This is a genomic window from Rhizobium sp. Root1212 (assembly GCF_001424985.1).
In the GTDB taxonomy this organism is placed as follows: domain Bacteria; phylum Pseudomonadota; class Alphaproteobacteria; order Rhizobiales; family Rhizobiaceae; genus Pararhizobium.
This window is the reverse complement of sequence record NZ_LMDA01000001.1, coordinates 1,240,073-1,353,432: the sequence shown is the minus strand read 5'-3', so window position 1 is coordinate 1,353,432 and position 113,360 is coordinate 1,240,073. Positions and strand designations below refer to the sequence as shown.

The following is a 113,360-nucleotide window of genomic DNA, read 5'->3' as shown; positions in this document are numbered from 1 at the left end:
TGATGCAGATGAGCCAGCCTTCCGTTCACGTTCTCTATGCAGACGAGGCCGAAGCGGCCCTGCCTGCGCTGTGCGACATTCTTTCCGACTGTGTTGAAGGCGGCGCATCGGTGGGCTTCCTGACACCCTACGCACCAGCGGATGCGTTGCCTTTCTGGCGCGGCGTCATCTCCGCCGTTGCAAGGGACGATACCGTGCTGATCGTTGCGCGGCTGGGCAACGACATCCTCGGCACCGTGCAGCTCGGCATCGGCATGATGCCGAACCAGCCGCATCGCGCTGACCTGAAGAAGCTGCTCGTGCATCGCCGGGCGCGCGGCCTCGGTCTCGGACGACTGCTGATGGAGCGGGCGGAAGCGGAGGCACTGTCCCGCCGTCGCCATGTGCTGGTGCTCGACACGGCAACGGGAAGCCCGGCGGAGGCGATCTATGAGAAGCTCGGCTGGCAGCGGGTTGGTGTCATCCCGCAATATGCGCTGCTACCGGACGGCGACTATTGCGGCTCGACCTTCTTCTACAAATTGCTTGCGACGAACTGAGACCGTTTCGGCACCAAAAATGGCCTCGGTAGAGGGCGTGGCGTCCTTTCCCATCGGCCATTTTGCATGCTAGCGATGGCGTCATGCCGGCAGGGTTGCCGGCATGAAAAGGGGAAATATTTCATGTCCATCATCCGCCGCGCGCAGCTCGCCGCGCTTTCCGTTGCAATCCTTGCCGGCACGTTCTCGGCCGCCTTTGCGGCCGACGTCACCTTCCAGATGCGCAACAGCCATCCGAATGCCGTCGAACTCGAGCTTTACAGCCAGGACCGCGACCATGTCTGGCCGGGCAACAATCAGGTCTACTATCTCGACGACGGCGAGACGAAGCAGATTCCGCTCTCCTGCGACGAGGGCGAGAAGATCTGCTACGGCGCCTGGGTCTCCGGCGACAAGGCCACCTATTGGGGCACGGGTCCTGAGAACGCCGAAACCTGCGACGACTGCTGCTACACCTGCGAAGGCGGCAAGACCGAGGAAATCGACCTGACCGAATAAGTTTAGAGGCTGCGCCGGCGCTCCGGTGCAGCCTTTGCCTCGAAATCGGCTTTTTCTCGGGGTTTTCCACCGCACCAGCCGCTGCTTCGCCTGCCTCTTCATCTTCCCGCCGCAATCGCTAGTATGAAGCAGGACAAGCTGATTTGAGGGACCTCTGATTCATGATGAAGAAAATCGCCATCGCGGCCGTCGCGGCCATCTATCTTTCCGGTTGCACGACCACCGATCCCTATACGGGCGAGCAGAAGATGTCGAACACCGCAGGCGGTGCGCTGATCGGCGCGGGTCTTGGTGCGGCGACCGGCCTGCTCGTCGGCGGCAGCGCCCGCGGCCGGCGTGATGCGGCCCTCGTCGGCGCCGGCATCGGCGCGCTCGGCGGTGGCCTGATCGGCAATTACATGGATAGTCAGGAATCGGAACTGCGCGCCCAGCTGCAGGGCACAGGCGTTTCGGTCACCCGCGCCGGCGACCGTATCATCCTCAACATGCCTTCCAACATCACCTTCGCGACCGATCAGGATCAGGTGATGCCGGGCTTCTACTCGACGCTGAATTCGGTGGCCATCGTACTGCGCAAGTTCAACAAGACCCTCGTCGATGTCGATGGCCACACCGATTCCACCGGCAACCCCGGCTACAACCAGGGCCTTTCGGAACGCCGCGCCGCTTCGGTCGCCAACTATCTGGCAACCCAGGGCGTCGACCAGCGCCGCATGTCGGCGATCGGCTACGGCCAGGATCGCCCGGTCGCGTCGAATGCCTCGGAAGCCGGCCGTGCCCAGAACCGCCGCGTCGAAATCTCGATCGCCCCGATCCGCGAAGGCTGAGCGCGCAAGCGGCATTTATAAAAATTCCAAGCCGGCCCGTCAGGGTCGGCTTTTTTAATAGTCCGTGATATACAAGCAAAGATAGTACGGGGATTGGTGGGGGCCGATCCGCGCGATCACGGATGGGGCATGCGCGTCAGGACGGACAGCCTTTACAAGGCACTCGATACATTTCAGGAGGCCGCCCTCGATCCGGCCCGGTGGCGCTCGACCATCACCGCGGTCAGCGAAGCCTGCGGCGCCTTTGGCGCCAATATCATGGAGCCGAGGAGCGGCGGCGCGTTCGGCGGCGTGCTCTATAGTGAAAGCCTCGACCGGGGGATGGAGGATTACGTCGGTGAGGAATGGCACCGGCGCGACGGCCGCGCGCGTCTCATTGTGCCGTCAAAACAACGTGGGGTCGTCCTTGAGCAGGACTTCATGGCCCCCGACGAAGAAAACAGCGTCGATTTCTACCGTTTCCTCGCCAAACACCGCCTGCGCGACGCGGTGATGATGGATGTTTCCGCCGAGGGCGACGACCTCTATTTCGTGCTGCAAGGCCGAATCGAAGTGGGTGGCTTTTCGCACGAGGACATGTCCCATTTCCATGCCATTCGAACACGGTTCATGTCCGCGGCCCAGTTGATGCGCCATTTCTCCACCTCTCGCAACGGCGGCATGGCGGCGGCCTTCGAGACCGCCCGCATCGGCTGCCTGTTCTTCGACCGCAACGGTCGGGTGGTGCTGGCGAACCCCAAGGCGGAAAGCCTGCTGCAAGGTGGGCCTGTGCTTGCAAACGGCCAGATCAAGGCGATCCGACCCGCCGAAGGTGCCGCCTTCAACAAGGCCCTGCAGGCCGTGACGGACCAGGCCCCGGCGCAGCCGGGGGCACCCGAGGTCGTGACCCTTTCACGCCTTCTCGGCCGGCCGCTGATGGTGCGCTTCCAGCGGCTTGGCGAACAGTTTAGCGATATCTTCAACCCCGCCGCCGCCATGGCGCTGATCGAGGATCCGGACGCGGCGGGCGGCCTCGCGCCGGAAACGCTTTCCACCCTCTTCGGCCTCACGCCGGCGGAAGCCCGTATCGCACTTATCCTCTCGAACGGCACGAGCGCCGTCGATATCGCCGGTCAGACCGGGCTCGCCTATGAGACCGTGCGCAGCCATATCCGCGCCATCTTCCGCAAGACCGAAACCGGCCGTCAATCGGAACTGAGCGCCCTCTTCAGCCGCATCCGTCTTTGAAGCGCCCGGCCGCTGTTAAGGTTGCACGTGGCGAAAATTGTCTTCTCAAAGTCGTGCTTCCATGATTAGTCTACGAAAATGAGGGCATGAAAGAGAAGACGGACTAAGGCCTTAATCATTCCGGGGGATGCCGATGCCGAGAAGCCTGCTTTCCACCTTCGCTGCCGGCGCCGTTGTCGCGCTGATGCTGTCGGCGTCCACAGGCCTTGCCCAGCAGGCGCCCGCTCCGGCCGTGGTGGTCGCCCCGGCCACGATCATGGACCTGCGCGAGAGCGTCGATTTCACCGGCCGCATCGTCGCGGTGCAGAAGGTCGATATGCGTGCCCGCGTCTCCGGTTTCCTGCAGAAGATCAATTTCACCGAGGGCCAGAAGGTTGCGGCCGGCACGGTGCTCTATGAGGTGGAGGACGGCTCCTACGCCGCGGCCGTGCAGCAGGCCGATGGTGCGCTGGCTGCCGCGCAGGCGCAATACGATCTGGCCGTTATCGAGCGAGACCGGCAAAAACAGCTCTTCCAGAGCAACACCACGCCGCAGTCCAAGGTCGATATCGCCGAAGCCCAGCTGAAAAGGGCCGCGGCCGACCTGACGAGCCTCGAAGGCGCCAAGGCCAAGGCCGATCTCGATCTCTCCTATACGAAGATAACCGCCCCCTTCGACGGTGTCGTCGGCCTGACCTCCGTCGATGTCGGCGCGCTTGTCGGCCCCGACAGCGGCCCCTTGGCGACGCTGACGAAGCTCGATCCGATCTATGTCGAATTCCCGGTGGCGATCGCGCTGTTGCTCGAATATCGCGAGGGCGTGAAGGCCGGGCGCTACAGCGGTGCCGCCAATGTCAACATCACCCTGCCGAACGGCCGCGAATATCCGTTGAAGGGCACGATCGATTTCATCGCCAGCAACGTCTCGCAGGGCACCGACACCGCGATCGTGCGCGCCAAGTTCGATAACCCGGAAGCGACGCTGCTCGACGGCACGCTGGTTCGGGTCAATCTCGAACAGGCCGACAAGCAGGATGTGCTGGCGGTTCCCGAACAGGCGATCCAGCGCGACCAGCAGGGCGCGTTCGTCATGGTCGTCGGCGCAGACAACAAGGTCGAGCTTCGCCGCGTCGATGTCTCGCGCTCGGCGCGCGGGCAGGCCGTCATCGACAAGGGCCTGAAGGAAGGGGAGAATGTGATCACCGATGGGGTCGGCAAGGTCCGGCCCGGTATCACCGTCGATGCCACGCCTGCCGCGGGTGGTTGAGCCATGATCTCAGAGATCTTCATCGATCGCCCGCGCTTTGCCGCCGTCATCTCCATCGTTCTGACGCTGGCCGGCCTGATCGCGCTCACCCGCCTGCCGGTGGCGCAGTTTCCCGATATCGTGCCGCCGCAGATCAGCGTCACCGCCAGTTATCCGGGCGCTGGCGCCGATGTGGTCGAAGCGACCGTCGCCCAGCCGATCGAAAGCCAGGTCGTCGGCGTCGACGACATGCTCTACATGAAATCGACCAGTGGCGCGGACGGTTCCTATACGCTGACCGTGACCTTCGCCGTCGGCACCGACCCGGACATCGCCACCGTCAACGTGCAGAACCGCGTGTCGCTGGCCGAAGCCCGGCTACCGTCGGAAGTAAAACAGACCGGCGTCAGCGTGCGGAAAAAATCCTCCGCGCTGATGCAGGTCATCGCCATCTATGGCGAGGATGAGAGCTTCGACAATCTCTTCCTGTCGAACTACGCGACCATCAACCTGATGGACACGATCAAGCGCATTCCGGGCGTCGGCGATGCCTCGATGTTCGGCGCCGAAGACTATTCGATGCGCATCGTGCTCGATATCGACCGGCTGACCAATCTCGGCATGACCCCTTCAGATGTCATTGCGGCGCTGAAGACCCAAAACGTGCAGGCCGCCATCGGCCGCATCGGCGCCCAGCCGATGACCAACGATCCGCTGTTCCAGCTGAACCTGCAGACGCAAGGACGCCTGACCGATCCGAAGCAGTTCGAGGATGTGGTGCTGCGCGCGCAGCCGGATGGTTCCTACATCCGCATCCGCGATGTCGCCAGGGTGGTGCTCGGTTCCGCCAGTTCCGATACCAGCGCCCGTTTCAACGGCAAGCCGGTGGCCATGATCGGCACCTACCAGGCCCCCGGCGCCAATGCGCTGGCTGCCGCCAGAGGCGTGCGCGACACGATGGAGCGGCTGTCCAAAAGCTTTCCGCCCGGCCTGAAATATCAGGTGACCTACGATACCTCGACCTTCGTCGAGGCCAGCGTCGACAATGTCGAGCATACGCTGCTCGAAGCCTTCGTGCTGGTCATCATCGTCGTGTTCCTCTTCCTCGGAAACTGGCGGGCGACGCTCATTCCGCTGGTTGCGGTGCCGGTGGCGCTGATCGGCACCTTCGCCGTCATTCTGGCGCTTGGCTTCTCGCTCAACACGATTTCGCTGCTGGCGCTAGTGCTGGCGATCGGCATCGTCGTCGATGACGCCATCGTCGTGGTCGAAAACATCGAGCGGGTGATGGAGGAAAATCCAGGCATGGAAGCGCCGGAAGCGGCGCGGCTTGCCATGGGCGAGATCACCGGCGCCATCGTCGCGATCACGCTGGTCCTGCTTTCCGTCTTCGTGCCCGTCGCTTTCATTCCGGGCCTCAGCGGGCAATTGTTCCAGCAATTCGCCGTCGCCGTTTCGGTCTCCATGGTGCTGTCGGCGATCAACGCGCTGACGCTCAGCCCGGCGCTCTGCTCGATCCTGCTCAAGCCGCATCACGGCGAAAAGCGTGGCATTCTCGGCTGGCTCTCGCGGCGCATCGACAATGGCCGCGACGGTTACGTTTATGTCGCCGGCCATATCGCCCGGCGCGCGATCATCGGCGTGCTGCTTCTGGCGGTCGCGATCGGCGCCAGCGGCTGGCTGTTCCGCATCGTGCCGACCGGCTTCCTGCCGGCCGAGGACCAGGGCGCCTTCTTCGTCGAAATCCGCCTGCCGGAAGGAGCATCCTTCAACCGCACGCAGAATATCGTCAGCGGTGTCGAGACGATGTTGAAGGGCATCGACGGGGTCGCCGATGTCTTCAGCGTCAGCGGCTACAGCTTCCTCGACGGCCTCTCGAAATCGAACAGCGGTTTTGCGCTGGTGACGATGAAGGGTTTCGACGAGCGGCTGACGCCGGAGCTTTCCGTCAATGCCGCGATCCGTACCGCGATGATGAAGGGTACGGCTGTGCGCGGCGCGCAGGTCTTCGCCTTCAACCTGCCGCCGATCATGGGTCTCGGCACCGGCTCGGGCTTCGAATACCAGCTGCTCGACCTGCAGGGCCGTCCGCCCGCAGACCTCGCGGCAACCGCCGGCGGCCTCGTGATCGCCGCCAACCAGAACCCCAAGCTCGGGCCGACCTTCACCACCTATTCGGCAAGCGCGCCGCAGCTCTATCTCGATCTCGACCGCGACCGGCTGCAGGCTCTCGGCGTCTCCGTCAGCGATCTCTTTACGACGCTGCAGGGCACGCTCGGCTCCTATTACATCAACGACTTCAACCTCTTCGGCCGCAGCTGGAAGGTGACGATGCAGGCGGCCGAGGCCGACCGCAACTCCGTCGAGGATATCTCGCGGCTGCATGTGCGCAATTCCTCCGGCGAGATGGTGCCCGTCGCCTCCGTGGCGCGGGTGCGATATATCGTCGGGCCGCAATCGATCGTGCGCTACAACAACTATCGCTCGATCACGCTGAACGGCCAGCCGGCGCCCGGCGTCTCCTCCGGCGAGGCGCTGGCGGCGATGGAACAGCTTTCGGCAACGACGCTGCCCTCCGGCTATAGCTACGAGTGGACGGGCACGGCCTTGCAGGAACTGGAAGCGGCGGGCCAGACGACGGTGATCCTGGCGCTCGCCGTGCTGTTTGCCTATCTCTTCCTCGTCGCGCTCTACGAGAGCTGGACGATCCCCATTCCGGTTCTGCTGTCCGTGGCCGTCGGTGTCGCGGGTGCACTGATTGCGGTGCTGGTGGCTGGGCTGTCCTTCGATATCTACGCGCAGATCGGTCTTGTCGTTCTGATCGCGCTCGCCTCGAAGAACGCGATCCTGATCGTCGAATTCGCCAAGGACCGGCGCGAAAAGGGGGCGAGCATCGTCGATGCCGCCATCGAGGGCGCGCGCACCCGGTTCCGCGCCGTGATGATGACGAGCTTTGCCTTCATCATCGGCCTTGTGCCGCTGATCATTGCCGAGGGCGCGGGTATGCTGAGCCGCCGTGCTGTCGGCACCGGCGTTGCCGGCGGCATGCTCGCGGCGGCGATGGTCGGTATCTTCCTGATCCCGGCGCTTTACGTCGCCTTCCAGTGGCTGCGCGAACGCGGCCATGCGCTTACAGGCATCGGCCGTGCGGCGGCAGCGAAAGAAACGCCGCCGCATGAGCCGGGCTGAAAAGCCTAGTCTGCCCGCGGCGGATAGCTGTGGGCGTTGCCGCGGAAATCGGTGACGGTGTAGCAACCGCCGCCTTCGCTGGCGATCGTGCTCGCCGAAATCACCGCCTTGCCGTGTCCGCCGGGGATATCGAGGATATAGGCCGGCTGGCAGAGGCCGGAAATGCGGCCGCGCAGGCCCGCCACCAGCGCCTGTCCCTCTTCGATCGTCAGGCGGAAATGGCTGGTGCCCGGCGCAAGATCGGGGTGGTGGAGATAATAGGGCTTGATGCGGTTTTCGACGAAAGACCGCATCAGCGCCGCCAGCGTCTCGACATCGTCGTTGACGCCCCTCAACAGCACCGACTGGCTGACCATGACGATGCCGGCATCGACGAGCCGGGCGCAGGCCTGTTTTGCCTCTGCGGTGAATTCGCGCGAATGATTGGCGTGAAGCGCCAGATAGACGGCCTTGCCGCTCGCCTTCAGTGCCTCGACCAGCGCTGCATCGACCCGCCCCGGCTCGACGACGGGGACGCGGGTATGGAACCGCACCACCTTCACATGGTCGATTGCCGCCAGCCGTTCGGTGATCGCGCGCAGCCGGCGCGGCGACAGCACCAGCGGATCGCCGCCGGTGAGGATCACCTCCCAGATCTCCGGGTGGCCGGCGATATAGGCGAAAGCCGCGTCCATCTCCGGCGGCGTCAGCGTGCCGAGACCCTGCGGCCCGACCATTTCGCGGCGGAAGCAGAAACGGCAATAGACCGGGCAGACATGCACGGCCTTCAAGAGCACACGGTCCGGGTAGCGATGCACGATGCCGGGCACAGGGCTGTGCGCAGCGTCACCGATAGGGTCGTCACGCTCTTCCGGCAGGCGCACGAGTTCGGCCGCATCGGGAATGAACTGGCGGGCGATCGGGTCGTTTTTATCCGCAGGATCGATCAGCGCGGCCATGACCGGCGTGACCGCGACGGCATAATGCTCGCCGATACCGGCAAGCGACGGCACGTCCTGCGGCGCGATCAGGCCGGCGGCTTGCAGTTCTTCGAGGCTTTTCAACGCACGGGCGACAGGTGGGGAAAGGAGTGCGTTCACCGGGCCGTCTCCGCCACCGGGGCCCAGATCACCTGATCGATGCGCGGCGCGCCGGTTGCCAGCATCACCAGCCGGTCGAAGCCGAGGGCTGCACCGCTCGCCTCGGGCATGACGTTGAGAGCGGCCAGGAAATCCTCGTCCAGCGGATAGGTTTCGCCATAGACGCGCTGCTTTTCCGCCATCTCCAGCCCGAAGCGGCGCCGCTGCTCGCCGGCATCGGTGAGTTCGCCGAAGGCATTGGCAAGCTCGACGCCGCAGGCATAAAGCTCGAAACGTTCGGCCACGCGCGGATCGTGCGGCGTCGGCCGGGCAAGGGCGGCTTCCGCGACCGGGTATTCGTAAAGGATGGTCGCGCGGCCAAGGCCGAGATTGGGCTCGACTTTCTCGACGATCACCCGGCTGAAGAGATCGGCCCAGGTATCGTCTTCCGCGACACGGATGCCGGCTTGCCGCAGGCTTGCCGCCAGCTTTTCACGGTCGGTTTCGCCGTCTTGCCCGATGGACGCCAGAAGATCGACGCCGGCATGGCGCGAAAAGGCTTGCGCCACGGTGATGCGCTCCGGCGTGGCGAAAGGATCGGTGATCCGGTCGCGATAGCTCAGCACCTCGCGGCCGGCCGCCCGTGCCGCCAGCGCCAGCATATCGGCGCAATCGTCCATCAGCGCCTGATAGGTTTCGCCGGCGCGGTACCATTCGAGCATGGTGAATTCGGGATGATGCAGCGGCCCGCGCTCGCGGTTACGATAGACATGGGCGAAGCAGGAAAGGCGCTGTTCGCCGGCCGCCAGCAGCTTCTTGCAGGCGAATTCCGGCGAGGTATGGAGATAGAGCGGCGCTTCGCTGCCATCGGGATTGATAGCCGCGGTCGCAAAGGCATGCAGATGCGCCTCGTTTCCGGGCGAGACCTGCAGCGTCGCGGTATCGACCTCGATGAAATCGCGTTCGATGAAGAAACCGCGCAAGGCGGCCTGTATCCGGTTGCGGCCGAGAAGGAAGCCGCGGCGGTCGGCATGGACGTCGGGCGTCCACCAGGGAGAAGCGGCAGAGGTCGTGATGGCCATGGTCTCGGTTCCGGTCTGGCGAATGGAAGCGGATCGCAGCCCCGGACGCCTTTCTTCAGCCTTGCGTGCGCGTGCCGCTGGCAATTTGCATGAATATAGGATAGGTGCGGCCCGAAAACTCTGAAATCAGCGTCTTTGACGGGCAGGCTTCGTGCGCTCCTCTACGACGCGACAGCCTCTTTTGCAAGGAAGACTTATGGTCAAGGTAATCGCCTCTTCGGTCCGCAAGGGCAATGTTCTCGATGTCGACGGCAAGCTCTATGTGGTTCTGACGGCCCAGAACTTCCATCCCGGCAAGGGCACGCCGGTCACCCAGGTCGACATGCGCCGCATCTCCGACGGCGTGAAGGTCTCCGAACGCTACCGCACGACCGAGCAGGTCGAGCGCGCCTTCGTCGAAGACACCGAGCACACCTTCCTCTACGAAGACGGCGAAGGCTTCCACTTCATGAACCCGCAGTCCTACGACCAGCTGGTCATGTCCACCGACGATATCGGCGACCTGAAGGCCTACCTGCAGGAAGGCATGACCTGCATTCTCTCGGTTCACGAAGGCCTTGCCATCGCCATCGAACTGCCGCGCCACGTCACGCTCGAAATCGTCGAGACCGAACCGGTCGTGAAGGGCCAGACGGCATCGTCGTCCTACAAGCCGGCTGTTCTGTCGAACGGCGTTCGCACGCTCGTTCCGCCGCATATCTCGGCCGGCGTCCGCGTCGTCATCGCGACCGAAGACGGTTCCTACGTCGAGCGCGCCAAGGACTGAGCGCGATCCAGGATCAAGGTATCGGAAAGGGCGCGGCTTTGGACCGCGCCCTTTTTCATTTTCTGCTGTTTCCGGGACCATCCTCCCCTCGACGGCGATTTATCGCGTGAGTTCGGGATAGGCCTCCGACAGATCCGCCGCACCGACATGGCTATCGTCGTAGCCCTCCAGCGTGACGGAAATAGCGTCTTCGACGGCAACGCCGCCTTCGCGCCGCACGGCGATGCGGGCGCCATTGTTGCGAACCAGCACGGCATCGCCCTGAAAACCCTGTTTCAGGAGCCAGTCGCGTGGGGCATTGAGACGAATGCGGACCTGACGCGTATTGTCTTCTTCCTGGGCGACGATCAGCTCATAGGCGACGGGCTCGTGATAGCCGTTGATTTCGAGCGTGCCTTGCCCGCTTCCTTCAGCTGAAAACGTCAGCATATCCAATCTCCTATCGCCTGACCGCGCGACCGACCGCGATCAGCAGACAGGCGCCGATGAAGCCGATGACCAGATAGGCGAGCCATCCCGTGAACCCCATGCCGGCAAAGGCCAGGATCGCATTCAAAACGACAGCACCGATAATACCGAGAATGATATTCATGAAGACGCCCATATTCGACTTCATGAACTGCTCCGCGAGCCAACCTGCCAGCCCGCCGATCAGAATTGCTGCAATCCACCCGACACCGTTCACGTCCATGTTGTTACTCCTTGGTTCAACTTCAGTGAAAACGAGTAAAACCGGCGATTTGTTCCGCCGCTTGAAAATCGGCTCTGGCCAGCCGGTTGCAAGCCTTCATCAATTTTCCTCATCCTTCGGCCGACAAATATGAATTTGCCGAACAGCAGCCTGTTGCTTACAGGCTAGGGCAGTGATGTCAGGGAGAAACGGCGTGGATCAGCGCGTGGCAAATGCAGATGAAATCGGCGGCAGCGGTGTCGCGGCAGGTCCGGGCGCCTCGGCGCTTCTGGGCGGGCTGATGTGCCTCCTGTCGATGGCGAGCGTGCAGTTCGGCTCGGCGCTGTCGGCGCCTGCGATCTCCGCCTATGGACCGGCCGGCACCACCTGGCTGCGGCTCATCTGGGCGGCGCTCATGCTCCTCGTCATCGTGCGCCCGCCGGTCTTCAGATACAGCCTTCAGCAATGGAAAACGGCCGCCATCCTCGGCGCCTGCATGGCCGGCATGACGCTCTGCTTCTTCGCGGCGATCGAGCGCATTCCGCTCGGGCTTGCGGTGGCCATCGATTTTCTCGGTCCGCTGCTGGTTGCGACTTTCGCCTTCGGCATCGGCTGGCGGCTTGTCTGGCCGCTGGTGGCAGGCCTCGGCGTTCTCCTGCTTGCCCATGACGGCGAGGGCTGGGTGGGCGAACCCACCGGTATCCTCTTCGCTTTCGGTGCCGCCACCGGCTGGGGCCTCTACATCATCCTGATGAAGAAGGCGAGCAAGGTTTTCGAGGGGCTGCAGGGGCTTTCCATGTCGCTTCTGATTGCCGCCATCGTCGCCACGCCCTTCGGGCTGATGGACCTGCCGCGGCTGACGGGCGAGGGCGTGATCGCCATTGCCGGTCTTGCGATCCTCGTGCCGCTCCTGCCCTATGCGCTGGAGATGATTGCGCTCCGGCGCATGAGCACCGGCTCCTTCGGCATCCTGATGAGCCTGGAGCCGGCGCTCGGCGCCATTGCCGGCTTTGTCGTGCTGTCACAGCCGATGACGGCGCTGCAGATCGGCGGCACGCTGCTCGTGGTTGCGGCGAGCGCCGGAGCGACCGTCAGCGCCGGATAACCGGTTTTCGGGCTGCCCCAAACCGGCACGCGCTCCCGTTGCGAAATCCCCAATTATTTCCGCGCTTTTTCAAAAGCCGATGATAGGATGCCCGCATAGGACGCCGACTATTGCCAAGGGGAATGCATGTTTCCACTCTCGCATATGATGAAGGCCTTCATTCGCAAGGGGCAGCTCACCGTCATCGACGCCGCCGGAAAGCGGCATGTGTTTTCCGGAACGCCCGGTCCCGAAGTGACCATGCGGCTCACCGACCCGAAACTCTATCGTTCGCTTGTCTTCAATTCCGAGCTTGCCGCCGGCGAGGCCTATATGGACGGCACGCTGCGCTTCGAGGAAGGCTCGACACTTAGAGACTTCCTGCAACTCTTCTCCCTGAACCGGCTCTCGCTCGGTGCCTATCCGGTGCAGAAGGCGATCCGCGCCATCAAGATGCGTTTCCGCAGGCGCCAGCAGTCCAACATCAAGGGCGAGGCGCAGCGCAACGTCGCCCATCACTACGATGTCGGCAACGAATTCTACAAACTCTTCCTCGACGACAACATGCTCTATTCCTGCGCCTATTTCCGCGCGCCGGATGAGACGCTGGAGCAGGCGCAACGCAACAAGCTGAGGCTGCTCGCCTCGAAACTCTGTCTGAAGCCGGGCATGAAGGTGCTCGATATTGGCTGCGGTTGGGGCGATCTGGCGCTCTACCTCGCCAAGCTCGAAGATGTGGAAGTGCTCGGCGTGACGCTCTCCAAGGAGCAGCAGGCGCTGGCAACGGAGCGCGCCAAGGCGGCGGGCCTCGAAAACCGGGTGCGCTTCGAGCTGCGCGATTATCGCGATGTCGATGAGACCTTCGACCGCATCGTCTCCGTCGGCATGTTCGAGCATGTCGGCGTGCAGCATTACGACGAGTTCTTCAAGAAGCTCAATGCGCTGATGCCGGATGACGGCATCGCCGTGCTGCATTCGATCGGCCACATGAGCCCGCCCGGCATGGCGAGCGCCTGGCTGCGCAAATACATCTTTCCGGGCGCCTACTCGCCGGCGCTGTCGGAGGTATTCGAGGTGGTGGAACAGAACAGCCTCTGGGTGACCGATCTCGAATTCCTGCGCGTGCATTATGCGACGACGCTCAAGCACTGGTGCGACCGCTTCGAGAAGAACCGAGACAAGGTCGTTGCGCTCTATGACGAGCGCTTCGCCCGCATGTGGGAATTCTATCTCATTAGTTGCGAGATGATGTTCCGCACCGGCAGCCAGCTGGTGTTCCACATGCAGCTTTCCCGCACGCGCGACGCCGCTCCTATCGTGCGCGACTACATCACCGATCGGCAGAAGGCCTATATCGTCCGCGAGCAGACGCTGAACCTGACGCTGTAACCAAGGGTGCCTGCGACCTTGACGCCGGCCAATCTCGGTCCTAGTTTTAGAATGATTCTAAAATAGGTTTCGTCATGTTCCTTTCGGATTTCTTCTCCCGTCGCCCGCTTTCGGCCCTCACCGAGCAGGAGGTTCTCGCCCTTGCCATTTCGTCCGAGGAAGATGATGGCCGCATCTATCTTGCCTATGCCGATGCCATTCGGGCGAATTATCCGCATTCCGCCACCGTCTTCGAGGAGATGGCCGAAGAAGAGAATGGTCACCGGCAGATGCTGATCGACCTGCATCTGCGCCGTTTCGGCAAGCGCATCCCGCTGGTTCGCCGCGAGCATGTCCGTGGCTTTCCCGACCGCAAGCCGGATTGGCTGGTGGCCTCCATGCCGATCGAGCAGGCCCGGCTTCAGGCCGAAGCCATGGAAGAATCGGCGCAGCGTTTCTACGAACAGGCCGCCGCATCCGCCACCGATGCCGAAACCCGCAAGCTGCTCGGCGATCTCGCCATGGCGGAACGCTCGCATCATTCGCTTGCCCAGCGGCTGGTCGAGGAACATACGGCCGGAGAGGCCGGAGACGAGGAAAAGCGGACGGAAAAACGCCAGTTCCTGCTGACCTATGTGCAGCCCGGCCTTGCCGGCCTGATGGATGGTTCGGTCTCGACGCTGGCGCCGATCTTCGCCGCCGCCTTTGCGACGCAGGATACCTGGCAGACTTTCCTCGTCGGCCTTTCCGCTTCGGTCGGCGCGGGCATTTCCATGGGCTTTACGGAAGCCGCCCATGACGACGGCAAGCTTTCCGGCCGTGGCTCGCCGGTCAAGCGTGGACTTGCCTCCGGCATCATGACGGCGCTCGGCGGCCTCGGTCATGCGCTGCCCTACCTGATCCCGAGCTTCTGGACTGCGACGGGGATTGCGGCGGCGGTCGTGTTCTTCGAACTCTGGGCGATCGCCTTCATCCAGAACCGCTATATGGAAACGCCGTTCTTCCGCGCCGTATTCCAGGTGGTGCTCGGGGGCGGGCTGGTTTTGGCGGCGGGCATCCTGATCGGCAATGCCTGACCCAACCAAAAAAGGCGCCTCGATGGGCGCCTTTTTAGAAACATTCAGTGGGATCAGTTGCCGACCGAACCGACCAGAACTTCGGCGCCGTTTTCGATGGTGACCCAGCGGCCGGTGTTGAACGAGGCCTGACGCTTCAGGAAGCGATAGGGCGTCTTGGTCCAGAGTTTGGCTTCGTTGTCGAGATTGTCGAGGATGAAATCGCCCTGCGCGGTGCGGACGGTGAGAACCGCATGGCCTTCGCCATCCGGCTTGCGAACGACGGTCATCAGCAGGTCGGAGGCGGAAAAGCCCTTTTCCATCAGCCGCTTGCGCTTCAGCAGCGCGATATCCTCGCAGTCGCCGGCGGTTTCGGGATAGGTCCAGAGTTCTTCCTGGCCGTAAAGTTCCTCGTCGGTGACCGGGGTGATCTCGCGGTTGACCGACTGGTTGACCTCGTTGATGACCTGCCAGCCGAATTCGGTGACCCGCGGCGCCGGGGCAGAAACGGACTTGATGTCGCATTCGGACTTGTACTTGCGGCAGAATTCGTAGTGGCCGATCGGCTGCGAGGTGACGGCGCCGGTCTGCATGAACAGCGACGTGGCGTTCGGCGCCGGAATGGCCGCTTCCGCCGATGCAACGATGGCGGCAAACGCCACGATCATTGCCTTAACCCCAGTCAACTGCGCCATGCGTATCCCCTGTGGCGCGGTAATCCGGAGTCATTCCGGACGCCCCGCAAAATCTGGAACTCTCGGCTGCGTCGCGAACTGTTCCCTTCGCGCGCCGCTCTAATCGTTAAGAAAGAGTTAACAGCGCGCGTCGAGTTTCGTCAATCTTCAGAATTAGGGATCGGTCTCTATGGTTAACGGCCGAAAGCCCGCATTTGCAGGGCGGGGAGGGGAGGAGGGGTATCGGGCCGCGAATCGAAGTGGTCCGAAACGGCACAGAGACGCCCCCGTCGTCCCAAGCGGGAAGACAGAGGGCAGGGCCCGAATATTAACGAAGGGCGGTGTCAGCCGGCCAGCATGTCGTCGATCGCGGCCAGCATGCGGGTGATATCCTCCGGCCGCGAAAGCCGGTGATCGCCATCGCGTATCAGCGTCAGCACCACATCGTCGGACGGCAGGTGCTCGACCAGCTTCAGCGCATGGGCATAGGGCACGTCCGGGTCCTGCATGCCCTGCAGGATATGCACCTGGCAGCCGGTTTCGATGATGCCGTCCAGAACGCGGTTCTTGCGGCCGTCGTCGATCAGTAGGGCGGTGTAGATATAGGGCTCCGGCCCGTAGGCCGTCGGCTCCTCGAAATAGCCGCGTTCGGCCAGAGAGGTCCGCTCGACATCCGTCAGGTTGGGCTCGATCAGTTCGGAGGTGAAATCCGGGGCCGGCGCGATCAGCACCAGACCGGCGACGCGCTCGCCTTCGCCGCGCTTGCGCAGCTCCTCGATCAGCCTGAGCGCGATCCAGCCCCCCATCGAGGAGCCGACAAGGATCATCGGCCCCTTTGCGGCATGATCGACGACACCGAGGCTTTCTTCCAGCCAGCGGGAAATGCTGCCGTCGCGAAAGGCGCCGCCGGAGATGCCGTGGCCGGAATAGTCGAAGCGCAGGCAGGCGGCGCCGATGGCCGCCGCATGTTTCTCAAGCTCCACCGCCTTGGTTCCGCTCATGTCCGAACGATAGCCGCCGAGCCAGACCAGTGTCGGCAGGCCGGGCTTTGCCGCCGGCAAAAGCTTCATGGCGATCCGGCGCGATTCGGCGCCAAGCCCGATATCGAGGTGGGTCGGCTCGGTGTTTTCCGGCGGGTTGGTCATGGATTTTTCCTCGAAGGCGGCGCGGGCTGCTGTTTTTCTTTCTAAAACAGATTCTTCAATCGTGTGACAGATGGTGATTTTCGCGAAAAGCTATGTTAAAGAGACCGCCTCAGCATTCCATGCCGGCATTTTGCAGCAGTTGAGCGGCCCTTGGCCGGGATTGCGCGATGCCCCATATAAGACACATCGTAACAACTCGAGGAGAGTACGACCATTCGCAGACCTTTCAAAACGGATGCCCCAGTCAAGGACGGCCCCCGCTCCAATAAGGAAATTCGGGTTCCCCGAGTTCAGCTGATCGATGCCGAAGGCGGCAACCAGGGCATCGTGCCCACGGATCAGGCGCTCCGCATGGCGGAAGAGGCCGGTCTCGATCTGGTAGAGATCTCGCCAAACGCCGAGCCGCCGGTGTGCAAGATTCTCGATCTCGGCAAGCTGAAATATGCGACGCAGAAGAAAGCCGCCGAAGCCCGCAAGAAGCAGAAGGTCATCGAGATCAAGGAGATCAAGATGCGCCCCAACATCGACACGCACGACTATGACGTGAAGATGAAGGCGATGAGCCGCTTCTTCGAAGACGGCGACAAGGTCAAGGTGACCCTCAAGTTCCGCGGCCGCGAAATGGCCCACCAGGAACTGGGCATGAAGCTGCTGCTTCAGGTCAAGGAAGACACCACCGCCATCGCCAAGGTGGAAGCCGAGCCGAAGCTCGAAGGCCGCCAGATGATGATGGTACTGGCGCCGCGGTAATCAAGCGACGGCTTGTATAGGTGAAAAAGCCGCCTTTCGGGGCGGCTTTTCCGATGAAAGGGTTTGATTTCCCGAAATTGCAGGGCTTGCGGCGAATCCCGTTGCACTTTCTCAGGACTTCGGTTACAAGCCCCCGTCCGAACGGTCCGGCAGGGCATGCCGTGGCCGTTCTTTACGCTGGAGACGACCTCGTCAGTCGATCTCATATCAAGAACATGGAGTAGCAAAATGCCCAAGATGAAGACGAAGTCCTCTGCCAAGAAGCGGTTCAAGATCACCGCCACCGGCAAGGTCGTAGCGGCTGCCGCCGGCAAGCGCCACGGCATGATCAAGCGGTCCAACAAGTTCATTCGCGACGCCCGTGGCACCATGGTGCTGGCCGAGCCCGATGGCAAGAAGGTCATCAAGAACTACCTGCCGAACGGTCTCTGAGACGTCTGGTACTTTTGGATTTTAAGGAGATCATGACATGGCACGTGTAAAACGCGGCGTAACCTCTCACGCCAAGCACAAGAAGACACTCAAGGCAGCCAAGGGTTTCTACGGCCGCCGCAAGAACACCATCCGCGCTGCAAAGGCTGCGGTTGATCGTTCCAAGCAGTTTGCCTACCGCGACCGCAAGGTCAACAAGCGCAACTTCCGCGCTCTGTGGATTCAGCGCATCAACGCAGCCGTCCGCGAATTCGGCCTGACCTACGGCCGCTTCATCGACGGTCTGAACAAGGCTGGCATCGAAATCGACCGCAAGGTTCTGTCCGACATGGCTATCCATGAGCCGGCAGCCTTCGGCAGCCTCGTCGAAGCTTCCAAGAAGGCGCTCGCCTATCTCAAGGAAGCCGGCACGGCAAACGAGTTTGAAAGCGCGGTCAAGTAAACCAGCGCTTCCCAGACTTCATTTCTAGTATTGGGGAACCCGCGCTGGCAGGGCTGGCGCGGGTTTTCTTATGGGCCGGCAGGTCCACCACAGCGTCTTGAACAGGAAAGCGAAGGGCGGCAGATGCTCCCCGAACTGAAGGACGAGGATATCGCGGTGATGCTGGCAGCGCTTGCCGGCGGGACCCGCCGTGTCCAGCGCGTCTCGCTTTCCGATCGCGATGTCTGGATCAAGCGCTACAATCGCCTCGGCCCCCGGCTCGGGCCGCGTTTTCAGTGGCTGTTCTCCCGCCTCGTCCGCCAGCCCGTCCTGCGGCCAGCGCCGCTGCTCGATGCCCAGGGCATGCTGGAGCGGGAGGTGCGGCAGATTTCCCGTCTTTCCGAGGCCGGTTTCCTGACGCCGACTGTTCTCTACAGGGGCCAATCGGCCATCGTGCTCTCCAATCTCGGCCAGTCCGTCGAGCGGCAGATGAAGTCGGTCAAAACCGATCCTGCCGTCCATGACGCCTTTCTGGTGCGTTGCGGGCTGGAGCTTGGCCGGCTGCATGCCGCTGGCCTCTGCCACGGGCGCCCGCACCCGCGCGATTTCGTCATCGAAGACGGCCGGTTCGGCTTTCTCGATTTCGAGGAAGAGCCGGCCGCCGTGATGCCGCTGGCGACTGCGCAGGCACGAGATATCTGGCTGTTGTTCCTGCAGGTCGCAAGCCGCTGCCTGAAGCCGGAAACCCCGGCCGCAACGCTTGCCGCCTGGCGCAGCAACCGCCCGGCCGAGGCCGAGACGGCGCTCGCCGACATCGTCCCTTTCTTCGCGCGGCTTCTTCCCGTTGCCCGGCTTCTCACCCGTCTGCGGGCCGGCAAGGATGTCATGCGATTTATTTCCGCCACCGATTTTCTGCAGTCGGCCACCCGCGCCCGACACTGACAAAAACCCTTACCCGATTACTCCCGCACGTGAAGGCAGGACAGAATGAGCGAACTCGACACACTGCAACACACCCTTCTCTCCGATATCGTCGCTGCCGCCGATGAGGCGGCGATCGAAGCCGTGCGCGTTTCGGCGCTGGGCAAGAAGGGCTCGATCTCCGAGCTTCTGAAGACGCTCGGCACCATGACGCCGGAAGAGCGCCAGACCCGCGGCGCCGCCATCAACGCGCTGAAGACCGTGGTCGGCGATGCGATCGCCGCCCGCAAGAGCGAACTCAAGGATCAGGCGATCAACGCCCGTCTCGCTCGCGAGACCGTCGATATCTCGCTTCCGGTCCGCTCTTCGCCGGCCGAGCGCGGCCGCATCCATCCGATCAGCCAGATCATCGACGAGATCACTGCGATCTTCGCCGATATGGGCTTCTCCATCGCCGAAGGCCCGGATATCGAGACCGACTATTATAACTTCACGGCGCTGAACTTCCCCGAGGGGCACCCGGCCCGCGAGATGCACGACACCTTCTTCTTCAGTCCCGATGAGAAGGGCGAGCGCAAGGTGCTGCGCACCCATACCTCGCCGGTGCAGATCCGCACCATGGAGGCCCAGAAGCCGCCGATCCGCATCATCATCCCCGGCAAGACCTACCGGCAGGATTCGGACGCCACCCATTCGCCGATGTTCCATCAGGTGGAAGGCCTCGTCGTCGATACCAAGTCCAACGTCGCCAACATGCGCTGGATTCTGGAGGAGTTCTGCAAGGCCTTCTTCGAGGTGGACAATGTGACGATGCGCTTCCGCCCGTCCTTCTTCCCCTTCACCGAGCCGTCCTTCGAAGTCGATATCCAGTGCGACCGCTCCTCCGGCCCGATCGTCAAGTTCGGCGAGGGCACCGACTGGATGGAAATCCTCGGCTGCGGCATGGTGCACCCGAACGTTCTGCGCGCCGGCGGTCTCGATCCCGACGTCTATCAGGGCTTCGCCTGGGGCATGGGCCTCGACCGCATCGCCATGCTGAAATACGGCATGCCGGACCTGCGCAACTTCTTCGACGCCGACGTGCGCTGGATGAGCCACTACGGCTTCCGCCCGCTCGACATGCCGACACTGTTCGGCGGCCTGAGCGCCTGATCGCCCGGCCCGCAAAAAATATTAGGAAACGAGCAAGACAATGAAGTTCACTCTCTCCTGGCTGAAAGACCATCTGGAAACGGATGCCACCCTCGAACAGATCTGCGAGCGCCTGACGGCGATCGGGCTCGAAGTCGAGGACGTCGATGACAAGGCCGCCTTCAAGCCCTTCGTTATCGCCAAGATCGTCTCGGCGGAAAAGCATCCGCAGGCCGACAAGCTCAAGGTGCTGATGGTCGATACCGGCGCAGGCGCGCCGGTGCAGGTCGTCTGCGGCGCGCCGAATGCGCGCGCCGGCCTCGTCGGTGCCTTTGCCGCTCCAGGCTCCTATGTTCCCGGCATCGACGTGACGCTCTCGGTCGGCACCATCCGCGGCGTCGAAAGCCGCGGCATGATGTGCTCCGAGCGCGAGCTGCAGATGTCCGACAATCATGACGGCATCATCGATCTGCCGGAAGATGCACCGGTCGGCCAGAGCTTTGCGGCTTACGTCGGCCTCGACGATCCGCTGATCGAAATCAACCTGACGCCGAACCGTCCGGACTGCACATCCATCCGCGGCATCGCCCGCGATCTCGCCGCTTCCGGCCTCGGCACGCTGAAGGCCGCGCCGGCAAACACGTTTGCCGTCGAAGGCGAGACGCCGGTCAAGGTGAAGCTCGATCTCGGCGCCGACACCTATCTCTGCCCCGGCTTCGCCCTGCGTCTCGTGCGCGGCGTCAAGAACGGCCCGAGCCCGAAGTGGATGCAGCAGCGCCTGCTCGCCATCGGTCTTCGCCCGATCAACGCGCTGGTCGATGTCACCAACTACATGACCTTCGATCAGGGCCGTCCGCTGCACGTCTTCGACGCGGCCAAGGTCAAGGGCAACCTCACCGTCCGCCGCGCCGCCGAAGGCGAGAAGGTGCTGGCGCTCGATACCCGCGAATACACTCTTTCGCCGGCTAACGTCGTCATCGCCGACGAGAAGGGCGTCGAGTCGATCGGCGGCATCATGGGCGGCGAGCATTCCGGCTGCGACGAGAACACGACCGACGTTCTGATCGAATCGGCGCTCTGGGACCCGATGAACATCGCAAAGAGCGGCCGCGGTCTCGGCATCATCACCGATGCCCGCTATCGCTTCGAGCGCGGCGTCGATCCGGAATACATGGTTCCGGGCCTCGATGCGGCGACCCAGCTGATCGTCGACATCTGCGGCGGCACGGCCGCCAAGGCAGATGTCGTCGGTTATGCCGGCTACACGCCGAAGATCGTCGATTTCCCGGTCTCCGAGGTCAAGCGCCTGACGGGTCTGGACGTGAGTTCCGAGGAAAGCATCTCGATCCTCTCCAAGCTCGGCTTCGGCGTTCAGGGCTCCGGCGAGCGCGTCTCGGTGTCGGTTCCGTCCTGGCGGCCTGATGTCGACGGCAAGGCCGATCTGGTCGAGGAAGTCATGCGCATCCACGGCGTCGACTTCATCAAGCCGCAGCCGATCGAAAGCCATACCTCTGTCAACGGCCGCATCCTGACGACGCTGCAGATCCGCACCCGTCTTGCCAAGCGCGCGCTCGCCGCCCGCGGCATGCTCGAAGCCGTCACCTGGTCGTTCATCTCCAAGGCCCAGGCCGAGCTTTTCGGCGGCGGCGCCCCGGCGCTTTCGCTGGCAAACCCGATTGCCGCCGATATGTCGGACATGCGCCCCTCGCTGCTGCCAGGCCTGCTGACCGCCGCTCAGCGCAATGCCGACAAGGGCTTTGGCGACGTGGCGATCTTCGAGGTGTCCGGCACCTATGAGAACGATACGCCAACCGGCCAGCGCCGTGTTGCCGGCGGCATCCGCCGCGGCACGGCCTCGCTTGCCGGTGCCGGCCGCCTCTGGTCGAATGCGGCCAAGGGCGGCGGCAAGCCGGTCGATGTCTTCGACGCCAAGGCCGATGCGATCGCGGTTCTGGAAGCCTGCGGCGTGCCGATGGGCAATGTCCAGTTCGAGGCCGGCGGCCCTGCCTGGTATCACCCCGGCCGCTCCGGCACGATCAAGCTCGGCCCGAAGATCGTTCTCGGCACTTTCGGCGAATTCCACCCGAAGACGCTGGAAGCGCTCGATGTCTCCGGCGCCTTGGCGGGTTTCGAAATCTATGTCGACGCCATGCCCGAACCGAAGAAGAAGGCGACCCGCACCAAGCCGGCGCTGGAGCTTTCGCCTTTCCAGGCCGTCAAGCGCGACTTCGCCTTCGTCGTCGACCGCACGGTGGAAGCCGGCGCGATCCTGAAGGCAGCTTCCAGCGCCGACCGTAAGCTGGTGACCGGCGTCACCGTCTTCGACATCTTCGAAGGCGCCTCGCTCGGCGAAGGCAAGAAGTCGGTCGCCATCGAAGTGGTCATCCAGCCGGCCGAGCGCACGCTGACGGACGAGGATTTCGAAGCGCTCACCGCCAAGATCGTCGCCAATGTGACGAAATCGACCGGCGGCACCCTGCGCGCCTGAGAAAGCATGAAAAGTCCCCGGCGCGAAACCGGGGACTATTGCCTATGAAAGTGGGTGTTTTCCCTTCTCCCCCCGCGGGGAGAAGGTGGCCCGAAGGGCCGGATGAGGGGGACCTCGCCGTCCGCTTGGAAGCCAGCTAAATTCCTATTCTTCCGGCAGATAAACGGCGCCCACCACCCTGATCTTCTTCGGCAGGTCGAGCGTGAGGCTGCGCGTGCCGCGCAGCGGCGTATCGTTCCAGAGTGCCAGTTCCGTAGCGGCGGTCGTCTCGATAGACGTTTCCATCGCTACACTCTCGGGGTCATCCTCGGCCTTGAGCCGAGGGCTCATTTCCACCGACACGTCCTGTTTCCCCGCCAATGCCGCCTTGTAGAAGCGGCTCATGTCGCAGGCTTTCGATGCAGCGGCCGCGCGATAGGCGCCGGCATTGGGCAAGTCGGCATAGGCAGCGCCCGTCGTCAGTGAAATCATCGTATCTGCATCGCGATCCGCGCCGATCCGGTAGACGTCCATGGCCGGATCGTCGCAGATGAAACGGCATTGCGCGGCAAGCGACGTTACATCGCCGGCCGTGCTGAAGCCGGAATTCGGTGTCGGGAAATAATAACCGTCGGAGAGCCGCACACAGCGGGTTTCCATGCGCGCCGGGAGCTTCGTATGCTGGGCGGCAAGACGAATGTTTCCGCGTGCGGGCTTGGTGGTCGCGGCGACCTTGCCCGGCGCTGCACACATCGGCGCGGCGCCCTGAAGGCTCGCCAGCTTGACGCTGGCAGCCGAGATGCGGCCGGCGATTTCCCGGCAGGCAAAACCGCCGCCGGCAGCGCAATCGTGTTTTTCCTCGAAGCTGCGGTTGGCGGCGATCTGCCGCTTCAGCCGGGCGATCTCGCCGGCATGGGGGCCGGCTGAATCGCAGGGAGCGGCATGAGCCGAGGCAACCGGTAGCACCATGAGCAGCAGAAACAGAAGGGCGGCTGCGACAGCGCATCGATCGACGGACAGGCGGATCATCAAGACTGCTCCCGGCGGCCGCGCCGCCCCTTTGCCAGATTGCCGCCCTTCCTACTGCGAGACCGCGGCTTGCCCAAGCGAAAGCTTAACTATTGGTTAAGTCGTGTGGTTAAGACGCTCAGCCGGTCAGCATCGCCCGGAGCTTCTGGTTGATCGGCGCCGCCAGATAGCGGTCGCGATCGGCATCGGAAAGGTTCCGGCCAAAGCTTTTCAGCAGCTCCGGCATGGTCACCGGCGCGCCGTCAAAGGCGTGGTAGGTGATCGCATCGCCCACCTGCAGGGCGCCCTCGCGCAGCACCCGGCAATAGAAACCCGGCCGTCCGGCCTTGAGGAACAGCTGCGGAAAAGCGCGATCGCCCATGCGTGCGGCAAGTGTTGCGCAGGGAATGCGGGCGGAGCTGACTTCCAGGGTTACGCTCTCCGTCTCGAAACGGTCGCCGACGGCGATCCTGCGGCTGTCTACGGCTTCGATAACGAGGTTTTCGCCGAAGATGCCCGGTTCGATCCTGCGCCCCAATTCCTGCGACCACCAATCGAGATCGGCGGACCCCATGCAATAAACCGCCTGGTCCGGCCCGCCATGATGCTTGCGATTGCAGATGGCGTCGCCGATCAGCCCTTCGCGGTCGACCATCACGGCGGCATCGACAGGGTGCTTGAAAATCCCGGTCTTGTAGCTTTTCTCCGGCAGGCGTTCGGCGCGGCCGGTGCAGACGGCGAGAATTTTCATGGGCGAGGCAGCCTCCGTGGTGTTTCCGTTTCCAGGGGATATGGAGTAGAACCCGCCCATGGCAAAGCGAGTCACCGGTCCCGAAATCGAAAAACTGATCCAGCTCCTGGCGAAGGTGCCGGGGCTTGGACCCCGCTCCGCCCGGCGGGCGGCGCTGCACCTCGTCAAGAAGAAGGAGCAGCTGCTCGGTCCGCTCGCCGATGCAATGGCCGAGGCGCATCGCAAGGTTTGCACCTGCTCGACCTGCGGCAATGTCGATACCAGCGATCCCTGTAGCGTTTGCACCGATATCCGCCGCGACAATTCGGTGATCATCGTCGTCGAGGATGTTTCCGATCTCTGGGCGCTGGAGCGGGCAGGGGCGATGAACACCGCCTATCATGTGCTTGGCGGCACGCTGTCGCCGCTCGATGGCGTCGGGCCGGAAGACCTGAATATCCGCGGCCTTGTCGAGCGCATCGCCAAGGGCGGCGTGCGTGAGCTGATCATCGCCGTCAACGCCACGGTCGAGGGCACGACGACCGCCCATTACATCACCGACCAGCTCGAAGGCTTCGACATCAAGATCAGCCGGCTGGCCCATGGCGTTCCCGTCGGCGGTGAACTTGATTATCTGGACGAGGGCACGCTGACGGCGGCGCTGAGGGCAAGGACAAGCCTATGAAATTCATCGCTTCCTGGGTGATCGCCGCGATCCTCGCGCTTACGCCACTTCCGGCCCTTGCCGCCTCGAAGGCCGAAACAGAAGCCCAATTCCGGCAATGGCTGCAGCAGAGCCTTTGGCCGGAAGCTCAGAAGGCCGGCATTTCCGCCGCCGCCTTCAAGGCTGCTTTTGCCGATGTGAAGCTCAACTGGGACTTGCCCGATCTCGTGCCGCCCGGCACGAAGCCGCCGGGCGAGCAGAAGCAGAGCCAGGCCGAGTTCTCCTCGCCCGGCGCCTATTTCTCGGAAAAGCGGCTGCAGGACCTGGCGGCGACCGGCCGCAGCCTTGCGAAAACCCATGCCGCCACGCTGCGCCGTATCGAGAAGGCCTATGGCGTTCCGGGCTCCGTCGTTCTGGCCATCTGGGGCCGCGAATCCGGCTTCGGACGCGCCAAGATCCCGCATCCGGTGATGGACGTGCTCGCCACCAAGGCCTTCATGTCGACGCGGCCGGAGCTTTTCCGCAAGGAACTGATCGCCGCCCTGCATATTCTCGAAAGCGGCGACGTGCGCGAGGCGGATATGCGCGGCTCCTGGGCCGGCGCCATGGGCCAGCCGCAGTTCCTGCCGTCGAGCTTCCTGCAATTTGCCGTCGATTTTGATGGCGACGGCCGGCGCGATATCTGGTCGTCAGTGCCGGATGTGCTCGGCTCGATCGCCCATTATCTTTCAAAAAAGGGCTGGCAGCGCGGCCGCGACTGGGGCTTTGAAGTCTCGATACCGGAAAACGTCTCCTGCGCGCAGGAAGGCCCCGATCTCGCCAAGCCGATTTCCGCGTGGGCCAAGACCGGTATCACCCGAATTTCCGGCAAGGCCTTTCCGTCGTCGGAAGCGTCCGCCAGCGGCATGATGCTGGTTCCCGCCGGCCGCCACGGCCCGGAATTCATCGTCACGCCGAACTTCTACGTGATCAAGGAATACAACAATTCCGATCTCTACGCGCTGTTCATCGGCAATCTCTCTGATCGCATCTCCTCCGGCGGTGGAGCGTTCCGCGGCAGCTGGGGCGATGTCGGCAAGATGCTGCGTTCGGATGTGCTGAAGATGCAGAAGAGCCTGCAGGCCAAGGGTTACGATGTCGGCAAGGCCGATGGCCTCGCCGGCTACAAGACCCGCCGCTCGCTCGGCGACTGGCAGGCGAAGAGCGGGCTGGCCGCAACGTGTTTTCCCGATGCGTCGCTGAAGGCGAAACTGTAAGCGCTCTCAGCTTTTGCTCAGCCTGACGATGGTCGAGCTGTCTCCATCCTCCGTCACGGCATAGACGGCGCCATCCGGCCCGACCTTGACGTCGCGAACGCGGGCATTGAGCGGCACGTGCTCCTCGAATTTCACCCGGTCGTCCTCCATGTGCAGCACGACGACGCCCTGCGCCACCAGCCCGCCGATCAGAATGGCATCCTTCCATTCCGGAATGGCATCGCCGTTATAGAACGCCATGCCCGAAGGCCCGATCACGGGGTCCCAATAATAAACCGGCTGCTCCATGCCTTCGGCGGCGGTGACGCCGTCGCCGATCGGCCTGCCGCTGTAATCGATGCCGTAGGTGATCACCGGCCAGCCGTAATTCTTGCCGGCTTCAGGCCGGTTCAGCTCGTCACCGCCTTTCGGCCCATGCTCCACCGTCCAGAGCCGCCCTTTTCCGTCGATGGCGGCTGCCTGCATGTTGCGATGGCCGTAGCTCCAGATTTCCGGCTGGGCGTCCTTTTTGCCGACAAAGGGATTGTCGGCCGGTGCCTTGCCATTGGCATCGATGCGGAAAACCTTGCCGAAGCCGCTCGACAAATCCTGCGCATGGACGCGGGTCTTGCGGTCGGAACGTTCGCCGACAGTCACATAGAGCATGTTGTCCGGTCCGAAGGCGAGGCGGGAGCCAAAATGCTTGGAGTTGGAATAGCTCGGCATCTGCCGGAAGATCACCTTGGTCTCTCCGAGCGAAGCCCCGTCCTCGTCTTCCACCAATCTGGCTGAGGCGACCGACGTGCCGTTGCCATCTTGGCGCGGCTCCGAGAAGGAGAAATAGATCAGGCGGGATTGCTCGAAATCCGGGGCCAGCGCCACATCCAGCAACCCACCCTGACCAGCTGAAACCACCTCGGGAATGCCCTCCACCTCCTTCATCCCGCCGCGTTTTGCCGCGACGATATGGATCGCGCCGTCCTTGGCCGTCACCAGCATGCGCCCGTCGGGCAGGAACTCCATCGCCCAGAGATGCGGCAGGCCCGTGGCGATAACGTCCGCTTTGATCGCAACGGCCTTGACCGGCTGCGGTGCGCGGGTCTGGCCTTCGAAGGCGGGCGTCTGTCCCTTGCCGTTCGGCGCCCGCGTTTCGACGGGTTCGCCAGCCGATTGTGAAAAGGCAGGACCGGCGAGCGCCAGCGAAAGAGCGGTCAACAAAAGAGGGGATGCGCGCATGGGAAGGCTCCTGTCTACGAAGGGGCGTTGGCCGTCAACGCAACCGACCACCTTTCGTTGCAGGTAGGCCGATCAACATCGAATCAACAAGAGTTTATTGCCGCATTGGTGGCCGAGGACCGATCGCCCTTCAGCTCCGGCCGTCCTGAGTTGAAGGGCGGTTGGTCCTAGTGGTGCAGGTCCACCTGCTGCTTATAGCGTTCGTAGTCGTAGGGAACGATGGTCTGGCGCTCGATCATCCGGTGGACGCGCGGTGCGGCGCTACCCCGGTGCAGCGCAGCAATCTCGTCGCCGATGGCGGCATCCGCCTGCGTTCGGCGCTGGTTGTGGCGCACATATTCCACCCAGGTCGGCACGTGATAGGTCTCGGTCCAGACGGTCGGGTTTTCAAGGTCGCGCATCAGGCCCCATTGCCCGGCCCCGTCGCGGATGCGGATGCGCCGGCGTTCGGCCATGGCGGTCAGGAATTTCGGCACGTCCTCGTCGGCGATCTCGTAGTCGATCATGATGACGATCGGCCCGCTGCGCGGCTTGAGGTCGAGTTGCAGCAGCGGCTCGGAAAAGCGGTTGAGCGGATCGAGGTTCAGCGCCTTGAATTCCGGCAGGATCAGGTAGAAGCCGATGGCCGCGCCGACGACCATCAGCGAGGCGGAACAGAGCAGCGCGAATTCCGCCCCGTAGGATTCCGCCGTCACGCCCCACAGCCAGCTGCCCGCCGCCATGCCGCCGAAAGTGGTCGTCTGATAGAGCGACAGCGCCCGTCCCACCACCCAGCGCGGCGTGGAAAGCTGCACCGTCGTATTGAACAGCGACAGCGCCAGCACCCAGCCGGCGCCGGCGCCGAGCAGCGCGATGCTGGTGATCAGGCTGCTGGTGCTGACCGCCGTGACGATGCTGGAAACGGCAAAGGCGGCAAAGGCGAGCCGCACGATCATTTCGCTCGACATGCGCTCGCGCAGCCGCGCGCTCAGCAGCGCCCCGCCGATTGCGCCAAACCCGAAGGCGCCGAGCAGGATGCCGTAGGTCAGCGGGCCGCCGGCGACGAGATCGCGGGCCACCAGCGGCAAAAGCGCCAGGATGGCGCTGGCCGAGAGACCGAAGACGAAGCTCCTGAGCATCACCTTCAGGATGTTCGGCGACATCGCGACATAGCGCAGGCCGGCGGAGATCGCCCGTCCCAGCGATTCCCGCGGCAATGTCGGCAGCGCCTCGTCGCGCCGCCAGCGGACCAGCGCGAAGATCAGCGCCAGATAACTGAAGGCATTGACCGCGAAGGCGGCGGCGGCACCGGCGGCTGCGACGATCGCACCGCCGATCGCCGGACCCACGCTGCGGGTCATGTTGAAGCCCATGCTGTTCAGCGCCACCGCACTCGGCAGGTCGTCGCGCGGCACCATGTCGCCGACGGAGGCCTGCCAGGAGGGGTTGTTGAGCGCCGTGCCGCAGCCGATCAGGAAGGTGAAAAGCAGCAGTGTCCACGGCGTCAAAAGCTCGAACCAGGCAACCACCGTCAGGCCGATCGAGACGACGAGCATGAAGCTCTGCGCCGTCAGCATGATGCGGCGTCGGTCGAAATTATCGGCGAGCGCGCCCGAGACCAGCGAAAACAGCATGATCGGCAGCGTGGTGGAGGCCTGCACCAGCGCCACCATGTCGGCGGAGGAGGAGAGCGAGGTCATCAGCCACGCCGCACCGACGGCCTGTACCAGTCCGCCGAAATTCGAGGCAAGGCTGGCGATCCAGATCGTGCGGAATGTTTCGTGCCGGAACGGCGCGAGCGGCGATGGCGACACGGCGAGGCCCCTTTCTCATGTCTTTGCGCGAACATAGAACAGGCACCATCCGAGGCAACCATGTTTTGCGTTTTGGCGTGAGGTCATTTCTCGCCATCCGGCGGCTCTCGTGCCTGTCTTTGACGCATACCTTGCAATTGCGGACAATGAAGCGTATATGACGCTCAAATTCTTGATCGGTTGATGAAGAGTGGGCCCGTCAGGACCCGCTCTTTTTTATTACCGATGACACGGGAGAGCATCGTTTGTCCGACACCACGCCGGCCGCATTTGAACAGGAGCCGCGTCTCGTCACCGAGACCGGCATCGACCAGCGCGTCGCCGAAATCATCGAACCCGTCCTCGTGCCCATGGGCTACCAGCTGGTGCGCGTGCGCCTGTCGTCGCAGAACGGCGCGACGCTGCAGATCATGGCCGAGCGCACCGACGGCACCATGACGGTCGAGGATTGCGAAGCCATTTCGACGGCGATCTCGCCGGTCCTCGACGTGGAAGACCCGATCGACAAGCAGTATCATTTGGAAGTGTCGTCGCCGGGCATCGACCGGCCGATGGTGCGCAAGTCCGATTTCAGCCGCTGGGCCGGCCATCTGGTCAAGGTGGAAACTTCGGTTATCGTCGAGAACCGCAAGCGGTTCCGCGGCAAGATCACCGGCACCGACGACGAAGGCTTCACCATCGAGCGCGACCAGCCGGCCTATGGCGAAGAGCCCACCGTCAAGATCCCGTTCACGGCCCTTGCCGAAGCACGGCTGATCCTGACGGACGACCTCATCCGCGACGCATTGACGGCCGACAAGAAGGCCAAGGCTGCCCAGGCCGCAGAAGGCGTGGCAGCCAACGAAAACTTCGAAGACGAAGATTCGCCGATCAACTGAGCTTAAGAGCGCGGACGCCTTCAGAACGAGGCCCGCCTATCAGACGGAGATTTTAAAATGGCAGTGAGTGCTAACCGGCTCGAACTTCTGCAGATCGCGGATGCCGTCGCGCGCGAAAAGGTCATCGACCGCGAAATCGTTCTGGCCGCCATGGCCGACGCGATCCAGAAGGCCGCCCGCTCGCGCTACGGTTCGGAAAGCAACATCCGCGCCGACATCAATTCCAAGACCGGCGAAATCCGCCTGCAGCGCCTTCTCGAAGTGGTCGAGCACGCCGAGGACTACTCGACGCAGATCCCGCTCGAACTGGCCCGCGACCGCAACCCGGATGCCAAGCTTGGCGATTTCATCGCCGATCCGCTGCCGCCGATGGATTTCGGCCGCATCGCCGCCCAGTCGGCCAAGCAGGTCATCGTCCAGAAGGTTCGCGAAGCCGAACGTGACCGCCAGTTCGACGAGTTCAAGGATCGCATCGGCGAAATCGTCAACGGCACGGTCAAGCGCGTCGAATACGGCAACGTCATCGTCGATCTCGGCCGTGGCGAAGGCATCATCCGCCGCGACGAAATGATCCCGCGCGAAAACATGCGCTATGGCGATCGCGTCCGCGCCTACGTCTACGATGTCCGTCGCGAACAGCGCGGCCCGCAGATTTTCTTGTCGCGTACCCATCCGCAGTTCATGGTGAAGCTGTTCACCATGGAAGTGCCGGAAATCTACGACGGCATCATCCAGATCCGCTCGGTTGCCCGCGATCCGGGTTCGCGCGCCAAGATCGCCGTCATCTCGAACGACAGCTCGATCGATCCGGTCGGCGCCTGCGTCGGTATGCGCGGTTCGCGCGTTCAGGCCGTTGTCGGCGAGCTGCAGGGCGAAAAGATCGACATCATTCCGTGGTCCCAGGACCCGGCGTCGTTCATCGTCAACGCGCTGCAGCCGGCTGAAGTCGCCAAGGTCGTTCTCGACGAGGATGCGGAACGCATCGAAGTGGTCGTTCCGGACGAGCAGCTGTCGCTCGCCATCGGTCGCCGCGGCCAGAACGTTCGCCTGGCCTCGCAGCTCACCGGCTGGGATATCGACATCATGACGGAAGCCGAGGAATCGGAACGCCGTCAGAAGGAATTCAACGAACGCACCGCTCTCTTCATGGAAGCGCTCGACGTCGACGAGATGGTCGGCCAGGTTCTGGCTTCGGAAGGCTTCGCGGCCGTCGAAGAGCTTGCCTATGTCGATCTCGACGAAATCGCTTCGATCGACGGCTTCGACGAGGAAACGGCAAACGAACTCCAGACCCGCGCCCGCGAATATCTGGAGAAGATCGAGGCCGAGATGGACGTCAAGCGCAAGGAACTCGGCGTTGCCGACGAACTGCGCTCGATCGACGGCATGACCGGCCAGATGCTGGTTGCGCTCGGCGAAGACGGCATCAAGACCATGGAAGACTTTGCAGGCTGCGCTGCCGACGATCTGGTCGGCTGGTCGGAACGCAAGAACGGCGAGACCAAGCGTTTCGAAGGCCTGTTCTCCAAGTTCGAGGTTTCGCGTACCGAAGCCGAGCGCATGGTTCTGCAGGCGCGTCTCGCTGCCGGCTGGATCACCGAAGAGGATCTCGCCCGCGAAGAGGCTGCTCTTGAAGAAGTTGTCGAAGGCGCCGAGGAAGACGCCTGAGCGGCGTCTTTCTGATCGGTGATGCAGGCAGAGAATAACACCCCCGAGGGGGATGATGACGACGCTCCGGTCAATGGCCGCATGTGCATCGTCACCCGCGAGACAGGCGACCCGGATAATCTTATCCGGTTCGTTGCAGCCCCCGACGGCCGCGTGGTTCCGGATTTGAAGCGAAAGCTTCCCGGCCGCGGCTGCTGGGTGAAGGCCGAGCGTCCGGTTCTGGAAAAGGCGATCGCGCGCAAGCTTTTTGCGCGGGCCTTGAAAGCGGACGTAGTGGCAGGCCCGGAGCTTGCCGACGAGGTGGACCAGCTTTTGTCGGCCCAGCTCTTCGGCATGATGAACATGGCGCGCAAGGCGGCCCAGTTCGTCACCGGGGCTGCGAAAGTGGAGCAGGCCGTGCGCGGTCTGGCTGCAATCGCAACCTTCCATGCGGTGGATGCCGCAGCGGACGGGGTGCGAAAAATAGACCAGGCGCGCAAGGCGATGAGCTTTGTCGCCGAAGACGGACAGGAAATACCCTCGTTCCGCTTCCATACGGAGGCGGAAATGGAGGGGCTTTTGGCAAGTAATGCTTTTATCCATGCCTGCGCGCTTGCAGGGCAGGCGGGTGAAGGTGTAGTGAAGCGCGCAAACATGCTCGAACGATACCGGGGAACCGTCCCTGCCCGAGCCGCTGGCGACGCGCGCCAGACGAGATCATGACGCGGGTCACCGGCCGAGACCGGAGCCATCGCGAACGCAAGTCAATCGAACGACGGGGTCTGGTGATACGCATCCGGCCCTGATCTTAGGAACGGAACGGAATGACCGACAACAACGACGACAAGACATTCGGCAAGAAGACGCTGACCCTGCGCCCCTCGGGCGTCAACCAGGGAACGGTCCGCCAGGACATGGGGCGCGGCCGGACCAAGGCTGTCGTCGTGGAAACCCGCAAACGCCGCCCGCATCGCCCGGAAGATGAAAAGCCGGTGACGCCGATCACCCCGGTCGCGCGTGCGCCCGAGCCGCGTCCGGCTCCCGTCCAGCAGCCGCAGCGCCCGGCCCCGAGCCAGCAGCAGCGGCCCGACAACAATCGTCCGCGCACAGGCGTCGTGCTCAACCAGCTTTCCGCCGGTGAGATCGATGCTCGCCGTCGCGCGCTGGCCGAAGCCCAGATCCGCGACGCCGAGGAAGCCAAGGCTCGTGCCGCTGAAGAAGCGCGCCGCGCCGCCGAGGAAGCCGCTCGCCTGAAGGCCGAGCAGGAAGAGGCCGCTCGCCTCGCCGCCATCGAGGCCGCACGCCCTGCCGCCGAGCGCGAAGCCGAAAAGGCTGCCGCCGAAGCCAAGGCTGCTGCGGAAGCGAAAGCCGCCGAAGACGCAAAGGCCGCTGCCGAGCAGGCCGCTGCCGCACCTGCGGTCGTTGCTCGCCGTAGCGACGCCCCGGCGTCGCGTCCGCAGACAGCCCGTCCCGGCACCGCTGCCCCCGCGCCAGGCCCTGCCGGTCGTGGTCGCGGCGAAGACGACGATGCCCGCCCGAACCGTGGCGGCGCTGCAGCACCGGCGCGTGGCAAGGTCACCCGTCCCGAGCCTGCCAAGGTTCCGGCTCGTCCGAAGGCCGACGACGCCCGTCGCCAGGGCAAGCTGACGCTGACCGCCGCTCTCGACGACGAGGGCAGCTCGCGCGGCCGCTCCATGGCTGCGATGCGTCGCCGCCAGGAGAAGTTCCGCCGCAGCCAGATGCAGGAAACCCGCGAAAAGGTTATGCGCGAAGTGATCCTTCCGGAAACCATTACCATCCAGGAACTGTCGCAGCGCATGTCCGAACGCGCCGTCGATGTCATCAAGTTCCTGATGAAGGAAGGCCAGATGATGAAGCCGGGCGACGTCATCGACGCCGATCTGGCTGAACTGATCGCCGTCGAATTCGGCCACACGGTCAAGCGCGTCTCCGAGTCCGACGTTGAAGAAGGCATCTTCGACGTGAAGGATGACGAAGGCGAAATGCAGCCGCGTCCGCCGATCGTCACGATCATGGGTCACGTCGACCACGGCAAGACCTCGCTTCTGGATGCGATCCGCAAGACCAACGTCGTCTCGGGCGAAGCCGGTGGCATCACCCAGCATATCGGCGCCTATCAGGTCGAGCACAACGGCCACAAGATCACCTTCATCGACACCCCCGGCCACGCCGCCTTCACGGCGATGCGTGCCCGTGGTGCCCAGGCGACAGATATCGCGATCCTCGTGGTTGCCGCTGACGACAGCGTCATGCCGCAGACGATCGAATCCATCAATCACGCCAAGGCTGCCGGCGTTCCGATCATCGTGGCGATCAACAAGATCGACAAGCACGAGGCCGATCCGCAGAAGGTCCGCAACCAGCTGCTCCAGCACGACGTCTTCGTCGAAACCATGGGCGGTGAAGTGCTCGACGTCGAAGTTTCGGCCAAGAACCGCGTCAACCTCGACAAGCTGCTCGAAGCCGTGCTGCTGCAGGCCGAAATCCTCGACCTCAAGGCCGATGCGAGCCGCACCGCCGAAGGTACGGTCATCGAGGCCCAGCTCGATCGCGGCCGCGGTGCCGTCGCAACCGTGCTGATCCAGAAGGGCACGCTGAAGCCCGGCCAGATCATCGTTGCCGGCGATCAGTGGGGCCGCGTTCGCGCCCTCGTCAACGACCGTGGCGAACACGTCAAGGAAGCCGGTCCGTCCATGCCGGTCGAGGTTCTCGGCCTGTCGGGCACGCCTGCTGCCGGTGACCGCTTCGCCGTCGTCGAAAACGAAAGCCGCGCCCGCGAAGTCTCCGAATATCGCCAGCGTCTGGCCCGCGATAAGGCCGTAGCCCGTGCAACGGGCCAGCGCGGCTCGCTCGAGCAGATGATGAGCCAGCTGCAGAACACCGGTCTCAAGGAGTTCCCGCTGGTCATCAAGGGCGACGTGCAGGGCTCGATCGAAGCCATTGCCGGCGCGCTCGAAAAGCTTGGCAACGACGAGGTGCGTGCCCGCATCGTTCATTCGGGCGCCGGTGCGATCACCGAGTCGGATATCTCGCTTGCCGAGGCATCCGATGCCGCGATCATCGGCTTCAACGTCCGCGCCAACGCCCAGGCCCGCACGGCCGCCGAGCGTGGTGGTATCGAGATCCGCTACTACAACATCATCTACGATCTGGTGGATGACGTGAAGTCGGCGATGTCGGGCCTGCTTTCGCCGGAACGTCGCGAAACCTTCCTCGGCAATGCCGAAATCCTGGAGGTGTTCAACATCACCAAGGTCGGCAAGGTTGCAGGTTGCCGCGTGGTCGAGGGCAAGGTCGAACGCGGTGCCGGCGTGCGCCTCATCCGCGACAACGTCGTCATCCACGAAGGCAAGCTCAAGACCCTCAAGCGCTTCAAGGACGAAGTCTCGGAAGTACCGGTCGGCCAGGAATGCGGCATGGCCTTCGAAAACTACGAAGACATCCGCGCCGGAGACACCATCGAGTGCTTCCGCGTCGAGCACATCACCCGCACGCTGTAATCCGGCACGGGTTCAAGGATACGAAAATGGCGGCTTTCGGGCCGCCATTTTTTTGTGTCCAGCTTCCCCGCTGGGGTCGCGTCGACGCATCTTCCATTTGATCCGGATCAAGGCGAGCCATCACCGCCGATGCGATGGTGAGCGAAACCGGGGAGGTGGAACGGCACGATCGCGCCGCCTCTCCGAAGACGCCGTCTGGAGAATGCGGATGCTCGACGAGAGAGAAGCCACGCCGAAGGTGGAAACGCTGGATGCGGTTGCCGTCAATTCGGCCAAGACCCGCCAGCCGCTTTATGCTGCGCGCAAGAAGGTGTTTCCCAAGCGTGCCTCCGGCAATTTCCGCCGCTTCAAATGGATCGTCATGGGGATCACGCTGGCGATCTACTATCTGACGCCTTGGCTGCGCTTCGATCGCGGACCCTATGCGCCGGATCAGGCCGTGCTGGTCGATCTTGCCAATCGCCGCTTCTATTTCTTCTTCATCGAGATATGGCCGCAGGAATTCATCTTCGTCGCCGGCCTGCTGGTCATGGCCGGCATCGGCCTGTTTCTCGTCACCTCGGTCGTCGGCCGCGCCTGGTGCGGCTACACCTGTCCGCAGACGGTGTGGGTCGATCTCTTCCTCGTTGTCGAGCGCTGGGTGGAGGGCGACCGCAACGCCCGCATGAAGCTCGATGCCGCCCCGATGAGCGTGCGCAAGTTCTGGCTCAGAAGCGTCAAGCATTCGATCTGGCTGGTGATCGCGGTTGCGACCGGCGGCGCCTGGATTTTCTATTTCGCAGATGCGCCGACGCTTTTGCGCGAGGTCGTGACCGGCGAGGCCGCCCCCGTCGCCTATATCACCATCGCCGTGCTGACGGCCACGACCTATACCTTCGGCGGGCTGATGCGCGAGCAGGTCTGCACCTATATGTGCCCTTGGCCGCGCATCCAGGCCGTGATGCTGGACGAGACCTCGCTTACCGTCACCTATAACGACTGGCGCGGCGAACCCCGCAGCCGGCACCAGAAGAAGGCGGCCGCCGCCGGAACGCCGGCGGGCGATTGCGTCGATTGCAACGCCTGCGTCGCCGTCTGCCCCATGGGCATCGATATCCGCGACGGCCAGCAGTTGGAATGCATCACCTGCGCGCTGTGCATCGATGCCTGCGACGGCGTGATGGACAAGCTCGGCCGGGAGCGCGGCCTGATCTCCTATGCCACCCTCAACGATTACAACGCCAATATGGCCATCGCGACCGCCGGCGGCACCCGGCCGATCACGCCGTCGCTGGTGCGGACATCGAGCGGCGGGCTTTCCCCGGCGCTCTCCCACGTGAAGCTGAAGACGGTCTTCAAGCCGCGCACCCTGCTTTATGCCGGCCTCTGGGCGTTGATGGGCGTCGGCCTTCTCGTCGGGCTGGCAACGCGCGACCGCATGGAAATCAACGTGCTGAGGGATCGCAATCCGCAATATGTGCTGCTGTCGGATGGTTCGATCCGCAACGGCTATACGGTCAAGCTGCTCAACATGCGGCCGGAGCCGCGGGCGTTCACACTGCGCATGGAAGGCCTGCCCAATGCCACGATGACGGCGACAGGGCTCGAAACCGCTGATGATGGCACCCTCGTCGTGCCGGTCGAGCCCGACCGGCTGCGCACCATCAAACTCTTCGTGCGCCAGCCGTCGGCAGATGCGGCGCCCGGCGCCGTCAGCTTCGATTTCATCGCCGAAGACCGCGGCAGCGCTGAGCGAAGCACCTACCGCGCCAGCTTTGAAACGCCGGAGACAAAGAAATGAAAACCGCAGCCTCCCGTCCCCGCGAATTCACCGGCCGGCATATGCTTGCCATCCTCGTCGCCTTCTTCGGCACGGTCATCGCCGTCAACATGGTGATGTTCAGCTTCGCCAAATCCAGCTGGACCGGCCTTGTCGTCGAAAACTCCTATGTGGCGAGCCAGCATTTCAACGAAGGGCTGGCCGCCGCGCGCAAACAGGAGGCCTTGGGCTGGAGCATGGATTTCGCCATCGCCGACGGTCGTTTCCGCTACCGGCTGACGGATAAGACGGGCAAGCCGGTGGCCGTGCGCTCGGCATCCGCCATCTTCCGCCACCCCGCCTATCAGGGGGCCGACTGGACGACGACGCTGACGCCCGCTGCAGATGGTCTGCTCACCTCCGCGGATACCCCGCGTGACGGTATCTGGTCGGTCGAGATCAACGCGGATGCCGGTCTCGACACGCCCTATCGCAGCACCATGCGCATCACCATTCACGATGGAGTCTTCAAATGAGCTGCTGCGCTCCCGGAACCGAAGGCGGGCTCGATGCCACCCGGCTGCCGGGCATCGACGAACTGAGGCTCGAAAGCCGCGCCCTCGGCAACGGCCTGATGCAGACGGAGCTTTCCGTGCCCGCCATCCATTGCGGCGCCTGCATCACCCTGATCGAAAGGGAGCTTGGCAGCCTGGACAATGTCGAGAGCGCCCGCGTCAATCTCTCGAGCCGCCGCGTCACCGTCTGCTGGAAGGACGACGGTGCCCCGCAATTCGTCGAGAAACTGTCCGGGCTCGGCTATCCCGCCCATCTCTTCGACACCGAGGCGGCCGAAAGCGACAAGACCCGCAGCGAGCTGATGCGCGCCATCGCCGTCTCCGGCTTTGCTGCCGGCAATATCATGCTGCTGTCGGTCTCCGTCTGGTCGGGAGCCGATGGCGCGACGCGCGATCTCTTCCATTGGCTTTCGGCGCTCATCGCCCTGCCGGCCCTGCTGTTTGCCGGCCGCATCTATTTCCGTTCCGCCTGGAATGCGCTGAAGCACGGCCGCATGAACATGGATGTGCCGATTGCGCTCGGCGTCTCGCTCGCCTTCGGCATGAGCCTCTACGAAACCCTGCATCATGGCGAGCATGCCTATTTCGATGCGTCCGTCTCGCTGCTGTTCTTCCTGCTGATCGGCCGCACGCTGGATCACGTCATGCGCGACCGCGCCCGTGCCGCCGTGAAAGGGCTCGTCCGGCTGTCACCGAAAGGCGCCGTCGTGCTGCGCGAGGACGGCAGCCGCAACTATCTGCCGCTTGGCGAAATCACGGTCGGCATGCAGCTTCTCGTCGCCGCCGGCGAGCGCGTTCCGGTCGATGGCATCGTGGTCGATGGCCTGTCGGACATGGATTGCTCCCTCGTCAACGGCGAATCCGCACCGCAGCCGACAAACAAGGGCGACGCCGTCCGCGCCGGTACGCTGAACCTCACGGGACCGCTCACCATCCGCGTTACGGCGGTCGCCCGTGAATCCTTTCTCGCCGAAATCGTCCGCTTGATGGAAGCCGCCGAGAGCGGCCGTGGCACCTATCGCCGCATCGCAGACCGCGCCTCCGCGCTCTATTCGCCGGTCGTGCACCTGACTGCGCTTCTCACCTGCATCGGCTGGCTCTTCGTCTCCGGCGACTGGCATAGGGCGATCACCATCGCCATCGCCGTGCTGATCATCACCTGCCCCTGCGCGCTCGGCCTTGCCGTGCCGATCGTCCAGGTCGTCGCCGCCCGCCGCCTGTTCGAAAACGGCATCATGGTCAAGGACGGCTCGGCGATGGAGCGGCTGGCCGAGATCGACACCGCCGTCTTCGACAAGACCGGCACGCTCACCGCCGGTCACCCCGTCGCCACATCGATCTTCAGTGAAAGCCCCCGCGCGCTCGAGATCGCCTCCGCGCTCGCCGCCCTGTCGCGCCACCCGAGCGCGCGGGCGATCGTCGATGCCTATCCGGCATCCACACTGCCGTTCGAAGAGGTGAGGGAACATCCCGGCCTCGGTATTTCGGCACAGCTCGGCGGCAAGCGCTACCGCCTCGGCCGCGCCTGCTGGGCGCTGCGCGACCCGGAAACGGCCGCTGGTGCCGCCACCGTGCTCGGCGTCGAGGGAGCTTGCGGCGCCGGCTTCTCCTTCACCGACCGGCTGCGTGCCGACGCACCGCAGGTCATCGCCACCCTGCGTTCAGCCGGCATTGCCATCGAAATGCTCTCGGGCGACCGCACCGCCGCCGTAACCGAAACCGCAAAAGCCCTCGGCATCGATCATTGGCAGGCAGAAGTGCTGCCCGGCGACAAGGTCGGCCGGCTGAACGAACTGGCACTGGAGGGGCATTCCGTCCTGATGGTGGGCGACGGCCTCAACGATGCGCCTGCCCTTGCCGCCGCCCATGTCTCGATGGCGCCGGCCAGCGCCGCCGATATCGGCCGCAATGCCGCCGATTTCGTCTTCCTGCGCGAAAGCCTGTCGGCCGTACCGCTGGCGCTGTCGGTCTCGCGCGAGGCCGGCAAGCTGATCCGGCAGAATTTCGCACTGGCGATCGGCTACAATGCGCTGGCCGTCCCGGTCGCGATCCTCGGCTATGTCACGCCGCTGGTCGCCGCCATCGCCATGTCGGTGTCCTCGATCCTCGTCATCGCCAATGCCCTTCGGCTGCGAGCACCCACGCTGCAGCCGGAAAAAGGCGAGGGCAGGGCTCCCGCGCTGGAGGTCGCCGCGCCATGACCATGCTGCTGTTTCTTATTCCCGTTGCGCTTTTCCTCGGCGGCCTCGGCCTCGTCGCCTTCCTCTGGGCGCTGAAAAGCGGCCAGTACGAAGACCTCGACGGCGCCGCCGAGCGAATCTTCATCGAAAACGACGAAAACCCGGAGACGGCCCATGCACGCCCGCGCCGCTGAAACACAATCCTTCGCGCCCCTGTCGGAGATCTGGGGCGAACAACTGGCGCTCTGCGACGCGCTGGAGCATATGGCGGATGCGCTGCCGGCCGGCCTCGACAAACTCCATTGCCTGCGTCTTGCCCGCACGATCCCGGCGGTCGTCGATCGCGCCCACAAGCTGGAAGAACTGTTGCTGTTTCCTCTGCTGCAGGACCGCGCCGCCGCGTCCCCGGCGCTGGCAGCCGTCATCGACCGCCTGCGCTACGAGCATCTGGAAGACGACGCCTATGCCGAAGAACTTTACGATGCGCTGAGCGCCCGCGGCTGGGGCCACCCGAAACCGTCGGCGGAAACGCTCGGCTACATGCTGCGCACTTTCTTTGCCGCCATGCGCCGGCATATCTGGTTCGACAGGGATGTGCTGATGCCACTGCTGCTCGCAGGCTCGGGCGAGGAGGCCTTTGTAGACCTCAGCCGCAGCGCGCCTTGAGCCGGGCAAGGTCCGGCACGACGATGTGCCGGTTGGCGACGATGGTGATCACGCCGGCCGTCCTGAGCTTGGTCATCTGCCGCGATACGGTCTCGATCGTCAGCCCGAGGAAATCGGCGATATCGGCGCGCGACAGCGGCAGGTCGAATTCTACCGCCGCCTCGTCTACGGTTTCGCCAAGAGGGTCGATATGGGTGGCGATGAGGTGGAGGAAGCTTGCCACCTTCTCCGCCGCGGTCTTGCGGCCGAGCGTCACCATCCAGCCGCGGGCTTCGTCGAGTTCGCGCAGCGTCTGTTCCATCAGCCGGCGCTCAAGCTTGGGGTTGTCGGCAACCATCTGCTCCAGCGCGGCGCGCGGAACCCGGCAAAGCTCGACATCCGAGGCCGCCTCGACGGAGACATCGTTAGTCTGTCCATAAATGCGGCCAACGAAATCCGGCGCGAATTGCAGGCCGACGACCTGCTGGCGACCGTCTTCCAGCACCTTGGTCAGCTTCAACACGCCGCGCATCACGTTGGCATAGGAGGTGATCGGCGTGTCTTCGCTGGAAAGCTGCGCGCCGGCATCGTGGCGCACCTGCCGCGTGTGGCGGGCAAGCGTCACCAGCTCTTCGGTGCTCAAGGCGCCGCACATACCCTTGTGACGGATTTCGCAGCTTTGACAGAGATTGGGGGTCTTCGAATTGTGGATGTCCAAGCGTGTCGTCATCGGCTGCCGGCCCCCATGCCGCTTCGGTCTGCGCTGCGCCCCGCAACGCCAGCTTCCAGAGCATTTCCCTGCAGGTTCGAACGCAAGACAGCCTCGCACCTCCGCTGGACATGCTTCTAAATAGACTTTTCCATGATGTCGGGGAATATCGCAAGTTGCGACAAAACCACCCACCGCGCGTCCTTGCCGCGGCTGCGCGTCAATGGGTCAGCACTTCCAGCCGGTTTTCGATCAGATGCACGCCGATCACGGACGCTGCCGCATCCTCCACGCAGCCGATCTCCGCCTCGCAGGACACGGTGCCGCTCAGCACCACCATCCGCCCGAGGGCCATAACCGAGAGGCCGGACGTGTCGATCAGCGTCGAATAGCGGATATAGCGCAGCACCTTGCCGGCCAGCGCCTCGCCCTCCAGATCGGACCTGTCGTCGCTATGGGCGTAAAAGGGCGGTCGTTCCGTGGTCATGTGCGTTTCCTTCTGAAAAGGGAACGCCATCTCCTCTCGAATGTTCCGCTTTTAAACCGTCAAAAGCGCGGTTGATCGACGTGGATGAAAGCCTCGACCGCTGCGGCGATGAAATCCTGCCGCGCATAGTCCACCGGCTGCTCGCCGCAAAGCACGTGGCGGCACATGCGGATGGCCGCCTTGTAGGCGGTGCCGTCATGAACCGGCCATTGGTCGAGCAGGCATTCTGCCGCCTCGCGCGTGTTTCGAACGACCCGGTATTTTCCAATCCCGCCCAGTTCCAGGACGACGGGTTCCTGCCACCATTTCTCGTTCACGGGCTTGCCTTTCGAAGAGGCTGGTTTTCGCATGCTAAATCTTACATGCGAGGCTTGCGCCGGCATGACTTTCAAAGGGCTCTCTAATGTGCGCGGCAAAATCGGCGTGGCTGCGATTTGCCGTTGCCTGAGGGCTTTAGGGGGCCATAAAAGTGAAAACCGCTTCCCTCCCAGGGCCATCCTCCCATGTCCGAAATCTTCTTGAATGTCGTCCCGATCTTCCTCCTGATCCTGATCGGCTGGCTGGTCGTGCGGCTCGGCTATCTCAAGGCGACGGTGGGCGATGGCCTCAGCGATTTCGTCTTCCGCGTCGCCGTTCCCGTGCTTCTCTTTCGCACGATCGCCGAGGCCGAATTCAGCGGCAGCTCGCCCTGGCTGCTCTGGGTCGCCTATTTCTCCGGCGTCGCCGTCACCTGGACGCTCGGCCATCTCGCCGCGACGGTGATTTTCGGACGCGACCCGCGCATCGGCGTATTGTCGGGCGTCTCCTCCGCTTTCGCCAACAATGTTTTCATCGGCCTGCCGCTGGTCTCGCGCAATGTCGGCGAAAGCGGCCTCGTGGCGCTGTCCATCCTGCTTTCGGTGCACCTTCCGGTGATGATGATCGCCGGCACGGTGCTGATGGAGCGCGCCGAGCGCCAGACCAGCGGCAAGCCCGCCCAGAGCCCGGCGCGGCTTCTGCGCGGCATCCTGCGCAATCTGGTGCGCAATCCGCTGGTGATCGGCCTTGCGTGCGGCGCGCTGTTTCATCTCATCGGCACGCCGCTCGGTGGCCCGGTGAAGATCGTCGTCGATCAGGTCGCCGCTGTTGCCGCGCCCGCAGCCCTGATTTCGATCGGTATGGCGCTCGATAAATACGGCCTCTCCGGCAATCTCGGGCTTGCCTCGGTCACGACGGGCCTGAAGCTCATCGTGCTGCCGGCCAGCGTCTTCACCGCTTGCCACCTGCTGGGCCTCGATCGGGATTGGACGGCGGCGCTCGTGCTCACCTCATCGGTGCCGACCGGCGTCAATGCCTGGCTGATCGCCAATCACTTCAATGTCGGCCATGGCCTTGCCTCTTCCACCATCACGCTGACGACGGCGCTCGGCGTCGTCTCGGTTTCGGCCTGGACGCTGCTTCTGGTGTAAGCGGAAAAGAAAAAGCCCGGCGCAGCGGCCGGGCTTTGTTTGTGCAGAACGCTGTTTGGTTCAGTTGGCCGGAGCGGGCTTGGCCTCGCCTTCGGTCGCTGCCGGCTGTGCCTCGCCTGCGGCCGGAGCGGCTGCTGCCGATGCGTCCGGAAGCGGCGACGGGCTGTCGGACTGCTGGCGCAGCCATGCGATCAGGTTGGCGCGCTCGTCCGGCTTCTTGACGCCGGCAAAGCCCATGGCGGTACCGGGAACGTGCTTCTTCGGCGCCTCGACGAAGAAGCTCAGGTGATCGTAGGTCCAGGTCTTGTTGGCTTCGGCGAAGGTCTTCATGCCGGCCGAGTAGCTGAAACCTTCATGCGATGCGATCGGCCGGTCGACGACGCCCCAAAGGTTCGGACCGACCTTGTTCGGTCCGCCCTTTTCGGCGGTGTGACAGCTTGCGCATTTCTTGAAGACGGTTTCGCCCGCACTTGCATCGGCGCTCGCCAGCAGCGGCTTGATATCGACTTCGGCTTCCGCCTGGGCGCCCCCGCCCGCCTCCGACGTACCTTCTTCGGCGACGATCGTAAAACCTTCCTTCTCGGGTTTCTCCGAGTGGAAAATGCCCTCCGACGCGATCGAGACGGACATCAGAACAAAGACGGTGCCCAGCAAGGCACCTACGCCCATGTTCACATATGAGTTCATCTGTAAACGCTCCCCTTACAGCCGGCACAAACAAAAAACCGGCCCATCTTGAAATCGCGCGGAACCTATGTCTTTTGGCTCTGTGTTGCAACAGAGATTATCCGCGCAGGTCCGTGACGTTTTGACACTTTTCCTGTGTACTTTGAAGGCCAAAGCATGACCAGCGACAATTTGCATGAAACTCTTGTTCTTATTCCCGCGCGCATGGCCTCGACCCGCCTGCCGGGCAAGCCGCTGGCCGATATTTGCGGCCTGCCGATGATCGTCCAGGTGGCATTGCGCGCGAAGGATGCCGATGTCGGCCGAATCGTTGTCGCCGTCGATCATCAGGAGACGTTCGATGCCGTAACGGCAGCCGGTTTCGAAGCGGTCATGACTCGCGTCGACCATCAGTCCGGCTCCGACCGCATCTATGAAGCCCTTCTGAAGTGCGACCCGGAAGGCCGTGCCAAGATCGTCATCAATGTCCAGGGCGACCTGCCGACCATCGAGCCGGAAACCATCCGCGCTGCCCTGAGGCCGCTCGAAGACGAAGCCGTCGATATCGCCACCCTGACGGTCGAAATCGAGGACGAGGAAGAAAAGACCAATCCCAACGTGGTGAAGGTCGTCGGTTCGCCGATCGCGGAGGATCGCCTGCGGGCGCTTTACTTCACCCGCGCCACCGCACCTCACGGCAAGGGTCCGCTCTACCATCATATCGGGCTTTATGCCTATCGCCGCGCCGCGCTTGAAAAATTCGTGGGCCTGTCGCCCTCGACGCTCGAAAAGCGCGAATCGCTGGAGCAGTTGCGGGCGCTTGAGGCCGGCATGCGCATCGATGTCGAGGTCGTTCGTTCCGTGCCGCTCGGCGTCGATACCCCGGCCGATCTCGAAAAGGCCCGGCGCCTGCTTGCCGCGAAAGGCTGACCCCATGATCACCAAGACCAACAGGATCTCCTTCCAGGGCGATTTCGGCGCCAATTCCGACATGGCCTGCCGGGATATGTTCCCGGATATGGAGCCCTTGCCCTGCCAGACCTTCGAGGATGCCTTCCTCGCGGTCGAAAACGGCGAGGCCGATCTGGCGATGATCCCGATCGAAAATACCATCGCCGGCCGTGTCGCCGACATCCATCACCTGCTGCCGGAATCGCGCCTGCACATCGTCGGCGAATATTTCATGCCGATCCGCTTCCAGCTGATGGTGCTGCCGGGCGTCGAGCGCAGTGAGATCCGTACCGTGCACAGCCACATCCATGCGCTCGGCCAGTGCCGCAAGATCGTCCGCGCCAATGGCTGGAAGCCGGTGGTCGCCGGTGATACCGCCGGTGCTGCCAAGCTCGTCTCCGAGATGGGCGACCGCACCATGGCGGCGCTCGCGCCGCGCCTGGCCGCCGATCTCTACGGCCTTGAAATCATTGCAGAGAATGTCGAGGACACCGAGAACAACGTCACGCGCTTCGTCGTGCTCTCGCGCGATCCGCAGGATGTGCGCCGCGGTGCGGAAAAGGACGTGATCGTCACCACTTTCGTCTTCAACGTCCGCAACATCCCGGCCGCCCTCTACAAGGCCCTCGGCGGTTTTGCCACCAACGGCATCAACATGACGAAGCTCGAAAGCTACCAGCTCGGCGGCAAGTTCATCGCCACGCAGTTCTATGCCGATATCGAAGGCCACCCGGAGGACGTCCATGTCCGCCAGGCGCTCGACGAGCTGCGCTATTTCTCCGAAAAGGTAAGGATTCTCGGAACTTACCGGGCGCATCCAATGCGCCTGACGCTTTAGGGCGAGGGGTTGGGCGTGGCGTTTTCGTCACGCTCGGCCACAGTTTGCGCCCTTACCGATCATCGGCAACTTTTCGGGATAGCGCGTTTGCGCCCTGCATGATCTCCTCCCCCCGACGACGCGACTCGGATTCGCCTGGTTCGAATACCCTCCCGAACCGACACGCCGCCGCGGCTTGAATGCTGGTTCCCAGCATGTGACACGGAGATTCCTTATGAATATCAAAGCCCTTCTTGCTGGCTCGGTCGCTGCCTTTGCCACCGCCTCGGCCTCCCATGCTGCCGACGCGGTCGTTGCCGCAGAGCCGGAGCCGATGGAATATGTCCGTGTCTGCGATGCTTTCGGCGCAGGCTTCTTCTATATTCCCGGCAGCGAGACCTGCCTGAAGATCGGCGGCTATGTCCGTTTCGAGATCGGCGCCGGCGATGATCCCTATACCGGCGAAGATATCGGCTGGTCGACCTTCGCCCGCGGCAGCCTGATGTTCGACGCCAAGAACGATACCGAAATCGGCACCGTACGCTCGCTGATCGACCTTCGTTTCGAGTCGGATGGCGATGCCTATATCAACGGCGCCTATATCGAGGCCGCCGGTTTCCGCGCCGGCCATGCCGATTCGCGCTTCGATACCTGGCTGAATTCGGCCGGCAATATCATCAACGACGACGTCATCGACTATACCGGCGACCGCACCGATCAGTTGAGCTACGTCTATGACGCCGGCAACGGCTTCAGCGCCCTGATCGGCCTCGAACGGGGCGCCGGTAGCTATACGGTCGATACCGTGCCGACGGAAACCACCGTCTACTACAATGAGGGCGACTGGCCGATGCCCATCGCTGGCGCGAAATACGAGCAGGATTGGGGTGGCATCGCCGCAGTCGGTGGCTACGACACATTCGCCGACAGTTTTGCCGGCAAGGTTCGCCTCGATGTCGTCTTCAACGATGTCTTTTCCGCCTGGGTCATGGGCGGTTATCAGTCGGATTGGGATAACCACAAAGGCCCGCAGGACACACGTCGCCGCAACTATTTCGGCGCCTGGAACGGCGATTGGGCCGCATGGGGCGGCTTTGCCGCCAAGGTCACCGAGAAGGCCACGATCAACGCCCAGGCCGCTTATGAAGAGGACGGCACCTTCGCCAGTGCGCTCAATGTCGTCTACATGGTCACCGACGGCCTGATGCTGATGCCGGAACTGGATTACACCGATTTCGGCGGCGAGCGCGGCGATGGCGATGCCTTCGGCGCCACCATCCGTCTCCAGCGCAGCTTCTGATCTGCATCCAATAAGAAAAACCGGCGCCCTTGGGCGCCGGTTTTTCTTTGTCTGCTCAGCGCGGCCAGTCGAGCCAGTCGCGCATCAACTGGTGGGCGATCGCGCCCTTCGGCGGCGGGCCGCGCTCGCCGCTCTGGATACCGGTGTTGCGTTCCAGCATGGCTGCGGTCTCCTCGCGGGTAAACCAGCGGCAATCCTCCAGCTCCTGTTCGTCGCGGTGGATGTCACGGCTTTTCGCCTCGGCAAAGCAGCCGATCATCAGCGTGTGCGGCAGCGGCCAGGGCTGCGAGGCATGATAGCGCACGCGACCGACGCGGATGCCCGATTCCTCATGTGTTTCCCGGCGCACCGCATTTTCGAGTGTTTCGCCCGGCTCGAGGAAGCCGGCAAGGCACGAATACATGCCTTCGGGAAAATGCGGGCTGCGGCCGAGCAGGCAGAGATCACGCTCGATATCGATCGTCAGCATGATCACCACCGGGTCGGTGCGCGGAAAGAACAAATGGCCGCAGGCGGTGCAGACGCGCTTGTAGCCGCCGGCCTGCATTTCGGTAGGGCTGCCGCATTTGCCGCAGAAGCGGTTATTGGCATTCCATGTCAGCAGGCTGGAGGCCTGGGCGAACTGGCCAAGCAACTCGTCAGTCAGCATCTGCTGGCGGTAGAGCGTGCGCCCGTCGGCAAGCTTGAAGGGTTCCGGCAGGGTTTCTTCGGTCAACCCGATCGGCACGGCAAGCCTTGGTTCGCCGTTCGGCAGGAAGCCGAGCAGGATGGTGTCATCCAGTTCCGGCTGCAGGCCGGAGAGCTCGTAAGGCGCAAACAGGGGATCGATGATCTTCTCGTCGTGTTTCACCACCAGCCGGTTGCCGGAAAAGGCAAAGACATGGGCGCCCTCGGCCTTGAAGGCCTTTTCGACGCAGTCGTCGGTGCGGTGCTCCGACTGGCGGTCGAGATGGTTTTCGGCAAAGGCGTTGAGCGTGCTGGGTTCGGGATGCGGGCTGTGCAGGTCGAAGATGGATGTGGTCATCAGAGATTTTCCAGAATGCGGGCTGCGAATGCCTTGCGCTCGTCGTCGCTCCAGGGCTCGGCCGTGCCGAAGCCCCAGACGGGACCCGGCCAGTTGGCGTCGCCTTCGCTGCGGGCGATAATGTGGACATGAAGCTGGCGCACGATATTGCCGAGTGCGCCGATATTGATCTTGGTCGCGCCCGTCACTTTTTTCAATGCTTCAGCCACGGTATTGGTCTCGAAGGTCAGCATCGCCTGATCGAGCGGCGTCAGCTCGAAGACTTCGGAGATGCCGTCGCGCTGCGGTATCAGCACCAGCCACGGCCAGCGGCGGTCGTTCATGACGCGTAGCTGGCAAAGGCCGAGCGTGGCGACGAGCAGGCCGTCGCGGTTCAGGCGTTCATCGATATCAAAGGCAGGCAAGGGCGTCTCCGGGCATCAGCGATTTATCGTTGTTTTGCACATCGATAGCAGTTTTTTGAAGGCTTGGCTTGCTTTTGCTGACGATATTGCCGATATGAAAGCCGGGAGGTTGGTGGTGGACGAGCCACTCGCCAACCGGGTCAGGTCCGGAAGGAAGCAGCCCTAACGAGCCCCGGCACGGGTCATCGTGCCAGCCTCCCACCTTTCCGCAGCCTTCTCTCCTTGGGGAGAAGGCCGCCGACCGGCCCTATATCGGGGAAATATAAAGGGCGATGAGCGAAGACACTTCCCCCTCTCAGCAGGAAAAGCCGGCCGCCTACCGCGTGCTGGCGCGAAAATACCGCCCGAAGGATTTCTCCGACCTGATGGTCGGCCAGGAGCCGATGGTGCGCACGCTCACCAACGCCTTCGAGACCGGCCGCATTGCGCAAGCCTATATGCTGACCGGCGTGCGCGGGGTCGGCAAGACGACCACCGCCCGCATCCTCGCCCGCGCGCTGAACTACAAGACGGCTGAGATCGACAAGCCGACCATCGACCTGCGTATCCCCGGCGAGCATTGCCAGGCGATCATGGAAGGCCGCCATGTCGACGTGATCGAGATGGACGCCGCCTCCCATACCGGCATCGACGATATCCGGGAGATCATCGAGCAGGTGCGCTACCGCCCCGTCTCGGCGCGCTACAAGGTCTATATCATCGACGAAGTGCACATGCTCTCGACCCAGGCCTTCAACGGCCTGTTGAAGACGCTCGAAGAGCCGCCGGAGCATGTGAAGTTCATCTTCGCCACCACCGAAATCCGCAAGGTTCCGATCACGGTGCTGTCGCGCTGCCAGCGCTTCGACCTGCGCCGCATCGCCGCCACCGATCTCGTCGGCCTGTTCACCACCATTCTCGGCAAGGAAGGCGTCGAGGGCGAGCCGGATGCGCTCGCCATGATCGCCCGCGCCGCCGAAGGCTCCGCCCGTGACGGCCTGTCATTGCTCGATCAGGCAATCGCCCATGGCGCCGGCCGGGTCGAGGTCGAGGCCGTGCGCTCCATGCTCGGCCTTGCCGACCGCGCCCGCATCGTCGATCTCTTCCATCATATCGTGAAGGGCGATGTCGCAGCGACCCTGGATGAATTCGCCCGCCAGTACGAAGCCGGCGCCAGCCCCTCCGTGGTGCTGACCGACCTTGCCGATTTCACCCATCTCGTCACCAAGCTCAAATATGTGCCGGATGCTGCCAACGACCAGTCGCTGAGCGAGATCGAGCGCACCCGCGGCGTCGAGTTCGCCTCCGGCATCGCCGTGACCACGCTGTCGCGCATCTGGCAGATGCTGCTGAAGGGCATTCCGGAAACGGAAAGCTCCTCGCGCCCTGCCGGTGCCGCCGAAATGGTGCTGATCCGTCTCGCCCACGCCGCCCATCTGCCGGCTCCGGAAGATGCCGCCCGTCGTTTGCTCGAATTGTCGGGTAGTGACGTCGGTCGCACGCCAGCAGTCAATGGCGGCGGTGGTGGCAATGCGCCCCAGTCCTTTCAGGGGTCGAGCACTCAGGCGCGCGGCATCGACGCGCCGCCCGCACAGCGCGCCACCGGAAATGGCGCAACCATGCTGCGCGCGGTGCCCGACACACCGGCGCCTGCCGCGCAACCCGTCGGCCGCATCGAGGAAAAGCCCGTCGTCGCGCCTGTCGCGAGCGTAGCCGCAAAGGCCCAGCCGAAGGTGCCGGTCAATTCCGTCGCCGATATCGCCGAGCTTTGCGCGAAAAATCGCGATATTCGCCTGAAGACGCTGGTGCGCGGCTTCGTCCGCCTCGTCAATCTCGAACCGGGACGGCTGGAAATCAACCTTCCCGATGACGCGCCGAAGACGTTGGTCGCCGACCTGCAGAAACGGCTGGAGGAATGGACCGACATCCGCTGGATGGTCATCCTCAGCCGTGAGCCCGGCCAGCAGACGCTGCTCGAAGCCGAGCAGCAGGCGCAGGAAAAGCGCCTGAGCGACGCCCGCCAGGACCCCGATGTCGCTGCGATCCTCGCCCGTTTTCCCGGCGCCAAGATCGCCGACGTGCGCATCAAGGGGCCGGACCCGGAAACCGAGGAGCCGCAGGTCGTCGCCGCGGCCGAATCCGAGGAAGGCGACATCCTTCCCGGCGACGATATCGAGCACTAGATAGACGTATTGCACTTTGAAGAGGAAAAACCGATGCGCGACCTCATGGGAATGATGGGCAAGGTCAAGGAAATGCAGGCCAAGATGGAGAAGATGCAGGAGGAAATCTCCGCTCTCGAAGTCGACGGCACCTCCGGCGGCGGTCTCGTGTCCGTCCGCATGGATGGCAAGGGCAACCTCAAGGGCCTGAAGATCGATCCGTCGCTCTTCAAGGAAGACGACGTCGAAATCCTCGAGGACCTGATCGTCGCGGCCCACAAGGACGCCAAGGAAAAGGCCGAAGCCGTCACCGCCGAAAAGACCCGCGCGCTGACCGCCGGCCTGCCGATCCCGCCCGGCATGAAGCTGCCGTTTTAAGCGAAATCATTCGAATGGCGCGTAAACACGCGCCATTCGCATACGAAAGCCGCTCAGACCTGCTTGCCGATCTTCGCATCGACCGACTGCGAATTCGAACCGCGCACGGCAAAAAACAGGAAGATCGCGGCCCAGAGAATGGATTTTTCCGCGCCGCCAAGGCCTTCGCCCTGCACGATGCCGTGGAAATAGACGGTAACGAGCAGCATGATCATCGCCGCGAAAGCCGCCGGCCGTGTGAAGAGCCCGATGGCGACCAGAATGCCGCCGAAAAATTCGGTCGCGGACAAAAGCGGCGACCAGAACACACCCGGATAGAACCCAAGCCCCTCGACCATGCCGACAGCCCCGAAGGGGTTGATGATCTTGCCGTAGCCATGCGTGACCAAAAGCAGGCCGGCCACCACGCGCAGCACGGTTTCCGCCGTCGTATCGAACGGTAGATAAAGCCGGGCGAGGCCGGGCAGGATGGGTTGAGGGCGGCTGGAAGAGATGTCGCTCATTGGTTTCCCCGAGGTTGTTGCGATGCAGCATGATGTCACCGCGAATGCGGGCGAGGGCAACCGTCCGGGGTCTAAAACTTGATAAATTAAGTTGACATTATCGTGAGGCCCGTCCGCAGTTGTCGTGAAGGGCAGGGCGGGCTATTGCGAAACACCCTGCAGGAAAGGAACTCCGGGCGATGACCGAAAAGCCCCGCATCAGCATTCTCTATTGCACCCAGTGCAGCTGGCTCCTGCGCGCCGCCTGGATGGCGCAGGAACTGCTTTCGACCTTTTCCGACAGCCTCGGCGAGGTGGCGCTTATTCCGGGTACGGGCGGCAATTTCGAAATCCGCGTCAATGACGAGTTGATCTGGGAGCGCAAGCGCGACGGCGGCTTTCCCGGTCCGAAGGAATTGAAGCAGCGGGTCCGCGACATCATCGAGCCCGAGCGCGATCTCGGCCACACTGACCGGCCCTGATTTGCTGTGATCGTTACCCTTTCCGGCGTCTTCTTCGCCGCCTTCATCTCGGCAACGCTGCTGTTCGGTCTTTCGGAGGCCGCAGTCGTCGCTGCCGCTCTTGCCGGCGAAGTCCCACCCGTTGCCCTGTTCCTTGCGGCGACGCTGGGCAACGTTCTCGGCGCCGTCGTCAATTTCGCGCTCGGCCGTTTCCTGGTCCGCTTCGAGGATCGCCGCTGGTTCCCGGTCGGGCCGAAAAATCGCGCCCGCGCCGAAGCGCTTTTCGGCCGTTACGGCCGCCCGGTGCTGCTGTTTTCGTTCCTGCCGGTCATCGGCGATCCGCTGACGCTGGTCGCGGGCTTGCTGCGCACGCCCTTTGCCGTCTTTCTCGCCTATGTGACGATCGGCAAGGCCGCGCGTTATGCGCTTCTGCTCTGGGGTTCCAGCCTCGTCACGTGACCGTCAGCGATAGGGCGATTGGCAGTATTTATAGATGCCGCCATAGGTCAGGAACTGGTTGGTGCGCGGATTGTAGGAGCGGTAGCGCGCCAGGCACCATTCCACATGTAGGTTTCCCGTCTGCCGGTAGTAGGGCTGCGGCGTCACATAGACGCTGACGCCCGGCCGATAATAGGGCCGGTAGTAGGGTCGATAAGAATAGTACGGCGTCGAATAGGGCCGGTATGGCCGATAGGGGCGATATTCGTAAGGGCGATACGGCCGATAGCCCGTGCCGTTCCAGCCGCGGTAATCGATGGTCTGCACCGGGCTTGCCACCGTCAGGCCCGATGTGGCGAGCGGCATGGCCCCGGCTGACGGCGTGGCAATGGAAAGCGCGCCGAGCGCCAATCCGAAAACGAGAGTGCGAAGTCCCGACATGGTTTCCTCCTGTCGAAAGCGCAACGTCGGCATTTACGATAAACCTTCCCGCAGCCCATGGCTACCGACGCCGGCGAAGGCTGCTTGTGAGACGCGCGAGACCCCGGCTTTATTCCGGCAGTGGGCGGCTTGCATTCGCCGCCCTTGTCCGCCCATAGTCCGGCTCGATTATATTGTGTGTCATTTTTTGTCGTTTCTTCAAGAGGACTACATTCTTGAGCCTGAAATTCGGAACCAGCGGCCTGCGCGGTCTTTCGGTCGATCTCGACGGTCCGACCGCCGCCATCTACGCCACCGCCTTTGCCCGTTACCTCATGGCTTCCGGCCTGGCGAAGACCGGCGACAGCATCATGATCGGCCGCGATTTTCGCGCCTCGAGCCCGTCGATTTCGGCGATCTGTGCGGGCGCGCTCAGCCGCGCCGGCTTTTCCGTCGTCGATTGCGGCACGGTGCCGACCCCCGCCCTTGCCCTCTACGCAGGCCGGAACAAGGCCGCTGCCCTGATGGTCACCGGTTCCCATATCCCGGCTGACCGCAACGGCATCAAGTTCTACCGCCCCGACGGCGAGATCGCCAAGGCGGATGAAGAGGCGATCGGGGCAGAAGCTGCCCGCCTGATGGCGGACGCCGCCTCCATCGACGCCACACCCGGCACCGCGGAAGATGGCAGGGCGGCCGCCGAGGCGGAATTTCTCGCCCGCAACACGGCGCTGCTTCCTCCCGGCGCCCTGAAGGGCCTGCGCGTCGGCGTTTATCAGCATAGCACGGTGGCGCGCGATCTCTTCGTCGATGTTCTTTCCCATTATGGCGCCGACATCGTCCCGCTCGGCCGTTCCGTCGATTTCATCCCCGTCGATACCGAAGCCGTCTCCCCCGCCACCGTCGAAAGCCTGAAAGGCTGGGCGCGCGAACACCAGCTTGACGCCATCGTCTCCGCCGATGGCGACGGCGACCGGCCGCTGGTCGCCGATGAAACCGGCCTGCCCCTGCGCGGTGATCTGCTTGGCCTCATCGCCGCCCGCTACCTTGGTGCGTCGATTGCCGTGACCCCGGTCACCTCCAATTCCGGGCTGGAGCGCTACCTGCCTGTCCTGCGCACCCGCGTCGGCTCGCCCTATGTCATCGCCGGCATGGAGGAGGCCGTCGCAGCCGGCAAAAAGGCCGTTGTCGGTTTCGAAGCCAATGGCGGTACGCTGCTTGCGACCGATCTCACCCTCAACGGAACGATGCTCACGGCGCTTCCGACCCGCGACAGTTTCCTGCCGGCACTCGCCGTGCTGGCGCTTGCCAGCGGCAAGGGCCTGTCTCTCTCGGCACTTGCGGCAAGCTACGCGCTCCCGGTCGCTCTGGCCGACCGCATCGAAAATTTCCCGACCGAAACCAGCGCCGCGCTGATGGCCGAGCTGCGTTCGGCGCCTGAAAATCTCGCCGCCTTCCTCGATGGCATCGGCCGGCCCGAGAGCACCAGCGATATCGACGGCCTGCGGGTGACGCTTGCCGATGGCAGCGTCATCCATTTCCGGCCCTCCGGCAACGCGCCGGAAATGCGCTGTTATGTCGAAGCGGAGGGCGAAGCAGCTGCGGAGTCGCTGCTGGCGGAGGGCTTGAAACGGATCAGCGCTTTTGGCCAGCGCCGCGGATAAGTTGCCGGCCGGAAATGTTGACGAAGATTTTGTTTTGAAAACAGCGGTTTGAAAGTTTTTTTGATGCCGCTGACACAAATCCGAAAAAACCCTGTTGACACCTGCCGCCCATCCCCTTACATCCCAGCCCGTCGCCCAGATGGCGGAATTGGTAGACGCGCCAGCTTCAGGTGCTGGTACCCGAAAGGGTGTGGAGGTTCGAGTCCTCTTCTGGGCACCATTCCATTTTTCAGCATTGTTAATGCTGATCTTTTTCCGAACATTCTTTCCAAGACGTCGTCCCCTCGGGGGCGTGGAAAGAATGGGTTCGGGCTTTTCCGGGATGAGCGTGTGGATCGCAAACCCTTCCATCGGGAAACGCCATGATGCCGGCCGCCGCGGCAAATCCTGACCCGTCTCGGCCGCAGCCGGCATACGATCTCGCCAGCCTGTTTCTGTTGCCGAATCTGGAAGAGACCCTGACCCGAATCGGGCGCGAACTTACCGGTATTCACGACGAAACGCCTCGGGTCGTCCATTACGTCTCCGATCTCCGTCGCTGGCTGATCACCCAGGCCGCCCTGTCCTTCTATTTCGACCGCTTGACCGGTGCCGATCCGGGCGGTCTCACGGTCTCGCGGCTGTTGAAGCTCGAGCCCTTGAAGCGCTACGCCAGCCGCAACACCATTTCCGCCCATTTTCTGCAGATGCGGCGTTTCCACATTTTCACCGTCGAGGCGCCGGGCGATCTGCGCACCCGTCCGCTCATTCCCGGCGATGATGCCCTGCGGCTGATCCGCGCCTGGCTGGACGGGCATCTCGCGGCGCTCGACAGCCTCGATGGCGGCAGCCGGCTTGCGGTTTCGCAGGCGCATCCGGCACTTCTCCACCACGCCCAGCCACGCATCGCCCGCGCCCTGCTCGATGACGAAAGCTGGTCCGATCCGCCGGAAAGCGTCGCCATCTTCACGCTGTCGGGCATGGGCAGCAACCTGCTGCACGATCTGGTGGCCCGCGTCTCCTTCCCGCATGAAGGAGGGCCGTGTTGCCCGATCGGCCCCTTGCGCCCCCGCAGCCTCGTTGCCCGTTACGGCGTCTCCCGCAGCCAGGTCATCCGCCTTCTCGCCCGCGCCCAGCAGGTCGGCGATATCGGCTGGAGCGAGCCACCCTATGGCGGCGATGCCTGGATTTCCAAGCGCCTCGCCGATGCCTATCTCAACTGGCAGGCGGTCAAGCTCGCCACCATCTCCCGCGCCTTCGTCGAGGCTCAGGCCCTGCTTTGATCTTGCCTAACGGAACCGATTCCGGTCATTTGCCTCCCGGCGACCATCATCCGAATCGTCGTGAAGGAAAGACGGTTTGGAAACCGAACTCTATCAGCCCATCAAACGGTTTCTCGAAGAGGCCGGCTTTACGGTGAAAGGCGAAATCGGCGGCTGCGATATCGTCGGCCTCAGCGCCGATGATCCTCCCGTCGTCGTCATTTGTGAACTGAAACTCTCCTTCAACCTCGAACTGGTGCTGCAGGCGGTCGATCGTGCGGCCGCCAGCGACGAGGTCTGGATTGCCGCCCGCGTCTCGGCAAAAGGCAAGGGCCGCGAGCGCGACCGCCGTTTCCGCGATCTCTGCCGCCGCCTCGGCTTCGGCATGCTCGGCGTTTCCGATCTGGGCACGGTCGATATTCTCGTCAGTCCCGAGAGCCCACAGCCGCGCAAGAACCCGAAACGCCGTTCCCGCCTCGTTGCTGAGCACAAACGCCGCCGTGGCGATCCGACCCTGGGCGGCGCGACGCGCAAGCCGGTCATGACCGCCTATCGCCAGCGCACCCTCGATATGGCCCGCCTGCTTGAGGCCGGCCCCTTGCGCCCGCGCGACCTGAAGGCTGTCGCCCCCGATGCCGCGGCCATCCTGCTGCGTAATGTCTACGGCTGGTTCGACCGGCTGGACCGCGGCATCTATGGCCTCAACGATGCCGGCCGCGAAGCGATCGCCCGCTGGCCTGAACCGAACGCCGCTCCGTCGTGAGGTGAAGGCCGGATTGGCCATTGCAGGGGCCGAAGCATCCGGGCCGTGTTGCAAGCACTTGCAACATCGGAGGATTTTCTTCAAACCTTGTTCCGGGCCGGCATCGGTCAAGGGAGGTCACATGCGCCACATCATCGAAACCGTGGAAGCACGCCGCGCCGAAGCGCGTCTCGGCGGCGGCCAGAAGCGCATCGACGCCCAGCACGGCAAGGGCAAGCTGACGGCGCGCGAGCGCATCGAGGTGCTGCTCGACGAAGGCTCCTTCGAAGAATACGACATGTACGTCACCCACCGCGCGGTCGATTTCGGCATGGCTGAGCAGAAGATCGCCGGCGACGGCGTCGTCACCGGCTGGGGCACGATCAACGGTCGCCAGGTTTATGTCTTCTCCCAGGATTTCACCGTGCTCGGCGGCTCGCTGTCGGAAACCCATGCCCAGAAGATCTGCAAGATCATGGACATGGCGGTGCGCAACGGCGCCCCGGTCATCGGCCTCAACGATTCGGGCGGCGCCCGCATTCAGGAGGGCGTGGCCTCGCTCGCCGGCTATGCCGAGGTCTTCCGCCGGAATGCCGAGGCCTCCGGCGTCATCCCGCAGATATCCGTCATCATGGGGCCTTGCGCCGGCGGTGCCGTCTATTCGCCGGCCATGACCGACTTCATCTTCATGGTGCGCGATACTTCCTACATGTTCGTCACCGGCCCTGATGTGGTGAAGACCGTCACCAACGAGATCGTCACGGCGGAAGAACTGGGCGGCGCCGGCACCCACACGAAGAAATCCTCGGTCGCCGACGCGGCCTATGAAAACGACATCGAGACGCTGGAACAGGTGCGCCTGCTCTTCGATTTCCTGCCGCTCAACAACCGCGAAAAGCCGCCCGTCCGTCCCTTCCACGACGATCCCGCCCGGCTCGAAGCCCGCCTCGACAGCCTGATCCCGGAAAGCTCCACCAAGCCCTACGACATGAAGGAACTGATCCTGGCGATCGCCGACGAGGGCGATTTCTTCGAGCTGCAGGAAGCCTATGCGAAGAATATCATCACCGGCTTCATCCGGCTCGAAGGCCAGACGGTCGGCGTCGTCGCCAACCAACCGATGGTGCTCGCCGGCTGCCTCGATATCGACAGTTCCCGCAAGGCCGCCCGCTTCGTCCGCTTCTGCGATGCCTTCTCGATCCCGATCCTGACGCTGGTCGATGTGCCGGGCTTCCTGCCGGGCGTGGCGCAGGAATATGGCGGCGTCATCAAGCACGGGGCCAAGCTGCTGTTTGCCTATTCCGAAGCGACGGTGCCGATGGTGACGCTGATTACGCGAAAAGCATATGGCGGCGCCTACGACGTTATGGCCTCCAAGCATATCGGCGCCGATGTCAACTACGCCTGGCCATCAGCCGAAATTGCCGTCATGGGCGCCAAGGGCGCTACCGAAATCCTCTACCGTTCCGAACTCGGCGATCCGGAAAAGATCGCCGCCCGCCAGAGCGAATACGAGGAGCGTTTCGCCAATCCCTTCGTCGCCGCCGAACGCGGCTTCATCGACGAGGTGATCATGCCGCATTCCTCGCGCCGCCGCATCGCCCGCGCTTTCGCCTCGCTCAGAAACAAGCAGGTCACTACCCACTGGAAGAAACACGACACGATCCCGCTCTGAGGCACTCGAAGTCATCCTCGGGTCAAGCCCGAGGATGACGAAAGAAGGCCTGATGGCGTGAAGAGAATGACGACGAAAACAAAACAGGCGGAAAGCGGCCGGCAGCACTGGTGAAAAGCCCGCTCCGCTTCCCATATGCCTGAAGTGCTCTCCTCCCGAGCACGTGTTCACGAATAAGGATAGATTTTCATGACCGACAAATCCCCCGCCGATAATTTCCCCGCCGGTTACGAGCCCTCCAAGGTCTGGACCTGGGAAGCCGGCAATGGCGGCGCCTTCGCCAATATCAACCGTCCCATCGCCGGTGCGACCCAGGAAAAAGCCCTGCCGGTCGGCAAGCATCCGCTGCAACTCTATTCGCTGGCGACGCCGAACGGCGTCAAGGTCGGGATCATGCTGGAAGAACTGCTGGCCGCCGGCCATGCGGAAGCCGAATACGATGCTTGGCCGATCCGCATCGGCGATGGTGACCAGTTTGGTTCCGGCTTCGTCGACGTCAATCCGAACTCGAAAATCCCGGCGCTGATGGATCACGCGCCGAAGGGCGGCGGTGCGCCGGTCCGCGTCTTCGAATCCGCCTCGATCCTGCTCTATCTCGCCGAAAAATTCGGCGCCTTCCTGCCGAACGATCTGCGCGCCCGCACCGAAACCTTCAACTGGCTGTTCTGGCAGATGGGCTCGGCCCCCTTCCTTGGCGGCGGCTTCGGTCATTTCTATGCCTATGCGCCGATCAAGATCAAATACGCCATCGATCGCTACGCCATGGAGGTAAAGCGCCAGTTCGACGTGCTCGACCGTCATCTGGCCGATAACCAGTTCATGGCCGGCGCCGAGTACACCATCGCCGACATGGCGATCTGGCCCTGGTATGGCGCGCTTGCGCTCAATCAGGCCTATGGCGACGCCGGCACCTTCCTCGATGTGCAGAGCTACAAGCACGTCCAGCGCTGGACGGCCGAAATCGCCGCCCGCCCGGCGGTCAAGCGCGGCCGTATGGTCAACCGCCTCAGCGGCGATCCGTCCGAGCAGCTGCATGAACGCCACGACGCCTCCGACTTCGATACGAAGACGCAGGACAAGATCGGCCCGAAGGCTTAAAGGAGACCGGGGATGGCAAACCTGCCCGACATGACCAAACACCGCGGATTTCCGGGCGGCATGCCGGGCACGGGCATCCAGTTCACCATCCGTCGCGCCAACCCCAAAGGTGTCACGCCGCTGAAGCCCCTGCCGCGCAAGGCGCGGCCGGGCACGAAGGAGCATCGCATCGATGCCGCCTTCCTGCATGCCCTCTGGCATCATTTCGGGGCGGAGCCCTTCGAGCGCGGCAATCTCGATGCCGCCCGCCTCAGCCTCCTCTTCGGCCGCGAAGTCGTCGCCGCGGACAAGAATTTCGATCCCTTGTCCTATGAGGCGATGCTGGTCATCGACGAGCGCGTGGCCCGGCAGAATTTCCCTGAAGCCTTCGATGACGTGTTCGAGGTGTGACGGAAGGCCCGGCTTTCCACATAAAGAAATTCAGGGAGGGGCCTGCTGATGTTCAAGAAAATCCTGATAGCCAACCGCGGCGAGATCGCCTGCCGGGTCATTCGCACCGCGAAGAAGATGGGCATTGCGACGGTGGCCGTCTATTCGGATGCCGACCGCGACGCGCTGCATGTGCGCGAGGCTGACGAGGCCGTGCATATCGGCCCGGCGCCGTCCTCCCAGTCCTATATCGTCATCGACAACATCCTGAAGGCGATCCGTCAGACCGGCGCCGATGCAGTGCATCCCGGCTATGGCTTCCTCTCCGAAAACGCCGCCTTCGCCGCCGCGCTTGAGAAGGAAGGCGTCGCCTTCATCGGTCCCCCGGTCGGTGCGATCGAGGCGATGGGCGACAAGATCACGTCGAAGAAGATTGCGGCCAAAGCCGGCGTCTCCACCGTGCCCGGCCATATGGGCCTGATCGAGGATGCCGACGAAGCGGTGAAGATCGCCTCGTCGATTGGCTATCCCGTGATGATCAAGGCGTCTGCCGGCGGCGGCGGCAAGGGCATGCGCATCGCCTGGAACGACACCGAGGCGCGTGAAGGCTTCCAGTCCTCGAAGAACGAGGCGAAAGCCTCCTTCGGTGACGACCGCATCTTCATCGAAAAGTTCGTGACCCAGCCGCGCCATATCGAAATCCAGGTGCTGGGGGACAAGCACGGCACCACGCTCTATCTCGGCGAGCGCGAATGCTCGATCCAGCGGCGAAACCAGAAGGTCATCGAAGAAGCCCCGTCCCCCTTCCTCGACCCCGCAACCCGCAAGGCGATGGGCGAACAGGCCGTCGCGCTTGCGAAAGCGGTCGGTTACCATTCCGCCGGCACGGTCGAGTTCATCGTCGATGGCGACCGCAACTTCTACTTCCTCGAAATGAACACCCGCCTGCAGGTCGAGCATCCGGTGACGGAACTGATCACCGGCATCGATCTCGTCGAGCAGATGATCCGTATCGCCGCCGGCGAGAAACTTGCCTTGCAGCAGGGCGACGTGAAACTCGACGGCTGGGCGATCGAAAGCCGGCTCTATGCGGAAGACCCATTCCGCAACTTCCTGCCCTCGATCGGCCGCCTGACGCGCTACCGCCCGCCGGTGGAGGGCAAGGCCGCCGACGGTTCCATCGTGCGCAACGACACCGGCGTTTTCGAGGGCGGCGAAATCTCGATGTATTACGATCCCATGGTCGCCAAGCTCTGCGCCTGGGCGCCGGATCGCCTCTCGGCCATCAAGGCTATGGCCCGTGCGCTCGATGACTTCGAAGTCGAGGGCATCGGCCACAACCTGCCGTTCCTCTCGGCGGTCATGCAGCAGCAGAGGTTTCGCGAGGGCCGGCTCACCACCGCCTATATCGCCGAGGAATTCCCGGACGGTTTCCATGGCGTCGAGCCGGATCAGGCCTCCGCCCGCGTGCTCGCCGCCGTCGCGACGCTGGTCAATCAGGTGCTGCAGGAGCGGGCGGTGCAGATTTCCGGTACCATCGGCAACCACCGCCGCGTGGTCGCCAAGGACTGGGTGGTGCGCTTCGGTGACACCGAGCTTACTGTGACGCTGGAAACTGGCATGGAAGGCGTCAGCCTCCGCTTTGCCGATGGCACTGTGCTGTCCACCGCCGGCAGCTTCGTGCCGGGCGCCACCCATGCGCGCTTCACCATTGGCGGCGAGCCGATCGGTGTTAAGATCGATCTTGTCGGCTCGGCCATCCGCCTGCGCTGGCGCGGCATGGATGTGCGCGCCCATGTCCGCTCGCCCCGCACCGCTGCCCTTGCCCTGATAATGCCGAAGAAGCTGCCGCCCGATACCTCTAAGATGCTACTCTGCCCGATGCCGGGCGTCGTCACGACGATTGCTGTGTCCGAAGGCGAGACCGTCGAGGCCGGTCAGGCATTGGCGACGGTGGAGGCCATGAAGATGGAAAACATCCTGCGCGCCGAACGCCGCGGCACGGTGAAGCGCGTCGCTGTCAAGGCGGGCGAAAGCCTTGCGGTGGACGAACTGATCATGGAGTTCGACTGATGTTTGCGGGGACGCCGCCGCTTGCGCGATCGTCCCCTCTCCCCGCGTGCGGGGAGAGGGCTAGGGTGAGGGGCAATCCGTCCTCTGCCCGCAGACTGCAGTTCATGGAAAAGGTGGAAAGGATCGCTTGCTCCCAATCTCCCCCCTTGAGCGGGAGATGTCCCGAAGGGGCAGAGGGGGGTGAAGCCCCAACCGCAAAATTCTCCATCCCCGAAAACCCCCGCCCCGCATCCCCATGCCATCATTCCCCCGTCCCGTTATCGGCTACACCGCGAGGCGTCGCGGCGAGGCGGGGCTGGCGCCGGAGGCTGGAGAGGGACGTAAGCTTCTTCCTTCGGGGTCGGCAGAAAATGTTCCCCTTCTGCGGACGCCCGGATCTCCGGTGTCTCGCCGCAGGCGTGCCTGTGAGGCACACAACGCTCTTCGCAGGAAGAGAAGCAGAGGGAGCGGAGTTGCCGGCAAAAACCGCAAAACGGGGCGCTTCCGGGCGTCATATTTTCATTCTTGTTCGCGGCACCTGGAAGCGCCCCGGCCGAGACCCGAAAGACCTGCAGAACCACGGCGGCTTCCCGCGCGTGGATGAAGCCGTTTGTATCGCCGACCGAAAAGGAACAAGCCATGTCCGATAAAACCATCGCCGACTGGCAGGCCCTTGCCGAAAAGGAACTGAAGCGCCCGGCAGACGATCTCGTCTGGAACACCCCGGAAGGCATCGCCGTCAAGCCGGTCTATACCGCCGACGATCTCGCCTCCGTCGATCACCTCGGCTCGCTGCCCGGTTTTGCCCCCTTCACCCGCGGCCCGCGCGCGACGATGTATGCCGGCCGCCCCTGGACGATCCGCCAGTATGCCGGCTTCTCCACGGCCGAGGCGTCGAATGCCTTCTACCGCAAGGCGCTTGCGGCGGGACAGCAGGGCGTCTCCGTCGCCTTCGATCTCGCCACCCATCGCGGCTATGACAGCGACCATCCGCGCGTCGTCGGCGATGTCGGCAAGGCCGGCGTGGCGATCGACTCGGTCGAAGACATGAAGATCCTGTTCGACGGCATCCCGCTCGAAAAGATCTCGGTTTCCATGACCATGAACGGCGCCGTCATCCCGATCCTGGCGAATTTCATCGTCGCGGGCGAAGAGCAGGGCGTCCCCCGCGCCGCCCTTTCCGGCACCATCCAGAACGACATCCTCAAGGAGTTCATGGTCCGCAACACCTACATCTACCCGCCGGAACCCTCGATGCGCATCGTTGCCGATATCATCGAATATACGGCAAAGGAGATGCCGAAGTTCAACTCCATCTCGATCTCCGGCTATCACATGCAGGAGGCCGGCGCGACGCTGGTGCAGGAACTGGCCTTCACGCTCGCCGACGGCCGCGAATATGTCCGCGCCGCCATCGCCAAGGGCCTCAATGTCGATGACTTCGCCGGCCGCCTGTCGTTCTTCTTCGCCATCGGCATGAACTTCTTCATGGAAGCCGCGAAGCTCCGCGCCGCCCGTCTTCTCTGGACACGGATCATGGAGGAGTTCGCGCCGAAAAAGGCCTCGTCGCTGATGCTCAGGACCCACTGCCAGACCTCCGGCGTCTCGCTGCAGGAACAGGACCCCTATAACAACATCGTCCGCACCGCCTTCGAGGCGATGTCGGCGGCACTCGGCGGCACCCAGTCGCTGCACACCAATTCCTTCGATGAGGCCATCGCGCTGCCGACGGAGTTTTCCGCCCGCATCGCCCGCAACACCCAGCTTATCCTTCAGCATGAGACCGGCGTGACCAAGGTCGTCGATCCCTTGGCCGGCTCCTATTACGTCGAAAGCCTGACATCCGAGCTTGCGGAAAAGGCCTGGGCGCTGATCGAGGAGGTCGAAGCGCTCGGCGGTATGACCAAGGCCGTGGCCGACGGCCTGCCGAAACGCCTGATCGAGGAAGCCGCCACCCGCCGGCAGGCAGCCGTCGACCGTGGTGAGGAGGTCATCGTCGGCGTCAACAAATACCGGCTGGAAACCGAAGACGATCTCGACATTCTCGATATCGACAATGCCGCCGTGCGCACCGCCCAGATCCGCCGCATCGAGGAAACCCGCCGTCGCCGCAGCCCGGCCGAGGTCGAGGCGGCACTCGCAGCCCTTTCCGAAGTCGCCCGCACCGGCAAGGGCAACATCCTCGAAGCCGCCGTCACGGCCGCCCGCGCCCGCGCCACCGTCGGCGAAATCTCCGATGCCATGCGCGCCGTCTTCGGCGATCATGCGGCCGTGCCGGAAGTGGTGGGCGATATCTATGGCGAAGCCTATGCCGGCGATCCCGAACTCCAGACGCTGACCACCCGTCTTGCCGACGTCTCCCGCACCATCGGCCGCAAGCCGAAGATCATGGTCGCCAAGCTCGGCCAGGACGGCCATGACCGCGGCGCCAAGATCATCGCGTCTGCTTTCGGCGACATGGGCTTCGACGTGCTCGCCGGCCCGCTGTTCCAGACGCCGGAAGAAGCCGCCGATCTGGCGCTTGCGGCCAAGGTCCATGTCCTCGGCGTCTCCTCGCTCGCCGCCGGCCACAAGACGCTTCTGCCGCAGCTGGTGGACGCCTTGAAAGCCAAGGGCGGCGGCGATGTCATCGTCGTCTGCGGCGGCGTCGTGCCGCGGCAGGACTACCAGTTCCTGCTCGATCACGGCGTTGCCGCCGTCTTCGGCCCCGGCACCAATGTCATGGATGCCGGACGCGCCGTGCTCGACCTGCTGGAAGGACGCCTCAGGAACGATTGAGGAAGGAAGAAACCCATAAAGTCACTCCCTAGAAATAGTAGTACAGAAACACAGAAAATGCCGCATCCTATGGGTGTGCTCAGTGATTCGCCCCAATTGGTCGCGTTCAGGTCGGATAGAAGAGCCGGACGGTGTCGCTAAATGATTTAGCTGGGGGGCAAGCGCAATGCAGAAGCGCGATGAAGTCGAAAATTGGGCAGTTCACAGGGCGCAGCAGATCGTGATGCGGGAAGGCATGGACCTCGTGCTTTCGGCGCGGGATCTCGATCCGACGATCATCCGCATTCGCGGCAAACAGCTCGCCATGGCCATCGCCACGTCGCTGGTCGAGGCCTCAGCCGTGCACGCGGAGTAATCGTCTCCCCCTAAATCTTATAATTGTCATTGCCGCCGCCGTGGCTACACTCGGCCCGTCAAAGCAACGGGGGCGGTGGCAGATGTCTTTCCTTTCGGATATGGCGCTCACGCAGAGCGAGATCGACGTCGTCTACAACGCGCTGGAAGAATGGTGCCGCAAGACGGATGTGGCGCTCGACAGCCCCGATGGACGCGACGTGGCGACCGTGATGCTCGGCCTTTACAAGACGGGGCACGACACCAGTTCCGCTATCCTGACGGCCATGCACAAGGTCAACGGGCTGGAGCCCGCCTGATCGGCCAGATACTTGTATGGTGAAAGCCGAATTTCTATATTCGGCCCATGCAGCGCAAGAATTTCGATGAAATGACCTGCCCCATCGCCCGCACCCTCGACCGGGTCGGGGAGTGGTGGAGCATTCTCATCCTGAGGGACGCCTTCTTCGGCCGCACCCGTTTCGACGAGTTCCAGAAGAGCACCGGCATCGCGCCCAATATCCTCACCCGCCGGCTGAAATCGCTGGTGGAAGCCGGCCTCCTCGAAAAGCGCCCCTACCAGCAGCGCCCGGTTCGCTACGAATATTTGCTGACCGAAATGGGCCGCAACACCCAGCCGCTGCTGATCGCACTCTCCGATTTCGGCAACCGCTATTTCGCCGACCGCGGTGTCACCATGCAGGTGAGGGACATCGCCACTGGTGATGTCGCAACCCCGGTCTACATCGACGAGAAAACCGGCAAGACCATCGATCCCGAGACCTTTTCCATCCGCTCCGTCCGTCAGCACTGATACGTCACGGACGGTTGCAGCCTTACGCCCTTAATCCTCCCCGCGGGAAGCAGCGGGTGTAAAATCCGCAGACGATATCACTGCGGAGGTTTCGATGCGCCTTCTGTCCCCTGTTTTCGACAGGCCCGTCTTCCTTTTCCCGGCAGGAAGGATGGCAGGGCATCGGTGCGTAAACCGGCAAACGCCCGCGCGCCTTCCCCGACTTCTTTTGCACGGCATCGCCGTGGGTTGAAAAGCGGCGGAGATCGCCGCGCCGGGCACCTTTAGCGAAGAGCGTGCCGAAAGGCAGTCCTTGAAATCGCGCGACACCAACTAACTTGCATAATGAAAGTTACTAGTTTATACAGCGGCTCCCTTGGGCGAAGCAGCCCTCGCCAAACCGGAGATGTCGAATGCTCTCTACCGCCGTCGCCGCCTATCTCTCCCGGCGTTCCATTCATTACGGCTGGGTGGTGGCCGCCACCGCCTTCCTCACCATGCTGGTCACGGCCGGCACCATCGGCGCGCCCTCGGTGCTGCTCCTGCCGCTGCAGCGCGAGTTCGGCTGGGAAGCCTCCTCGATCTCCGCAGCCCTTGCCATCCGCTTCTTCCTCTTCGGGCTGATGGCGCCCTTCGCCGCCGCCCTCATGAACCGATATGGCCTGCGCCGCATGGCGCTCACGGCGTTGTCCGTCGTCTTTACCGGTATGGCGCTATCGCTGTTCATGCGTGAACTCTGGCAGCTCATCGTGCTCTGGGGCTTCGTTATCGGCATCGGCACGGGCTTGACCGCCATGGTCATGGGCGCAACGATTGCCACACGCTGGTTCACCGCCCGCCGAGGCTTCGTCGTCGGGCTCCTGACCGCCAGCACCGCCACCGGCCAGCTCGTCTTCATGCCGCTGATCGCCGCCCTCACGGAGGCCTATGGCTGGCGCAGCGCCGTCATCTTCATCATCGCCATGCTGTTCGTCTGCGCCGCCGCGATGCTCGCCTTCATGCGCGACCGCCCGTCCGATCTCGGTCTGAAGCCTTACGGCCAGACGGTGGACGAGCCGCCTGTCGCGACCACCCTTACCAGCAATTCGCCGATCGATACGCTGATCGAAGCGGCCAGAACCCGTATCTTCTGGGTGCTGTTCGCGTCCTTCTTCGTCTGCGGACTCTCGACCAACGGGCTCATCCAGACCCATTTCGTCTCGCTCTGCGCCGATTACGGCATGGCCCCGGTCGCCGCCACCGGCTTTCTCGCGATCATCGGCATCTTCGATTTTGCCGGCACCGTCGCCTCGGGCTGGCTGTCGGATCGTTACGACAATCGCTGGCTGCTGTTCTGGTATTACGGCCTGCGCGGGCTGTCGCTGGTCTGGCTGCCCTTTACCGGCTTCGAGCTTGTGGGCCTCTCTGTCTTCGCCGTGTTCTACGGCCTCGACTGGGTCGCGACCGTGCCGCCGACCGTCAAGCTCACCGCGCAGCATTTCGGTCGCGAAAAGGCGAATATGGTGTTCGGCTGGGTGTTCTTCGGCCACCAGATCGGCGCAGCCACGGCGGCCTTCGGTGGCGGCTACATCCGCGACAGCTACGCAAGCTACCTGCCGGCGCTGATGGTCGCAGGCGTCGCCTGCCTCATCATCGCCCCACTGGTCCTTGCCGGCGGCCGGCGGCAGATGCAGCCCGCCGCCGCTTAAACCACCTCGAAGCCGGTGTCAGTTCACCGTCACCGGCTTCGAGCGCATGCGGGACACCGTCTCGCGCTCCGCCCGCTTGCAGCGCATCGGCGGCAGGTCGCGGTCCATCAGGTCCATGTCTTCCAGCACCATGTCGCCCATTTTTTTGAAGGCGCTGTCGAGGGCGCCGGCCCGGTGGGCGGAGCGCAGAAAACCCTTGAGCCGCCGCACCGGATGGTCAAGCGGTAACGGCTCCTCGGGATAGACATCGCTCGCCGCGACGATGTGGCCGCGCTCAACCGCCGCCATCAAGTCGTCGAAATCGACGACGCTTGCCCGGCTGAGCAGGATGAAAGCCGCCCCAGCCCGCATCTTCGCAAAGGCCCCGGCATCGAGAAAACCCTGGTTCTCGCTGGTAACAGAGGCGACCACGAAGACGAAGTCGCTTGCCGAAAGCACTGTGTCGAGGCTTGCCGGCTCCACACCGTGATCCCGCAGGATCGAGGCCGGCATCCACGGATCGTACACCCGCGTTTTCGTGCGAAAGCCTGCGAGCACCCGGTTCAGCGCCTTGCCGAGATCTCCGAAGCCGATGATGCCGACTTCGGCGCCGGAGAGCAGTCGCGCCTTGCCATTGCCCTCGCCGCCCCACAGCTCGCGCCCCTCGCGAAAATCGAGATCGGCATCGACGATGCCGCGGGCGAGATTGAGCGCCATGGCAAGCCCAAGCTCCGCCACCGGCTCGGCAAACACCTGGCCGGTGGTGACCACATGGATGCCGCGTTGGAACAGCACCTCGTAGGGCATGTTGTTGATGAGATTGCTTTCGACGTTCAGGATCGCCCGCAGTTTTGGCATGCGCGCCAGTGTTTGATGGTTGAGCGGCGGCTGGCCGAGAATATAGCGAGCCCTGCCGAGCACGCCGTCGCCGAGGCCTGCAATATCGCCGGGATCGGCCTCGACGATCTCATAGCGCTCTTCGAGCACCCGGCGGGCTTCGTCGGTAAAGATCAGATCGAGCGTGCGCGGCTCCGGCGCGCTGATGACGAGGTGTCGTTCCCTGTCGCTCATCTGCATGTCCTCCCGCCAGCCGCGTGTGCGCCGGTTCCCGAGAGATGCTATCGAGCGGGGATGCTTTTGAAAAGGGAGGCGCTCAGCGCTTGATCAGCCGCTTCGCCGCTTCCTGTGCCGCGATCTGGGCTTCGAACATGGTGGCGAACTGGCCTTGGGCCGGATAAACGACGCCACGATGATTGAGCACGAAGCACCAGCGCCCGTTCTGGCGCTTTTCAACTGTGATCTTGCTTTCGGTCTTGTTGTCGTCGCTCATCGAATGGTCTTCCTTGCCTGCCGCTGCCGTTCTTTACCCGCTGATATCAGGTCATGGCAAGTCAAGGTTTCAGCCGAGCCTCACCCAGTCCGTCGCCTCGATCGCATAGGGTGTGAACAGGAAATCGCGGATCGCCGCGATCTCGTCGCCCTGCCAGTCGATCAGGACGAAATGCGCAGGCTTTTCCATCGCTCCCGCCGCATCGAACACCAGCATGGCCGGACGACCCTCGATTGCCCCGAGGGCAAACCGCCATTTCGTTTCCTCGGCATAGCGGGTGAAGTAGCGATCGACGGTCTTGCGGCCTTCGAGCTTGAGCCGGTTGACCAGATCGAGCTTCACGTCGTCTGCGAGCACGGCGCGAATGCCGTCGAAGTCGCCGCTCTGGAACAGGCGGACGTAAGTGGCCATCTTCTCCCGCTCGGCACCCGACATCAGCGGCAGCCGGATATCCTCGGGCTGCTGCGCCAGCTGTCGTAACGCCGCCCGTCCGCGCTGAAGCGCCGATTTGGCCGCCGCTGCCGAGCAGTCAGCGATCACGGCAACCTCCTCGACCGAATGGCCGAGCACGTCCTTGAGGATAACGGCACAGCGCTGCAATTCGGGCAGTTGCAAAAACGTCTGAAACCCGACCGCAACCGCGTCGGCGTCAGGAAGGGGCGCACCCTCGATCTCGTCAACGAGAGGAACGACGGTGTTGCGCGCCCGGCGGCGCAGGAAATCGAGGCATGTATTATGGGCGATGCGCAGCAGCCAGGGTTCGAGCTTGTCGATCTCGGCCCCTTCCGCCTGCGCCCGCAGGGCCTTGAGCAGAGCGTCCTGCAACACATCCTCGCCATCGACGGTCGAGCCGGTCATGCGCGCGCAATAGCGATGCAGGCGCGGTCTCAGCGCAGCAAGGCGCTCTTCGAAGTCTCCGGCATTCATGTATCAGGCTCCACAGGTGCGTCTGCAGGGAAAACCCGCCGTCCGCGTCCGAACGATAGCGCAGGCCGGCGGCGATGTCCGCCGTCCGCGGACCAATTCCTCACGCGCCCGCCTTGAGGATGTGGATCAGCGTGATGGTAGCCATGGTATCTCCATTCTGGATGAGCACACCAAAGACGAAACCCGAAGCGGAAACGGATCGCGAGGCAGAAGATTTTCTGACGGGGTTATGCGAGCGGTGGCAGCAATCAGGAAGATTCGAAAGAAAGATGGCGGACAGAGAGGGATTCGAACCCTCGATACGCTTTCACGTATACACGCGTTCCAGGCGTGCGCCTTCAACCACTCGGCCACCTGTCCGTCCGTTATCGCACCGTCGGTTGGTCCGGTGGATCGCAGAGGCCGCAAGGGCTCTGCGCACGCGGTTCGCTGGCGCGAACCGGCCGCTTCGGTACATGTACCGGCGACGGCGCGATATATACCGAGGAATTTTCAGGGATCAACTGGATTCTGACAGTTTTTTGACTTCATTTTTTGTGAGCCCCGCGAAATCCGCATCTTGCCGCCCGGATCGCCCTTGCCTAAGTCTCCGCAACAGCAAAGATGCGGCCGATAGCGGCGGCACGAGAGGGAGGATTTGCATGCGGTTTCTTCTGCGGGTCGCCAGCTTCCTGGCGCTGGTGTTGGGCGTCCTGGCCGCGGCGGTCGATTCCATCCAGTCAGTCTCGGCCTCCCAGCCGGTACTGACGCCACTCGGCAGCGCCGTTTCCGCCTCCGGCGATAGGGGCCTTGCCTTGGTGCAATCGCTGGAGCGCCCCGGCGGCCCCACTGGCGTGCTCCAGCCCGTCGCCCTCTGGATGCTACAACAGCCGGCCTTCGCCGTCTTCATCGCGCTGGCGCTCGCGCTGTGGATGATTGCCTATCGCAAGCCGCCCGTCGCCGGCCGTTTTTCGGCCTGACCAAAACCGCCGGTCATGGCGGAAAAGCCACAATGCTGCTGTTTCGGCGGTTTCCTGCATTTTAGCGATTGCCGGAAGAGCGAATCTCGCCTACGAAAACATGAATATAAAAAGTAGGTTTTAGCACGTTGCGACGAAACCGGATCGGGCGATGACGTTTCAGCCCCGCATGAACAACCGCATCAACGGCTTTTCCGTCATTGGCGGCCTCAACCGGCGCCAGTGGAACGGCGTTGTTGCGGATCTTTGGAATGTGGAATGCGCGCCGCTGGCCGGCGGCTTTTATGTGGCTGACGATCCGCGCCTGTTCATCGTGCTCGATGCCAAAGGCGGGCGGCCGAACATTAGGCTTCGCCAGCCGCAGGGCGGCTTTTGCGAGGAAGGGCAGGGGCAGGTCGCCTCCTATATCCCTGCCGGCATGGAACTCTGGGCGGAGATGGTCGATGTCGATTTCGTCCGCCATCTCGATCTTCATTTCAGCGTCGAAACCTTGAGCCGGCGGCTGATGGAAGATCTTGACCCGGCCCAGCTCACCGCGCCGCGGCTGATGTTCTCCGATCCGCGCATCCTGTCGCTCGCCGAACTGATCGCCGCCGAATGCGTCAATCCGCAGCCGTTGCACGATCTTTACGGCGACGGCCTGTCGCTGGCGCTTCTGATCGATGTTCTGCGGCTCGGCCCGTCGCGCCAGCGCAAGCGCAGCGCCCTCGCCAATTGGCAGCTGCGCCGGGCGATCGACTATATCGAGGAAAATTGCCTGCACGGCATCCGCATGGAAACCCTTGCGGAGCTGACAGGCCTTTCACAGTCCCATTTCAGCCATGCCTTCAAGGCCTCGACCGGCCTGCCGCCGCACCAGTGGCAGATGAAGGCCCGCATCGAGCGGGCCAAGCGGATGATTGTCGGCGCAGATCATCCGATGAGCGTGATCGCCGCCGAAACCGGCTTTGCCGATCAAGCTCACTTCACCCGCGCCTTTCGCAAGATCGTTGGTGTGACGCCGGGCAGCTGGGCCCGTAATCAAAGGGCCTGATGAGCAATTGCTCCAATCTGCGAGATTGGCCCAGAAATGATCAAAGACCGCAGGAAAAGACAATCACCGCCGAAATAGCTGAATTAAATACTCATCTTATGATGGCAGGACGGCTGAGCGGGGCCGGCATTTTCTGGGGTGACGATATGCGGATGAAGGGAACTCGCCGGTTTCTCATGGCGGGTGTTTCGCTGGCGGCGGTGATGGTGGCGCCGGTGGCGGCGCGGGCGCAGGATGTTGCGCCGGGCGGCGAAACGCAGCTGGAACGGCTGGTGGTCGAAGGCGGCAAGGTGACGGAAACCGAAGCGACCGGCCCGGTCGAAGGTTACGTGGCGAAAGTGACGGATACAGGCTCGAAGGCCGCCATGGCGGTATCCGATATCCCGCAATCCGTCTCCGTCATCGGTCGCGAGGAACTCAACGACCGCGGCGTTGTCAACAAGGTCGATGAAGCGCTGCGCTACACCGCAGGCGTCGCCGCCGAACCCTTCGGCAGCGATCCCGATACGGATTGGTTCTACATCCGAGGCTTCGACGCCACCCAGACGGGCGTGTTCCTCGATGGCTTGAACCTGTTCTCTTATGGTTTCGGCGGCTTCCAGTCCGATCCCTTCATGCTGGAGCGCGTCGAAGTGCTGAAAGGCCCGGCCTCGGTGCTTTACGGTGGCTCCAGTCCGGGCGGCATCGTCGATCTCGTGCGCAAGCGCCCGCAGGACGATCCGCTCTACTATGCCGAAATCGGCATCAACAATTTCGGCAACGCCTTCTTCGGCTTCGACGTCAACGACAAGCTGAAGGACGACGGCACGATCACCTACCGCATCACAGGCAAGATCGCCGGCGGCGACAACTATACGGATTATTCCGAGGACCTGCGCGGCTTCCTTCTGCCGCAAATTACCTATGCGCCGGATGATGCAACGAGCCTGACGGTCTACGCACTCGCCTCCGATCTCGACCAGACCCATATCGCCAACGGTTTCCTCCCTTATTTCGGCACGGTGGAAGACGGTCCCTTGGGCGGTAAGATCGACCGCGATTTCTTCTATGGCGAGCCGGATCACGACTACGGCCGCTACGACCAGCAGATGATCGGCTACGAGTTCGAACATCAGTTCGACAGCGGCTGGACCTTCTCGCAGAACCTGCGCTTCGCCCATCTCGATAAGTCGGAAGAGCTGGTTTACCCTTACGCCTACGCGGCAACCGGCGATCTGGCCCGTCTCGGTTTCAAGCACGACACAAGCGTCGATAGTTTCAATGTCGATAACCGCCTGCAGAACGAATTCGAGTCGGCCGGCACCGAACACAATCTGCTCGTCGGCCTCGACTACAAGAACTTCAAGATCGACCAGACGCAGGCTTCGGCTTTCCCGGCATCCGATCTCGATCCCACCGACCCTGACTATGGCGGACCCATTCCGGCCTACAGCGTCTATCTCGATGGCGTGAGCCACATGCAACAGGTCGGCGTCTATGCGCAGGACCAGATCCGCTTCGGCGGCGGCTGGCTAGTGACGCTGAACGGCCGTTACGACTATGTCGACACCGAAACGGATTCGCGCCTTGCCAACGGCTCCTTCAGCACCAACGACAGCGCCCTGAGCGGCCGCGCCGGTCTCGCCTATGAGCTCGACAACGGCCTCACGCCCTATGTCAGCGCCTCGAGCTTCTTCAATCCGCTGATCGGCATTTCCGCCTCCGGCACGCCGCTGGTGCCGGAAGAGGGCGTTCAGTACGAAGCCGGCATCAAATACGAGCCGACCATCTTCGACGGCCTGCTGACCGCCTCGCTTTTCCACCTGACCAAGGAAAACGCACTGAACCCGAACGGCTTCACCATGACCCAGCTCGGCGAAGTGGAATCGAAGGGCATCGAGCTGGAAGGCAAGGTCAACGTCGACCAGAACTGGAAGCTCTTGGCCTCCTATACCTACACGGACATGGAGATTACCGAGGAAGGTTTCGCCGATTTCGTCGGCAAGCGCCCCCGCCTGATCCCCGAGCATCAGGTTGCCCTGTGGGTCGATTACACGATCACCGATGGCGCGATGGAAGGCGTGAGCCTCGGCGGCGGCCTGCGTTACCAGGGCAAGTCGGCGGCGGATAACCTCAACACCGAGTGGGTGCCCTCCGCGGTGGTCGCCGATGCCGCCATCCGTTACGAGAAGAACGGCTGGGGCGCCGCGTTCAACGTCAGCAACCTGTTCGACAAGGAATACGTCAAGGGTTGCCAGGAGCTGTTCACCTGCGGCTATGGCGAGCAGCGCACCGTTACGCTGAAGCTCAGCAAGACGTTCTGATCGGACGAAAACGTGAGACCTTCAGGCCGCTGCACAATCCATGCAGCGGCCTTTTCCTTGCCGGAAATCCACGGATTTCGCCCGCTGTTTGAGCGATTTACCTTTTTTTACCAATTGAAAAATTTCGGGTGAATTTTCGCCGGAGGCGTGCAAGGATGCGCGCCAGCCAGACCTCCCCTGGGGGTCGGTGGTTCCGCAGACATGCTCTCCGCAAAGAGGGAGCGTGCGGGAGGACCCAACAAAAACATCAATAGCAACAACAGGGCTGCACTATGAAGAAAACCCTCCTCGGTCTCCTTGCTTTTTCGATGATGTCGGCGACGGCTCTCGCCGACGATATCAAGCCGGCGATCATCTACGATCTCGGCGGCAAGTTCGACAAATCCTTCAACGAAGCGGCCTTCAACGGCGCGGAAAAGTTCAAGACCGAAACCGGCATCGAATACCGCGAATTCGAAATCGCCAACGACGCTCAGCGCGAGCAGGCGCTGCGCCGCTTCGCCGGCGACGGCAACAATCCGATCGTCATGGCCGGCTTCAACTGGGCGGCAGCGCTTGAAAAGGTCGCAGCCGAATATCCGGATACCAAGTTCGCCATCATCGACATGGTTCTCGACAAGCCGAACGTGAAGTCGGTCGTCTTCAAGGAACAGGAAGGCTCCTATCTCGTCGGCGTTCTCGCCGGCCTCGCCTCCAAGACCAAGACGGTCTCCTTCGTCGGCGGCATGGACGTTCCGCTGATCCACAAGTTCGCCTGCGGCTATGTCGGCGGCGCGAAGTCGACCGGCGCTGACGTCAAGGTTCTCGAAGCCTATACCGGCACCACTCCGGACGCCTGGAACGACCCTGTCAAGGGCGGCGAAATCGCCAAGTCCCAGATCGACCAGGGTTCCGACGTCGTCTATCACGCTGCCGGCGGTACCGGCGTCGGCGTTCTGCAGGCGGCTGCGGATGCCGGCAAGCTCGGCATCGGCGTCGATTCCAACCAGAACGGCCTGCAGCCCGGCAAGGTCCTGACCTCGATGCTCAAGCGCGTCGACGTCGCCGTCTACGAAAGCTTCAAGGCTGCCAAGGATGGCAACTTCCAGTTCGGCATTTCCAACCTTGGCCTCAAGGAAGATGGCGTCGGCTATGCCGTTGACGACAACAACAAGGCCCTGATCACTCCGGAAATGCAGGCTGCCGTCGACAAGGCCAAGGCCGACATCATTGCCGGCACGGTTCAGGTTCACGACTATATGTCGGATGAGGCCTGCCCTTACTAAGAGGCTGATATTGTAATAAAAAGCCGCCGGTCCCCGTGGTCGGCGGTTTTTTGTTTGGCGACGAAGCCCATACCCTCTCCGTCATGGTTGGGCCTGACCCGACCATCCATCAGCCGCTCCACTCGACTGGATGCAGCCTCTGCGGCCGACGGCTTTTATGGCTCAATAATGCGGCGGGCGGGTGATCGCCGGCGCGTCGAGGCTCTGTTCCTCAAGCCTCAGGAACCGTTCCGTCAGCCGGTCGAGCTTGGCGCGGGTCTGCTCCACCACCTTCCACTGTTGCGTCAGCTGATCGGAAAGCTCCTCGATGGCCTTGGCCTGATGGGCCACGGTTTCCTCGAGCTGGGTGATGCGGGCGTCTTTATCGGTCATGGGCTTTCCCCGAAGGTTTTCCTGTCGCCCTCTAGCATAATATCGGCCGAAGCAAATCGGCTCTGGACTCTCCGTGGCGAAATCGGGAAGAGTGTGCGCAGATGCGAATTTAGGCTTACACCGCCTGACTTCGGATGATAAATATATACCAATTGGTAAAAAAATCGACGCCCCGACCATCCGCCAGAAGATGAATCCGGGCCACTTGGGGAAATAAAGGCCAACATGAGCGATCTCGCCATCGAGCTCAGGGGCATAGACAAGAGCTTCGGCCTTGTTCATGCCAACAAGGACATCAATGTCAAGGTCCGCAAAGGGACCATCCACGGCATCATCGGTGAAAACGGCGCCGGCAAATCGACGCTGATGTCGATCCTTTACGGCTTCTATCAGGCCGATCGCGGCGACATCCTGATCGACGGCAAGACCGTCACCATCAAGGACCCGAACACGGCGATCGCAAGCGGCATCGGCATGGTCCACCAGCACTTCATGCTGGTCGAGAATTTCACCGTGCTCGAAAACATCATGCTCGGCGCCGAAGACAGCCAGGTGCTGAACACCAGCATTTCCAAGGCCCGCGTCGAGCTGAAGCGGCTGGAAAAGGAATACGCGCTGGAGGTCAATCCCGATGCACTGATCGAGGAGCTGCCGGTCGGCCTGCAGCAGCGCGTCGAAATCCTCAAAGCCCTGTATCGCAAGGCCGATATCCTCATCCTCGATGAGCCGACCGGCGTCCTGACCCCGGCCGAGGCCGATCACCTGTTCCGCATCCTCGGGCAGCTGAAAGCGCAGGGCAAGACGATCATCCTGATCACCCACAAGCTGCGCGAGATCATGGCGATTACCGACGAGGTGTCGGTCATGCGCCGCGGCGAGATGGTGGCGACCCGTAACACCAGGGAAACCTCCGTCGAGGAACTGGCCGAACTGATGGTCGGCCGCCGCGTCCTGCTGCGCGTCGAAAAGGGCGAAGCCAATCCGGGCGCCGTCAAGCTGTCGGTCAAGAACCTCACCGTGCGCGACAGCCGCGGAGTCACCATGGTCGACAACGTCTCCTTCGACATCAGGGCCGGCGAAATCGTCGGCATTGCCGGTGTGGCCGGTAACGGTCAGTCCGAGTTGCTGGAAGCGATTTCCGGTATTCGCCGCGCCGTCTCCGGTTCCGTGGTGCTGAACGGCAAGTCCGTCGATGTCACGGCCCATGTCGATCCCGGCGAACTGCGCGTACAGGGTCTCGGCCACGTGCCGGAAGATCGTCACCATGTCGGCCTCGTCCTGAAGTTCGACGAGAGCGAAAACGCCATCCTCGGCTATCACCGTGACAAGCGGTACCTGAACGGCCCGTTCCTCAACATGGATGCGATCCGCGCCGAGGCCGAGGACAAGATCCAGAAATACGATATCCGCCCGCCGAACGCGAAGCTGAAGACGGCGAATTTCTCCGGCGGCAACCAGCAGAAGATCGTGCTGGCGCGCGAAATGGAGCGCGGCCCGGATGTGCTGATCATCGGCCAGCCGACCCGCGGCGTCGATGTCGGCGCCATCGAATTCATCCACAAGCGGATCATCGAGATGCGCGACCGGGGCATGGCCGTGCTGCTGGTGTCCGTCGAACTCGATGAAATCCGCGCGCTGTCCGATCGTATCCTCGTGATGTTTGCCGGCCGTGTGGTTGGCGAGCGCGGCGCGGATGCGACGGAAGGCGAACTCGGCCTTCTCATGGCCGGGGTCGAAGGCCGCAAGGAGGCCGCAGAATGAGTAACCCTTACGCAAAGCTGCCCAACTGGGCGGAATACGGGCTGATCCCCTTCGTCAATCTCGTCGTCGCCTTTCTGGTCGCCGGCCTCGTCGTGCTGCTCGTCGGCGAAAATCCGCTGGATGCCGCCTATCACATGGTCAACGGCGCCTTCGGCCGCGGCGAATATATCGGCTTCACCCTCTATTACGCGACGACCTTCATCTTCACCGGCCTTTCGGTGGCCGTCGCCTTCCATGCCGGCCTGTTCAACATCGGCAGCGAAGGCCAGGCTTATATCGGCGGCATCGGCGTGACACTCGCCTGCCTCTGGCTCGATCGCACCATGCCGTGGTTCGTGGTGTTTCCGCTGGCGATCATCGGTTCGGCCGCTTTTGGCGCGCTCTGGGCGTTCCTGCCGGGCTGGCTGCAGGCCAAGCGCGGCAGCCACATCGTCATCACCACCATCATGTTCAATTTCATCGCCTCGAGCCTGATGGTCTACCTCCTGACGCGCGTCCTGAAGCCGCTCGGCTCGATGGCGCCGCAGACCCGTACCTTCGAGGCCGGCGGCCAGTTGCCGAAGCTCGACTGGCTCTTGTCGATCTTCGGCCTCGACATCGGCAATGCCCCCTTCAACATTTCGTTCCTTTTGGCGCTTCTCGTCGCCTTCGGCGTCTGGACGCTGATCTGGCGCACCCGCTTCGGCTACGAGCTGCGCACCATGGGCCACAGCCCGTCCGCCGCCCGTTACGCCGGCATCAGCGAAACCCGCATCACCATCATCGTCATGATGATCTCCGGCGGCCTCGCCGGCATGATGGCGCTGAACCCGATCATGGGCGAGCAGTTCCGCATGCAGCTGGATTTCGTGCAGGGCGCCGGCTTCGTCGGCATCGCCGTGGCGCTGATGGGCCGTTCCCATCCGGCCGGCATCATCCCGGCAGCGATCCTCTTCGGCATGCTCTATCAGGGCGGCGCCGAAATCGCCTTCGAGATGCCGGCCATCTCGCGCGACATGATCGTTATTATCCAGGGCCTCGTCATTCTCTTTGCCGGCGCGCTCGAAAATATGTTCCGGCCGGCCATCAGCCGCTTCTTTGCCGGCCTCGGGCAGCGTTCCGCAACTGCCGCCCAGACGAAGGGAGCCTGAGCGATGGATTTCTTCCACACCATCATCGCCCTTCTCGAATCCACCATCCGCGTCTCCGTGCCGCTGATCTTCGCAGCCCTTGCCGGCCTCTATACCGAGCGGGCAGGGGTGTTCGACATCGGCCTCGAAGGCAAGATGCTCGGTGCCGCCTTCGCAGCCGGCGCCGTTGCCGGCATCACCGGCTCGGTCTGGGCGGGCCTCATCGTCGCCATCATCATCTCGGTGCTGCTGTCGCTGGTCCACGGCTATGCCTCGATTACCCAGCGCGGCAACCAGATCGTTTCCGGTGTCGCCATCAACTTCGTCGTCGCCGGCTCCACGGTCATCCTCGGCGAAGCCTGGTTTCGTCAGGGCGGCCGCACGCCGGCACTCTCCGGCGATGCCCGCTTCCAGACGATCACGTTTCCCTTCGCCGATTCCATCCGCGAGATACCCTTTATCGGCCCGATCTATGCCGATCTGCTCTCCGGTCACTTCCTCCTGACCTATCTCGCCTTCGCGCTGGTACCGATCAGCTGGTGGGTGCTCTACCGCACCCGCTTTGGTCTCCGCCTGCGCGCCGTCGGTGAAAATCCCGGTGCGGTCGATACAGCCGGCATCTCCGTCATCTGGCTGCGGTATCGCGCCGTCATCTGCTGCGGCATTCTCTGCGGCTTTGCCGGGGCCTATCTGTCGCTCGCCATGAGCGCCGGCTTCGTCAAGGGCATGACGGCGGGCAAGGGCTATATCGCGCTGGCCGCGCTGATCTTCGCCAAGTGGCGGCCGTTCAACATCATGCTGGCTTGCCTGCTGTTCGGCTTCCTCGATGCGCTGGCGATCCGCCTGCAGGGCAATCCGCTGCCGCTGATCGGTCAGGTGCCGGTGCAATTGATGCAGGCGCTGCCCTATATCCTCACCGTCATCCTGCTTGCCGGCTTCATCGGCAAGGCGATCCCGCCGAAGGCCGGCGGTGTACCCTATGTGAAGGAGCGCTGATCGATGAAAAACGATCTCTTCGAGGCCGCCCGCGCGGCCATGTCCAAGGCGCATGCGCCCTATTCGAAATTCCCGGTCGGCGCGGCCATCCGCGCCGAAGACGGCAAGATCTATTCCGGCGCCAATATCGAAAACCTGTCCTTCCCGGAAGGCTGGTGCGCGGAAACCACCGCCATCAGCCACATGGTCATGGCCGGCCAGTGCAAGATCCTCGAAGTCGCCGTCATCGCTGAAAAACTGGCGCTTTGCCCGCCCTGCGGCGGCTGCCGCCAGCGGCTGGCGGAATTTTCGGGTGCCAGCACCCGCATCTTCCTCTGCGATGAAACCGGCGTGAAGAAGACGCTCGCTCTCTCCGATCTGCTGCCCCACTCCTTCGAAACCGAGGTCATCGGTTGACCGCCGCCGCAGACCTGCTGAAGGTCCGCATCAGCGGGCTCCAGCCCCGTTACGGCATCGTGCTCGGTTCCGGCCTCGGCTCGCTGGTCGAAGGCGTGACGGACGCCGTCCGCATCTCCTATGCCGATGTCCCCGGCTTCCCCGTCAGCGCCGTCTCCGGCCATGCCGGCGAGCTGGTGGCGGGCAGGATCGGCGGCGTGCCGGTCGTGGTGCTTTCGGGCCGCGTGCACTATTACGAGCGTGGCGACGCCAATGCGATGCGCGGCCCGATCGAGACGCTGAAGGCGCTCGGCATAGAGGCCCTGATCCTCACCAACTCCGCCGGCTCGCTGCGCGAAGATCTGCCGCCGGGTTCGGTGATGATGATCACCGACCACATCAATTTCTCCGGCGAAAGCCCGCTGATCGGCGTCGACAGCGACGCTCGTTTCGTCGGCCTGACGGCTGCCTATGATGCGGAACTGGCGGATGCGATCCGCGCTGCCGCCATCAAGCTCGATATTCCGCTGGGTGCCGGCGTCTATATGTGGTTCTCCGGGCCGAACTTCGAAACGCCGGCGGAAATCCGCATGGCCCGCATTCTCGGTGCCGATGCCGTCGGCATGTCGACGGTTCCGGAAGTGATCCTGGCGCGTTTTTTCGGCCTGAAGGTTGCCGCAGCCTCGGTTATCACCAATTATGGGGCGGGCATGACCGGCGCGGAACTCAGCCATCATGAAACCAAGGACATGGCGCCCGTCGGCGGGCAGCGTCTCGCAGCCATCCTGAAAACGATGATATCCGCACGCCCCTGAGGCGTCTGCGGCAGAGGAAACGGACCAAATGATGCTCGAAGCCAACAACCGCCAGGTTGCGTCTCTCGCTTTGTCGCTGCTTGATCTCACCGATCTCAGCGACAATTGCACCCCCGAAGCCATCGAAAAGCTCTGCGCCCAGGCCGTCACGCCCTTCGGCCACACCGCCGCCATCTGCATCTGGCCGCGCTTCATCACGCAGGCACGTAGCATCCTCGGCCCCGAGAGCGCGGTGAAGATCGCCACCGTCGTCAATTTCCCCTCCGGCGACCTGCCGGTCGAAACCGTCGTTGCCGAGACCGAACAGGCGATTGCCGACGGTGCCGACGAGATCGACCTCGTCATCCCCTACAAGGCGTTCATGGCCGGCGACGAGCAGGCCGTGCGCACGATGATCTCGGCCGTCAAGGCCGTCTGCAAGCCGCCCGTGCTGCTGAAGACCATTCTGGAAACCGGCGAGTTGAAGGACCGCGGCCTGATCCGCAGCGCCTCCCATATCGCCATTCAGGAAGGTGCCGATTTCATCAAGACCTCCACCGGCAAGGTTGCCGTCAATGCGACGCTGGAGGCGGCCGATATCATGCTCACCTGCATCCGCGAAAGCGGCCGCAAGGTTGGCTTCAAGCCGGCCGGCGGCGTGCGCACGGTCGGCGATGCGCGCCTCTACCTCAATCTCGCGGCGACGATCCACAGCCCTGACTGGGCCATGCCCTCCACCTTCCGCTTCGGTGCCTCCGGCCTGCTCGGCGATATTCTCGCCGTGCTCGAAGGCCGCGAACCGGCAACCACAGCCGCCGCCTACTGACGATGCTCCCGCAGGAAATCATCCGGCGCAAGCGTAACGGCGAGGCCCTTTCCGCAGACGAAATCGCCGCCTTCATCCGGGGCTTGAGCGATAGCTCGATCTCCGAAGGCCAGGTCGCAGCCTTCGCCATGGCCACCTGGTTTTCCGGCATGTCGGTTGAGGAAACCGTGGCGTTGACGCTGGCCATGCGCGACAGCGGCGACGTGCTCGATTGGAGCGGCATCACAGCCCCCATTGCCGATAAGCATTCGACCGGTGGCGTCGGCGACAATGTCTCCTTGATGCTGGCACCGATCGCCGCTGCCTGCGGCCTCGCCGTGCCGATGATCTCGGGCCGCGGCCTTGGCCACACCGGCGGCACGCTGGACAAGCTGGAATCGATCCCCGGCTACGACATCAAGCCATCGGCATCCCTCTTCCGCCGCACCGTCGAGGAAGCCGGCTGCGCCATCATCGGCCAGACGGCAGCGCTTGCCCCCGCCGACCGCCGCCTCTACGCCATCCGCGACGTCACCGCCACCGTCGATTCCGTCCCCCTGATCACGGCCTCGATCCTCTCGAAAAAGCTCGCCGCCGGCCTGCAATCGCTCGTGCTCGACGTCAAGATCGGCACAGGTGCCTTCATGGTCAGCCTCGAAGAGGCAGAAACGCTGGCCCGCTCCCTCGTCGGTGTCGCCAATGGTGCCGGTGTCAAGACCACGGCTCTGATCACCGACATGAACGAGCCGCTGGCGGATGCCGCCGGCAATGTGCTGGAGATCGAAAACTGCCTCGCCTTCCTGCGTGGCGAAAAATCGGGCAGCCGGCTCGAAACCATCGTGCTCGCCTTCGCCGGCGAAATGCTGGCGACATCAGGGCTCGCCGCCGATGCGGATGAGCGCGCCGCCCTCGCACGAAAGGCCTTGGAAAGCGGTGCAGCGCTGGAGCGGTTCCAGCGCATGGTGCATCTGCTCGGCGGCCCGCATGATTTCGTCGAAAACAGCGCCCGTTATCTCGAAAAGGCTCCGGTCGTCCTTTCGGTCGAGGCACCGCAGGCGGGCTATCTCGCCTCTTGCGATGCCCGCGGCGTCGGCATGGCGGTCATCGCCCTTGGCGGCGGCCGCACCCACCCCGATGACAAGATCGACCACCGCGTCGGCTTCAGCGGCCTGAAGCCGCTGGGCACGAAGCTGGAGAAAGGCGAAACCTTCGCCACCGTCCACGCTGCCGATCAGGCAACCGCGGAAGCCGCTCGAGATAAACTCCTGCTGCTTTACACATTTTCCGAGGAAGCGCCGCCGGCGCGGCCGGTGATCCTGTCGCGGATCAGTTGACGAGGTGCAACGCCCCGTTCTCGACCCGGTAGGACGAGAGCCGATTGAGAAAACTCATGCCGATCAGCATGCCCGACAAGGACGCATCCGGCAGCACCATCGCCTCGACATTGTCGACCCGGATCGAGCCGAGTTCGACGCGGTTCAGCGTCGCCCGCGCCGCCTTCACCACGCCGTTTGCAGTCCCGACCGGGGCGTTGAAGTTGAGACCTGACGGCGAGAGCCCGAGCTTGCGCGCTGTCGAGACATTGATCGCAACAGTGCTGGCCCCGGTATCGATCAGCCCCATCTGCTTGCGGCCGTTGATTTCGAAATTGCCGAAATAATGCCCTTGGGTGGACTGCAGGGTTTCGCCCTTGCCGCTGGCATAGCGCGCCGTCGAAACGGGGGTTGCAGGACTCGATCGTGCCGCCGGTTGGTCGGCCTGCTCAAGATAACGTGTCGCCAGATCGGGAACGAGCACAGCGCCGACGGCAATGGCAGCAGCAATGATCGAAAGACGTGCAAGCATGGGCCTCACTCCGCCGGACGGGGAAACAACGAGCGGCGAGTGAAGCACGCCAGCCCCTAACACGAAACGAAAACGCCGCCGGTATGACCGGCGGCGGTATCGGGAATTGCGTGTCTGGTTAAGAAGACCTTACTTTGTCCCGTACATCCGGTCGCCGGCATCGCCGAGACCGGGCACGATATAGCCCTTCTCGTTCAGATGGCTGTCGATGGAAGCGGTGTAGATCGGCACATCCGGATGCGCCGCCTGGAAATTCTTGATGCCTTCCGGGGCGGCCAGCAGGCAGAGGAAGCGCAGGTTCTTTGCGCCGCGCTCCTTCAGCTTGTCGATGGCGGCGATGGAGGAATTGCCGGTCGCTAGCATCGGATCGACGACGATGACGAGACGCTCGGACATCGCTTCCGGCGCCTTGAAGTAATATTCGACGGCCTCCAGAGTTTCATGGTCTCGGTAGACGCCGACATGGGAGACGCGGGCGGAGGGCACAAGTTCCAGCATGCCTTCGAGCAGGCCGTTGCCGGCGCGCAGGATTGAGGCGAAAACCAGCTTCTTGCCTTCCAGAACCGGCGCCTGAATGGTCTCCAGCGGCGTCTCGATGGTTTCCATGGTCAGCTCGAGATCGCGGGTGACCTCGTAGCAGAGCAGAGTGGAAATCTCGCGCAGCAGCCGGCGGAAGCCGGCCGTTGAAGTTTCCTTCTTGCGCATGATGGTCAGCTTGTGCTGCACGAGCGGATGATTGATGACCGTTACGCCGTCCATGGCCAAGCCTCCGTAAAAAATCTGGATGGGACATTCTTTTTCACGGAAAAGCTCCGACCTGCAAGGGGTGAGCACCGCTTTGCGGCGTCATCCCCAGCCCTCAGCCTCGTGAGTGCCTAAATTTTCGCAAGCAACCGTGCGCGCGTCGCCTCATCCACAAAAGCGCCTTCGATCGCCGTGCGCGTCATGGCATTGATCTCGTCATCGCTGAAGCCGAAGACATGGGAGGCGATTTCGTATTCCTGCTCCAGCGAGGTGTGGAAGAAGGGCGGATCGTCGGAATTCAGCGTCACCCGGCAGCCGGCGTCGCGAAGGGCGCGTAAAGGATGCGACGGGAAATCCGGGAAGACCTTGAGCGAGACGTTCGACCCCGGACAGGTTTCGAGCACCACGCCCTCGTCGGCGATGCGGGCAACAAGATCGGCATCTTCAATCGCCCGCACCCCATGGCTGATGCGGGAGGGGCGCACATGATCCAGAGCATCCCGCACGCTGAAGGCACCGGCCATTTCGCCGGCATGAATGGTGATGCCAAGTCCGCTGTCGCGGGCGATATCGAAGGCGCGGGCAAAATCCGCGACCTTGTGCATCCGCTCCTCGCCGGCCAGATTGAAGCCGGTCACCAGCGGATGTGCGCGCTTTGCCGCATAAAGCGCCGTCTTTTCCGCCCGCTCCGCCCCAAGATGACGGATGATGGTGATGAGCATCCGGCCTTCGATGCCGGTCTTCGCCTTGGCGGCCTCGATGCCGGCAGCCAGCCCGCTTATATAGGCGTCTGCCCCGATACCGATGGTATTGCCGTGGTCGGGCGAAACGATGATCTCGCTATAGATCGTGCCGGCTTCCGCGAGTTCCGCGAGATAGGTTTCAGCGAGCAGCGCGTAATCCTCTTCCGTGCGGAAGAGTTCGGCCACCTTGTCGTAACAGATCAGGAAGTCGGAAAACTCGCTCCAGACATAGGCGCCGTCACGGATGATATCACTGACATCGACATCGTACTTGCGCGCCATTTCCAGCGCGAGCGCCGGCGAGGCCGCACCTTCGATATGGCAGTGCAGCTCGGCTTTCTTCAGATGTGCAATCAAAGGAAACTTCTCCCATGGAGGCCCGGCGTAATGCCGAGATGGCGGGCAACGGTCTCGCCGATGCCGGAAAAACCCTTGAGGACGCCGATCGAGCGTGGGGCGATGCCGGGTCCGAAGGCCAGCACCGGCACACGCTCGCGCGTATGGTCGGTGCCGCGCCAGGTCGGGTCGCATCCGTGATCGGCGGTGATGATGGCGAGATCGCCGAGCTTCATCTTGTCCTGGATTTCGGGCAGGCGATGGTCGAAGGCTTCGAGCGCTGCGGCATAACCCGGCACATCGCGGCGATGGCCGTAGAGCATGTCGAAATCGACGAAATTGGTGAAGACGAGATCGCCGTCTTCGGCCTCGTCCATCGCCTTCAGCGTGGCGTCGAACAGCGCCATGTTGCCGTTGGCCTTGATCAGCCGGCCGATGCCCTGATGCGCAAAGATATCGGCGATCTTACCGACGGCATGCACGGTGCGGCCTGCGGATGTCAGCCGGTCGAGCAAAGTCGGCTCTGGCGGCAGAACGGAATAGTCGCGGCGATTGCCGGTGCGGGTGAAGGTGTCGGCCGATGTTCCGATAAAGGGGCGGGCAATGACCCGACCGATATTGTAGTCGTCGAGCTGCCGGCGCACGACCTGACAGAATTCGAGGAGCCGGTCGAGCCCGAAGGTCGTCTCATGGGCGGCAATCTGGAAGACGCTGTCGGACGAGGTATAGCAGATCGGCTTTCCGGTTCGCATATGCTCCTCGCCGCAGCGGGCGATGATATCCGTGCCCGAGGCATGGCAATTGCCGAGAATGCCCGGCACGTCGCCGTCGCGGCATATCGCCTCGACCAGTTCCGGTGAAAACGCGTCGCCCTCGGTCGGAAAATAGCCCCAGTCGAAACGAACTGGCGTACCGGCGATTTCCCAGTGGCCGGAGGGAGTGTCCTTGCCGCGCGAAACCTCGCTGGCCGCGCCGTAAATGCCGGTTACGGCATCTGCGGCGGAGAGGCCGGCCGGAATATTGCCGGTCGCAAGCCTGGCCGCATGGACAAGCCCGAGCGCCGTCATATTGGGAACCTTCAGCGGTCCCTCGCGCAAACCGGCACGATCGGCCGCACCGGCGGCGCAAAATTCGGCGATATGGCCAAGCGTATCGGAGCCCTCGTCGCCGAAGACGGCTGCATCCGGGGCGTTGCCGATGCCGAAGGAATCAAGAACGAAGAGAAAGGCGCGCGCCATTGTTCACCTGAAAATCACCGTCCGCTCCATTGCCGGGTGCCGTCTTTTACACCCGAAGACCGGTCGTCATGGATACCGCGCCCGGCCGGCGATTGCAAATTGGAGGGGAGGGCGGTTCGCAGGCGCGTTAGCCGGTGCAGTCTTTGCAGAGGATCTCGGTACCCATGCGCTGCTGATAGTAGTAGGTCTTGCTGATGTTGATTTCCTTCAGCGTGTTCGAGATATCCGGCGCCATCAGCATCAGCTTGTGCGGCACGACCAGTTCGGAGCGGACAAGGAAAGTGCCGACCGTGGTCAATTCCTTCGGCAGCGTTGCCGGCGTGCCGGCCGCATAGGGCGTGGCGCCGCTCTGGTCGCGTGACCAGGTAACAACGCCCGTGCCTGGGCCGGTCACCTTTATGCCGGTCATCTTCAATGTGTAGGAGCCGACTTCGTAGGGCGAAAGGGCAGCCTTGACGACGCCTTTCATGCCATCGAGCGTGGCCTTGGTGACGTCCTTTTGCTGCGCCAGGACATCGGCGATGGTGTTGGAGGCATGGGCAACCTTGCGGGCGACGCCGAAGCCGACCGAAACCTCGAAAGCGCCGAGATACCCCATGAGCAGCAGCGGAACGATGATGGCGAACTCGACTGCGCCGGCTCCCTTGCGGTCGTTAGCAAGACCGCGGAACGGCCGTGAAAGAGCTGAGATCGACTGTTTGAAGGAAGCCGCCACGGTTTTCATCCTCAAAAGCTCTCGTTGATGAATGTGTTGGTCGCGACCATCAGGTAGTCCTTCGGCATGGAGCTGCCGGCGGGGCGCAGATTGGTCACGTAAGGACGCACGAGATCTGTGACGACGCTCCAGCGATAGTAGGCGCGCACCATGTTGATCTTTTGCGGTCCGCCCGGCGCGAAAGTGGTTTTGGTATCGAAGTCGTTTCCGTTGCGCGGAATCGCCGTCGGAATTTTCGAGAACTCCGTATAGCTGCGCACGTCGATGTAGAGTTTCCCCGGTGTCTTCGCTTCCGTTGCGGAGCAGCTGAGGAAGTAGGATATCTGGTCGCAATACATCTGCCGGAACTGCTCTTCCGTCTTGTCGGTCGCGCGGCCGAGGTTGAAGGTGATTTCCCCGGTCCGCAGCTTGCGCGCCATCGTGTCGTTGGCACTGGCAAGGATTTGCTCGCCGAAGAAGGCGGCAAAGGTTTCGAGTGAGGCGAAGACCATGATGAGGAATGGCAGGGCCAGGACGGCGAATTCTATCGCCGCGGCACCGCCCTTTTCCCGAAGCAAGCGCCGAAAAAGACCCTCAGGCTTCAGGGTTTTTGTGCCCGAGGCGGCTTCGGTCGCGTTTTCAGCGTTTATCTGCTGTTTTTCCATACCGTTCATCGGCAGTTCCTCTTGTCTGCCGCGACTATAGAAACTCTCCGTTGACAATTCGTATGCGCCTTGCCGGAAAATTTGAACGCCGGCGCTTACCTTCCGGTAAGTATGAGTCCGACGCTGTGGCGCGGTCAGTTGCTGGAACTGGTCGCACGATCGGCGTGCTGTTCGCAATTCGGCGTGCAGGACAGGATCGTGCGGTCTGTCTGTCTGTAGACGCGCACCGTGTTGCCCTCGTCGACTGAAACGAGAATGCGCTCGTCCACGAGGGCATTGCCGTCCGCGTCGAGAATGACGAGGTTGGTGGTACCGAAGGCCCGGCCGGTCAGGACAATGGTGCGGGCATCGGCGACGGTCGCGTCGGCGATGTCGGAATTGCCGATGATGACCTTTGCCACGGGACGATCGAGCTTGAGCACGCGCGCGTGATCCCTGTAGACGCGCATCATGTCCTCCTCTTCCTGCGCCTGGGCGGCGAACGGCGCCGTTATCAGGAATAGGCCCGCCAGAATCGGAAGCAGCCGGGCGGCGCCGAAAGTGAAGATGTTCGATGTCATGGCGATTCCCCGGCGGATATTGACGCCGGAGCATCGCTGATTTTGGTGAATGAAGGGTTAAGGCCGTGGGCCGGTGCCGTTCCGGGACGGCCTCGTGCAGCCGCTACTTGAGGAAAGGGCGTCTACCAACACATGTACAGTGCCAGGAGAAGACGCAAAAGCTTGGGCGCAGGCAGGAGCGATTGTCGCTGCTGCGGCGTTTCCCCTAGTAAAGGATGCGCGAAGGGGATGAATGCCCGTATTTTACACGCATGATTTGCGACCCGTTTACCATATAACCTGTCACGGCACGTTAAGCTTTTGTTAGCTTACTTCCTTAAGCGGTTTGAAATTGCCTCTCCTGTAGCTTTTGCCTCGACCGATCAACGGAAACAGTTGGCGGCAGTGCTGAACAACAACAAGTGAAGTAGGAGAGATATATGACCAAGCTTTTTGCACGTTTCATGAAAGATGAATCCGGCGCGACCGCCATCGAGTACGGCCTGATCGCAGCCCTCATCTCCGTCGCCCTCATCGCCGGCGCAACCGCTCTCGGCTCGTCGCTCGATGCGACCTTCACCGACCTGTCCGGCAAGTTGGACGACGCGACGGCGGCGGAATAATACTCGCTTATCGCCGAGGAGGGGCCGCTTCTTCAAAAGAGGCGGCCCTTGGCATTTGTGGCCGGGGCCTTAGCCAATCCTTAATCGTCAGCCGTAATGCTATCGATGAAACTCATTTTCAACGGGTCTGGAAGAGCGATGACGGAAGCAGCGATTCTTGTTGTATTTCCCTTGTGTCTTGCAATGGCAGCGTTCTCCGACCTGTTCACGATGACGATCCCGAACCGGGTTTCCGCCATCCTGCTGGCGACCTTCGTCATCATCGCGCCCTTTGCCGGCCTTGAGTTGCCGCAGATCAGCCTGCATCTCCTGGCGGGTGCAATTGTCTTCGGTCTCTGTTTTGCGCTATTTGCGGCCAATATCATGGGTGGCGGCGATGCGAAGCTGTTGACCGCGAGCGCCGTCTGGTTCGGTCTCAACCCGTCGCTTTTCACCTATCTCATCTATGTTTCGATATTCGGCGGCGCGCTTACGCTCGTCATCCTTGCCCTGCGCAAGCAGGAAAATACGCTGATGGCCACCGGACTGCCACTGCCGCCGCTCCTGTTCACCGCCAATAAAATCCCTTACGGTATTGCCATCGGGCTTGGCGGCTTCTTCGCCTATCCGTCTTCGCCGCTGATGCTGGCGGCGCTGGGCCACGCCCAGTAGCGCTCGGCGCGGTAACCTTTTGCTAACCACGCCCTTAAGCAACTCGTTAACCATAATTACACCAATTTCAGATCATTCTGCGCCGACGTAATTCCGTGGGGCGACAGAAATCATGAAACCGGTGCGCGTAATCATTCTGGCGGTCGCCGTCCTTTCGGCGGGACTGGCCGGCTTTCTGGCCCTCAAGCTGACGGGCGGTCGTAACGTCGTCACGCAGGGCGAACCGGTGGTCGAGCGTGAACCGACGGTCAACGTGCTTGTCGCCAGCAAGAGCCTCGCCATCGGCTCGCGATTGGACGGTGATTCGATCCGCTGGGCCTCCTGGCCGGAAGGCAGCCTCGTCGATGGCCTGATCACCGACCAGAACCGCCCCAATGCCATCACGGACCTGACCGGCGTCGTCGTGCGCATGCCGCTGTTCAACGGCGAGCCCGTACGCCAGGAGAAAGTCGCCGATGCCTCGTCGCGCATCCTGTCGGCCCTGCTGCCGGCCGGAAAGCGCGCGGTCGCAACCGAGATCACCGTGGCGACCGGCGCCGGCGGCTTCATCCTGCCGAATGACCGCGTCGACGTGATCATGGTTCGCAAGTCCCAGACCGACACCTTCATCACCGAAACCGTGCTGAGCAATGTCCGGGTTCTCGCGATCGACCAGCAGATCGAAGAGAAGGAAGACGGCTCCAAGGCCGTCGTCGGCACGACAGCAACGCTCGAACTCACCCCCGACCAGTCCAAGGTTCTGACCGTCGCCCAGCAGATGGCTGACCGGCTGTCGCTGGCGCTACGCAGCATCGCCGATGCGCAGGAGCCGGACACTGTCGCCGCCGATTATCTCCTCAGCGGTGACGGGCAGCCGGCCATCCAGGTCATCAAATCGGGCTCGATCGTCAGTGAGAACGATGGTGTCACACAGCAGCAGACGAGCAACAAATGACCGCGCGGGAGCACAAGGTGAAACGTAACGGCAAAATATTTCGCGCTTCCGTCGCCGGCGGTCTTGCCCTTTGCCTCGCCTTTTCCGGACTGCCCGGGCAGGGTTTCGACGCTCAGGCTGCGAGCGAATCGCTCGTCCGCATCGTCGATAGCGGTCCGGGCGCCAAGAAGACCATCAAGCTCGGCCTTAACAAGGCCGTCGTCGTCGATCTGCCGACCGACGCCCATGACATCCTCGTGGCAGATCCGGAGCTTGCCGATGCGGTGACTCGTTCGTCGCGCCGTATCTATCTCTTCGGCAAGAAGGTCGGCCAGACCAACATTTTCGTTTTCGGTCCGAACGGTGAGGAGATCATCAGCCTCGATCTCGAAGTCGAGCGCGACGTGCAGGGGCTTGAGGCCAAGCTGCGCCGCTATATTCCCGATTCCGACATCCATGTCGAAATCATGTCCGACAACGTCGTGCTGACCGGAACCGTGCGCACGCCGCTCGATTCGACCCGCGCCCGCGATCTCGCGGAAGCCTTCCTCAAGGGCGGCGAGGCTACCACGCGCAACATCACCGCGCAGGGCAACAATGGCGACGCCGATATCTTCGCCGAAAACCGGCAACAGTCTCAGATCGTCAACCTGTTGACGATCACCGCTGAAGACCAGGTCATGCTCAAGGTAACGGTCGCGGAAGTCTCGCGCCAGGTCCTGAAACAACTCGGCTTCTCGGGCCGGATATACAGCGAGACCAGCGGTGACGGCATCACTTTCCGTAACCCCGCCAACCTTGGCAATGCCGTCAACCCGATCGCCTCGGCGGTCACAGGTGCGATCGGTTCGGGCTCGATGAATTTTGCAAGCTACATTAATGCCATGGAACAGGCGGGCGTTATGCGCACGCTGGCCGAGCCGAGCTTGACGGCGATTTCCGGCAAGAAAGCCGAGTTCTTCGTCGGTGGCGAATATCGCCTGCCGAAAGAGCAGGAAATTGATGAAAAAGGCGCAATTGCGCGCACCAACGAAACTGTCGAGTACGGCATTGGCCTGAATTTTACACCTGTCGTTCTCGGCCCCGGTCGCATTGCACTAGACATCAAGACAGAGGTCTCTGAGCCCACCTTCGAAGGCTCTGTCGTCAACGCCAATGCCGTCAACGTCCCCGGACAGACTTATATGTCAATCCGCCGTCGTGAGGCCTCCACAAGCATCGAGTTGCCCTCCGGCGGCTCGATCGTCATCGGCGGTCTGGTGCAGGACAACATTCGCCAGGCAATGTCGGGCCTGCCGGGTGTCTCGAAGATTCCGATCTTCGGCACGCTGTTCCGCAGCAAGGACTTCATCCGCAACGAGACCGAACTGGTCATCATCGCGACCCCGTATCTGGTGAAACCGCTAGGGCGCAACGCGCTCCAGCGGCCGGACGACAACTTCAGTCCGACCGGCGACCTGTCGAGCTATTTCCTCGGCACGGTCAACCGCATCTACGGCAACAACCAGGCGCAGGCGCCCGCGGGTCAGTACCACGGCAATGTCGGCTTCATCTACAAATAGGCGGAAACCGACATGACCGACGCGCACATCCAGCACCGTTTCCTCGAAAGGCTCCCGACCATGCGGTCCCCTCAGCTTTCCGGCGCAGGCCGCCCATTCCGCCTCCTCGCGCTCGGCGCGCTTGTCGGCGCCGCCCTTGCCGGCTGCGCCCGCGACAATACGACGACGGGCTCGCTTCCGGACGATTACCGCACCCGCCATCCAATCGTGGTTGCGGAGGCCGAGCAGGTCCTCGACGTACCGATCTCCTCCGGTGATCGCCGCCTGACGCAGGGCGCGCGTGAGGTCATCCGCGGCTTCGCCCAGGCCTATAAGAGCGCCTCGGCCGGCGTGGTCCAAATCATGCTGCCGTCGGGCTCGCCCAACGCAGCGGCGGCCGACTACATGCGCCGTGAAATCCGCACGGCCCTCGTAACCGGCGGCGTGCCGGCAAACCGCCTGGTGGAAATGCACTATCAAGCCGGCGGCCCGGACGATGCCGCCCCCGTCCGGCTGCGTTACACAGCCATTACCGCCCAGACCGGGCCATGCGGCAAATGGCCGAGCGATCTCGTCGTCAACACGATGGAAAACAAGAATTACGAGAACTTCGGCTGCGCAAGTCAGGCCAATCTGGCGGCCCAGATCGCTAATCCGATGGATCTTCTCGGGCCTCGTGAAATGTCGCCGATCGATGCCACCCAGCGTGGCGAGGTCATCAAGGACTATCGCGGCATCGCGACCGATGCGGCGAATTGAGAAGCTGACGGGATAGAACCATGAGCACGATTGACTACAAGATCGAGACCGAAGCGGGCGAAGCCGAGATCGCCGCCGATCAGGTCCGTGCCGGCGACATCGAGCACCTGAGGCCGTTGCCGCGCATCTCCGTGCATGCCTTCTGCGAGACGCCGGCGCTGCAGAAGGTGATGGAGCGCTGCGGCCAGGATCGCCGCATGTCCAAAGTCACGCTGCGCATCAACAGCGGCTCGATCGCCGCCGCCGCCAATATGTTCTCGACCATGGCGACGCCGAACCTGATCATCCTCGAAACGTCGACCGAGCCGCGCCACCTGATGGCGGAGCTTGCGCCGCTCGCCGCCGTCTGCGATGCCTCGACCAAGGTGGTCATCATCGGCCGCTACAACGATATCTCTCTCTACCGCGAGCTGATCCGCAACGGCATTTCCGAATACATGGTCGCGCCGGTCGCCATGCCGGATGTGCTGGGCACCATCGCCGGCATCTTCGTCGATCCGGAAGCCGAGCCGCTCGGCCGGACCGTCGCTTTCATCGGCGCCAAGGGCGGCGTCGGCTCCTCGACGCTGGCGCACAACTGCGCCTGGGGCATCTCCAATTTGTTTTCGACCGAAGTCGTGCTGGCCGATCTCGACCTGCCCTACGGCACAGCCAACATCAATTTCGATCAGGACCCGCCGAGCGGCATCGCCGAAGCCGTCTTCGCACCGGAGCGGCTGGACGAGGTGTTCCTCGACCGCCTCTTGACCAAGTGCTCCGAGCGCCTGTCGCTGCTCGCCGCCCCCTCGATGCTCGACCGCGCCTATGATTTCGAACCGGCCGCCTTCCAGCCGCTGACCGAACTGCTGCAACGGAACGCCCCGGTTTCGGTTCTCGACGTGCCGCATCAATGGTCGGAATGGACGCGCAACGTGCTCGCCGAGGCCGATGAGGTGGTGGTGACGGCGGTCCCGGATCTCGCCAATCTGCGCAACGCCAAGAACCTGTTCGATTGCCTGAAGAAACTGCGGCCCAACGACAAGATGCCGCATCTGGTGCTGAACCAGGTCGGCATGCCGAAGCGCCCGGAAATCACCCCCGGCGATTTCTGCGATTCGCTGGAAATCGAGCCTGTGGCGATCATTCCCTTCGATGCGGTTCTGTTCGGCAATGCCGCCAACAGCGGCCGTATGATCGCCGAAATCGACAAGAAAGCACCGGTCGCCGAGACCCTGTCGCAGCTCGCCCATCTGGTGACGGGCCGCGCCGAAGTGAAGAAAGCCCGGAAGGGCGGCCTCGGCAAAATGCTGGGCCTGCTCGGGCGGAAGTGAAGAAGGCCGGCCTGTCCGGCACGATTGGGGACGCCGGATAAGCGCCCCGGAACGAAAAGCGGGTTGAAAGCATGTTTGGCAAACGCGGAAACGAAGGCTTCGGCAAGAGTGGCGGCAATGCTGCCCCGCCATCCGTGGCGGCATCCCAGCCCGTCGCTGTCATGGAAAAGCCGACGGCAGCTCCCGTGCTCGCCGAGGGTTCTGGAAACATGCGCCCGCAGCCGGCCCCGGTGCAGCCGGCGCGCCGCCGCCCGGCCCGCACCGAAGATTATTACGATACCAAGAGCCAGGTTTTCTCCGCGCTTATCGATACGATCGACCTTTCCCAGCTCGCCAAGCTCGATAACGAGAGCGCGCGCGAGGAAATCCGCGATATCGTCAACGACATCATCACCATCAAGAACTTCGCGATGTCGATTTCCGAGCAGGAAGAGCTGCTCGAAGACATCTGCAACGACGTTCTGGGTTACGGCCCGCTCGAGCCGCTGCTCGCCCGCGACGACATTGCAGATATCATGGTCAACGGCGCCGGCCAGACCTTCATCGAAGTCGGCGGCAAGACCATCGAGTCGGAAGTGCGCTTCCGCGACAATGCCCAGCTTCTGTCGATCTGCCAGCGCATCGTCAGCCAGGTCGGCCGCCGCGTCGATGAATCCTCACCGATCTGCGACGCCCGTCTACCTGACGGCTCGCGTGTCAACGTCATCGCCCCGCCGCTCGCCATCGACGGCACCGCGCTCACCATCCGTAAATTCAAGAAGGACAAGCTGAAGCTCGACCAGCTCGTCAAGTTCGGCGCCATCACCCCGGAAGGCGCCGTCCTTCTCCAGATCATCGGCCGCGTCCGCTGCAACGTCGTCATTTCCGGCGGCACCGGCTCCGGCAAGACGACGCTGCTCAACTGCCTCACCGGCTTCATCGATGCCGACGAGCGCGTCATCACCTGCGAGGATACGGCGGAACTGCAGCTGCAGCAGCCGCATGTGGTGCGCCTTGAAACCCGCCCGCCGAACATCGAAGGTGAGGGCGAGATCACCATGCGCGATCTCATCAAGAACTGCCTGCGTATGCGCCCCGAACGCATCATCGTCGGCGAAGTGCGCGGACCGGAGGTCTTCGACCTGTTGCAGGCGATGAACACCGGCCACGACGGCTCGATGGGTACCATCCACGCCAACACCCCGCGCGAATGCCTCTCCCGTATGGAATCGATGATCGCCATGGGCGGCTATACGCTGCCGGCCAAGACCGTGCGCGAAATCATCGCCGGCTCCATCGACGTCATCATCCAGGCCGCTCGCCTGCGCGACGGCTCGCGCCGCATCACCCACATCAGCGAGGTGATCGGCATGGAAGGCGACGTCATCATCACCCAGGATCTGATGCGCTACGAGATCGACGGCGAAGACGCCAACGGCCGGATCATCGGCCGTCACAAATCGACCGGCATCGGCCGCCCCCATTTCTGGGATCGCGCCCGCTACTTCAACGAAGACAAGCGTCTGGCGGCAACGCTCGACGCCATGGAAAAGGATTGACGGGCGTCATGTTCGGCATCGACATCATCGTTCTGGCGATTGCAGCGCTCGCGGCCCTGTCCACCGCGGGTCTCGCCTATGGCGTGATGTTCGCCCGCATCGAGACCGAGAAGAAGGCCGAAAGCCGCGTCCGCAAGGTCGCCGCCAGCGAGACCGACCGGGTGAAGGTCAAAGCCGCCCGCGACCGCATGACGGAAATGTCGAAGCGCCGAAAATCCGTGCAGGATTCGCTGAAGGAGCTGGAAAAGAAGCAGCAGGAGAAATCCGCCAAGGCCGCCCCGACCATGAAGATGCGTCTGGTGCAGGCTGGCCTCGGCATCACCGTGCCGCAATTCTATATCCTCAGCGTCGTGCTGGGTGTGGTGCTCGGGCTTCTAGCGTTCGTCGCAGGCGCAGGGCTCCTGATCGCACCCGGCGTGATGCTGATCGCCGCCGCCGGCCTGCCGCGCTGGATCGTCAATTTCCTGATCAAGCGACGGTGCAAGCAGTTCCTCGACGAGTTTCCCAACGCGCTCGACGTCATGGTGCGCTCGATCAAGTCCGGCCTGCCGCTCAACGACGCGATCCGGCTGATCGCCAATGACGGCCAGGAGCCGGTCAAGACCGAGTTCCGCCGCATCATCGAAGCGCAGCAGGTGGGCATGAACATTCCCGAAGCCTGCGCCCGCATGATCAACAACATCCCGCTGCCGGAGGTGAATTTCTTCGCCATCGTCATCGCCATTCAGGCGCAGGCGGGCGGCAATCTCTCCGAAGCGCTCGGCAACCTCGGCAAGGTGCTGCGCGAGCGCAGGAAGATGAAGGCCAAGGTGCAGGCGCTGTCCATGGAGGCCAAGGCATCCGCCTGCATCATCGGCGCGCTGCCCTTCATCGTCGCAACCCTCGTCTACATGACCTCGCCGGACTACATGTCGATCCTGTTCACCGATCAGCGCGGCCATCTCATCATGGGCATTTCCGGCTTCTGGATGAGCGTCGGCATCTGGGTGATGCGCAACATGATCAATTTCGACATCTGACGGGGCAGGGGACTGGGCATGAGCGAAGGTTTGATCAATACCCTCACCGATCCGCAGGTGATCGTTGCCGCACTGGTGGCGGTCGCGGTGCTCGCGACCTTCTATTCGCTGGCAGCCCCTCTTTTCGAGGGCACCAACCTCGAAAAGCGCATGAAGACGGTGGCGACCGAACGCGAACAGATCCGCGCCCGCGAGCGCGCCCGTCTCAATGCTGAGATCGGCAGCAAGGGTTCGCTGCGCACCAAGAACAATTCCTCCATGCGCCAGATCGTCGAACGGCTGAACCTGCGCAAGGCGCTGGTCGACGACAACACCGTCAACCGGCTGAAAGCCGCCGGCTATCGCTCGCAAAATGCGCTGAACGTCTTCCTGTTCGCCCGCTTCTGCCTGCCTTTCGTCTTTCTGGGGATCGGTATTTTCGCCATCTTCGGCCTCGGCTATCTCGCGACGAAGCCGACATCGATGCGGCTGCTCGCCGTCATCGGCACCGCCTATCTCGGCTTCTACGCCCCGAACATCTTCATCTCGAATGCCGTGACGAAGCGCCAGCATTCGATCCGCCGCGCCTGGCCGGATGCGCTTGACCTGCTCTTGATCTGCGTCGAATCCGGCATCTCGATGGAGCTTGCGATGCGGCGCGTGGCCGATGAAATCGCCGCCCAGTCCGCGCCGCTGGCCGAAGAACTGGTGCTGACCACGGCCGAGTTGTCCTTCCTGCCCGACCGTCGCGTGGCGCTCGAAAATCTCGGTGTGCGCACCGGTCTCGACGAGGTGAAATCGGTGATGCAGGCGCTGATTCAGGCGGACCGTTACGGCACGCCGGTCGCCCAGGCGTTGCGCGTGCTCGCGCAGGAAAGCCGCGACCAGCGCATGAACGAGGCGGAGAAGAAGGCTGCTGCGCTTCCGCCGAAACTGACCGTGCCGATGATCCTGTTCTTCCTGCCGGTCCTGATCGCCGTCATTCTCGGTCCCGCCGGCATCCAGGTCTCCGACAAGTTCTGAGGTTTCTCACTTCTCCCCAGCGGGGAGAAGGCGCCCGAAGGGCGGATGAGGGGGGGGGAGTCTCCGCCAGTCCTGAATTTGCCGCACTACCCCTCATCGCCTCGCTCCGCTCGGCACTTCTCCCCGCGGGGGAGAAGGGGGAAGGTTGCGGTTTCTACCATTCCCCCAAAACAGCAAAACGCCCCGCCGCAAACCTGCAGCAGGGCGTTCCTATTTCGAAAAAAACTCGCTGGCTTCAGTTCGTCCCGTTATCCGTCGCAGCCTTGTCATTCTTCGCAAGCTTCTGCCAGGCGTTCTGCTGCGAGAGCATGGCCCTGAGATAGGTGACATTGGCCTCGGCCTGCTCCGGCGAAAGCTCGCGGCGAGCGATATCCTCGGCCTCCTGGAAACGGCCCTGCAGCCCGACGGCCAGCGCCAGGTTCTGGCGCACGCTGCTGTCGGCGCCGGGCTGGCTGGCGGCAGAGCGCAGATAGGTCTCGGCCGTCTTCAGATCCTTGCCGAGCAAATAGGACATGCCGAGATTGGAAAGCACCGACGGCTCGTTCGGCTGCATGTCGAGTGCATCGCGGTATTTCGCGCGGGCCTCGGCGGAGCGGCCGAGCTGGTCGAGGATCGCACCCTCGGCCGATTTCAGCTTCCAGTCGGGGCGGTCCGGCGTCTGGGCGCGGCCGATCGTTTCCAGTGCCTGTTCCAGCTGGCCGGCTGCGGCCTGCGACTTGCCGTAGGCGGCGAGCACTTCGCGGTCGTTGGGGAAGTTGATGGCGACCTGCTGCATGACGGCCAGCGCCTGCTCGTTGCGGCCGGTCATGCGCAGTGCATTGGCATAGTTGAGGCCCGTCGCCCGATCCTTGGGGTTGGCCTCATAGGCCTTGCCGATCCGGTCGGCCGCCTGGGCAAGCTGCCCGGCTGTCATCGACGAGGAGACCGCAGGTGAGGAGGGGATGGAGCCGGTGGTCAGCTCCTTCTTCTGCGTTGCGCAGCCGGAAAGCGCAGCCGCGATGACGATGACGGAAATACCGGAAACCATCCGGGTCGAAAGATAATGCCTGGCCATCGCCAATGCCCCCATGCCGTAAATTCACGCACCGGACACGAGCAACAAAAAGCGGCGCAATCTTCAATCCAGCAATAGTCTGTTAACCCTAATAGAGTGTTAATCGCAGCATCCGGCACCTCAAGGATTTTTGCATGGCCCCCTTCCAGTACATCGACCGCGCCTCTCCCTTCAGCACCAACAGCGGCGGTAAGACCCTGCCGATCTTCGCGGTGACGCCCGCCCATATCGAGACCGGCACGATCGATCCGATCGCGCTCGACTGGGCGCGCAAGGCGGGTTTCAAGGCAGAAGCCGGCGCCGTGCTGCTTATCCCCTCCGAAGACGGCCATCTCGGCGGCGCGCTCTTCGGTCTCGGCGCCAATCCCTCAGACGCGCCGTTCCTGACGGGTAAGCTGGCGCGCACGCTTCCTTCCGGCAAATGGCACATTGAAACCGCGCCGCTGACGGCAAACCGCCTCGCGCTCGGTTACGGCCTCGGCTCCTATCGTTTCGATCGCTATAAACCATCCACCTCAGAAGCCCCGACCTTGCACATCCCCGCCGACGCCGATGCCGTCGATATCAAGCGCCAGCTCGCCGGTGTCTTCCTCGCCCGCGACCTCATCAACACGCCGACCAACGACATGGGTCCGGAAGCCCTCGAAAAAGCTTTTCGCGCGCTTGCCGAACACTACAAGGCAACCGTCTCAACCGTCGTCGGCGACGATCTCCTGAAGCAGAATTTCCCGCTCATCCACACGGTCGGCCGCGCCAGCGCCGAAGCGCCGCGGCTCCTCGAAATGCGCTGGGGCAAGAAGGGTCATCGCAAGGTGACGCTGGTCGGCAAGGGTGTCTGCTTCGATACAGGCGGCCTCGATATCAAGCCGGCCTCGTCGATGCTCCTGATGAAGAAGGACATGGGCGGCGCCGCCAATGTCATGGGCCTTGCGCTGATGATCATGGATGCCAAGCTGAAGGTCGATCTCCGGGTGCTGGTACCGGTGGTGGAAAACTCGATCTCCGCCAATGCCTTCCGCCCCGGCGATATCTACCACAGCCGCAAGGGCTTGACGGTGCAGATCGACAACACAGATGCCGAAGGCCGTTTGATCCTTGCCGATGCCCTGGCGCTGGCCGACGAGGAGGATACCGATCTCATCATCGACATGGCGACGCTGACGGGTGCCGCCCGCGTCGCGCTCGGCCCCGATCTCCCGCCCTTCTACACCGACGATGAAAACCTCGCCCATGACCTGACGGAAGCCAGCCTCACGGTCGACGACCCGCTCTGGCGCATGCCGCTCTACAAGGGTTATGAAAAGGATGTCACCGCCCGCATCGCCGATCTCACCAATGCGCCCGCAGGCGGCATGGCCGGCTCGATCACGGCCGCATTGTTCCTGAAGCGCTTCGTGACCAATGCGAAAAGCTGGGCCCATTTCGACATCTTCGGCTGGGCACCGACCGAACGTCCGCACTCCCCGCTCGGCGGCGAGGCGCAAGCCATCCGCGCGCTGTACCATCTGATCGCTGCGGGCAAGAAATAGGGGAAGCAATCGTTCCGGGCCCAAAAGACCCCTCCCCAACCCTCCCCACGAGGGGGAGGGGGCTCATAGAGCAAGGTTTGGCTCAGAGGTCCGGCATTCTTGATAAAACTCCCCCCTTGTGGGGAGGGTCGGGGAGGGGCCTTCGCCCAGTCCGCTTACTCGTTGATCAGCCGCTTCAAAAGCTCGATCTCATGGCTGAGCTTGGTATCGCCGCTGATCAGGTCCTCGATCTTGCGCACGGCATGCAGCACCGTCGTATGGTCGCGGCCACCAAAACGCCGGCCGATCTCCGGGAAGGAGCGCGGCGTGAGCGTCTTGGCCAGATACATGGCGATCTGGCGCGGCTTGACGATGACGCGGGTGCGGCGATTGGAGACCAGTTCCTGCCGCGAGACGTTGTAATGCTTGGCAACGACCCGCTGGATGTCCTCGATGCGCACCCGGCGCGGCTCGCCGGCATTGACGAGATGGCCGAGCAGTTCGTCGACCCGCTCGATCGAAAGCTGCGGCTCGAACGAGCGGCGGAAGAGCAACTGGTTGAACGCACCCTCCAGCTCGCGGCCGCTGGCCGTGACGTTGCGGGCGACATGGCTCAGAATGTCTGCCGGAATATCAAGGCTCGCATCCTCTTCGCGGGCGGTTTCCAGCCGGCGCTTGAGGATTTCGAGGCGCATCTCGTAGTCCGGGCCGTCCATCTCGATGGCGACGCCGCCCTGAAGACGCGAGCGAACGCGCGGGTCGAGCGATTCCAGCTCCCACGGCGCCCGGTCGGCAGCAACGACGACCTGCTTGGCGCTGTCGAGCAGCATGTTGAGCAGGTGGCAGAATTCGTGCTGGATCGACTTGCCCTGCAAGAACTGCATGTCGTCGATGACGAGCAGGTCGATGTTGCGCAGCGTCTCCTTGAGCGACAGCGCATCGTTGTCGCGGATGGCGGTTGCAAAGCGCCACATGAAATATTCGGCGGTCAGATAGACGACGCGCGAGGTGCGCGGGCTCTGAATCGCCGCATTGGCGATCGCCTGCAAAAGGTGCGTCTTGCCGAGACCGACCGAGGAATGAATGAACAGCGGGTTGAAGCGCACGGCGCCGGCACCGGCTTCGGCGATCGTCTTGGCGGCGGCCAGCGCCACCCGGTTGGACGAGCCCTCGACGAAGCTTTCGAAGGTATAGCGCTGGTCGAGTGGCGAGCCGAACAGCGGGCCGGATGTCGGATGCGCCGGTTTCTGCACGCCGCCCAGGGCAGCGGTTGCATGCTGGGCGATGCTCTGGGGCGCCGGGCGGCGGTTCTGGCCGGGGGAGGCGACTTCGACCTGCGGGCTGGCAGTTGCCTCTTCCGACACGCCCGGACGGGCGCCGCGGGTTGCCGTTCGCACGAGGATTTCGACTTTCAGAATCTCGGCATCTTCCTGCTGGAAGAGGCTGGTGATCAGGTCGAGATAACGATTGTTGATCCAGGATTTCAGGAACGTCGTCGGAACCGACAGGCGCACCACGCTCTTGGAGACCGAATGAAGCTTCAGCCGGCCGAACCAGCTGGCAAAGACATCGGGGCCGACCTGAGCCTTTAGACGCGCACTGACCCGGTCAAAAAGCGCGTTTTGCCGCATGTCGTTCTTCTCTCCCGCCGCATCAGACTGCTGGTTAGCGATCTGAAATGTATTCTCCCCGTTTTCGAACACACTTGCCGTCGTCACCGAATTCCTAAGCATATTGCCGCCTTCCAATATCATTCCGTGGGACCGCCATTGCTGCCGGCCCCGACTATCCATGCCCACGGTTGCGGCTCCTTATACAGGCATGCCGTTCCGCAGACGTTATCCGCACGTCGGGGAGCCTCATTCTCCCGTCAGCCGCGGTTTCCGCACGAATGCATCTGCCCCAAGGCAAACGCATATCCCCCGCGCGGGTTTAATTCCTTAAAGTGCGCCGTCTCCGGCGTTTCTCCTCCCCGTCTTCGTGCCAAGCAACCGGCCTCGTCTCCGGTTCCTGAAGCGCGTTCCCCGGAAGCGGCATGTCCGCCGTTTCCCGCAAGCCTTCACGAAACAGCCCGGTATTCATGTTGCCCACACGCAATACCAGGCTGCAACCGTCGTCTAAGGGGCTTCAAAAACCCCTCCGGCCCGGATGAGGCCCTCCACGGCCCGATCCGGTCACCCGATGCCTGCCTTCTGTCGAAGGCAACCAAAGGGTGCAAAAAATCGTTCCGCGACACTGGGGTCGCGGCTGCAATTTACTCAAACAAATGGTGGAACGTTGTGGAACCACACCGTTGCAGAGGCGGAAGGGTGCAGCCTGTTGGCAAGCCGCTTTTCCGTCCCGGTCACGGAAAAGCCCCGTGCCCTCTGGCAAAGGCATTTAGGCAGGATCATATCCCCAAATCAATCGCGTTTTTTGGGGCTGGCTGGCGGTTGCCGGTTGACTCTTTATGCGTGTGCTGCATGCGCAGCCGGGGGTGATTTGAGAATCGCTTTTGAATCAAGGGCTTTGAAAAAGCTGCCGGAAATGAGCCGGCGAAAAACAAAAAAAATAAAAAATCCCTTGACTCGCAATACCGCTCGGCAGCCCTCGCCAGGCGGTGGAGGAACCTTGATATCCTCCGGCAAGTTCTTGTTTTTTCAGGATAATTTATGTCATCGCCGAGACATGATGACAGCCGTGTGTGGAAGCTGTGACAGCTGCCTGGGCCTTGAATCCGAATAGCCCGGTCACGGGTGACCGGGCTATCGAAAAGAGAAATTAGTGAGCCGGCTTAAGCCGAAAGAGCCTTGACGCGGCTTGCGAGGCGCGAAACCTTGCGCGATGCCGTGTTGGCATGCAGCACGCCCTTGGTGGCGGCGCGCTGCAGTTCCGGCTGGGCTGCCTTCAGGGCTACCTGGGCGAGAGCAGCATCGCCCGAAGCGATGGCTTCTTCGACCTTGCGAACGAAACCGCGAACGCGCGAACGACGGGACTTGTTGACTTCCGTGCGGGCGGCGATTTTGCGGGTCGCTTTTTTCGCCGAAGTTGTATTGGCCATTTGGTGTCTCTCTTCGAAATCTGACAAAAACTTCCGCTTCGCCGTGCCGGGTCACTGCGACCTGTCATCCAAGCAATTCGGGAGCAATATCGGAAAACCTTGGAGCGGCTTTCCAAACTGAGGGCGGCATATAACCGGAAACGCGCCCCTCGTCAACGCGCTATTTTATGCCGCGGCCCCTCATCTCTGGCAGGACGGGCAATAGAAGGTCGAGCGTCCGGCCTGGACGATCCGCGTCACCGTCCCGCCGCAGCCCGGCGTGCGGCAGGGCTCGCCCTCGCGATCATAAACGGAAAAGGAGTGCTGGAAATAGCCGAGCGTGCCGTCCGTCTGGATATGGTCGCGCAGCGACGAGCCGCCGGCGGCGATCGCATCGGCGATCACGGCGCGGATGGCCTGCGTCAGCTCCGTCAGCTTTTTCGTCGGCCCCCCGTTGGCATCGACCACCGAGCCCGCCGGTTCGAGCGGCGAAAGATGCGAGCGCCACAGGGCCTCGCAGACATAGATATTGCCGAGGCCGGCGATATTGCGCTGGTCGAGCAGCGCGGCCTTCAGGGGCTGCGCCTTGCCCTTGAAACGGTTGGCAAGATAGGCGTCGTCGAGCACATTGCCCGTCGGCTCCTCGCCGAGGCTCTTGAAGAAGGCGTGAGCGGCAAGTCCGTCGCGATGAACGATATCCATGAAGCCGAAACGGCGCGGATCGTTATAGATGACGCGGGCCGGACCGTTTGCCGTCGAAAGATGGAGGATCACATGGTCGTGCTTCTCGTCCTTGCCGCGCTCGTGATGGAAATTGCCCGGCGCGTCCCCGGCCTCGATGCGGAAGGAGCCGGACATGCCGAGATGGGCGATCACGACATCGCCGCTTTCCAGCTCGATCAGCAGATACTTGGCGCGGCGCGACAGCGCCTCGATGCGCTTGCCTTCGAGGCTTGCCGCAAACCCCACGGGAAACGGAAAGCGCAGGTCCGCCCGGCGAAGCTCCGCTCGCGCGATGACGGCGCCTTCCATGGTCGGCGCAAGGCCGCGTTTCACCGTCTCGACTTCGGGAAGTTCCGGCATCCTTGCTCCTTCGCGCGGCTGCGATCATTTGGCGATTTCCTTGGCCGTGCACATATCCTATAGGGAGGGCGCCGGACAGAGGGAACGCCAGACGCCAGAGATAGCGTCGGTGTTTCGAATTCGCTATGGTCCGCGCCGGATGTTGAGAGTGGAGACGGGCGAGATGACAGGTGAACGCACATCGGCCGATGGCGGCATGGAGACCTCCTACGGCTTTCGACAGGTAAACAAGGGCGAAAAGCAGGCGCTGGTCAACGACGTCTTCCACAAGGTCGCCAAGCGCTACGACATCATGAACGACGTCATGTCCGTCGGCCTGCACCGTGCCTGGAAGGATGCGATGATCGCAGCGCTCAATCCGAGCCGCAGCGAGGATTACCGCACGCTCGACGTGGCCGGCGGCACCGGCGATATCGCCTTCCGCATCATCGAGGCCTCCGACCGCAAGGCCCATTCCACCGTTCTCGACATCAACGGCTCGATGCTCGCCGTCGGCGCCGAGCGGGCGAAGAAGAAGGGCCTCTCCGACAATCTCACCTTCGTCGAGGCCAATGCCGAGGAACTGCCCTTCGAGGCCAATTCCTTCGACGCCTATACGGTCGCCTTCGGCATCCGCAACGTGCCGCGCATCGATGTCGCGCTGTCGGAAGCCTACCGCGTGCTGAAGCGCGGCGGCCGTCTGCTGGTGCTCGAATTCTCCGAGGTCGAAATGCCCTTGCTCGACAAGGTCTATGACGCCTGGTCCTTCAATGCGATCCCGCAGTTCGGCAAGATGATCACCGGCGACGGCGAGCCCTACCAGTATCTGGTGGAATCGATCCGCAAGTTCCCCAACCAGCGCGATTTTGCCGCGATGATCAAGACGGCCGGTTTCTCCCGCGTCACCTATACGAATTACACCGGCGGCATCGCTGCCCTGCATTCCGCCTGGAAAATCTGAGATCATGGCATTGTCCTGCCCGTTCAGCCGAGCCGCGCGATGAGCACGCCCGGAGCCTATTTCCGCCTCGTCCGCATTGGCTGGGTGCTGGTGCGCGAAGGCGTCGTCTCGGCGCTGCCGTCTGAAAACCTGCCGGCGTTCGCCCAGCTCGGCCAATCCGTCGCCGGCCTGTTTTCGCGCCGCCGCGCGCGAAACAGCGACCGCAGCGACCGTCTTGCCCGCGCCATCGAGCGGCTCGGCCCCTCCTATGTGAAGATCGGCCAGTTCCTCGCGACCCGCCCCGATGTGGTCGGCGCCGATTTCGCCAACGACCTCGCTTTCTTGCAGGATCGCATGGCGACCTTCCCGACCACGGAAGCGCGCGCCGCCATCGAAGGTTCCCTCGGAAGGCCGGTTTCGGAACTCTACAGCCGTTTCGACGAGCCGATCGCCGCCGCCTCCATCGCCCAGGTCCACCCGGCCAAGGTGCTCACCGCCGATGGCGAGAAGAAGGTCGCCGTCAAGGTCATCCGCCCCGGCATCCGCCAGCGCTTCGCCAATGACCTCGAAGCCATGTACCTCGTCTCCCACATGCAGGAACGTCTGCTGCCGCACACGCGCCGCCTGCGCCCTGTTGAGGTGACAAAGACGCTGGAGCAGACGACGAAGATCGAGATGGATCTCAGGCTCGAAGCCGCCGCGCTTTCCGAAATCGCCGAAAACTCGAAGAATGATCCCGGCTTCCGCGTCCCCGCGGTCGATTGGGAACGCACCGGCCGCGATGTCGTCACGATGGAATGGATCGACGGCATCAAGATGTCGGATGTCGAGGGCCTGATCGCTGCCGGCCACGACCTGAATGCGCTCGCCGATACGCTGATCCAGTCGTTCCTGCGCCACACCCTGCGCGACGGTTTCTTCCACGCCGACATGCACCAGGGCAATCTCTTCGTCGATCCCGCCGGCATGATCGTCGCCGTCGATTTCGGCATCGTCGGCCGCCTCGGCAAGAAGGAACGCCGCTTCCTCGCCGAAATCCTCTACGGTTTCATCACCCGCGATTACCGCCGGGTGGCGGATGTGCATTTCGAGGCCGGCTACGTGCCCTCGCATCACGATGTCGCAAGCTTCGCCCAGGCGATCCGCGCCATCGGTGAGCCGATCCACGGCCAGCCGGCCGAAACCATCTCCATGGCCAAGCTGCTGACGCTGCTGTTCGAAGTCACCGAACTCTTCGACATGGAAACCCGTCCCGAACTGGTCATGCTGCAGAAGACCATGGTCGTCGTCGAAGGTGTGGCCCGCACGCTCAATCCGCGTTTCAATATGTGGAAGGCGTCGGAGCCTGTGGTCGGCGCCTGGATACGCGACAATCTCGGCCCCAGGCGCATCGTCTCGGATGTGCGCGAAGGTTTGCACGCCGCCCTGCGGCTGGCGGAAGCCGCCCCCGAGATCGCCGCCAAGACCGAAAAATTCTCCCGTCAGATCACCGATATGGCCGAGAGCGGCCTGCGCTTCGACGCCGAGACGGCGGAAGCCATCGGCCGTTCGGAAGCCCGCCACGGCCGCATGGGCCGGCTGGCGCTGTGGGTGATTGCGGCCACCTTGATCTACATCGCCTGGAAGCTCGTCTGATCGAAATTGTTTCCGGAGTCGCCATTTGGCTGCTCCGGAAACATTCCGAAACGAAAAAGCCAAAAGATTACAAAGATTTCATCCGCTCAGGCTTCATTCAGGCGCAGTTCGCTATTACCTGAAGGTAGTGTCGAACACGGGGCGTGCTGTCCCTTTGAGCAAGGATGTGCTGACCCATGGCGGATGTCTCCCGGAAAATCGATGCGGAACCGGCGGAAGACGTTGCCCCCGCTCCGGTGCCGCGCCGTCCGCTCCTCCCGCCGCTGGCTGCTGCTTCCCGTCGCGATCGCCGTCGCGGCCGCCGGCTGGTATGGCTGGAGCCAGTATCACGGTAAAACCACCGTTGCCACCGTTGTCACCGAAAACCCCGAGCGGGGCGATATCGAAAACAGCGTCACCGCCTCCGGCCTCCTGAGCCCGATCAAGGATGTCGATGTCGGCGCTCAGGTGTCCGGCCAGTTGAAAAGCCTGAAGGTCGAAATCGGCGACAGCATCAAGCAAGGTCAGCTGATCGCCGAGATGGACAGTGCCTCGATCGAGACCCAGACTGAGATCGCCGAAGCCGAGCTTGCCAATCTCGAAGCCCAGATGCTCGACAAAAAGGCGCAGACCGTTCTCGCCGCCGCCAATCTCACTCGCCAGAAAAACCTTGTCGCCGGCAACAGCGCCGCGCAATCCGCCCTCGACGAGGCCGTGGCAAACCTTGCGACCGCCGAGGCCAACGTTGCCGCGCTGGAAGCGCAGATCCGCAAGCAGCAGGCAAGCCTGAAGGATGCCCGCATCAGCCTCGGCTACACCAAGATCTATGCGCCGATGGCCGGCACCATCGTCAATACCTCGGCCAAGGAAGGCCAGACCCTGAACGCCAACCAGTCGACCCCGACGATCGTCACCGTCGCCGACCTCTCGACCATGACGGTGGAGGCGGAGGTCTCCGAAGCCGATGTCGGCAAGCTCAGGATCGGCATGAACGCCTATTTCACCCTGCTCGGCCAGCCCGGCAAGCGCTACGAAGGCAAGCTGCGCCAGATCAAGCCGACGCCGTCCACCGAAAACAACGTCGTGCTCTACTACGCTCTCTTCGACGTGCCGAACCCCGAGGGCACGCTGATGATGAACATGACCGCCCAGGTGTTCTTCGTCGAAGCCCGCGCCAGGGATGTGCTGACCGTGCCCGTCGCCGCTCTTCACACCGGCGCGGATGGCAAGAGCAGCGAAGTGACCGTCGTCACCGCCTCCGGCGCGCAGGAAGCCCGCGTCGTTGAAACCGGCGTGCAAAGCCGCGTCCGGGTCGAGATCAGGAACGGTCTTACCGAGACCGACCGCGTGGTCGTCGGCACCGGCGCCAGTGACGGCACATCGAACAGCGGTTCACGTCGCGGCTCGCGCGGCGGTATGCCGCCGATGTTCTGAGGCGCACCATGGCCCCGATCATCTCGCTCAAGGACCTCAGAAAGACCTTCGTCAACGGCGATGTCGCCGTTGACGTGCTGCGCGGCGTCTCGCTCGATATCCGTGCCGGCGAGTTCGTCGCCATCGTCGGGGCTTCCGGCTCCGGCAAGTCGACGCTGATGAACATCCTCGGCTGCCTCGATACCCCGACGGGCGGTGAGTACCTGCTCGAAGGCGAGGATGTCTCCGATCTCGATGCCGACGAGCTTGCCGCCCGCCGCCGCCAGTTGTTCGGCTTCGTCTTCCAGAGCTACAATCTGGTGCCGACCGCGACCGCGCAGGAAAACGTCGAAATCCCCGCCATCTACGCCGGTATGCCCGGTGCGGCCCGCCGCGCAAGGGCGGAAGAGCTGCTGACGTCGCTCAATCTCGGCGAACGGCTCGACCACCTGCCGACCCAGCTTTCCGGCGGCCAGCAGCAGCGTGTCTCCATCGCCCGCGCCCTGATGAACGGCGGCCAGATCATCCTTGCGGACGAGCCGACCGGTGCCCTCGACAGCCAGAGCGGCCGGGACGTCATGGCGACGCTGCGCCGCATGAACGAGGAAGGCCACACCGTCATCATCATCACCCATGCGCCGGAGCTTGCCGAATCCGCCGACCGGGTGATCGAGATCAGCGACGGCCGCATCACCGCCGACCGGATGACCGGCAACGTCCGCCGCATCGCCAGAAACGTCGCAAAACCGGCCTCGCGGGCAGCGGGCACGGCCGCCATCTCGACGGACCTTGCGGAGGCCGTCCGCATGTCGTTCCGGGCGCTGAAATCCAACCTGTTCCGCACGATCCTGACACTGCTCGGCATCGTCATCGGCGTCAGTTCCGTCGTCGCCATGCTGGCGATCGGCACCGGCGCGCAGGATCAGGTCCTGAGCCGCATTTCCGCCATGGGCTCGAACCTGCTGGTCGTCCGCCCCAATATGTCGAATTTCCGCGGCGGCGAGGGCGGCAGCATCGTCTCGCTCGTCCCCTCCGATGCCGATGCCATTCTGGAGCTTCCCAATATCAGCTTCGCCGTGCCGGAAATGCAGAGCACGCTCACAGTGCGCGCCGGCAACCGGGATACCCAGACGACCGTCAACGGCACGATCCCGCAATTCACCGCAGCCAAGTCATGGGCGGTGGAGGAGGGCGCCTTCATCGAAAAGGCGGATATGGAAAGCTATTCCACCGTCGCCGTTCTCGGCCGCACGGTCGCCGATACCCTGTTTCCCGACGGCTCCGATCCGCTCGGCCAATATATCCTGATCAAGAATATCCCCTTCCAGGTCATCGGCGTGATGGCGAAGAAGGGCGCCACGCTGGCCGGCAACGATCAGGACGATACCGTGCTGGTGCCGCTCTCAACCGGCAACCTGCGCCTCTTCGGCGCCAGGAACGTCCGCTCGATCACCGTCGAAGTGAAGGACGACAGCCTGATCAACGTGACGCAGGAGCAAATCCAGTCGCTGCTCGATACAAGGCATAACCGGCAGGATACCCAGATCACCAATCTCGCCGCCATTCGCCAGACCTTCACCGAAACCTCGAATATCCTGAAGATATTCCTCGGCTCGATCGCTGCCATTTCGCTGCTCGTCGGCGGCATCGGCGTCATGAACATCATGCTGGTCTCGGTCACCGAGCGCACCCGCGAGATCGGCATCCGCATGGCAACCGGCGCGCGGGCGAGGGACATCCTCACCCAGTTCATCGTCGAGGCGCTGGTCGTCTCCGCGCTCGGCGGCCTGATCGGCGTCGTGCTAGGGCTCGGCATCGGCGCTGTCGCGCAGGCTTTCGGCGTGGCGGTCAGCTTCTCCGCCGGTCCCGTCATCCTCGCCTTCGCCAGCGCCTTCCTGACGGGCCTCGTCTTCGGCTACCTGCCGGCGCACAATGCATCGCGCCTGCAGCCCGCCGTAGCCCTGGCTTCGGTATAGCTAGTGAGGACTGGCGGTGTAGCTGTCGTCGGTCCCGTCGCTGGCGTACCACGCAACGCCGTTGATAATGCCCACCCACATCATCACCGAGATGCAGACGGCGATCAGCAGATATTTCAAGCGCATCGTCATTCGAACGATTCTAGCCAAATGAACGTCAAAATGTAGCCACAGAATCGGACGGCTCACCATCATGGTGAATGAACCCCTGCGACCGAACCGGAATGGCACACGTTGACACGATGCCCCGCGCCCCTTTCATTGAAGCTGAAGGACCGGAGGTGGGACAGAGTGGTGAATGCTTTCAGAGACAGACTGGCGCTTTCCAGAATCGGCCTGTTCATCGGTCTCCTGTTTCTCGCCGCCTCGCTGACGCCGAGCCTCATCCCGCGCCCTTACCTGCTGCAGGGTGTGCTGTCGGGCTTGCTTCTTTCTCTCGGCTATGGCTTCGGCATTCTCGCCCTCTGGTTCTGGCGCTATCTGGAGCTGCCCGTCCCCCAAAGCCGCCGCGTGCTGATCGTCGGCGACCTCGCCTGCGCCGCCGCCCTTTTTCTGACGGTCCTGTCCTTCTGGAATGCCAGCCACTGGCAGAATTCCATCCGTGCGCTGATGAACATGCCGCCGGTGCAGAGCGTCGAGCCGATCTCGCTGGTTGTTGTCACGGTGCTGGTCTTTCTCATCGTTCTGCTTCTGGCGCGGCTCTGCCTCAGGGCGTTCCGCTATCTCTCCGCCAGGATCGAGCCCTACAGCACCCGCCCGCTCTCCCGTGTCGTCGGCGCCTTTGCTGTTCTGGTCCTCGTCTGGACCGTCGCCGACGGCGTTCTCCTGAAAGCCGCGCTCAGGATGGCGGATTCCTCCTTCCGCGAACTCGATTCTCTTGTCGATGCCGATGTCGCCCCGCCCGCCGATCCGATGAAGACCGGCAGCGCCGCTTCGCTGATCGCCTGGCAGGATCTCGGCTTCCGCGGCCGCGAATTCGTTTCCTCCGGCCCGACGGCCAAGGATATCACCGCCGTTACCGGCCATGAGGCGAAGGAGCCGATCCGCGTCTATGTCGGCCTCGACGCTGCCGAAACGGCAGAAGAGCGCGCCGCCCTGGCGCTTGCGGAAATGAAGCGCGTCGGCGCCTTCGACCGTTCGATCCTCGTCGTCACCATGCCGACCGGCACCGGCTGGATGGACCCCGCCGCCATGGACCCACTCGACTATCTCCACGACGGCGATGTCGCGAGCGTCGGCCTGCAATATTCCTATCTCGCCAGCTGGCTTTCCCTGCTGGTCGAGCCGAGCTACGGCCAGGAAAGCGGCACCGCCCTTTTCCGCGCCGTCTACGGCTATTGGACGACGCTGCCGAAGGACAGGCGGCCGCGCCTCTATCTTCACGGCCTCAGCCTCGGCGCGTTGAATTCCGCCCGCTCGATGCAGCTCATAGATGTCATCGGCGATCCGCCGCAGGGCGCTTTCTGGGCCGGTCCGCCCTTCCCGAGCGCCGGCTGGATCTCGGCAACCGCCAATCGTGTGGAAGGCACGCCCGCGTGGCTGCCGCGCTTCGGCGATGGCTCGGTCATCCGCTTCACCGCGCAGAAGAATGCGCTAGATATTCCCGGCGCGACATGGGGGCCGATGCGCATCGTCTATCTGCAATATGCCAGCGACCCCATCGTCTTCTTCAAGGAGAACGCCTTCTATCGCGAACCGGACTGGATGAAGACGCCGCGCGGACCGGATGTCTCGCCGGAGCTGCGATGGTATCCCGTCATCACCGCGCTTCAGCTCGGCTTGGATATCGCGCTCGCCACCACCACGCCCATGGGGCACGGCCATGTCTATGCCCCGGAGAACTATCTCGACGGCTGGGTGGCGGTAACAACCCCAACCATGCCGCCGGAGGAAATTTCCCGACTGAGGGATTATTTCATCGCCCAGCGCGCAAAATACCAATGATTGCCTCTGGATTGACCATGCAATAGGGTTCGGCTGTAAGGCCTGCCATATCGGATAGAACCATGATCCTTCAGGGAAAACGCATTCTCCTCATCATCTCCGGCGGCATCGCGGCCTACAAAAGCCTCGATCTGATCCGGCGTCTGCGGGAACGCGGCGCCTCGGTCCGCCCGGTGATGACGGCGGGCGCGCAGGCCTTCGTCACGCCGCTTGCGGTGGGCGCGCTGGCGGCAGACAAGGTGTTCACCGAGCTTTTCTCCCGCGAAGACGAGCAGGATGTCGGCCATATCCGCCTTGCCCGCGATTGCGATCTCATCCTGATTGCGCCTGCAACGGCAGACCTGATGGCCAAGATGGCAAACGGCCATGCCGACGATCTCGCCTCCACCATCCTGCTCGCCACCGATCGCCCGGTGCTGATCGCCCCCGCCATGAACCCGAAGATGTGGACGCACCCCGCCACCCGCCGCAACCATGCGACGCTCTTCAGCGACGGCATCCACTTCGTCGGCCCCGCCTCCGGCGAGATGGCCGAAAGCGGCGAGAAGGGCGAAGGCCGCATGGCCGAACCGCTGGACATCGTCGCCGCCGTCGAGGCGCTGCTCGATACCGGCGACAAGCCGCTCGCCGGCAAAAAGGCCATCGTCACCTCCGGCCCTACCCATGAGCCGATCGATCCGGTGCGCTATATCGCCAATCGCTCCTCCGGCAAGCAGGGCCACGCCATCGCCACGGAACTGGCGCGGCTCGGCGCTGCGGTGACGCTGGTCTCCGGCCCCGTCACCATCCCCGATCCGAAGGGCGTCAAAACCATCCATGTCGAGCGTGCCGAAGAGATGCGCGACGCCGTGCTGGCAAATCTCCCGGCCGATATCGCCGTCATGGTCGCCGCCGTTGCCGACTGGCGCGTGGCGTCCGCCGCCGGCAACAAGATCAAGAAACAGCCCGGCGAAGCCCCTCCGCCGCTCATCTTGGCTGAAAACCCGGATATCCTCAAAACCATCGGCCACCACGCCAAGCGCCCGAAGCTCGTCGTCGGCTTTGCCGCCGAAACCCAGAATGTCGCGGAAAACGGCCGCTCCAAATTGGAGCGCAAGGGCGCCGATTACATCATCGCCAACGACGTCTCGCCGGAAACCGGGATCATGGGCGGCGACCGCAACCGGGTAAAAATCATCGGCAAGGCCGGCGACGAGGACTGGCCGGACATGGACAAGCAGGCCGTGGCGGAAAAAATCGCCCGGCTGATCGCCTCACATTTTGCGTGAGAAGGTCCGGTTGTTGGATACGGCGTGCTGCGTCCGTGGGCTGGCATCGCGCCCGCCGGTGCCGAACAAACGCACATCGACCCCATTTTCGCCGACGATGACGGCGGTGCCATCGGGAATTTCCACCCAGGCATTGTCGTCGTCGTTCAGTGGCTCTGAAACCAGGCAGTAGCCGCCACTCGGCCCCATCGGTGCCGCATAAAGCGTCGGCGCCCGCCAGTCGGAAGCGTAGCGAACGGCATAGAGATCGTGCCCGTCTGAAAAGGCGGCGGTGAAGCGCACCAGCGTCTTCAGTTCCAGATGTTCCGAAAGCCGCTCGACAAAAGCCAGCGTCTCGGCCATCGCGCCGAGCGGATCGTGCTCCAGCCCGAATTGTAGCGCCAGCAGGAACAAGAGTTCGCTGTCCGTCGATCCCGTGCGCGACGTGTAGAGATCGTTGTCGAGCATCGCCTCCAT

108 protein-coding genes, 2 tRNA genes, 1 other RNA gene and 1 pseudogene (1 of these 112 cut by a window edge) are annotated in these 113,360 nt (G+C 63.1%); 76 read left to right on the top strand and 36 right to left on the bottom strand.

Annotation, left to right across the window (positions count from 1 at the left end; translation table 11 throughout):
• The first annotated feature begins 8 nt into the window (after nt 1-8).
• The 6 genes from ASC86_RS06425 to ASC86_RS06400 all read left to right on the top strand — a co-directional run bounded on the left by ASC86_RS06425 (nt 9) and on the right by ASC86_RS06400 (nt 7,505).
• Nucleotides 9-539, top strand: coding sequence for a GNAT family N-acetyltransferase (locus tag ASC86_RS06425; RefSeq protein ID WP_056318362.1), 531 nt, complete (start codon nt 9-11; stop codon nt 537-539).
• 123 nt (nt 540-662) lie between these two features.
• Nucleotides 663-1,037, top strand: coding sequence for a hypothetical protein (locus ASC86_RS06420; protein ID WP_056317670.1), 375 nt, complete (start codon nt 663-665; stop codon nt 1,035-1,037).
• A 161-nt stretch (nt 1,038-1,198) separates the two neighbouring features.
• The gene (locus ASC86_RS06415; protein ID WP_056317668.1) at nt 1,199-1,864 is read left to right on the top strand and encodes an OmpA family protein; all 666 of its coding nucleotides are present in this window, start codon (nt 1,199-1,201) and stop codon (nt 1,862-1,864) included.
• Nucleotides 1,865-1,993: 129 nt separating this feature from the next.
• Complete coding sequence (locus tag ASC86_RS06410; protein WP_056317665.1) at nt 1,994-3,091, top strand: helix-turn-helix transcriptional regulator; 1,098 nt, start codon at nt 1,994-1,996, stop codon at nt 3,089-3,091.
• 184 nt (nt 3,092-3,275) lie between these two features.
• Nucleotides 3,276-4,337: an efflux RND transporter periplasmic adaptor subunit gene (locus ASC86_RS06405; protein WP_244477543.1), complete on the top strand. Its 1,062-nt coding sequence runs from the start codon at nt 3,276-3,278 to the stop codon at nt 4,335-4,337.
• 3 nt (nt 4,338-4,340) lie between these two features.
• The gene (locus ASC86_RS06400) at nt 4,341-7,505 is read left to right on the top strand and encodes a multidrug efflux RND transporter permease subunit (protein WP_056317660.1); all 3,165 of its coding nucleotides are present in this window, start codon (nt 4,341-4,343) and stop codon (nt 7,503-7,505) included.
• Nucleotides 7,506-7,510: 5 nt separating this feature from the next.
• Here ASC86_RS06400 and ASC86_RS06395 read toward each other — a convergent pair whose 3' ends face one another.
• Together ASC86_RS06395 and epmA are read right to left on the bottom strand one after the other, a co-directional pair.
• The gene (locus ASC86_RS06395) at nt 7,511-8,584 is read right to left on the bottom strand and encodes a lysine-2,3-aminomutase-like protein (RefSeq protein ID WP_056317658.1); all 1,074 of its coding nucleotides are present in this window, start codon (nt 8,582-8,584) and stop codon (nt 7,511-7,513) included.
• Nucleotides 8,581-9,645 carry an EF-P lysine aminoacylase EpmA gene (gene epmA / locus ASC86_RS06390; protein ID WP_056317656.1) on the bottom strand — a complete coding sequence of 355 codons (1,065 nt, stop codon included), beginning with the start codon at nt 9,643-9,645 and terminating at the stop codon, nt 8,581-8,583. The genes ASC86_RS06395 and epmA overlap by 4 nt, the downstream gene beginning before the upstream one ends.
• 196 nt (nt 9,646-9,841) lie before the next feature.
• Here epmA and efp point away from each other — a divergent pair, with 196 nt between their 5' ends.
• Nucleotides 9,842-10,411, top strand: coding sequence for an elongation factor P (gene efp / locus ASC86_RS06385; RefSeq protein WP_056317653.1), 570 nt, complete (start codon nt 9,842-9,844; stop codon nt 10,409-10,411).
• Between the two features lie 99 nt (nt 10,412-10,510).
• Here the strand turns inward: efp and ASC86_RS06380 are convergent, their stop codons facing one another.
• Entirely contained in the window at nt 10,511-10,840 is a 330-nt protein-coding gene (locus ASC86_RS06380; RefSeq protein ID WP_056317649.1) for a hypothetical protein, read from the bottom strand.
• 10 nt (nt 10,841-10,850) lie between these two features.
• Entirely contained in the window at nt 10,851-11,102 is a 252-nt protein-coding gene (locus ASC86_RS06375) for a GlsB/YeaQ/YmgE family stress response membrane protein (protein ID WP_056317646.1), read from the bottom strand.
• Nucleotides 11,103-11,307: 205 nt separating this feature from the next.
• Between ASC86_RS06375 and ASC86_RS06370 the strand changes: the two genes are divergently transcribed.
• The 3 genes from ASC86_RS06370 (at nt 11,308) to mbfA (ending at nt 14,609) form a co-directional block, all read left to right on the top strand.
• Nucleotides 11,308-12,186, top strand: a complete 879-nt coding sequence (locus tag ASC86_RS06370; protein WP_244477529.1) for an EamA family transporter — start codon at nt 11,308-11,310, stop codon at nt 12,184-12,186.
• Nucleotides 12,187-12,312: 126 nt separating this feature from the next.
• Nucleotides 12,313-13,554 carry a cyclopropane-fatty-acyl-phospholipid synthase family protein gene (locus tag ASC86_RS06365; RefSeq protein WP_056317639.1) on the top strand — a complete coding sequence of 414 codons (1,242 nt, stop codon included), beginning with the start codon at nt 12,313-12,315 and terminating at the stop codon, nt 13,552-13,554.
• 74 nt (nt 13,555-13,628) lie between these two features.
• Nucleotides 13,629-14,609, top strand: coding sequence for an iron exporter MbfA (gene mbfA / locus ASC86_RS06360; protein WP_056317636.1), 981 nt, complete (start codon nt 13,629-13,631; stop codon nt 14,607-14,609).
• Between the two features lie 53 nt (nt 14,610-14,662).
• On the opposite strand, the gene ASC86_RS06355 is transcribed toward mbfA, so the two are convergent.
• Entirely contained in the window at nt 14,663-15,283 is a 621-nt protein-coding gene (locus ASC86_RS06355) for a transglutaminase-like cysteine peptidase (protein WP_056317633.1), read from the bottom strand.
• 323 nt (nt 15,284-15,606) lie between these two features.
• Complete coding sequence (locus ASC86_RS06350; RefSeq protein ID WP_056317631.1) at nt 15,607-16,407, bottom strand: alpha/beta hydrolase; 801 nt, start codon at nt 16,405-16,407, stop codon at nt 15,607-15,609.
• 213 nt (nt 16,408-16,620) lie between these two features.
• On the opposite strand from ASC86_RS06350, the gene infC reads away from it, so the two are divergent.
• The 6 genes from infC (at nt 16,621) to pheT (ending at nt 22,550) form a co-directional block, all read left to right on the top strand.
• The gene (infC, locus tag ASC86_RS06345) at nt 16,621-17,157 is read left to right on the top strand and encodes a translation initiation factor IF-3 (protein ID WP_082509891.1); all 537 of its coding nucleotides are present in this window, start codon (nt 16,621-16,623) and stop codon (nt 17,155-17,157) included.
• A 228-nt stretch (nt 17,158-17,385) separates the two neighbouring features.
• Nucleotides 17,386-17,589: a 50S ribosomal protein L35 gene (gene rpmI, locus ASC86_RS06340; RefSeq protein WP_029620731.1), complete on the top strand. Its 204-nt coding sequence runs from the start codon at nt 17,386-17,388 to the stop codon at nt 17,587-17,589.
• 37 nt (nt 17,590-17,626) lie between these two features.
• A complete protein-coding gene (gene rplT, locus ASC86_RS06335) occupies nt 17,627-18,031 on the top strand; it encodes a 50S ribosomal protein L20 (protein ID WP_056317622.1) in 405 nt (134 codons plus the stop codon).
• 123 nt (nt 18,032-18,154) lie between these two features.
• Complete coding sequence (locus ASC86_RS06330; RefSeq protein WP_056317619.1) at nt 18,155-18,952, top strand: hypothetical protein; 798 nt, start codon at nt 18,155-18,157, stop codon at nt 18,950-18,952.
• Nucleotides 18,953-18,997: 45 nt separating this feature from the next.
• A complete protein-coding gene (gene pheS, locus ASC86_RS06325) occupies nt 18,998-20,083 on the top strand; it encodes a phenylalanine--tRNA ligase subunit alpha (protein WP_056317616.1) in 1,086 nt (361 codons plus the stop codon).
• Between the two features lie 40 nt (nt 20,084-20,123).
• A complete protein-coding gene (gene pheT, locus ASC86_RS06320; protein ID WP_056317612.1) occupies nt 20,124-22,550 on the top strand; it encodes a phenylalanine--tRNA ligase subunit beta in 2,427 nt (808 codons plus the stop codon).
• 144 nt (nt 22,551-22,694) lie between these two features.
• Here pheT and ASC86_RS06315 read toward each other — a convergent pair whose 3' ends face one another.
• Both ASC86_RS06315 and ASC86_RS06310 read right to left on the bottom strand, forming a co-directional pair.
• Nucleotides 22,695-23,558, bottom strand: coding sequence for a DUF2865 domain-containing protein (locus ASC86_RS06315; protein ID WP_056317610.1), 864 nt, complete (start codon nt 23,556-23,558; stop codon nt 22,695-22,697).
• 118 nt (nt 23,559-23,676) lie between these two features.
• Nucleotides 23,677-24,288, bottom strand: coding sequence for an MOSC domain-containing protein (locus tag ASC86_RS06310; RefSeq protein ID WP_056317607.1), 612 nt, complete (start codon nt 24,286-24,288; stop codon nt 23,677-23,679).
• Nucleotides 24,289-24,346: 58 nt separating this feature from the next.
• On the opposite strand from ASC86_RS06310, the gene recR reads away from it, so the two are divergent.
• Both recR and ASC86_RS06300 read left to right on the top strand, forming a co-directional pair.
• Nucleotides 24,347-24,952, top strand: a complete 606-nt coding sequence (gene recR / locus ASC86_RS06305) for a recombination mediator RecR (RefSeq protein ID WP_056317604.1) — start codon at nt 24,347-24,349, stop codon at nt 24,950-24,952.
• Nucleotides 24,949-26,187 carry a lytic murein transglycosylase gene (locus ASC86_RS06300; protein WP_056317601.1) on the top strand — a complete coding sequence of 413 codons (1,239 nt, stop codon included), beginning with the start codon at nt 24,949-24,951 and terminating at the stop codon, nt 26,185-26,187. Before recR ends, ASC86_RS06300 begins: the two co-directional genes overlap by 4 nt.
• A gap of 6 nt (nt 26,188-26,193) precedes the next feature.
• Here the strand turns inward: ASC86_RS06300 and ASC86_RS06295 are convergent, their stop codons facing one another.
• Entirely contained in the window at nt 26,194-27,402 is a 1,209-nt protein-coding gene (locus tag ASC86_RS06295) for a PQQ-dependent sugar dehydrogenase (RefSeq protein ID WP_056317598.1), read from the bottom strand.
• Between the two features lie 167 nt (nt 27,403-27,569).
• Complete coding sequence (locus ASC86_RS06290) at nt 27,570-29,195, bottom strand: MFS transporter (protein WP_056317593.1); 1,626 nt, start codon at nt 29,193-29,195, stop codon at nt 27,570-27,572.
• Nucleotides 29,196-29,440: 245 nt separating this feature from the next.
• On the opposite strand from ASC86_RS06290, the gene rimP reads away from it, so the two are divergent.
• The 9 genes from rimP to ASC86_RS06250 all read left to right on the top strand — a co-directional run bounded on the left by rimP (nt 29,441) and on the right by ASC86_RS06250 (nt 40,400).
• On the top strand, nt 29,441-30,073 hold the full coding sequence (gene rimP / locus ASC86_RS06285) for a ribosome maturation factor RimP (protein ID WP_056317590.1): 633 nt from the start codon (nt 29,441-29,443) through the stop codon (nt 30,071-30,073).
• A 57-nt stretch (nt 30,074-30,130) separates the two neighbouring features.
• Nucleotides 30,131-31,741 (top strand): transcription termination factor NusA, encoded by a 1,611-nt coding sequence (nusA, locus tag ASC86_RS06280; protein ID WP_056317587.1) that lies wholly within the window; start codon nt 30,131-30,133, stop codon nt 31,739-31,741.
• 21 nt (nt 31,742-31,762) lie between these two features.
• On the top strand, nt 31,763-32,443 hold the full coding sequence (locus ASC86_RS06275) for an RNA-binding protein (RefSeq protein WP_056317585.1): 681 nt from the start codon (nt 31,763-31,765) through the stop codon (nt 32,441-32,443).
• 101 nt (nt 32,444-32,544) lie between these two features.
• Nucleotides 32,545-35,241, top strand: a complete 2,697-nt coding sequence (gene infB / locus ASC86_RS06270; RefSeq protein ID WP_056317582.1) for a translation initiation factor IF-2 — start codon at nt 32,545-32,547, stop codon at nt 35,239-35,241.
• 208 nt (nt 35,242-35,449) lie between these two features.
• Nucleotides 35,450-37,021 (top strand): cytochrome c oxidase accessory protein CcoG, encoded by a 1,572-nt coding sequence (gene ccoG / locus ASC86_RS06265; RefSeq protein ID WP_056317579.1) that lies wholly within the window; start codon nt 35,450-35,452, stop codon nt 37,019-37,021.
• Complete coding sequence (locus tag ASC86_RS06260; RefSeq protein WP_056317576.1) at nt 37,018-37,515, top strand: FixH family protein; 498 nt, start codon at nt 37,018-37,020, stop codon at nt 37,513-37,515. Before ccoG ends, ASC86_RS06260 begins: the two co-directional genes overlap by 4 nt.
• Nucleotides 37,512-39,755: a cation-translocating P-type ATPase gene (locus ASC86_RS06255; protein WP_056317573.1), complete on the top strand. Its 2,244-nt coding sequence runs from the start codon at nt 37,512-37,514 to the stop codon at nt 39,753-39,755. The genes ASC86_RS06260 and ASC86_RS06255 overlap by 4 nt, the downstream gene beginning before the upstream one ends.
• Nucleotides 39,752-39,928: a cbb3-type cytochrome oxidase assembly protein CcoS gene (gene ccoS / locus ASC86_RS24950; RefSeq protein WP_082509890.1), complete on the top strand. Its 177-nt coding sequence runs from the start codon at nt 39,752-39,754 to the stop codon at nt 39,926-39,928. Before ASC86_RS06255 ends, ccoS begins: the two co-directional genes overlap by 4 nt.
• Nucleotides 39,909-40,400 carry a hemerythrin domain-containing protein gene (locus tag ASC86_RS06250; protein ID WP_056317570.1) on the top strand — a complete coding sequence of 164 codons (492 nt, stop codon included), beginning with the start codon at nt 39,909-39,911 and terminating at the stop codon, nt 40,398-40,400. The genes ccoS and ASC86_RS06250 overlap by 20 nt, the downstream gene beginning before the upstream one ends.
• Here the strand turns inward: ASC86_RS06250 and ASC86_RS06245 are convergent.
• The 3 genes from ASC86_RS06245 to ASC86_RS06235 form a co-directional block, all read right to left on the bottom strand.
• The gene (locus ASC86_RS06245) at nt 40,381-41,109 is read right to left on the bottom strand and encodes a Crp/Fnr family transcriptional regulator (RefSeq protein WP_056317566.1); all 729 of its coding nucleotides are present in this window, start codon (nt 41,107-41,109) and stop codon (nt 40,381-40,383) included. The genes ASC86_RS06250 and ASC86_RS06245 overlap by 20 nt on opposite strands.
• A gap of 199 nt (nt 41,110-41,308) precedes the next feature.
• Nucleotides 41,309-41,575, bottom strand: a complete 267-nt coding sequence (locus ASC86_RS06240) for a BON domain-containing protein (protein WP_056318359.1) — start codon at nt 41,573-41,575, stop codon at nt 41,309-41,311.
• A 59-nt stretch (nt 41,576-41,634) separates the two neighbouring features.
• The gene (locus tag ASC86_RS06235) at nt 41,635-41,892 is read right to left on the bottom strand and encodes a DUF982 domain-containing protein (protein ID WP_156386911.1); all 258 of its coding nucleotides are present in this window, start codon (nt 41,890-41,892) and stop codon (nt 41,635-41,637) included.
• A 186-nt stretch (nt 41,893-42,078) separates the two neighbouring features.
• Between ASC86_RS06235 and ASC86_RS06230 the strand changes: the two genes are divergently transcribed.
• On the top strand, nt 42,079-43,023 hold the full coding sequence (locus tag ASC86_RS06230; RefSeq protein ID WP_056317564.1) for an AEC family transporter: 945 nt from the start codon (nt 42,079-42,081) through the stop codon (nt 43,021-43,023).
• Nucleotides 43,024-43,083: 60 nt separating this feature from the next.
• Here the strand turns inward: ASC86_RS06230 and ASC86_RS06225 are convergent, their stop codons facing one another.
• Nucleotides 43,084-43,710 carry a cytochrome c family protein gene (locus tag ASC86_RS06225; RefSeq protein ID WP_056317561.1) on the bottom strand — a complete coding sequence of 209 codons (627 nt, stop codon included), beginning with the start codon at nt 43,708-43,710 and terminating at the stop codon, nt 43,084-43,086.
• Between the two features lie 156 nt (nt 43,711-43,866).
• Between ASC86_RS06225 and ASC86_RS06220 the strand changes: the two genes are divergently transcribed.
• The 3 genes from ASC86_RS06220 to ASC86_RS06210 all read left to right on the top strand — a co-directional run bounded on the left by ASC86_RS06220 (nt 43,867) and on the right by ASC86_RS06210 (nt 46,757).
• Nucleotides 43,867-44,619, top strand: a complete 753-nt coding sequence (locus ASC86_RS06220; RefSeq protein ID WP_056317558.1) for a 3-deoxy-manno-octulosonate cytidylyltransferase — start codon at nt 43,867-43,869, stop codon at nt 44,617-44,619.
• A 4-nt stretch (nt 44,620-44,623) separates the two neighbouring features.
• The gene (locus tag ASC86_RS06215; protein WP_056317557.1) at nt 44,624-45,478 is read left to right on the top strand and encodes a prephenate dehydratase; all 855 of its coding nucleotides are present in this window, start codon (nt 44,624-44,626) and stop codon (nt 45,476-45,478) included.
• Nucleotides 45,479-45,692: 214 nt separating this feature from the next.
• Nucleotides 45,693-46,757, top strand: a complete 1,065-nt coding sequence (locus tag ASC86_RS06210; RefSeq protein WP_056317554.1) for a porin — start codon at nt 45,693-45,695, stop codon at nt 46,755-46,757.
• A gap of 55 nt (nt 46,758-46,812) precedes the next feature.
• Here the strand turns inward: ASC86_RS06210 and nudC are convergent, their stop codons facing one another.
• Nucleotides 46,813-47,781, bottom strand: a complete 969-nt coding sequence (gene nudC / locus ASC86_RS06205; protein ID WP_056317552.1) for an NAD(+) diphosphatase — start codon at nt 47,779-47,781, stop codon at nt 46,813-46,815.
• Complete coding sequence (locus ASC86_RS06200; RefSeq protein ID WP_056317549.1) at nt 47,781-48,185, bottom strand: HIT family protein; 405 nt, start codon at nt 48,183-48,185, stop codon at nt 47,781-47,783. Before ASC86_RS06200 ends, nudC begins: the two co-directional genes overlap by 1 nt.
• Before the next feature lie 104 nt (nt 48,186-48,289).
• Here ASC86_RS06200 and ffs point away from each other — a divergent pair.
• The 3 genes from ffs (at nt 48,290) to ASC86_RS06190 (ending at nt 50,704) form a co-directional block, all read left to right on the top strand.
• Nucleotides 48,290-48,387: signal recognition particle sRNA small type (gene ffs, locus ASC86_RS24945), an RNA gene on the top strand.
• A gap of 70 nt (nt 48,388-48,457) precedes the next feature.
• The gene (locus ASC86_RS06195) at nt 48,458-50,347 is read left to right on the top strand and encodes a DNA polymerase III subunit gamma/tau (RefSeq protein ID WP_056317546.1); all 1,890 of its coding nucleotides are present in this window, start codon (nt 48,458-48,460) and stop codon (nt 50,345-50,347) included.
• 33 nt (nt 50,348-50,380) lie between these two features.
• Nucleotides 50,381-50,704, top strand: coding sequence for a YbaB/EbfC family nucleoid-associated protein (locus tag ASC86_RS06190; RefSeq protein ID WP_056317543.1), 324 nt, complete (start codon nt 50,381-50,383; stop codon nt 50,702-50,704).
• 53 nt (nt 50,705-50,757) lie between these two features.
• Here ASC86_RS06190 and ASC86_RS06185 read toward each other — a convergent pair whose 3' ends face one another.
• Nucleotides 50,758-51,207, bottom strand: coding sequence for a DoxX family protein (locus ASC86_RS06185; protein ID WP_056317539.1), 450 nt, complete (start codon nt 51,205-51,207; stop codon nt 50,758-50,760).
• Between the two features lie 179 nt (nt 51,208-51,386).
• On the opposite strand from ASC86_RS06185, the gene ASC86_RS06180 reads away from it, so the two are divergent.
• Both ASC86_RS06180 and ASC86_RS06175 read left to right on the top strand, forming a co-directional pair.
• On the top strand, nt 51,387-51,668 hold the full coding sequence (locus tag ASC86_RS06180) for a SelT/SelW/SelH family protein (protein ID WP_056317536.1): 282 nt from the start codon (nt 51,387-51,389) through the stop codon (nt 51,666-51,668).
• A 60-nt stretch (nt 51,669-51,728) separates the two neighbouring features.
• The gene (locus ASC86_RS06175) at nt 51,729-52,106 is read left to right on the top strand and encodes a VTT domain-containing protein (protein ID WP_244477542.1); all 378 of its coding nucleotides are present in this window, start codon (nt 51,729-51,731) and stop codon (nt 52,104-52,106) included.
• A gap of 3 nt (nt 52,107-52,109) precedes the next feature.
• Here ASC86_RS06175 and ASC86_RS26490 read toward each other — a convergent pair whose 3' ends face one another.
• Complete coding sequence (locus ASC86_RS26490; protein WP_056317532.1) at nt 52,110-52,526, bottom strand: BA14K family protein; 417 nt, start codon at nt 52,524-52,526, stop codon at nt 52,110-52,112.
• A gap of 221 nt (nt 52,527-52,747) precedes the next feature.
• On the opposite strand from ASC86_RS26490, the gene ASC86_RS06165 reads away from it, so the two are divergent.
• The 13 genes from ASC86_RS06165 (at nt 52,748) to ASC86_RS06105 (ending at nt 66,938) form a co-directional block, all read left to right on the top strand.
• Nucleotides 52,748-54,169, top strand: coding sequence for a phosphomannomutase (locus tag ASC86_RS06165; RefSeq protein ID WP_200943783.1), 1,422 nt, complete (start codon nt 52,748-52,750; stop codon nt 54,167-54,169).
• A gap of 133 nt (nt 54,170-54,302) precedes the next feature.
• Nucleotides 54,303-54,389: transfer RNA gene (locus tag ASC86_RS06160), tRNA-Leu, on the top strand.
• A gap of 142 nt (nt 54,390-54,531) precedes the next feature.
• Nucleotides 54,532-55,431: a hypothetical protein gene (locus tag ASC86_RS06155; protein ID WP_056317524.1), complete on the top strand. Its 900-nt coding sequence runs from the start codon at nt 54,532-54,534 to the stop codon at nt 55,429-55,431.
• A gap of 76 nt (nt 55,432-55,507) precedes the next feature.
• The gene (locus ASC86_RS06150) at nt 55,508-56,173 is read left to right on the top strand and encodes a DUF2161 family putative PD-(D/E)XK-type phosphodiesterase (RefSeq protein WP_056317522.1); all 666 of its coding nucleotides are present in this window, start codon (nt 55,508-55,510) and stop codon (nt 56,171-56,173) included.
• Between the two features lie 121 nt (nt 56,174-56,294).
• On the top strand, nt 56,295-57,827 hold the full coding sequence (locus ASC86_RS06145) for an acyl-CoA carboxylase subunit beta (protein ID WP_056317517.1): 1,533 nt from the start codon (nt 56,295-56,297) through the stop codon (nt 57,825-57,827).
• 189 nt (nt 57,828-58,016) lie between these two features.
• Complete coding sequence (gene yghU, locus ASC86_RS06140; RefSeq protein WP_056317514.1) at nt 58,017-58,925, top strand: glutathione-dependent disulfide-bond oxidoreductase; 909 nt, start codon at nt 58,017-58,019, stop codon at nt 58,923-58,925.
• A 12-nt stretch (nt 58,926-58,937) separates the two neighbouring features.
• Nucleotides 58,938-59,315 carry a hypothetical protein gene (locus ASC86_RS06135; protein WP_056317511.1) on the top strand — a complete coding sequence of 126 codons (378 nt, stop codon included), beginning with the start codon at nt 58,938-58,940 and terminating at the stop codon, nt 59,313-59,315.
• Between the two features lie 48 nt (nt 59,316-59,363).
• Nucleotides 59,364-61,367 (top strand): acetyl/propionyl/methylcrotonyl-CoA carboxylase subunit alpha, encoded by a 2,004-nt coding sequence (locus ASC86_RS06130; protein WP_056317507.1) that lies wholly within the window; start codon nt 59,364-59,366, stop codon nt 61,365-61,367.
• A 618-nt stretch (nt 61,368-61,985) separates the two neighbouring features.
• Nucleotides 61,986-64,124 (top strand): methylmalonyl-CoA mutase, encoded by a 2,139-nt coding sequence (gene scpA, locus ASC86_RS06125; protein ID WP_056318351.1) that lies wholly within the window; start codon nt 61,986-61,988, stop codon nt 64,122-64,124.
• Nucleotides 64,125-64,290: 166 nt separating this feature from the next.
• On the top strand, nt 64,291-64,479 hold the full coding sequence (locus ASC86_RS06120; RefSeq protein WP_056317504.1) for a hypothetical protein: 189 nt from the start codon (nt 64,291-64,293) through the stop codon (nt 64,477-64,479).
• 82 nt (nt 64,480-64,561) lie between these two features.
• Nucleotides 64,562-64,777: a hypothetical protein gene (locus ASC86_RS06115; protein ID WP_056317501.1), complete on the top strand. Its 216-nt coding sequence runs from the start codon at nt 64,562-64,564 to the stop codon at nt 64,775-64,777.
• A gap of 71 nt (nt 64,778-64,848) precedes the next feature.
• Nucleotides 64,849-65,271 carry a helix-turn-helix domain-containing protein gene (locus tag ASC86_RS06110; protein ID WP_200943772.1) on the top strand — a complete coding sequence of 141 codons (423 nt, stop codon included), beginning with the start codon at nt 64,849-64,851 and terminating at the stop codon, nt 65,269-65,271.
• Between the two features lie 392 nt (nt 65,272-65,663).
• A complete protein-coding gene (locus ASC86_RS06105) occupies nt 65,664-66,938 on the top strand; it encodes an MFS transporter (RefSeq protein ID WP_056317495.1) in 1,275 nt (424 codons plus the stop codon).
• Nucleotides 66,939-66,956: 18 nt separating this feature from the next.
• Here the strand turns inward: ASC86_RS06105 and ASC86_RS06100 are convergent, their stop codons facing one another.
• From ASC86_RS06100 to ASC86_RS06090, 4 genes are all read right to left on the bottom strand, one after another.
• Complete coding sequence (locus tag ASC86_RS06100; protein ID WP_056318349.1) at nt 66,957-67,988, bottom strand: hydroxyacid dehydrogenase; 1,032 nt, start codon at nt 67,986-67,988, stop codon at nt 66,957-66,959.
• Nucleotides 67,989-68,070: 82 nt separating this feature from the next.
• The gene (locus tag ASC86_RS26205) at nt 68,071-68,247 is read right to left on the bottom strand and encodes a hypothetical protein (RefSeq protein ID WP_200943771.1); all 177 of its coding nucleotides are present in this window, start codon (nt 68,245-68,247) and stop codon (nt 68,071-68,073) included.
• A gap of 69 nt (nt 68,248-68,316) precedes the next feature.
• Entirely contained in the window at nt 68,317-69,174 is an 858-nt protein-coding gene (locus tag ASC86_RS06095; protein WP_056317493.1) for a sigma-70 family RNA polymerase sigma factor, read from the bottom strand.
• Nucleotides 69,175-69,444: 270 nt separating this feature from the next.
• Nucleotides 69,445-69,534: transfer RNA gene (locus ASC86_RS06090), tRNA-Ser, on the bottom strand.
• Between the two features lie 281 nt (nt 69,535-69,815).
• Between ASC86_RS06090 and ASC86_RS06085 the strand changes: the two genes are divergently transcribed.
• From ASC86_RS06085 to ASC86_RS06070, 4 genes are all read left to right on the top strand, one after another.
• Complete coding sequence (locus tag ASC86_RS06085) at nt 69,816-70,133, top strand: hypothetical protein (RefSeq protein WP_056317489.1); 318 nt, start codon at nt 69,816-69,818, stop codon at nt 70,131-70,133.
• Between the two features lie 151 nt (nt 70,134-70,284).
• Nucleotides 70,285-71,166 carry an AraC family transcriptional regulator gene (locus tag ASC86_RS06080; protein ID WP_056317487.1) on the top strand — a complete coding sequence of 294 codons (882 nt, stop codon included), beginning with the start codon at nt 70,285-70,287 and terminating at the stop codon, nt 71,164-71,166.
• A gap of 146 nt (nt 71,167-71,312) precedes the next feature.
• On the top strand, nt 71,313-73,469 hold the full coding sequence (locus tag ASC86_RS06075) for a TonB-dependent siderophore receptor (protein ID WP_056318346.1): 2,157 nt from the start codon (nt 71,313-71,315) through the stop codon (nt 73,467-73,469).
• 272 nt (nt 73,470-73,741) lie between these two features.
• Nucleotides 73,742-74,734 (top strand): BMP family ABC transporter substrate-binding protein, encoded by a 993-nt coding sequence (locus ASC86_RS06070; RefSeq protein WP_056317484.1) that lies wholly within the window; start codon nt 73,742-73,744, stop codon nt 74,732-74,734.
• A 162-nt stretch (nt 74,735-74,896) separates the two neighbouring features.
• Here ASC86_RS06070 and ASC86_RS06065 read toward each other — a convergent pair whose 3' ends face one another.
• Nucleotides 74,897-75,106 (bottom strand): SlyX family protein, encoded by a 210-nt coding sequence (locus ASC86_RS06065; protein ID WP_056317481.1) that lies wholly within the window; start codon nt 75,104-75,106, stop codon nt 74,897-74,899.
• 225 nt (nt 75,107-75,331) lie between these two features.
• On the opposite strand from ASC86_RS06065, the gene ASC86_RS06060 reads away from it, so the two are divergent.
• Genes ASC86_RS06060 through deoA form a run of 7 tightly spaced genes read left to right on the top strand, consistent with a single transcriptional unit; the run spans nt 75,332 to nt 82,280 of the window.
• A complete protein-coding gene (locus tag ASC86_RS06060) occupies nt 75,332-76,867 on the top strand; it encodes an ABC transporter ATP-binding protein (protein WP_056317478.1) in 1,536 nt (511 codons plus the stop codon).
• The gene (locus ASC86_RS06055) at nt 76,864-77,997 is read left to right on the top strand and encodes an ABC transporter permease (RefSeq protein WP_056317473.1); all 1,134 of its coding nucleotides are present in this window, start codon (nt 76,864-76,866) and stop codon (nt 77,995-77,997) included. The genes ASC86_RS06060 and ASC86_RS06055 overlap by 4 nt, the downstream gene beginning before the upstream one ends.
• Nucleotides 77,998-78,000: 3 nt before the next feature.
• Complete coding sequence (locus ASC86_RS06050) at nt 78,001-78,972, top strand: ABC transporter permease (RefSeq protein ID WP_056317468.1); 972 nt, start codon at nt 78,001-78,003, stop codon at nt 78,970-78,972.
• Nucleotides 78,973-78,975: 3 nt separating this feature from the next.
• Nucleotides 78,976-79,368, top strand: a complete 393-nt coding sequence (locus ASC86_RS06045; protein WP_056317464.1) for a cytidine deaminase — start codon at nt 78,976-78,978, stop codon at nt 79,366-79,368.
• Nucleotides 79,365-80,162: a purine-nucleoside phosphorylase gene (locus tag ASC86_RS06040; protein WP_056317461.1), complete on the top strand. Its 798-nt coding sequence runs from the start codon at nt 79,365-79,367 to the stop codon at nt 80,160-80,162. Before ASC86_RS06045 ends, ASC86_RS06040 begins: the two co-directional genes overlap by 4 nt.
• A 31-nt stretch (nt 80,163-80,193) precedes the next feature.
• On the top strand, nt 80,194-80,967 hold the full coding sequence (deoC, locus tag ASC86_RS06035) for a deoxyribose-phosphate aldolase (protein WP_056318343.1): 774 nt from the start codon (nt 80,194-80,196) through the stop codon (nt 80,965-80,967).
• On the top strand, nt 80,964-82,280 hold the full coding sequence (gene deoA, locus ASC86_RS06030; protein WP_056317458.1) for a thymidine phosphorylase: 1,317 nt from the start codon (nt 80,964-80,966) through the stop codon (nt 82,278-82,280). The genes deoC and deoA overlap by 4 nt, the downstream gene beginning before the upstream one ends.
• Here deoA and ASC86_RS06025 read toward each other — a convergent pair.
• From ASC86_RS06025 to ASC86_RS05995, 7 genes are all read right to left on the bottom strand, one after another.
• Nucleotides 82,273-82,791, bottom strand: coding sequence for a TIGR02281 family clan AA aspartic protease (locus ASC86_RS06025; protein WP_056317455.1), 519 nt, complete (start codon nt 82,789-82,791; stop codon nt 82,273-82,275). The genes deoA and ASC86_RS06025 overlap by 8 nt on opposite strands.
• A gap of 129 nt (nt 82,792-82,920) precedes the next feature.
• A complete protein-coding gene (gene upp, locus ASC86_RS06020; protein ID WP_056317452.1) occupies nt 82,921-83,550 on the bottom strand; it encodes a uracil phosphoribosyltransferase in 630 nt (209 codons plus the stop codon).
• Between the two features lie 116 nt (nt 83,551-83,666).
• The gene (locus ASC86_RS06015) at nt 83,667-84,635 is read right to left on the bottom strand and encodes an adenosine deaminase (protein ID WP_056317449.1); all 969 of its coding nucleotides are present in this window, start codon (nt 84,633-84,635) and stop codon (nt 83,667-83,669) included.
• Nucleotides 84,632-85,852 carry a phosphopentomutase gene (locus tag ASC86_RS06010; RefSeq protein WP_056317446.1) on the bottom strand — a complete coding sequence of 407 codons (1,221 nt, stop codon included), beginning with the start codon at nt 85,850-85,852 and terminating at the stop codon, nt 84,632-84,634. Before ASC86_RS06010 ends, ASC86_RS06015 begins: the two co-directional genes overlap by 4 nt.
• 127 nt (nt 85,853-85,979) lie before the next feature.
• Nucleotides 85,980-86,567 carry a TadE/TadG family type IV pilus assembly protein gene (locus tag ASC86_RS06005; protein WP_244477528.1) on the bottom strand — a complete coding sequence of 196 codons (588 nt, stop codon included), beginning with the start codon at nt 86,565-86,567 and terminating at the stop codon, nt 85,980-85,982.
• An 11-nt stretch (nt 86,568-86,578) separates the two neighbouring features.
• On the bottom strand, nt 86,579-87,211 hold the full coding sequence (locus ASC86_RS06000) for a TadE/TadG family type IV pilus assembly protein (protein WP_056318340.1): 633 nt from the start codon (nt 87,209-87,211) through the stop codon (nt 86,579-86,581).
• Between the two features lie 134 nt (nt 87,212-87,345).
• Nucleotides 87,346-87,771 carry a pilus assembly protein N-terminal domain-containing protein gene (locus ASC86_RS05995; protein WP_082509887.1) on the bottom strand — a complete coding sequence of 142 codons (426 nt, stop codon included), beginning with the start codon at nt 87,769-87,771 and terminating at the stop codon, nt 87,346-87,348.
• 419 nt (nt 87,772-88,190) lie between these two features.
• On the opposite strand from ASC86_RS05995, the gene ASC86_RS05990 reads away from it, so the two are divergent.
• The 9 genes from ASC86_RS05990 (at nt 88,191) to ASC86_RS05950 (ending at nt 97,106) form a co-directional block, all read left to right on the top strand.
• Entirely contained in the window at nt 88,191-88,373 is a 183-nt protein-coding gene (locus ASC86_RS05990) for a Flp family type IVb pilin (RefSeq protein WP_056317438.1), read from the top strand.
• A gap of 138 nt (nt 88,374-88,511) precedes the next feature.
• The gene (locus ASC86_RS05985) at nt 88,512-89,024 is read left to right on the top strand and encodes a prepilin peptidase (protein WP_056317435.1); all 513 of its coding nucleotides are present in this window, start codon (nt 88,512-88,514) and stop codon (nt 89,022-89,024) included.
• A gap of 112 nt (nt 89,025-89,136) precedes the next feature.
• Complete coding sequence (gene cpaB, locus ASC86_RS05980; RefSeq protein WP_056317430.1) at nt 89,137-89,958, top strand: Flp pilus assembly protein CpaB; 822 nt, start codon at nt 89,137-89,139, stop codon at nt 89,956-89,958.
• A 17-nt stretch (nt 89,959-89,975) separates the two neighbouring features.
• A complete protein-coding gene (locus ASC86_RS05975) occupies nt 89,976-91,499 on the top strand; it encodes a type II and III secretion system protein family protein (protein WP_156386937.1) in 1,524 nt (507 codons plus the stop codon).
• A 60-nt stretch (nt 91,500-91,559) separates the two neighbouring features.
• On the top strand, nt 91,560-92,237 hold the full coding sequence (locus tag ASC86_RS05970; RefSeq protein WP_056318335.1) for a CpaD family pilus assembly protein: 678 nt from the start codon (nt 91,560-91,562) through the stop codon (nt 92,235-92,237).
• A 20-nt stretch (nt 92,238-92,257) separates the two neighbouring features.
• Nucleotides 92,258-93,547 carry a CpaE family protein gene (locus ASC86_RS05965; RefSeq protein ID WP_056317424.1) on the top strand — a complete coding sequence of 430 codons (1,290 nt, stop codon included), beginning with the start codon at nt 92,258-92,260 and terminating at the stop codon, nt 93,545-93,547.
• 71 nt (nt 93,548-93,618) lie between these two features.
• Nucleotides 93,619-95,085 carry a CpaF family protein gene (locus tag ASC86_RS05960; RefSeq protein WP_056317421.1) on the top strand — a complete coding sequence of 489 codons (1,467 nt, stop codon included), beginning with the start codon at nt 93,619-93,621 and terminating at the stop codon, nt 95,083-95,085.
• Nucleotides 95,086-95,093: 8 nt separating this feature from the next.
• Complete coding sequence (locus ASC86_RS05955; protein ID WP_056318330.1) at nt 95,094-96,104, top strand: type II secretion system F family protein; 1,011 nt, start codon at nt 95,094-95,096, stop codon at nt 96,102-96,104.
• An 18-nt stretch (nt 96,105-96,122) separates the two neighbouring features.
• Nucleotides 96,123-97,106 carry a type II secretion system F family protein gene (locus tag ASC86_RS05950; protein WP_056317418.1) on the top strand — a complete coding sequence of 328 codons (984 nt, stop codon included), beginning with the start codon at nt 96,123-96,125 and terminating at the stop codon, nt 97,104-97,106.
• A 235-nt stretch (nt 97,107-97,341) separates the two neighbouring features.
• Here the strand turns inward: ASC86_RS05950 and ASC86_RS05945 are convergent, their stop codons facing one another.
• Nucleotides 97,342-98,160: a tetratricopeptide repeat protein gene (locus ASC86_RS05945; RefSeq protein ID WP_156386910.1), complete on the bottom strand. Its 819-nt coding sequence runs from the start codon at nt 98,158-98,160 to the stop codon at nt 97,342-97,344.
• Between the two features lie 134 nt (nt 98,161-98,294).
• Here ASC86_RS05945 and ASC86_RS05940 point away from each other — a divergent pair, with 134 nt between their 5' ends.
• Nucleotides 98,295-99,689, top strand: coding sequence for a M17 family metallopeptidase (locus ASC86_RS05940; RefSeq protein WP_056317416.1), 1,395 nt, complete (start codon nt 98,295-98,297; stop codon nt 99,687-99,689).
• 155 nt (nt 99,690-99,844) lie between these two features.
• Here ASC86_RS05940 and dnaA read toward each other — a convergent pair whose 3' ends face one another.
• The 3 genes from dnaA to mutM form a co-directional block, all read right to left on the bottom strand.
• Nucleotides 99,845-101,299, bottom strand: coding sequence for a chromosomal replication initiator protein DnaA (dnaA, locus tag ASC86_RS05935; protein ID WP_056317413.1), 1,455 nt, complete (start codon nt 101,297-101,299; stop codon nt 99,845-99,847).
• A gap of 1,142 nt (nt 101,300-102,441) precedes the next feature.
• Nucleotides 102,442-102,708, bottom strand: a complete 267-nt coding sequence (gene rpsT, locus ASC86_RS05930; protein ID WP_056317410.1) for a 30S ribosomal protein S20 — start codon at nt 102,706-102,708, stop codon at nt 102,442-102,444.
• Nucleotides 102,709-102,888: 180 nt separating this feature from the next.
• Nucleotides 102,889-103,770, bottom strand: a complete 882-nt coding sequence (mutM, locus tag ASC86_RS05925; protein ID WP_056317407.1) for a bifunctional DNA-formamidopyrimidine glycosylase/DNA-(apurinic or apyrimidinic site) lyase — start codon at nt 103,768-103,770, stop codon at nt 102,889-102,891.
• Between the two features lie 163 nt (nt 103,771-103,933).
• On the opposite strand from mutM, the gene ubiE reads away from it, so the two are divergent.
• From ubiE to ASC86_RS05905, 4 genes and pseudogenes are all read left to right on the top strand, one after another.
• Nucleotides 103,934-104,710, top strand: a complete 777-nt coding sequence (gene ubiE / locus ASC86_RS05920) for a bifunctional demethylmenaquinone methyltransferase/2-methoxy-6-polyprenyl-1,4-benzoquinol methylase UbiE (protein ID WP_056317403.1) — start codon at nt 103,934-103,936, stop codon at nt 104,708-104,710.
• Between the two features lie 39 nt (nt 104,711-104,749).
• Nucleotides 104,750-106,324 (top strand): 2-polyprenylphenol 6-hydroxylase, encoded by a 1,575-nt coding sequence (ubiB, locus tag ASC86_RS05915; RefSeq protein ID WP_056317401.1) that lies wholly within the window; start codon nt 104,750-104,752, stop codon nt 106,322-106,324.
• 176 nt (nt 106,325-106,500) lie between these two features.
• Nucleotides 106,501-107,737: pseudogene (locus ASC86_RS05910) on the top strand (efflux RND transporter periplasmic adaptor subunit).
• An 8-nt stretch (nt 107,738-107,745) separates the two neighbouring features.
• Nucleotides 107,746-109,692 carry a MacB family efflux pump subunit gene (locus tag ASC86_RS05905; protein WP_056317397.1) on the top strand — a complete coding sequence of 649 codons (1,947 nt, stop codon included), beginning with the start codon at nt 107,746-107,748 and terminating at the stop codon, nt 109,690-109,692.
• Here the strand turns inward: ASC86_RS05905 and ASC86_RS26850 are convergent, their stop codons facing one another.
• Nucleotides 109,693-109,824 (bottom strand): hypothetical protein, encoded by a 132-nt coding sequence (locus ASC86_RS26850; RefSeq protein ID WP_280136967.1) that lies wholly within the window; start codon nt 109,822-109,824, stop codon nt 109,693-109,695.
• 162 nt (nt 109,825-109,986) lie between these two features.
• Between ASC86_RS26850 and ASC86_RS05895 the strand changes: the two genes are divergently transcribed.
• The gene (locus ASC86_RS05895) at nt 109,987-111,636 is read left to right on the top strand and encodes an alpha/beta-hydrolase family protein (protein ID WP_244477527.1); all 1,650 of its coding nucleotides are present in this window, start codon (nt 109,987-109,989) and stop codon (nt 111,634-111,636) included.
• Nucleotides 111,637-111,698: 62 nt separating this feature from the next.
• Nucleotides 111,699-112,904 carry a bifunctional phosphopantothenoylcysteine decarboxylase/phosphopantothenate--cysteine ligase CoaBC gene (coaBC, locus tag ASC86_RS05890; RefSeq protein WP_056317386.1) on the top strand — a complete coding sequence of 402 codons (1,206 nt, stop codon included), beginning with the start codon at nt 111,699-111,701 and terminating at the stop codon, nt 112,902-112,904.
• Here the strand turns inward: coaBC and ASC86_RS05885 are convergent.
• On the bottom strand, nt 112,890-113,360 hold the 3' portion of the coding sequence (locus ASC86_RS05885) for a class II glutamine amidotransferase (protein ID WP_056317383.1). 372 nt of this gene lie beyond the right edge of the window; only the last 471 of its 843 coding nucleotides appear in the window; its start codon lies beyond the right edge, outside the window; the stop codon is at nt 112,890-112,892. The two genes, coaBC and ASC86_RS05885, sit on opposite strands and share 15 nt — an antisense overlap.

Bases quoted from the DNA above. Each gene is read 5' to 3' on its own strand.
- ASC86_RS06115 (WP_056317501.1), top strand. From the start codon at position 64,562: ATGTCTTTCCTTTCGGATATGGCGCTCACGCAGAGCGAGATCGACGTC.
- ASC86_RS05955 (WP_056318330.1), top strand. From the start codon at position 95,094: ATGTTCGGCATCGACATCATCGTTCTGGCGATTGCAGCGCTCGCGGCC.
- yghU (WP_056317514.1), top strand. From the start codon at position 58,017: ATGACCGACAAATCCCCCGCCGATAATTTCCCCGCCGGTTACGAGCCC.
- ASC86_RS06110 (WP_200943772.1), top strand. From the start codon at position 64,849: ATGACCTGCCCCATCGCCCGCACCCTCGACCGGGTCGGGGAGTGGTGG.
- ubiB (WP_056317401.1), top strand. From the start codon at position 104,750: ATGAGCACGCCCGGAGCCTATTTCCGCCTCGTCCGCATTGGCTGGGTG.
- dnaA (WP_056317413.1), bottom strand. From the start codon at position 101,299: ATGCGGCAAAACGCGCTTTTTGACCGGGTCAGTGCGCGTCTAAAGGCT.
- ASC86_RS06380 (WP_056317649.1), bottom strand. From the start codon at position 10,840: ATGCTGACGTTTTCAGCTGAAGGAAGCGGGCAAGGCACGCTCGAAATC.
- ASC86_RS06355 (WP_056317633.1), bottom strand. From the start codon at position 15,283: ATGGCGCAGTTGACTGGGGTTAAGGCAATGATCGTGGCGTTTGCCGCC.
- ASC86_RS06000 (WP_056318340.1), bottom strand. From the start codon at position 87,211: ATGGAAAAACAGCAGATAAACGCTGAAAACGCGACCGAAGCCGCCTCG.
- ASC86_RS05965 (WP_056317424.1), top strand. From the start codon at position 92,258: ATGAGCACGATTGACTACAAGATCGAGACCGAAGCGGGCGAAGCCGAG.
- ASC86_RS06025 (WP_056317455.1), bottom strand. From the start codon at position 82,791: ATGCTTGCACGTCTTTCGATCATTGCTGCTGCCATTGCCGTCGGCGCT.
- ASC86_RS06010 (WP_056317446.1), bottom strand. From the start codon at position 85,852: ATGGCGCGCGCCTTTCTCTTCGTTCTTGATTCCTTCGGCATCGGCAAC.
- ASC86_RS06085 (WP_056317489.1), top strand. From the start codon at position 69,816: ATGCGGTTTCTTCTGCGGGTCGCCAGCTTCCTGGCGCTGGTGTTGGGC.
- ASC86_RS06075 (WP_056318346.1), top strand. From the start codon at position 71,313: ATGCGGATGAAGGGAACTCGCCGGTTTCTCATGGCGGGTGTTTCGCTG.
- ASC86_RS05990 (WP_056317438.1), top strand. From the start codon at position 88,191: ATGACCAAGCTTTTTGCACGTTTCATGAAAGATGAATCCGGCGCGACC.
- ASC86_RS05985 (WP_056317435.1), top strand. From the start codon at position 88,512: ATGACGGAAGCAGCGATTCTTGTTGTATTTCCCTTGTGTCTTGCAATG.
- ASC86_RS26490 (WP_056317532.1), bottom strand. From the start codon at position 52,526: ATGTCGGGACTTCGCACTCTCGTTTTCGGATTGGCGCTCGGCGCGCTT.
- ASC86_RS06120 (WP_056317504.1), top strand. From the start codon at position 64,291: ATGCAGAAGCGCGATGAAGTCGAAAATTGGGCAGTTCACAGGGCGCAG.
- ASC86_RS06180 (WP_056317536.1), top strand. From the start codon at position 51,387: ATGACCGAAAAGCCCCGCATCAGCATTCTCTATTGCACCCAGTGCAGC.
- ASC86_RS06065 (WP_056317481.1), bottom strand. From the start codon at position 75,106: ATGACCGATAAAGACGCCCGCATCACCCAGCTCGAGGAAACCGTGGCC.
- ASC86_RS06215 (WP_056317557.1), top strand. From the start codon at position 44,624: ATGATCACCAAGACCAACAGGATCTCCTTCCAGGGCGATTTCGGCGCC.
- efp (WP_056317653.1), top strand. From the start codon at position 9,842: ATGGTCAAGGTAATCGCCTCTTCGGTCCGCAAGGGCAATGTTCTCGAT.
- ASC86_RS06300 (WP_056317601.1), top strand. From the start codon at position 24,949: ATGAAATTCATCGCTTCCTGGGTGATCGCCGCGATCCTCGCGCTTACG.
- ASC86_RS05945 (WP_156386910.1), bottom strand. From the start codon at position 98,160: ATGGCCAGGCATTATCTTTCGACCCGGATGGTTTCCGGTATTTCCGTC.
- rpsT (WP_056317410.1), bottom strand. From the start codon at position 102,708: ATGGCCAATACAACTTCGGCGAAAAAAGCGACCCGCAAAATCGCCGCC.
- mbfA (WP_056317636.1), top strand. From the start codon at position 13,629: ATGTTCCTTTCGGATTTCTTCTCCCGTCGCCCGCTTTCGGCCCTCACC.
- mutM (WP_056317407.1), bottom strand. From the start codon at position 103,770: ATGCCGGAACTTCCCGAAGTCGAGACGGTGAAACGCGGCCTTGCGCCG.
- ASC86_RS06135 (WP_056317511.1), top strand. From the start codon at position 58,938: ATGGCAAACCTGCCCGACATGACCAAACACCGCGGATTTCCGGGCGGC.
- ASC86_RS06405 (WP_244477543.1), top strand. From the start codon at position 3,276: ATGCTGTCGGCGTCCACAGGCCTTGCCCAGCAGGCGCCCGCTCCGGCC.
- ASC86_RS06100 (WP_056318349.1), bottom strand. From the start codon at position 67,988: ATGAGCGACAGGGAACGACACCTCGTCATCAGCGCGCCGGAGCCGCGC.
- ASC86_RS06375 (WP_056317646.1), bottom strand. From the start codon at position 11,102: ATGGACGTGAACGGTGTCGGGTGGATTGCAGCAATTCTGATCGGCGGG.
- ASC86_RS06155 (WP_056317524.1), top strand. From the start codon at position 54,532: ATGATGCCGGCCGCCGCGGCAAATCCTGACCCGTCTCGGCCGCAGCCG.
- ASC86_RS06250 (WP_056317570.1), top strand. From the start codon at position 39,909: ATGCACGCCCGCGCCGCTGAAACACAATCCTTCGCGCCCCTGTCGGAG.
- ASC86_RS06050 (WP_056317468.1), top strand. From the start codon at position 78,001: ATGGATTTCTTCCACACCATCATCGCCCTTCTCGAATCCACCATCCGC.
- epmA (WP_056317656.1), bottom strand. From the start codon at position 9,645: ATGGCCATCACGACCTCTGCCGCTTCTCCCTGGTGGACGCCCGACGTC.
- upp (WP_056317452.1), bottom strand. From the start codon at position 83,550: ATGGACGGCGTAACGGTCATCAATCATCCGCTCGTGCAGCACAAGCTG.
- ASC86_RS05960 (WP_056317421.1), top strand. From the start codon at position 93,619: ATGTTTGGCAAACGCGGAAACGAAGGCTTCGGCAAGAGTGGCGGCAAT.
- ASC86_RS06240 (WP_056318359.1), bottom strand. From the start codon at position 41,575: ATGACCACGGAACGACCGCCCTTTTACGCCCATAGCGACGACAGGTCC.
- ASC86_RS06045 (WP_056317464.1), top strand. From the start codon at position 78,976: ATGAAAAACGATCTCTTCGAGGCCGCCCGCGCGGCCATGTCCAAGGCG.
- ASC86_RS06145 (WP_056317517.1), top strand. From the start codon at position 56,295: ATGCGCCACATCATCGAAACCGTGGAAGCACGCCGCGCCGAAGCGCGT.
- ASC86_RS06295 (WP_056317598.1), bottom strand. From the start codon at position 27,402: ATGCGCGCATCCCCTCTTTTGTTGACCGCTCTTTCGCTGGCGCTCGCC.
- ccoG (WP_056317579.1), top strand. From the start codon at position 35,450: ATGCTCGACGAGAGAGAAGCCACGCCGAAGGTGGAAACGCTGGATGCG.
- recR (WP_056317604.1), top strand. From the start codon at position 24,347: ATGGCAAAGCGAGTCACCGGTCCCGAAATCGAAAAACTGATCCAGCTC.
- ASC86_RS06310 (WP_056317607.1), bottom strand. From the start codon at position 24,288: ATGAAAATTCTCGCCGTCTGCACCGGCCGCGCCGAACGCCTGCCGGAG.
- ASC86_RS06315 (WP_056317610.1), bottom strand. From the start codon at position 23,558: ATGATCCGCCTGTCCGTCGATCGATGCGCTGTCGCAGCCGCCCTTCTG.
- rplT (WP_056317622.1), top strand. From the start codon at position 17,627: ATGGCACGTGTAAAACGCGGCGTAACCTCTCACGCCAAGCACAAGAAG.
- ASC86_RS05970 (WP_056318335.1), top strand. From the start codon at position 91,560: ATGCGGTCCCCTCAGCTTTCCGGCGCAGGCCGCCCATTCCGCCTCCTC.
- ASC86_RS06070 (WP_056317484.1), top strand. From the start codon at position 73,742: ATGAAGAAAACCCTCCTCGGTCTCCTTGCTTTTTCGATGATGTCGGCG.
- ASC86_RS06425 (WP_056318362.1), top strand. From the start codon at position 9: ATGAGCCAGCCTTCCGTTCACGTTCTCTATGCAGACGAGGCCGAAGCG.
- ASC86_RS06220 (WP_056317558.1), top strand. From the start codon at position 43,867: ATGACCAGCGACAATTTGCATGAAACTCTTGTTCTTATTCCCGCGCGC.
- ASC86_RS06080 (WP_056317487.1), top strand. From the start codon at position 70,285: ATGACGTTTCAGCCCCGCATGAACAACCGCATCAACGGCTTTTCCGTC.
- ASC86_RS06130 (WP_056317507.1), top strand. From the start codon at position 59,364: ATGTTCAAGAAAATCCTGATAGCCAACCGCGGCGAGATCGCCTGCCGG.
- ASC86_RS06190 (WP_056317543.1), top strand. From the start codon at position 50,381: ATGCGCGACCTCATGGGAATGATGGGCAAGGTCAAGGAAATGCAGGCC.
- ASC86_RS06225 (WP_056317561.1), bottom strand. From the start codon at position 43,710: ATGAACTCATATGTGAACATGGGCGTAGGTGCCTTGCTGGGCACCGTC.
- pheT (WP_056317612.1), top strand. From the start codon at position 20,124: ATGAAGTTCACTCTCTCCTGGCTGAAAGACCATCTGGAAACGGATGCC.
- ASC86_RS06245 (WP_056317566.1), bottom strand. From the start codon at position 41,109: ATGACGACACGCTTGGACATCCACAATTCGAAGACCCCCAATCTCTGT.
- nusA (WP_056317587.1), top strand. From the start codon at position 30,131: ATGGCAGTGAGTGCTAACCGGCTCGAACTTCTGCAGATCGCGGATGCC.
- ASC86_RS06230 (WP_056317564.1), top strand. From the start codon at position 42,079: ATGTCCGAAATCTTCTTGAATGTCGTCCCGATCTTCCTCCTGATCCTG.
- ASC86_RS06400 (WP_056317660.1), top strand. From the start codon at position 4,341: ATGATCTCAGAGATCTTCATCGATCGCCCGCGCTTTGCCGCCGTCATC.
- ASC86_RS06410 (WP_056317665.1), top strand. From the start codon at position 1,994: ATGCGCGTCAGGACGGACAGCCTTTACAAGGCACTCGATACATTTCAG.
- ASC86_RS06060 (WP_056317478.1), top strand. From the start codon at position 75,332: ATGAGCGATCTCGCCATCGAGCTCAGGGGCATAGACAAGAGCTTCGGC.
- ASC86_RS06095 (WP_056317493.1), bottom strand. From the start codon at position 69,174: ATGAATGCCGGAGACTTCGAAGAGCGCCTTGCTGCGCTGAGACCGCGC.
- ASC86_RS06055 (WP_056317473.1), top strand. From the start codon at position 76,864: ATGAGTAACCCTTACGCAAAGCTGCCCAACTGGGCGGAATACGGGCTG.
- ASC86_RS06420 (WP_056317670.1), top strand. From the start codon at position 663: ATGTCCATCATCCGCCGCGCGCAGCTCGCCGCGCTTTCCGTTGCAATC.
- ASC86_RS06195 (WP_056317546.1), top strand. From the start codon at position 48,458: ATGAGCGAAGACACTTCCCCCTCTCAGCAGGAAAAGCCGGCCGCCTAC.
- ASC86_RS06105 (WP_056317495.1), top strand. From the start codon at position 65,664: ATGCTCTCTACCGCCGTCGCCGCCTATCTCTCCCGGCGTTCCATTCAT.
- pheS (WP_056317616.1), top strand. From the start codon at position 18,998: ATGAGCGAACTCGACACACTGCAACACACCCTTCTCTCCGATATCGTC.
- ASC86_RS06210 (WP_056317554.1), top strand. From the start codon at position 45,693: ATGAATATCAAAGCCCTTCTTGCTGGCTCGGTCGCTGCCTTTGCCACC.
- deoC (WP_056318343.1), top strand. From the start codon at position 80,194: ATGCTCGAAGCCAACAACCGCCAGGTTGCGTCTCTCGCTTTGTCGCTG.
- ASC86_RS06415 (WP_056317668.1), top strand. From the start codon at position 1,199: ATGATGAAGAAAATCGCCATCGCGGCCGTCGCGGCCATCTATCTTTCC.
- ASC86_RS06330 (WP_056317619.1), top strand. From the start codon at position 18,155: ATGCTCCCCGAACTGAAGGACGAGGATATCGCGGTGATGCTGGCAGCG.
- ASC86_RS06350 (WP_056317631.1), bottom strand. From the start codon at position 16,407: ATGACCAACCCGCCGGAAAACACCGAGCCGACCCACCTCGATATCGGG.
- ccoS (WP_082509890.1), top strand. From the start codon at position 39,752: ATGACCATGCTGCTGTTTCTTATTCCCGTTGCGCTTTTCCTCGGCGGC.
- ASC86_RS05995 (WP_082509887.1), bottom strand. From the start codon at position 87,771: ATGACATCGAACATCTTCACTTTCGGCGCCGCCCGGCTGCTTCCGATT.
- ASC86_RS06260 (WP_056317576.1), top strand. From the start codon at position 37,018: ATGAAAACCGCAGCCTCCCGTCCCCGCGAATTCACCGGCCGGCATATG.
- nudC (WP_056317552.1), bottom strand. From the start codon at position 47,781: ATGACCACATCCATCTTCGACCTGCACAGCCCGCATCCCGAACCCAGC.
- coaBC (WP_056317386.1), top strand. From the start codon at position 111,699: ATGATCCTTCAGGGAAAACGCATTCTCCTCATCATCTCCGGCGGCATC.
- ubiE (WP_056317403.1), top strand. From the start codon at position 103,934: ATGACAGGTGAACGCACATCGGCCGATGGCGGCATGGAGACCTCCTAC.
- ASC86_RS05950 (WP_056317418.1), top strand. From the start codon at position 96,123: ATGAGCGAAGGTTTGATCAATACCCTCACCGATCCGCAGGTGATCGTT.
- ASC86_RS06275 (WP_056317585.1), top strand. From the start codon at position 31,763: ATGCAGGCAGAGAATAACACCCCCGAGGGGGATGATGACGACGCTCCG.
- rpmI (WP_029620731.1), top strand. From the start codon at position 17,386: ATGCCCAAGATGAAGACGAAGTCCTCTGCCAAGAAGCGGTTCAAGATC.
- ASC86_RS26850 (WP_280136967.1), bottom strand. From the start codon at position 109,824: ATGACGATGCGCTTGAAATATCTGCTGATCGCCGTCTGCATCTCGGTG.
- infB (WP_056317582.1), top strand. From the start codon at position 32,545: ATGACCGACAACAACGACGACAAGACATTCGGCAAGAAGACGCTGACC.
- cpaB (WP_056317430.1), top strand. From the start codon at position 89,137: ATGAAACCGGTGCGCGTAATCATTCTGGCGGTCGCCGTCCTTTCGGCG.
- ASC86_RS06255 (WP_056317573.1), top strand. From the start codon at position 37,512: ATGAGCTGCTGCGCTCCCGGAACCGAAGGCGGGCTCGATGCCACCCGG.
- ASC86_RS06365 (WP_056317639.1), top strand. From the start codon at position 12,313: ATGTTTCCACTCTCGCATATGATGAAGGCCTTCATTCGCAAGGGGCAG.
- ASC86_RS05940 (WP_056317416.1), top strand. From the start codon at position 98,295: ATGGCCCCCTTCCAGTACATCGACCGCGCCTCTCCCTTCAGCACCAAC.
- ASC86_RS05905 (WP_056317397.1), top strand. From the start codon at position 107,746: ATGGCCCCGATCATCTCGCTCAAGGACCTCAGAAAGACCTTCGTCAAC.
- ASC86_RS26205 (WP_200943771.1), bottom strand. From the start codon at position 68,247: ATGAGCGACGACAACAAGACCGAAAGCAAGATCACAGTTGAAAAGCGC.
- ASC86_RS06185 (WP_056317539.1), bottom strand. From the start codon at position 51,207: ATGAGCGACATCTCTTCCAGCCGCCCTCAACCCATCCTGCCCGGCCTC.
- scpA (WP_056318351.1), top strand. From the start codon at position 61,986: ATGTCCGATAAAACCATCGCCGACTGGCAGGCCCTTGCCGAAAAGGAA.